Below are 111,986 nucleotides of genomic sequence, written 5' to 3'. Positions count from 1 at the left end.
GCGCCTGCCACGCCTCGGGCGTTTGCGGCTTGACGAACAGCGACTGCAATTCGGGGTATTGCGCGCGCGCGGCGCGTTCGATGCGCTCGATGCAGGCCTCGATCTGCGCGGTGCTGCGCTGGTCCTCGAATTCGGCGCTGAGTGCGGCGACCACCTGCTCGGGACCCATCTGCACGCTCAGCACGCCGTTGACCGCGCGTACGTCCGGATCCGCGCCGGCGATGCGGCGCAAGGCATCGCTCAGCGGCCGCGCCGCCGGTTCGCCGATCAGCAGGCCCTTGGTCTCGCGGGCCAGCACGAAGGCCGAACAGGCCAGCACCGCGGCGATGCCGATCGAGGCCACGCCGTCCAGCTCCGGCATCTGCAGCCACTGCGCGGCCAACAGGCCCAGCAGGGCGATGAACAGGCCGATCAGCGCGGCGCTGTCTTCCAGCAGCACGGTGAACAGGCTCGGGTCCTTGCTTTCGCGGAACGCCTGCACGTAGCCCATGGCGCCCTTGCGCGCGCGGAACTCGCGCAGCGACACCCACCACGAAGCGCCCTCAAACAGGATCGACAGGCCCAGCACCACGTAGTTGAGGGTGTGGTTGCTGGCCGGCTCCGGATTGCGCACATGCGCGATGCCCTCGTAGAGCGACACGCCGGCGCCGAGCGCGAACACCAGCAGGGCGACGATGAAGCTCCAGAAATACAGCTCACGCCCGTAGCCGAACGGATGGCTGGCATCGGCGGGCCGCGCGGCGCGGCGCAGGCCGTACAGCAGCAACAGCTCGTTGACCGTATCGACCAGCGAATGCACGCCTTCGCTGAGCATCGCCGAACTGCCGGACAGCGCGGCGGCGACGAACTTGGCGATGGCGATGGCCAGGTTGCCGGCGAGCGCGGCATAGATCGCAAAGCGGGAACCGGAAGCGGCGGACATGGGATTCCTGCGGGAAGAGCGGACCGGACGCGGCACGCGGCGGCGTGGAGCGGGCGGCTACAATAGGCGTCCTCCCGTCGTCGCCGTATCAAGGAACCCCATGTCCGCCGCACCCGCCTGTCCGCAATGCACCCTGCAAAACACCTATGTCGACGGGGCGCTGTGGATCTGCGCCGACTGCGGCTACGAGTGGCCGGCAGCGGCGGACACCGCCACCGCCGCAGAAACGGTGGTGCGCGACAGCAACGGCAACGTGCTGCAGGCCGGCGACACCGTGGTGGTGATCAAGGACCTGAAGGTGAAGGGCTCGTCGATCCCGCTGAAGCAGGGCACAGTGATCCGCGGCATCCGCCTGGTCGAGGATGATGCCGAGCACATCGAAGGCAATTCGGACAAGATCAAGGGACTGGTGCTGAAGACCTGCTTCCTGCGCAAGGCCTGAGTCGCGGCGCAAAGGGGCGCGCCGCGGCGGTTGTCGCGCGCTGCGTGCAGCGGCGAGCAGCGCGCCGCACGACGATCGTTGCGCATGGGCTGCGGGCATCATCGCGGATGTGGATTGGCACCGGCCCGTGGCGCCAGCGATCGCCGACGCCACAGACAGCACGCGCGCCGGTCGTGCCGGCGCTGCTCAACCGCCGGTGTTCGCCCAGCCGTACCGGCGCTGCGCGAATGCCCACGCCAGCACCAGCAGCGCCAGCGCCGTCCACGGCAGCGCGGCGGCGCCGGAACGTTGCAACACCATGCCGCCGAGCACGCCGGCGCCAGCGATCGCCAGGTTCCAGCCGGTGACCACCAGCGACTGCGCCAGATCGGCGGCCTCGCCGGCACGGCGCGCGATCGCGGTCTGGAACAGCGTGGCGCAGCCGCCGAATGCCAATCCCCACACCGCCATCGCCACGGCCAGCAGCGCCGGCGAACGCGGCCACAGCGCCATCGCCAGCGCGGCGAGCGCGAACAGGCCGATGCTTGCCAGCAGCAGCGGTCGCATCCAGCGATCGATCCATAGGCCCACCGCGACGATGCCCAGCAGCGCGGCGACGCCGAACAGCAGCAGGTAGCGGTCCAGCGCGGCCGCCGCGGCCGACAGCGCCAGCAGCGGCGCCACATAGGTGTAGAGCAGGTTGTGCGCGAGCACGAACAGCAGCATCACCGCCAGCACCTGGACAATGCCGGGCAGGCCCAGCACGCGGCGCAGCGGCAGCGCCGTGCGCGCGGTGTGGCCGGCGAAGTCGGGCAGCGCAGCGCGGGCCCAACCGAGCAGGCCGAGGCTCAGCAGCGACATCGCGCCGAACGTCCAGCGCCAGCCCCACTGCTGCCCGAGCAGGGTGCCGGCCGGCACGCCCAGCGCCAGCGCCAGCGGCGTGCCGACCATCGCCACGGCGATCGCGCGGCCCTGCTGCGCCGGCGCCACCATCCGGCTCGCATAGCCGGCCAGCAGCGCCCATAGCAACCCGGCGCTGACCCCTGCGAGCAGGCGCGCGGCCAGGATCAGCGGATAGCTGGCGGATACGGCGGTGACCGTGTTGGCCAGCGCGAAGCCGGCGATGGCGAGCAGCAACAACGGGCGCCGGCGCCAGCGCCGGGTGGCGGCGGTGAGCGGGATGGCTGCCAGCAGCGAACCCAGCGCGTAGACGCTGACCAGTTGGCCGACCCACGCTTCGCCGACGCCCAATCCCGCCGCCATCGACGGCAGCAGGCCGGCCGGCAGCGTCTCTGTGAGGATGGTGACGAAGCCGGCGCAGGCCAGCGCCAGCAATCCGCTCCAGGGCAGGCGCTGCGTTGCCGCCGCAGCGGTGGCGGCCGGGCACGGCGCCAGGCGTTCCCCGCTCATGCCGGCACGCTGCGCAGGCTGGCGTAGACCGCGTCGCGCAGCTCGGTCACGAACGCGCCGGACATGCCTTCGTACAAGGTGTTGGTCAGCGCCACCACGCTCAGCTGCCGTGCCGGATCGACGAACCAGCTATGGCCGTACGCGCCGCCCCAGCGCCAGGTGCCGGGTGCTTCCGGGGTCGCGGTCGGCGCCGGATCGCGCAGCACCGCAAAGCCCAGGCCGTATCCCCAGCCGGGCGCGTCCGGCGGGCCGAAATCGCCGGCCTGCGCGCGGCCCATCTCGGCCACCAGCGCGGCCGGCAGCAGCGGCGCGCCGCCGCAGCGCAGCGTTTCCAGCAGGCGCAGCACGTCGTCGGCGCTGCCGACCATGCCGGCGCCGGCGGAGGCGAACGCCTGCGGATCCAGCGCGCGCGAAGGATGGAACACGATGCCGGCGCCGTCCGCGAACGGCGCGACCACTTCGCCTTCGCCGAGCCGGTGCGGCGAAGGGTCGCCGTTGACGTAGGGCACGGCCAACCGCGCCGCGTCCTCGGCATGGAAGGCGGTGGCGTGCATGCCCAGCGGCGCGGTGACCAGGTCGCGCACCAGCTGCGGCAACGGCTGACCGCTGGCCGCCTGCAGCAGCGCGCCGGCGACATCGATCGACAGCGAATAGCCCCAGCCGGTGCCGGGTGCGTACTGGAGTGGCACTTCGGCGAGGCGGCGCAGGTTGTCTTCCAGGCTCAGGCCGCTGTTGTCCATGCCGTCGGACACGCCGGCACGCGCATGCGCGCCGTCCGCCGGGTCGAGGAAGCGGTAGCCGAGCCCGACGCTGTGGCTGAGCAACTGGCGCAGGCTGATGTCCGGCGCCCGCCCGTCGGGCAGCGCGGGGCGGAACCAGGGCAGCCAGCGCGCGATCGGTGCATCCAGCTGCAGCCGGCCTTGCGCGACCAGCGCCAGCGCCGCGGTGGCGACGATCGGCTTGCTGACCGAGGCCAGGCGGAAGGTGGCGTCCTCGCGCAGCGGCCGCCGCGCCTCGCGGTCGGCCCAGCCTGCGGCGCGGCGATAGACGCACTGGCCCGCGTGCGCGACCAGCACCACCGCGCCGACCAGGCGCTGCTCGCGCAAGGCCGCATCGATCGCGGCATCGAGCGGCGCGGCCTGTTGCGGCGAAAGTGCCGGCGCATGCGCCGGGGAAACGGAAGCGACGGCAGGGGACATGGACATGGACGCGACTCGCGGTGGAAGGAGTTGCAGCGTGGGCGCATGCCGATTGCGGAAAAAGACGGGTAGAGTTCCTGGCTCCGAGGACGCAGATGTCCGCAATGGAGTGGGCGATGGACAGTCTGGGCAGCCTGCGCGGCTTCGTGCAGGTGGTGGAGAGCGGCGGCTTCGCCGAGGCGGCGCGGGTGCTGGGCGTGTCCGCTTCGGCGATGGCCAAGAGCGTGGCGCGGCTGGAGCAGTCGCTGGGCGTGCGCCTGTTCCATCGCAGCACCCGCAGCCAGACCCTGACCGCGGAAGGCCAACTGTTCCTGCCGCGCTGCCGGCGCATCCTGGCCGAGGCCGAGGCGGCGCGCAGCGAGCTCGGCAGCCACGCGGCCACGCCGAAGGGACGGCTGCGGGTCAGCCTGCCGATGAACAACAACGTGCTGCTGCCGGTACTCGCCGACTTCATGCGCGCCTATCCGCAGGTGCAGCTGGATCTGGATTTCGACGACCGCCTGGTGGACGTGATCGAGGACGGCTTCGATGCGGTGCTGCGCGTGGCCGAACCCGACGACTCGCGCCTGGCGTCCAAGCGCCTGGGCGGTTTCCGGCGCTGCCTGGTGGCCGCGCCGGACTACCTGCAGCGCTGCGGCACGCCGCGCGCGCCGGCCGACCTGCTGGCCCACCAATGCCTGCATTACCGCTTCCGCAGCAGCGGACGCCTGGAGGCCTGGCCGATGGGCGCGGCGGCGGCCGGCCTGCAGTTGCCGGTGTCGATGGTCTGCAACAACATCGAAACGCGCCTGAGCTTCGCCCTGCGCGGCTGCGGCATCGCCCTGCTGCCGGAGCACTCGGTGCGCGATGCGGTCGCCAACGGCATGCTGCGCACGCTGCTGGACGACTATGTCGCCGCCGACGGCACCTTCCACCTGCTGTGGCCGTCGGGTCGGCATGTGCTGCCGAAATTGCGCGTGTTCATCGATTACCTCAGCGAGCGGCTGATCCTGTAGCGCCTGCCGGCGCGATCGTTCGGGCCATGCCGGCCCGCCGTGAGCCGCCTGCGCGCGGCTATGATGCGCGCTGGGCGCCGGGGGGCGCCGCCCAGCAAGGGAGCAGGGGACGCATGGAGACGTACGTTGTCGCGGCCGGTGGCCGCCTGCGCATGGCGCGCGGGCTGGCGTGGCTGTTGGTGTTGTGCACGTTGGCATTGCCGGCGTGGGCAAGGATGCAGGAAGTCAAACCCGGACAGACGCCGCAGCTGGCGCCCGACGAGGGCCTGGTGCTGGTCGCGGTGGATACCGATGTCGACCTGTACGGCGTGGAGTTGAACAAGGACGGCAAGATCTTCGGCGCCGGCACCATGTCCCAGCTCAAGCCGGGGATCAGCTACCGGCTGTACATCGCGCCGGTCGGCGACTACGCCTGGCGCAAGATCATGCTGATGCCGCAATTCAGCTACAGCCTGCGCGACAGCGACGAATTCCGTTTCCGCATCCAGCCTGGACGCATCACCTATCCGGGCGATCTGCTGTTCCGTCCCGAGTCGCTGTTCAATGTCGACATGGGCATGGTCAACCGTTCGCTGGCCGCAATGGACTGGCTGCAGCAGACCCATCCGGCGCTGTGGGCGCAGTACGAACTGAGCTATTCCGGGCACTATCCCGATCCGTTCCCGCAGTTCTACCGCAAGGCGCTGGCGCAGCATCCCAACGCCACGCCGGCGGCGAAGGTGACGTTGCGCGCGCCGCCACCGCCGGCCGCGATGCCGATCGCCCCGGCCACGTTGTTTCGCGGCGGTCTGGTCAAGGCGCTGGAGCTGAACCCGCGTGGCGACCTGCTGGCGCTGCAACTGCACGAGCGCAAGGACGAATGGCGGATCGAACTGCTGGATCTGACCAGCAACCAGCAGCGCCTGTTGGCCACCAGCGTCGAGCCGATCAAGCAACTGCTGTGGGCCGGCAACGATGCGCTGCTGTTCACCGTGCGCGTGCCGCGTGGCCCGAACGTGGTGCGCGGCATGCGCGTGGACACCGCGGCCGACGGCACGCGCAAGTGGAGCCCGCTGACCCTGCCCAATGGCGGCTACATCGTCGATGCGTTGCCGCAAACGCCCAATACGGTGCTGTTCGCCACCACGCTGCGCAACGGCGACAACGCGGTGCAGCTGATGGACGTGTCCAGTCAGGCGGCGATCGACCGCTGGCGGCCGCGCTTCCAGGAACGGCTGAACATCGGCCTGGAACGCGACGTGGGCTGGCTGACCGACGGCAACGGGCGGCTGCGCCTGGCGGTGGTGCGGCGCGACGACGACTACGTGCTGATGTACCGCGACGGCATGGGCGCGACCTACCGCGACGTGATGACGCTCAGCGACCTGCGCGATTTCCAGCCGGTCGGCCTGTCCTTCGATGCGGGCGAGATCTACGCGGTGACCGACGACGGCCGCGCGCAGCGCGACCTGGTCGCCTACGACGTCGCCGCGCGCAAGATCGTGCGCACGCTGTTCAGCCAGCCCGGAGTCGATGTGGTCGACCTGATCCAGGGGCCGCGGCGCACGCCGATCGGGGTCACCTACTACGAGAGCGGGCGCCTGGTCAGCCACTACTTCGAAAGCACCGACGAACGCCTCGGCCGCGCGTTGAGCGCCGCGCTGCCCGGGCGCAACGTGCAGATCGCCGCGCGCAACCTGGACGGCCGGCAGATGGTGCTGTGGGCCGACGCCAGCGACCAGCCGCCGCAACTGTTCCATCTGGACCTGGACAAGCGTGCGGCCAGCGCGATCGCCGAGGACATGCCATGGCTGCACGGCATGCACTTCGCGCCGAGCGAAGTGCTCAAGTTCAAGGGTCGCGACGGGCTGCCGCTGGAGGCGTTCCTGACCTTGCCGCCGGGCGGCGGGCGCAAGCCGCTGGTGGTGTTCCCGCATGGCGGGCCGATCGGCGTGGCCGATTCGCTGGGCTTCGATCCGGACACCCAGTTCCTCGCCTCGCTGGGCTATGCGGTGCTGCGGGTCAACTTCCGCGGCTCCGACGGCTATGGTCGCGCGTTCCGCGAAGCCGGGCGCGGCGGTTTCGGCACGCTGATCGAGGACGACATCGACGCGGCGATCGGGCAGGCGCTGGCGCGCTATCCGCTGGATGCGCAGCGCATGTGCGTGCTTGGCGCCAGTTATGGCGGTTACTCGGCGCTGGTGATGGCGATGCGTTGGCCGGAGCGTTTCCGCTGCGTGGCGTCGATCGCCGGCGTCGCCGACCGGATCCTGTTCTATACCGCCAGCGACGGCGGGCGCGATGCCGATGGTCGCGCCGATCTGGAACGACTGCTGGGCAATCCCAACACGCAGCTGGAGCAGATGACCAGCACCTCGCCGCTGTACCGCTACGACGCGATCAAGGTGCCGGTGCTGCTGGCGCACGGGCTGGAAGACCGGCGCGTGGATTACGAACACACCCGACGCATGCTGCGGATGCTGGAGATGGCCGGCAACCCGCCGGTGGGGCTGACCTTCGCGGGCGAGGGCCACGGCTTCGCCGACGTCGATCACCGCGCCGCGCTGTGGAGCGGGGTGGCGGGTTTCCTGCAGGCGCATCTGTCCGCGGACGCGCCGCCGCAGAAGGCGGCGACGCCTTGAGCTGCAGCGGCGGCGGCACGGGTGTGCCGCCGCCGCGTGCCTGGCTTCTCAGTCCAGCGTCGGGTAATCGGTGTAGCCCTTGGCGCCGCCGCCGTAGAGCGTGTCCGCATCCAGCGGGTTGAGCGGCGCATCGCGGCGCAGCCGTTCCACCAGATCCGGATTGGCGATGAACGGGCGCCCGAACGCGACCGCGTCGGCAGCGCCCGAGCCGAGCACCCGCTCGGCCAGGGCCTTGTCGTAGCCGTTGTTGACCAGCCACGGACCGCGGAACTTGGCGCGCAGTGCGGCGTAATCGAAGGCGATGTTGTCGCGCGGGCCGCCGGTGGCGCCCTCGATCACATGCAGGAAGGCCAGGCCCAGCGGGTCCAGGCGTTCGACCGCGCGCTCGAACAGCGGCTGCGGGTCGCTGTCGTGCGCATCGTTGGCCGGGGTCACCGGCGACAGGCGCACGCCGGTGCGCTCGGCGCCGATTTCCTGCGCCACCGCCTGCACCACCTCGAACAGCAGCCGGGTGCGGTTCTCGATGCTGCCGCCGTAGGCGTCGTCGCGGCGGTTGCTGCCGTCGCGCAGGAACTGGTCGATCAGGTAGCCGTTGGCGGCATGCACTTCCACGCCGTCGAAGCCGGCGGCGATGGCGTTGCGCGCGGCATGGCGGAAGTCCTCGAGCAGCGCCGGAATCTCGTCCAGGCGCAGCGCACGCGGTGCGGAGACGTCGCTGAAGCCCTCGGCGGTGTAGGTCTTGGCGTCGGCGCGCAGCGCGCTCGGCGCCACCGGCGCAGCGCCGTCCGGCAGCAGGCTGACGTGGGAGATGCGGCCGACGTGCCACAGCTGCAGCACGATCTTGCCGCCGCGGCGGTGCACCTCGGCAGTGACGTTCTTCCACGCCGCGACCTGCGCTTCGCTGTAGATCCCTGGCGTGTCCATGTAGCCCTGGCCCATCGGGCTGATCTGGGTGGCCTCGGCGACGATCAGCCCGGCGCTGGCGCGTTGGCCGTAGTACTCGGGCGCCAGCGGCGAGGGGATGCGGCCTTCGCCTTCGGCGCGATTGCGGGTCAGCGGCGCCATCACGATGCGGTTGGCCAGTTCGATCGCGCCCAGGCGCAGCGGGGCGAACAACGGGGAAGCGGTAGCGGTCATTGTCACAGTTTCTCGAAAAACAGGAATGGGGGCACGGACGGCACGGCACCGAAGGCGTCGGCCGTCTCCCGTCAAGACATGGGGACGACCGCCGCGTTTGCGCGTCGCCGCGATGGGACAGTGCGTTGCCGGCGGTCGGCTCGCCAGCGAGGGCGCCCCCCGTATTGGAGCCGATGCTTGGAGTTGGCCGCGACGCCGTTGCGGTCCGAGCGATAGCGATGCAGTGAACAAGGTAATGCGCATGTCCGCCGCCACCGCGGCATCGCGCCGAGCGCTGCGCGCCAGGGCGGTACTGGTGAGGTCGCATGCTGAAGCTGTACAGCCTGGCTGCCACTCGACGCCCACGCGCCACGCTGCAACGCGGTGTTGCACGCGCATGGGTGCCCTTGCATGCTGCGATGCACAATAATGAGCGGCCCCTCATCAGGTCCCGGGCATGTCCACTCCCGTCACTCCCCAGGCGCCGCTGTCGCGCCGCGGCTACGTGCTGATCCTGTTCGCGTTGGCGATGGGCGGCTTCGCGATCGGCACCAGCGAGTTCTCCACCATGGGCCTGATGCCGTACATCGCGCGCGGGCTGGCGATCGACGAGCCGCAGGTCGGACACCTGATCAGCGCCTACGCGCTGGGCGTGGTGGTCGGCGCGCCGCTGCTGGCGATCGTCGGCGCGCGCTGGCCGCGGCGCACCCTGCTGCTGGCGCTGATGGGCTTCTACGCGGTCGGCAACCTGGCCAGTGCGCTGGCGCCGGATTACCACAGCATGCTGCTGGTGCGCTTCATCGCCGGGCTGCCGCATGGCGCCTATTTCGGCGTGGCCACGCTGGTCGCCGCGTCGATCAGCTGCCCCGACCAGCGCGGCGCGGCGGTGAGCCGGGTGTTGCTGGGGCTCAATCTGGCGGTGCTGGTCGGCAATCCGTTGGCGACCTGGCTCGGCCAGGTGGCGCAATGGCGCTACGCGTACGCGCTGGTGGCGGCGATCGCGGTGCTGACCGTGGTGCTGGTCATGCGCCTGCTGCCGGCCGATCCGCAGGAACCGCGGCAGCAGCCGCTGCGCGAACTGCGCGCGTTCAACCGGCCGCAGGTGTGGCTGGCGCTGGGCATCGGCTCGGTCGGCTTCGCCGGCATGTTCTGCGTTTTCAGCTATCTGGCGCCGACCCTGACCCAGGTCACCGGCGTGTCCGAACGCTGGATCCCGTTCGCGATGTGCGCGTTCGGCTTCGGCGGCCTGCTCGGCAACCTTGCCGGCGGTTGGTTGTTCGACCGGCTGCAGTTCCGCGCCGTGCCGCTGGTGCTGCTGTGGTCGATGGCGGTGCTGCTGGCCTGGCCGCTGGCCGCGCACTCGCCCTGGGCGGTGCTGCCGGCGGTGGTCGCGGTCGGCACGATGGGTGCGCTGGCGCCGGTGTTGCAGACCCGGCTGATGGACGTGGCCAGCGAGGCGCAGACCCTGGCCGCGGCGTCCAACCATGCCGCCTTCAACCTGGCCAACGCGCTGGGACCGTGGATGGGCGGGATCGCGATCAGCGCCGGGCTGGGCTGGACCTCGACCGGCTATGTCGGCGCGGCGGCGGCGCTGGGCGGCCTGCTGGTGTACTTGTGGGCGCGCCACGACGCGCGCCGTGCGCAGCGCCTGGCGACGGCTGGCTGAGCGCTCAAGAGCGCGGTTCGACTTTCCACGCGCCGCGCGCCATTGCGCGACTGGCTGCTTGTTGCACGCGCGCCGCGGGCGCGCGCGGCGTGCCTGACGTGCGCGGCGGGACTCAGCGCAGCGCCTGCGTGTTGTGCGACAGCCGCCGCAACGCGTCCAGCTTGGCCTGATAGCGCGGCTGCGTGGCTTTGTCGGCGTGCGCCAGCGCCTGCTGCATCGCCGTGTTCGCGCGGCGCGTATCGCCGTTGAGCAGATACGCGCGGGCCAGGGCGAAATACAGCAGGTCCGCGCCGTCGTACAGCCGCAGCGCATGCCGGTAGTAGCCGATCGCCGCGGCGTAGTCCTGGCGCCGCTCCGCCTCGTTGCCGAGCAGATACTGCTGGAACGGGTCGGTCTGCTGCACGCGTTGCAGTCGCGCCAGCATCGCCGCCTCGCGCCGCCCATCGCCCAGGCGTCGGTACAGGATGGCGGCGTTGGACAGTGCGGACATATGGTTGGGGTCGACCGCCAGCGCGGTCGCATAGTCCTGCGTGGCCGCTTGCGGATCGCCTTGGCGCAGCTCCAGCACGCCGAGGTTGTTCCAGGCGGCGGCGAAGTCGCGGTCCATCTGCAGCGCCATCGCCAGATGCTGTTGCGCGGCGGGCAGGTCGCCGTCGGCCATCAGTTCGGCGCCGCGATTGTTGTAGTAGTGGGCCAGCGCGCGGCGGTCGGAAATCGGCTGCGGGCCACGCCGGTCCATCAGCACGCTGCGGTCCAGGTCGATGCTGGCATGGCGCCCGTCGATGCGCACGCCGACGTTGACGTGGCCGGCGTTGTACAGCGCGTCGCCGTCCTGGTACCAGCTCAGCACGCGGCCTACCTCTTCCACCTGCGCGTCCAGCCCCACGTCGCGCGCCATGGCCACGAACAGCAGGGTGAAGGACAGGCAATTGACGCGGCGCGTGGCGTAGGTCTCGGCGATGCTGTTGGTGGCCTTGGCGTCGTACTGCAGGTCCAGGCCGTCGGCATCGAAGGCGAACTTCACCAGTTGCTGCAGGCGTTGCTCGCGCGGGGCGCGCAGATCGACGCGCTGCTGCACCAGCGCATGCAGCGCAGGCGGGACGCGCATGATCTGGTCCGCCGCGGGCGGCGCGGGTGGTGGCGCGATCGCTGTGGCAGCGACCAGGGCGAACGCGGTCCAACCGAACATGGCGCACCTCGTGGCGACCCGGAATGGGAGGGTCTCGGCGCAAATATAGCCCTTTGCCGGCGCGGTGGTGGCGTGCGCGGTCGCGGGCGAGTGCGAAGGCCGCAATGCCGGGTCTGAGCCCAGGCCGGAGCAGCGCATTCATCCACAGCGGCTGTGGACGATCGCTGGGCAAGCATGTGGATAACTGCGTTGCGGCCATCTGCGCCAGCCTTCGCCAACCGCTGGCGAAAATATCGCCAAGGCGCTCCGCGCGTCGGCGCTGAATGCCTGTTCATGCCTGCCAGCGCCGCGTGAGGACGCAAGCGTTTCGGCTCACGTGCACTTTATGCCCCGGCGTCCAGCATCCCTCCCACGACGCAACGTGGCAAGACGCTTCCATATCGCGGCCGAGCGACATCCAGGGGAACACGACCCGACGTGCCCGTTGCGCGATGTTCGCCGGCCCATTGCAGAAGGAGTTCCATCCATGAGCATTCAGAGCAAGACCACCCACAGCCTCAACGACCTCATCGCCATCTCCCGCGACGGCAAGGAGTTCTACGAGGAAGCGGCGCAGAAGGTCGGCGATGCCGAGTTGTCCGCGCTGTTCCTGCGCATTGCCGGGGTCAAGTCCGACATCGTCAGCAGCCTGAGCGCGGTGGTCCAGGCGGTCGGCGGCAAGCCCGACGAGCACGGCACGCTGGTCGGCAGCATGCAGCAGATGTACGGCAAGGTGCGCGCGACGCTGGGCGACACCAAGTACGGCTACGTGGCCGAACTGGAAGAGTCCGAGGATCGCCTGTTGAAGGCGTTCAACGAAACCATCGCCGACAGCGATACCCCGGTCGCCGCACGCGATGCCGCCACCAAGCTGCTGCCGGAAGTGCGCGCCTGCCATGACGTGATGCGCAACCGCAAGCTGGCGATGAAGAACGCGGCGTAAGCTGCAGGCCGGGTTCGCGCCCGGCCATCATCGACGGCAAGGTGCGTTGCGATCCGCGCGGATTGCAATGTGCCGATGCTGAAAGGCGCAAAGGCCGACCGGATTCCATCCGGTCGGCTTTTTGCGTTTTCCAAGCGAGCGGTCGCACGCCGGGCGCGATGCGCTTGCTACGATGACGGCCCTTGTCCCCTTGCCGCAGTGACCGCGGCTCCCGCACCTAGCCGATGGCCCACGATCCTTCTTCCGCAAACGCGCAGTTCTCGCTCGGCTTCGCGGCGCCGGCGCCGCGCGAGAGCCTGTTCTTCGCCGTGCTGCCGGACCCGGCCACCGCGCAGCGCGCCTTCGCACTGGGCGAGCGCCTGCGTGCCGAGCATGGCCTGCGCGGTCGCGCGCTGCCGGTGGAACGTCTGCACCTGACCTTGCATTACCTCGGCGAGTACGCCGGCATTCCGCCGCGGCTGCTGCAGCAGGCGCATGCCGCCGGACAGGCATTGGCGGCGGCGCCGTTCGACCTGTGTTTCGATCGGGTCGCCAGCTTCGGCGGCCGCGCCCGCACGCGGCCGCTGGTGTTGCTTGGCGACGGCGAGCCGCCCGCGTTGCGCCACCTGCGCGAGGCCCTGCAGCAGCAACTCGGGCGCCAGGGCGTGGCAACGCGCGCCGACCCGGCCTATGTCCCGCATATCACCCTGAGCTACGACGAGCAGACGGTGCCGCCGCAAGCCGTGCCGGAACTGCGCTGCCCGGTCGCCGCGCTGAGCCTGATCCGTAGCGTGCAAGGGCAGGGGCGCTATGTGCACGAGGCGACCTGGCCGCTGTCGGCGGATGCGGCCGGGCCTGCGTCCGCCGGCGGCGAGGCGATCCGATGAACGAACCCGCGCCGCCGCTGACCCTGCCCGCCGCGCAGTGGGAGCAGTTGCAGGCGGCCTATGCCACGCCGCCGCGCGCCTATCACCACTTCGGCCACGTGCAGGCGGTGCTGGGCCACTATGCCGAGGTGGCCGCGGCGCTGGGCTGGCGGCAGCCGCGCGAGGTCTACCTGGCCGTGCTCTACCACGACGCGGTGTATCAGGCCGGGCGTGGCGACAACGAGGCGCAGTCGGCGCGCATGGCGCAGGCGGCGATCGCGCAATGGCTGCCCACCGCCGGGCTGGACGCGGCGCGCGTCGCCGCGCTGATCGAGCTGACCGCGCGCCACGGGCAACTGTCCGCCGCGGCGGTGGATGCCGAGGCGGCGCTGTTCCTGGATTGCGACATGGCCATCCTCGGCGCCGATCCCGCCGGGTTCGCCGCCTACGATCGCGCCATCGCCGAGGAATACAGCGGCGTGGTGCCGGGCTGGCTGTACCGGCGCAAGCGCCGCGCGTTCCTGAAGACGGTGCTGGCGCAGCCGCGCATCTTCCTCAGCGACTGGTTCCATGCGCGCTACGACGCGGCGGCGCGCGCCAACCTGCGCCAGGCGATCGGCTGAGCCGGCCGCGGCGGCGTTCTACAATGGGCACCTGTTCGCGCCGCTGGCGTGCCACCCGCCGCGCACCGTGATGTACGATCCCGATCCCGCCACTGCCGATCCGTGCCCGCAAGCGCCGCAGCCGCCGCTGCCCAGCGATTGCTGCAACAGCGGTTGTCCGCTGTGCGTGCACGACCTGTACAACGACGAAGTGGCGCGCTATCGGCAGGCGCTGGCGGCGTGGCGGCTGCGCCATCCCGAGGCCGACCCGGGCGCGTGAGCGCCCGCTGCGCGTCGCTGCAGCCGCACCGGCGCGGCCGCCTGATGGCTGCAGCGGCGCCGCGCTGGCACGCTTGCGGCGTACCCCGCATGAACCGGCGCCTGCGCCGCGCTTCGCGCCACCGCCGTTCGGGATTATCTTTACACGCTGTTTCAGGATTGGCCTTTTCAGGATTGCCGGATGATGCGAATGCGTGGCGGATGGATGTGGGGATGTGCGTTGGCCGGCCTGACCGCCGCGGCCGCCGCCTCGGCGGCGCCTGCGACGACGGCCGCAGCGCCAGCGTCAGCGGCGCCAGCGGCCGCGGTCCCGGAAAAACTCAGCCACGGCCGCTTCGAACAGGTCCCGGTGCTGCTGCCGCACGGCGAGGCGCAGCGCGTGGTGCTGTGGTTCGCCGGCGGCAAGCGCGGCGCGGCGTCGCGCATGCGCCAGATCGAGGCCTTGCGCGACGACGGCGCGATGGTGGTAGTGATCGACGGCGCACACCTGCAGGCGGTGCTGGCCAAGATCCCCGGCACCTGCGGCTTCTCCGCCGGCGACGTGGAGAACTTCTCGCGCTACGTGCAGGCCTACTACCACGTGCCGACCTACCGCCTGCCGCTGCTGGTCGGCGACGGCGACGGTGCCGCGCTGGCCTATGCGGTCGCGGCGCAGGCGCCCAAGCACCTGCTGGCCGGCCTGGTCACCGAGGATTTCTGTCCGGTGCAGGTGCTGGACGACCAGATCTGCGGCGCCGGCATCACCGCACCGGCACGTGCGCTGCAACCGGCCACGCTGCCGCTGCCATGGCTGGCGGCGATCGATGCGCCGGGCAAGGGCCGCTGCACCCAGCAGAGCGACGCGTTCGTGCAGAAGGTGCCGCAGGCGCAGCAGTTCCGCCGCAGCGCCAGCGGCGATGCGTTGCCCGGGCTACGCGCGGCAGTGCGCTCGCTCGGTGCGCAGCGCGGCGTCAGCCTGCCGCCGACGCCGGTCGACCTGGCCGGGCTGCCGGTGGTCGAGGTGCCTGCGCCCGCTGGCGACGCGGCCGCGGGCAAGGGCCATGAGCAGGTGTTCGCGATCTTCGTCTCCGGCGACGGCGGCTGGGCCGGACTCGACCAGCAGGTGGCCGGCGCGCTGGCCCAGGCCGGCATCCCGGTGGTCGGCGTGGACTCGCTGCGCTACTTCTGGAGCGAGCGCACCCCGCAGGGCTTCGCCACCGACCTGGACCGGATCTACCGCCACTACAGCCACCTGTGGCAGCGCGGACGGGTAGTGCTGATCGGCTTCTCGCAGGGCGCCGACGTGTTGCCGGCGGCCTACAACCAACTGCCGCCGGCGATGCGCGAGCAGGTGCAGGCCACCGCGCTGCTGTCGCTGGGCAAGACCGCCGACTACGAATTCCACGTCTCCAACTGGATCAGCTCCGGCGACGACGGCCTGCCGATCGCCCCGGACGTGGCGAAGATGCCGGGCGCGCAGACCCTGTGCATCTACGGCGAAGACGACGACGACACGCTGTGCCCGGACCTGCCGCACGGCGGCGCGCAGTTAGTGAAGCTGCCCGGCGACCATCACTTCAAGGGCGACTACGCGGAACTGGCCAAGCAGATTCTGCAGCGGATTGATTGAAGGCCGGGATTGGGGATTGGGGATTGGGGATTCGCAAGAGCGGCATTTGTGGGGCTTCAGCCCCGACGCACTGCCGCTAAAGCGTCGGGGCTGACGCCCCTCCCACAACCCGGCAGTTGCCGCGGAGACGCCATCCAAGGTCTCCGAATCCCTGCGTCCGCAGCCGATTGGCTACCAATCCCCAATCCCCAATCCCGAATCCCGGCCGTCAATCGGGCTTGCGCGGATCCAGAGAGATCAGCCGTGTCACGTCCAGCAGCGCCGCCGGCAGGTGCATGCCGCCGGGGGCGGCCAGGTAGCGGGTGCGCCAGGCCGGGGCGAACTTGGACTTGAAGCGGCGCAGGCCGGTGAAGCCGTAGAAGCGCTCGCCGTGGCGCACGATCAGGTTGCCGAAGCGGTTCCAGCGTCCGGCCAGGCGGTGCTGGGCCAGGCCCGACAGCGGCGCCATGCCCAGCGAGAAGCGCTTGTAGCCCTGCTCGCGGCCCCACAGGAACAATTCGATGAACAGGAAATCCATGGTGCCCTTCGGCGCATCGGCGATGTGCCGCATCAGGTCCACCGATAGTTCGTGTCCGGCCGGCGCCTGCCACAGGTTGGCGAAGGCCACGACCTTGCCCTCGGCTTCGACCACCGCGATCGGGAAGCGGCGCAGATAGGCCGGGTCGAAGCTGCCCAGCGAGAAGCCCTTCTCTTCGCCGGCCTTTTCCTCCAGCCATTGCTGCGAGACCTCGGCCAGCACCGGCATCAGCGCGTCGATCTCCTCCAGCGGCACGATGCGGAAACTCAGTCCGCTGCGCTTGCCGCGGTTCCAGGCCTGGCGCAGGTCGGCGCGGTCGCGGCCTTCCAGGTGGAAGTCTTCCAGCGAAACCATCGCTTCCTCGCCCAGCTTGACCAGGGTCAGGCCCAGGTCGAGGTAGGTCTGCCAGTGCTGCTCGCCGACCTGGTAGAACACCGGGCGCAGGCCCATGCGGTCGGCTTCCTCGCGGAAGCGCCAGATCAGCGCCCGCGCGACTTCCGGCGGTCCCACCGGGTCGCCCATCGCCACCAGCGAGCCGCCGTAGCGCTGCATCATCACGAAGCCCTGGCCGCCTTCGTCGGGCAGCAGCGCCTTGTCGCCGGTCAGCACCAGGCAGGCCTGGGTGTCGGTGGCCACGGCCAGCACCGGCGCCAGCCCATCCAACTGCGCCGCGTCGGCGGCCGGCAGCGGCGAGCGCGTGCTGTGCAGCAAGCGCGCCAGCCCGAACACCACCACCGCCACACTGACCAGCAGCACCGCGCGCAGCGCGCGCGGAGCATTGGCCGAGGTGGCGAACTGCCACCACAGTTCGTTCTGGTATTCGACGTGGCTGTAGACGAAGAACAGCAGCCACACCGTGGCGATCAGCACCAGCCCCAGGTTGCGCAGCCACGGCCACGACCAGGCCTCGTCGAGCAGCGCGCCCTGACGGTAGAACTCGCGCCGCGCGCCCCATAGCCCGGCCGCCACCACCAGCGAGGACAGCGCCACCGAGGCATGCCCGCCGCGCAGCCAGGCCGGCAGCGGCAGCAGCACGCAGATGCCGATCGCCAGCATCCAGGCCGCATGGCTGCGCCGCTGCAGGCCCTGGCCGATCAGCAGCAGTACCACGCCGCCGAGGCTGGCCAGCAGGTGCGAGGTCTCCACGATCGACAGCGGCGCCATGCCCAGGCGCCGCTTCGGCGTCGGCAGGGTGCCGTCGATGACCAGCGCCGCGCCGACCGCGAACACCGCCATGGCGATGATCTGCGGCAGCCACGGACGCAGCGTGCCCCAGGCCACGCGCACCCCGCCGGCGCTGGCCGCCAGCGGCCGGCGCAGGCCCGAGACCGCGGCCATCAGCACCGACAGCAGCAGCGGCACCACGTAGTAGGTGATGCGGTAGATCAGCGCCGCGGCCAGCACCGCGGCCGGGGCCACGCCGGGCAGCAGCTTGAGCAGGCTCCACTCGAACACGCCCAGCCCGGCCGGCACGGTGGACATCAACCCGGCCACCACCGCGACCAGGTACAGGCCGACGAAGCCGACGAACTCGATGCCCGACTCGTTCGGCAGCAACACGTAGAACGCGGCGCTGGCCAAGCCCAGTTCGACCACGCTCAGCGCGGTCACGCCGAGCGCGGTGCGCCGGTCCGGCAGCCACAGTTCGTGAGTGCGCCAGCGCAGGGTGCGGCCTTCGCGCCCGGCCAGCAGCAGCATCAGGCCGAAGCCGGCCAGCAGCGCGATGCCGAACGCGCGTACCGCCGAAGCGCCGAGCGGCAGCGCCAGCGCCGCCGAGGCCGGTTCCAGGGTCAGCGCCAAGGCCAGCAGCAGCCAGGCGCCGAACACGAAGCCGAGCGTGCTCATCAGCACCACCTGGCCGATCTCGGCCAGGCTCAGCCCGACCCGGCCGTAGCCGCGCAGGCGCACCGCGCCGCCGGTGAGCGCGGCGAAGCCCAGGGTCTGCCCGACCGCATGCGCCAGGAACGCGGTGACGCCGATCCGCATCGGATGCAGCTTGCGCCCGCTGCGGTGCAGGCCGACCGCGTCGAAGCCGATCAGGCAGGCGTAGCTGCTCAGCCCCAGCAGCAGGGTCAGCGCGATCTGGCCGACGCCGAGCTGGTTGAAGGCATGGCGGATCGCGGCGTAGCCGTGGGTGCTGAACTCGGTGGCCAGCGCGCGCAGCGCCAGCGCCAGGATCACCAGGCTGAACACCACCGGCAGCGCACGGCGCCAGCCAGCGGTGGAGGGGGACGGGGAAACGGGGGGCGCGGCGTCGGTCATTGCAGGGGAGCGTAAGCGAAGGAGAGAGGGAACTGTGCGCAGGCGCCGGCGGCGTTGCGCAGGCTGGTAGCGTTGGCGGTGCGGGCCATCGCGATGGCGCGCCTGCAGGCGAAAAGGGGCTGGTGCATCGCGATATCGGCTGGCCTGGGGCTGTACCGGCGACACCGGCGACGCGCATCATAGTGGAATCGCACGTCGGCACCGCGTCGGCGTGCGCGGAGGGTGCGGGCGCGCGCTGCGTCGCGCATCGCGTTCCCCGCTACGACCCGGAGCCGATTCCATGCCCACGCCCCTGGCCCCCGTCTCCGCGCCGCCGCATTGGCCGCGCGCCGCCGGCGCCCTCGCCACGCTGCTGTGCCTGCTGTTCCTCGGCGTGGCGCTGGCGCTGCAGCTGCTGCGCGCCGATCTGCACTGGCAGCAGGCGACGCTGAGCCTGTACCTGCACGGTCCCGGTGGGCTGCTGCTGCGGATTGTCTACGTACTGCTGGCGGCGGGCATCGTCGCGCTGGCTGCCGGCCTGTATGCGCAGGCCCCACCACCGGCACGCAGCGCCGCGCCGCTGCTGCTGTTCGCGGTCGCCGCGCTTGGCCTGTGCGGGGTGGCGATCGGCGACAGCTACCTGCCGCAGCGCACACCGTTGCTGGCGCCGTTGTTGCACGGGCTGTTCGCGCAGACCGCGTTCCTGTGCGCGACCAGCGCGATGCTGCTGCAGAGCGCCTGGCTGCGCCGGCAAGCGCCGTGGCAAGGCCGTGCCGGCACGCTGTCGGCCCTGGCGGTGGCGGCGTTCGTGGCGCTGTGGGTGCATGTGCTGTGGCGCGCGCTGCCGCGCGGGCTGACCCAGAAGCTGGCGATCGTGCTGATCCTGGCCTGGCTGCTGCTGGTCGCCTACCGGCTGTGGCGGCCTGCAGGCCCGGCGCAATCGCGCGACAATGCCCGGGTTTCCCCTCTTCAGGACACTGCCTCATGATCCAGCGATTCGATACCGGCCCGCGCATGTCGGAAATGACCGTACACAACGGCGTGGCCTACCTGGCCGGGCAGATCGCCGACGACACCAGCGCCGACATCGCTGGCCAGACCCGTCAGGTCCTGGCGGCGATCGACGAACTGCTGGGGCGCGCCGCCAGCGACAAGAGCAAGGTGCTGCGCGCGGAGATCTACATGACCGACTTGGCCGAATTCGCCGAGATGAACAAGGTCTGGGAAAGCTGGGTCTGCCCTGGCAACACCCCGGCGCGCGCCACCGTGCAGGCCAAGCTGGCCAACCCGGAGTGGAAGATCGAGATCGTGATCACCGCTGCCGTGTGATTGGAAAGCCGGGATTAGGGATTGGGGATTCGGGATTCGATCCCCACCTCCAGCTGCCTGACCATGCGATCGGTCCAAGGGCCGATCCGCATCACGTCGCGCTTCAGTGCACACAGCCTGCTTTTGCCAATCCCGAATCCCGACTCCCCAATCCCGGCGCTTCAGCGCCTAACGAACCGGTAATGCGCCACGCCCCACTGCTGGCCCTGTTCGTAGCCGAACAGCTCCGCGCAGGCCATCCAGAACATGCGCCAGCGCTGCCACCAGATCTTCGCGTCGCGGCCGTAGGTGGCCTGCAGCACCGGCATCAGTTCGGCACGATGCCGGTCCTGGTTGCGTAGCCAGGCGTTGGCGGTCTTCTCGTAGTGTTCGCCGGACAGCAGCCAGCGCCGTTCCAGCGCCAGGTCGTCCTGGAACTGCAGCAGGGTGTCGGCGGCCGGCATCAGCCCGCCGGTGAAGAAGTGCCTGCCCATCCAGTTGTCCTCGCCCTGCACCTCGAACGGGTAGGCCAGGTCGCGGTGGCAAAAGATGTGCACGAATAGCCGGCCGCCCGGCACCAGCCACTGGCCGATCCGCGCCAGCAGCTCGCGGTAGTTGCGCATGTGCTCGAACATCTCGATCGACACCACGCGGTCGAAGCTCGCATGCGGCAGGCTCAGGGTGTTGGCGTCATGGGTGATCACCTCCACGTTGCGCAGCCCGCGCGCGCGGCATTGCGCCTCGATGTGCTCGCGCTGCGGCCGCGAGTTGGACACCGCGGTGATGCGCGCGCCGGGATAGTGTTCGGCCATCCACAGGGTCAGCGAGCCCCAGCCGCAGCCCAGTTCGAGGATGCGCTGGCGGTCGCGCAGCTGCGCGCGTTCGGCGTACAGGTGCAGCATGCGTTCCTCGGCCGCGTCCAGGTCCTGGGTGCCGGCATCCCAGTAGCAACTGCTGTACTTCAGGCGCTTGCCCAGGCACAGCTCGAAGAAGCGCGGCGGCAGCTCGTAGTGCTGGCGGTTGGCGGCGTCGGTCTCGATCGCGATGGCGCTGCCGCGCAAGGCCTCGACGAAGGCGCGCTGGCGTTCCCAGGCCGCGTCGGCGCCACCGCTGCGCTCGTCGCGTAGGCGCTGCGTGCACAGCTTGCGCATCGCCGCGCGCAGCAGCGCATCGGGCAGCAGGCCGGATTCGGCCACACGGGTGGCCAACGGTTCGGCCGGCAGCGCGGGCGCAGGCGAAGGGGCGAGGGTGCTGGACATCGGCGGATCTCCTGGAAGCGGGGTCATTGCCGCGGCGGCAACGGAAAGAAGGCGCTGGTGCTGCGCTGGTAGTCGGCGTAGTCCTGGCCGCGCGAGCGCAGCGCCTGTTGTTCGGTGTAGGGAATGCCGGTGACCCGGTACAGGAACGCGAACATCAGCAGCGGCCCCAGCGCGGCGATAGCAACCCACAGCGCGCCGCTGCCCACCGCCAGGAACACGTAGGCGAACCAATGCACGAACTCGAAGAAATAATTCGGATGCCGCGAGTAGCGCCACAGGCCGCGGCGGCAGGTCTTGCCCTTGTTGCCCGGATCGGCGCGGAACGCGGCCAGCTGGCGGTCGGCCAGGCTTTCCCCGCCTACCGCCAGCAGCCAGGTCGCCAGCGCCAGCGTGGTCCACACGCTCCACTGCGGCAGCGGATTGTGCGCGGCGATCGACAGCGGCACCGCGAACAGCACCACCACCAGCGCCTGGCCGAGGAAGAACAGCAGGAAGCGGCGCTGGTCGCCGTGCCAGTGTTCGCGCAGCGCGCGATAGCGGCCGTCCTCGTGCGCATCGCCGAACACGCGCACGCCCAGGTGCCAGGCCAGGCGCGCGCCCCACAGCCCGCCCATCGCCGCGGTCAGCACGCGTGGCAGCGCGGCGCCGTCGGCACGCCAGGCGCAGTACACCGCGGCCAGCGCCATGCATGCCGCCCACAGCACATCGACCACGCCGGCGTTGCGGCTGCGCCGCTGCCAGGCCCAGCCGGCGAGCATCGCCAGCGCGGTGAACGCACCCACATGCAGCAGCGGCCAGGCGTTCATGGCGCCACGCCGGCGATGCGGGGCGCGGGCTGCGCCGTCGCCGACAGCCGTCGCGTCGCCACGCTCAGCACGGCCAGCGCCGCGGCCCAGGCCAGCGCCAGCGCGAGCACCGCGTGCAGCAGCGGCGCGCCCAGCGTCACCGCCTGCCAGCCGCGCGCGGCCAGCACATAGCCGAGCGGGCCGAATACCGCGCCGAACAGCGCCGCGCGCCACGGGCGTTGCATGACCCAGGCCAGCGAATGGTTGAAGGTCAGCGCGAAGCCGGCCCACAGCGCCAGGATCCACAACGGCGCCCACGGCGCCGGCGGCAGCGCCGCGGCGTAACGCACCCAGCCGCCCGCGGCCAGCGCGGTATCGACGCCGGCACCGAGCAACAGCGCCAGCGCCATCAGCGCGATATCGCCGCGCGCGCGGCGGCGCGGCTGCAACTGGTACAGCGCGAACAGCGCCAGCGCCGCCGGGCCGGCCCAGGCCAGTCCATGCCCGGCGCCCATTACGGTCGCCAGCCACAGCAGCTGCAACGCGACGTAGTTGGCGAGGTTGCTCATGCGTCGTGCGCCAGCGCCGGCGCGAACTGCGCCGGGCGCGCGCCCGGCTTGCTCAGCCACAGGTGCACGTCGCCGATCGAGCGTTCCAGGAAGCCGCCCTCGCAATAGGCCAGGTAGAACTCCCACATGCGGATGAAGCGTTCGTCGTAACCCAGCGCGCGCACCTGCGGCAACTTGGCCATGAAGCGCTGGCGCCAGGCGCGCAGGGTCAGCGCGTAGCTGGGGCCGATGTCTTCCAGGTTGAACAGGCGCAGGTCGCTGGCGCGCGCGATCGCGCCGGTCATCGCCGCTACCGAGGGAATGAAGCTGCCGGGGAAGATGTGGCGCTTGATGAAATCCACCGATTTCAGCGCCTGCGCGTAGCGGTGGTCTTCGATGGTGATGGCCTGGATCAGCGCCTGGCCGTCGTCCTTGAGCAGGCTGCCGACCTTGCCGAAATAGGTGTCCAGGTACTGGTGGCCGATCGCCTCGATCATCTCGATCGAGACCAGCCGGTCGTAGCGGCCGTCGAGGTCGCGGTAGTCGCGCAACAGCACCTCGACGCGTTCGGACAGGCCGGCCGCGTCCACGCGCTGGCGCGCCAGCTCGTATTGCTCGCGCGAGATGGTCACGGTAGTGACGCGGCAGCCATGATGCTTGGCTGCGTGCAGCGCGAAACCGCCCCAGCCGCTGCCGATCTCGACCACATGGTGGTGCGGCTGCAGGTCCAGCTTGGCGCAGATGCGCTGCAGCTTGCGCTCGGCGGCGCGCTCCAGCGCAGCGTCGCCGAGTGCGGCGTCTTCGTCGCGGAAGATCGCCGAGGAATACATCAGGTTGCGGTCCAGGAACAGTTCGAACAGCGGGTTGCCCAGGTCGTAGTGCGCGGCGATGTTGCGGCGGCTGCCGGCACGTGTGTTGCGTGCCAGCGTGTGCAGCCCGCGCATCGCCATGCCGCCGAGACGGGCCAGGCCGGTTTCCATCGCGTCCAGGCGCTCGCGGTTGCGTACCAGCAGGCGCACCAGCGCGACCAGGTCGTCGCATTCCCACAAGCCATCCATGTACGCCTCGCCGACGCCGACGCTGCCGTTCAACGCGGCCTGGCGGTAGAAGCGCGGATCGCGGATGCGCAGGTGCGCGTGCAGTGCGCTATCGGCCTGCGTGGCGCTGCCCAGGGTGGCGCTCCCCAACGTGGTGATCGCACCGGCTTCCTCGATCTGCAACTGGCCGTCGCGCAAGCCGTCGAGCGTGGCGAACAGGCGTTGCCGTAGCAGACGGTCGAGGCCGCGCAGCGGCGGCGCGGCCGGGGTCAACGCGGCAGCGGCGGAGGAGGGCGCGTGCGGAGCGTTCATCGGCTTTCTCGCGGAAGGGAGTGATCGGGGTGGTCGTGCACCGGATTGCCGCGCAGCCACAGGCGCAATGCCTGCCAGTGGATCTTGGCCACGACCTGCAAGGTCATCGCCGGATAGCGCAGCAGCGCGCGCGCCAGGCTGGCGCCGGAGATTTCGCGCCGCTGCAGCACCAGCGTGGCATCGAAGCGCCTGGCCGCCGGCTGCGGATCCAGCACGTCCATGTGCACGCGCAGCTGCGTGCCCGGCTCGCTGCAGCGCCATGCGTAGGCGTGCGCCATCGCCATGAACGGCGAGACGTGGAAGCGCTTGTCGAAGCGCCAGGCATGCACGCGGCCGTGGCTGCGCGCGGCGGCCACCGGCAGCACATAGGCATGGCGCTGCTTCCACGGCGTGTTGGTGATCTCGGCGACGATGCTGTGCAGGCGTTGCTGCGCGTCGTGGCAGTAGTAGAGCGTGACCGGGTTGAAGCAGTGACCGAAGTAGCGCAGGTGGGTGAGCATGCGCACCGCGCCGAGCGGGCGTTCGCCGCAGTGCTGCTGCACGCGGTCGCGCACGGCTTCGTCCAGTGGTTGCGCCGGATCGCCCAGGTAGTCGCTGCGGCGGAATTCGACCAGGTTGCGGCGCCCGACCGACCACAGCCAGCGCCGCGCGAACACCTGCTCGAGTTCGGCCAGATCCAGGTACATCAGGAACAGCGGATAGCGGAACGCCAGCGCTTTCGGCGCGTAGCGGCGGTGCCGGACCCAGCCGCTGTAGAGCGCGCTGTGCAGTCCCGGCGTGGTCGTGCCCGCCGCCGCCGGCGTTGTCGAGACGGCGCCAGCCGGCGGGGCGGACACGCTAGCGCTGCGCAGCAGATTCATGGCCACGGCACGCCCAGTCCGGCAGCGACGTCGACCGCGCTGCGCAGGCCGTCCTCGTGGAAGCCGAAGCCCCAGCCGGCGCCGGCGAACCAGGTGCCGCGCTGGCCCTGGATCTCGCTCTTGCGCGCCTGCGCGGCCACCGCGGCGTGCGTTTGCAGCGGATGCCGGTAGCGCATGCGCCGCAGCACCTTGGCCGGGTCGATGTCGTCGCTGCGGTTGAGGCTGACGATGAACGGCTGCGGCGAGGCGATCGACTGCAGCGCGTTCATCCAGTAGCTGACCGTGCACGGCGCGTCCGGATCGGCCGGCACGTGCGCGTTCCAGGCGGCCCAGGCGCGGCGATTGCGCGGCAGCACGCGCGCATCGGTGTGCAGTACGGTGTCGTTGTCCTGGTAGGCGATCGCGCCGAGGATCTCGCGCTCGGCGACGCTGGCGTCGTTGAGCAGGCGCAAGGCGTCGTCGGCGTGGCAGGCCAGCACCACGTGGTCGTAGTGCTGGGCGTCGGCGTCGCAGTCGGCATCGGTCAGCACCGACACGCCCTGCGATAGCCGCTGCACCGAACGCACCGGCGTGCCGATGCGTTCGTGCACCCGCCAGTTGCTGCGCAGCGCGCGCACGTAACTGTTGGAGCCGCCGCAGACCACCTGCCATTGCGGCCGCCCGCTGATCTGCAGCATGTGATGGTTGGCCATGAAGCCGATCAGCTGGCGCATCGGGAATTGCAGGATCTGCTGCGATGGCGAGGACCACAGCGCCGACGCCATCGGCACCAGATGCGCGTCGCGGAACACGTCCGAATACTGGTGCCGCTGCAGGAATTCGCCCAGCGTCAGCTGCGCCTGCGCTGCATCGGCCAGCACCTGCGGCGCCTGCCGGTAGAAACGGCGCAGATCGCCCAGCATGCGCCAGAAGCGCGGGCTGGCCAGGTTGCCGGGTTGGCAGAACAGGCCGCCGAGACTGCCGGCGTTGTATTCCAGGCCGCTGCGCGCCTCGTGCACCGAAAAACTCATCGTGGTCGGCTGCGCGGCCACGCCGAGCTGCGCGAACAGTTTGCTCAGCAGCGGATAGTGCTGCGGGTTGAACACGATGAAGCCGCTGTCCACCGCGTACTCCACACCATCCAGTTCGATCGCATGGGTATGGGTGTGCCCGCCCAGGTAATTGGCGGCTTCGTACAGGGTGACGTCGTGCCGTTGCGACAGCAGCCATGCCGAGCCCAGCCCGGCGATGCCCGAGCCCACTACCGCGATGCGGCTCATCGTGCGCGCGCCTGCGCCCGCACCAGCCCTGCCGGTACCGGCCGCAGCTGGCGGATCAGGCCGGTCCACGACAGCGCCTTCAGGCCATACCACGTCAGGTCGATTTCCCACCAGCGGAAGCCCTGCCGCGCCGCGCCCGGGAAGAAGTGGTGGTTGTTGTGCCAGCCTTCGCCGAAGGTCAGCAGCGCCAGCCAGGCGTTGTTGCGGCTGTCGTCGCGGGTGGCGAAACGGCGGCTGCCGAAGCGATGCGCCAGCGAGTTGATGGTGAAGGTGGCATGGAATAGCGCAACGGTGGAGACGAAGAAACCCCACACCAGCAGCTGCGGCCCGTCGGTGCCGAGCTGCGGATGGTGGCGTTGCAGCCAGCCTCCGAGCAGGAACAGCGCCAGCGCCAGCAACACCGGCAGCAGCAGATCGAAGCGGTCGAGGAAGCGCAGCTCCGGGAAGCGGCGCAGATCCGGGATCGCTTCCCAGTCGGTACGGAAGCCGCGCGGGGTCAGGAACCAGCCGCTGTGGCTCCACCAGAAACCATGCTGGCGCGGCGAATGCGGATCGGCCGGAGTATCGGTATGGCGGTGGTGGTTGCGGTGGTGCGCGGCCCACCACAGCGGCCCGCGCTGCACGCAGGTAGCGCCGAGCGCGGCGAACAGGAACTGCACCACGCGCGAAGTCTTGAACGCGCGGTGCGCGAAGTAGCGGTGGTAGAAACCGGTGAGCGCGAACATGCGCACCGCGTACATCGCCACCGCCATGCCCACCGCGAACCACGATGCACCGACCCAGAACACGCCCAGGCAGGCCAGGTGCAGGCCGACATAGGGCGCGGCGCGCAGCCAGTCGATGCGATCGGCGCGGGCCTCGTCCAGTTCGATCTCCGCGCCGGTGTCGAACCAGCGCCGTAACGTGCGCGCCACGCCACCGCGGCGCGCGGGCGCCTCGGCGGGTGTGGCGGTGGGTTCACGGGAATGGTCCGGAACGGGGCTTGGCACAAGCGCATCTCGTGGGGATTCGGATAGCGATACGGACAAAGCCGGAAGACGGATGCACTCGCGTCGCGGCGTCTGTGCGCAATGCGGCTGACGTGGATGGTCGGCCACGGCAGCGCATGCGGTCGCCGCTCGAAGCGGCGTCCACGCAGATCGGAATCGTCGGAGGATCAGGCTGCCCGGCGCATGCGCGACGGCTGCGGCGATGCTGCCTGCGCGCGAGTGGTGGCCGGGTGAATGTGCGGGTTTGTGGTGCTTTTGGTGATCACGTGCAGCGCGAGAGCCGAGGGCGTCATCGATGCACATCGCTCAAGCCCCTCTCCCACCGGGAGAGGGGTTGTGTGAGGGTACGCCGGCACGGACAGGCTTGGCGTGCCTGGATTTGCGAGGCTTCGCCCGTACCCTCATCCGCCCCTTCGGGGCACCTTCTCCCGGGGGGAGAAGGGAGGCGCATGGTCTGCGCTGCGTTGTCTACGAGCTGCAGTAGCCCCTCTCCCATCGGGAGAGGGGTTGGGGTGAGGGTGCGTCGGCACGGATAGGCTGGCGTGCCTGGATTTGCGTGGCTTCGCCCGTACCCTCATCCGCCCCTTCGGGGCACCTTCTCCCGGAGGGAGAAGGGAGGCGCTTAGTCTGCGCTGCGTTGTCTACGAGATGCATTAGCCCCCTCCCACCGGGAGAGGGGGTGGGGTGAGGGTACATCGGCACGGACAGGCTGGCGCACCTGGATTTGCGTGGCTTCGCCCGTACCCTCATCCGCCCCTTCGGGGCACCTTCTCCCGATGGGAGAAGGGAGCATGGCGCGTAGTCTCGATGCCGTGTTGTTTTTTCTACGGCGTCAAGCGTGGCGCACTGAAAGCGCAGGCCGCGTTAGCCCCTCTCCCATCGGGAGAGGGGTTGGGGTGAGGGTGCGTCGGCACGAATAGGCTGGCGCATCTGGATCTGTGAGGCTTCGCACGTACCCTCATCCGCCCCTTCGGGGCACCTTCCCCCGGAGGAGGAAGGGATGCAGGGCGCGGCTGTTGCCTACGGCGCCAGGCGCAGCGTGCTGATGCCGCCCTTGGCCACGACCGGGCCGGTGGCGACGCCGCCGGGCGCGCCGCCGGGGGGTTCCATCGTCACCGCCAGCAAGGCGCCGTCGCTGAGCAACGGCATCAGCGCGTCGGGAATGCGCGCCGCGCGCGCCTGCGCGTCATCGAACACGCCCATCGAACGCGCCTTGCCGTCGGCCGGGATCAGCCACAGCTCCGGCACGCGCGCGGAGTCGCGGCTGCCGGCCAGCGGGGTCAGGGTGATGCGCTTCTTGTCGGCGTCCATCAGCACCACGTAGCCAGGCTTGCCGTCGTCCTGCATCAGCGTCGAGGTCATCGCGATGCCGGTCTCGGCCGGCGTTGTCGCGACCGGCGGCGTGGGCGTTTGCGGCGGCAGCGGCTGACGCGCGACCATCAGCGTGAGCATGCAGGCCGCTGCGGTGGCGAAGCCGCCGGCGCTCAGCCAACGCCAGGTGCGCACGCTTTCCCAGAAGCCAGGCGATGCCGTCGGCGCGCGCGGCGACGGCGCATCCAGGCCGAGCGATGCGCGGATGCGCACCCACACGCGTTCCGGCACCGCGACCGGCGCGATCTCGTCGGCCAGCGGCATCAGGTGTTGCTGCCATTGCGTCACCGCCGCGGCGAACTCGGCGTCGGCGTCGATGCGTTGTTCGGCGGCGCGGCGTTCGGGCGCATCGAGCACGCCCAGCACGTATTCGCCGGCCAGCACGTCGCGCGGCGGCAGGGTTTCCTGCGGATCGGGCACGGATGCGTTCATCGTTCCAGGCACGCCTTCAGCTTGGCCAGGCCGCGCCGGATCCAGCTCTTGACCGTGCCCAGCGGCGTTCCGCTGCGGTTGGCGAGTTCCTCGTAGGTGATGCCCTCGAAGAACGCGGTGCGGATCAGGTCGCCGCGCGGCGGTTCCAGTTCGCCCATGCACACGTCCAGGCGCCGCCCGGCGACGCGCCATTCGGTCTCGGCCAGCGGATCGCGGCCGTCGTCGTGCAGTTCGCCAGCGTCGTCGAGCGCCACCGATTGCCGCGCCGGCGCACGCGCGCGCAGGTAATCGATGGCCTTGTTGCGCGCGATCATGGTCAGCCAGGTCAGGCCGCGCGCGCGCTGCGGATCGAACTGCGCGGCCTTGCGCCAGACCGAAGTGAACACTTCCTGCAGCACGTCTTCGGCTTCGCCGCGCTGCGGCACGATGCGCAGGCACACGCCGAACAGGCGCGGCGAGGTGCTGCGGTACAGGCGTTCGAACGCGGCGCTGTCGCCGGCCGCAGTGGCGACCAGCAATTGGCCTGCTTCGTCGTGATCGGGCGTCTCGGTCATGCCGGGGAGCGGTGGCGAAGGTGGCAGCGATGCTACAGGCTTTCGGCGCGCGCGTCGCTCAACGACGCTGCCCGCGCCACAGCGCGAGCGCGGCGAGCAGCAGCGCGATTTCGAATACGGCCAGGCCGGTGGTGGTCGGTCCGACCGGCCACAGCCGCAGCAGGCTGGCGCTGCGGTAGAGCACGATCGGGACGTAGAAGGCGAGCGCCAGCAGCAGCCCGGTACGGATCTGCCCGCTACGGGCGAAATAGCCGAACAGGAACGCCATGCCCAATTGCAGGCCGCCGTAGATGACCAGGTATTCGGACTGCCCGGAGCGGTCCAGGCCGATGTAGCCGACCGCGGCGGCGGTCTGCGCCGGCAGGAGCGTGCACCACAGCGCCAGGATCGCGTACAGCGCAGCGTTGAACCACAGATAGGCCTTGGCCATGGATATTCCTTGTCGGGAGAGGGGCGATGCGGTTGCATGGGTGTAGCGTCCGCGAGGGACGCGGGCGTGAAGACGGCGCCGACGCGCTTCAGCGCGCGCCGCATTGCGCGACCAGCGGTTGCTGCAGCGCCTGGTTCCATGCGGCGTCGTCGGCCTGGCCGCGCAGCCGCTCGGGAAAATCGATACGCACCTGCGCATAGCGGCCGCGCGCGTCGCGGACGTTGCCGATGCCGCGGAACTCGAGCAGACGGCGATCGTCGTGCGCGTAGGCGACCGTGATATTCGGCAGCACGCCGCCGTACCAGGCGTCCACCGACAGGGTGTAGCGCTGCACGCCGGCGTCGGCCGCCGCGGGCTTGATCTGGAACTCCAGCGTGCGTAAGGCGCTGGGCAACACGAAGGCGACGCGTTGCGGCGTGCCCTTGCTCAACGCGTCCCAATGCAGGCGCAGGAAGGCATCGAACCCGGCATCGATCACCTGCGGCGCCGCCGTCGCCGGCAACGGCGCGCTGCGCTCCGGCTCGCCGTCGCGCTGGCTGAACATCACCCGGCCACTGCCGGCACGGCGCACGCCTTCGCGGTAGCCGCTGCGCGCGTCGACCAGTTCGAAATCCGGGGCGATGCTGCCGTCGGCGATGCGCTTGCGCGCGAACGGCGTGCCGTCGGCGCAGCGGTACAGCACCAGCCGCGCGCCGTCGTCGCGCACCCAGTGGCTCTCGCGGTACAGCAGTTGCTGACCGTTCGGCGCATAGGCCAGACCGTCGTAGTGCAGCATCGCCCGCGCCGGGGCGGCAACGCCCAGCGCGGCCAGGCATGCAGCGGCGGCCAGCGGCAGGCGCGCGCGGACGAGGGGAGACGTGGCGATCGGCATGTGCATGCGTGGCGCTTCCGTGAGACGGTGACAGCTGTCAATACGCAGCCGGCGCCGATCCGGATGCGCTGACGGCCCGGCCGATGCTGGATACCAGCGGGGTCATCCCTTCCGGGTAGGCCGCGTCATGTCACGCGGCGTGGGGCGGTGACTGTCCCGGCAAATCCAACGCAGGAACGCTCCCGCACCCGCGCGGTGCTGCGGCCTCTTGCGGGTGTGGACAGGTGTTCATCATTCCACTTGCTTGCACCATGCACGCGCAAGCCAAGCGCGGCCCGACCTGCGCGAGGGCGGAGCGTGCAGCTAGACCGGGCGCAGCTCGATGCAGTCCACCGGGCAGGCCGGCACGCACAGTTCGCAGCCAGTGCACAGCGGCGCCAGCACCGTGTGCATGTGCTTGGCGCCGCCGACGATGGCGTCCACCGGGCAGGCCTGGATGCACTTGGTGCAGCCGATGCAGTCGGCCTCGATCACCCACGCCACCTGCGGCTGCTTGTGCGTGCCGCGGCTGCGGTCGTAGGGCAGTGGTCCGCTGCCGAGCACGCGCGCCAGCGCCCGCGCGCCGGCATCGCCACCGGGCGGGCAGCGGTCCACCTGCGCCGCACCGCGCGCCATCGCCTCGGCGTACGGGCGGCAGCCATCGAAGCCGCATTGGCCGCATTGGGTCTGCGGCAGCAGGCGATCGAGGCGTTCCAGCAGCTGGTCTTGGTCGGGCTTCATGGCGGATTCGGCGCGTCGGATGCGGCGCGCTGCAGGGCGAGGGTCAGGCGATGCGGCGTCCGCCGTACCAGCGCTCGTGGGCCAGCGCCAGCATCGGCCGGTCTTCGCGGCTGTCGCCGTAGGCGTAGACGCGCGGATAGGCGGCCACATCGTAGCGCGCGCGGATCAGCCGCGCTTTGTGCGGCCCGCAATCGCCATCGGCATAGTGCCCGGTCAGCCGGCCGTCGCGCGCTTCCAGGCGGTTGCAGATCAGCTCAAGCCCGTGCTGCTGGCACCAGGGCTGCAGGTACAGGTCCAGCGACCCGGATACCAGCACCACGCTGTCGCCCTGCGCCTGATGCCAGGCGATGCGCTGCATCATCTCCGGCCGCAGCAGCGTCGGCAGCACCTCGCGCGCATACGCCCGGGCGTGCGCGGCGATCTCCTCTGCGGTCCGGCCAGCGAACACGATCCGCGTGACCCGCCTGCGTATCGCCTGCGCCGACACCAGGCCCAGCCGATACCCGGCCAACCACGGCCCCACCGACCACTTCGCCCGCGCCAGCTGCCGCGGCGTGGCGACGCGGCGCAGGAACCGCGAATAGGTATCGGTGGTGGTGACCGTGTGGTCGAAGTCGAACAGGGCCAGGGAGCCGGGATTGGGCATTGGAGATTGGGGATTCGCAAAGGCAGGTCATGAAGCGGATCGAGCAAGGGACCCGCTTCAACGAATCCCGAATCCCCAATCCCGAATCCCAGCCTTCAACGCACCGGCATCCCCGGCTGCGCGCCGCTGTCGGCGTCGAGCAGCGCCAGCGCGCCGCCGTCGAAGCCGGCCGACAGGATCATGCCTTCGCTCAGGCCGAAGCGCATCTTGCGCGGGGCCAGGTTGGCGATGAACACCACGCTGCGGCCGACCAGCTTTTCCGGCTCGGCGTAGCTGCCGCGGATGCCGGAGAAGATCTGCCGCTTGCCCAGTTCGCCGGCGTCCAGTTCGAAGCGCAGCAGCTTGTCCGAACCCTCGACGAATTCGCACACCAGCACCTTGCCGATGCGCAGGTCGAGCTTGGCGAAATCGTCGATGCCGATGAGGCCGGGATTCGGGAGTGGGGATTCGGGATTCGCGGCGGCTTTCGCTTCGGTCTTGGCCGGCGCCGGCTTGGCGGCGGCGGGCGCGGGGGCGAGGGTGTCCTTGGAGGCTTCGGTCATGGCGTCGATCAGTTTGGGGTCGATTCGGGTGAACAGTGGGGCGTAGGGCTGGATGACGTGCGCCAGCAGCGGCGCGTTGAGGTCTTCCCAGGCGCTGAGCGGCGCGGACAGGAATGCTTCGGCTTCGGCGCTGGTGCGCGGCAGCACCGGCTTCAGCGCGCCGGCCAGCACCCGGAACAGGTTCAGGCCCTGGGTGCAGACCGCCTGCAACTGCGCGTCGGCACCGTCCTGCTTGGCGATCACCCACGGCTTGTGTTCGTCGATGTACTTGTTGGCCTCGTCGGCCAGGGCCATGGTCTGGCGGAGCGCGCTGGCCGCGTCGTTGCGCTCGTACGCGTCGCGGATCGGCTCCAGGGCGGCGACGAAGCGCGCGTACTGCGCCGGGTCCGGCAGCGCGTCGGCCAGTTGGCCTCCGAAGCGCTTGTCGATGAAGCCGGCGCAGCGGCTGGCCAGGTTGACGAACTTGCCGACCAGGTCGGCATTGACCCGCGCCACGAAGTCGCCCAGGTTCAGATCCAGATCGTCCACGCCGCCGGAGGACTTGGCGGCGAAGTAGTAGCGCAGCGCCTCCGGCTCCAGGCCCACGTCCAGGTAGGTGCGCGCCATCACGAAGGTGCCGCGCGACTTGGACATCTTCGCGCCGTCCACCATCAGGTAGCCGTTGACGTGCAGCCGGGTCGGCGCGCGATGGCCGGTGCCGTGCAGCACCGCCGGCCAGAACAGGCCATGGAAGTTGACGATGTCCTTGCCGATGAAATGGTGCAGTTCGGTGGTGGTGCCGGCGGCCAGGTGCGGTTCGAACGCTTCGCCCAGGCTCGCGCACAGGGTCTGGAAGCTGCTCAGATAGCCGATCGGCGCGTCCAGCCACACGTAGAAATACTTGCCCGGCTGGCCGGGGATCTCGAAGCCGAAATACGGCGCGTCGCGCGAGATGTCCCAGGCGCGCAGCCCGCCCTCGCTGTCCAGCCACTCCATCAGCTTGGCCTTGACCCCGGGCAGGGCCACGTCGCCGGCCAGCCATTCGCGCAGGAAGCCGTCGAAGCGGCCGACCTCGAAGAAGAAGTGCTCGGAGTCGCGCAGTTCCGGGGTGGCGCCGGAGATCACCGACTTGGGCTCCTTCAGCTCGGTCGGCGCATAGGTGGCGCCGCAGACCTCGCAGTTGTCGCCGTACTGGTCGGCGCTGCCGCAGTTGGGGCAGATGCCCTTGATGTAGCGGTCGGGCAGGAACATGCCCTTGGCCGGATCGTAGAACTGCGCCACCGAGCGCCGCGCGATGTGGCCGCCAGCCTCGAGCTTGGCGTAGAACGCCTCGGTCAGCGCGCGGTTGGCGGCCGAGTTGGTCGAGTCGTAATGGTCGAAGGCCACGCCGAACGCGGCGAAGTCGCGCTCGTGGCTGGCCTGGATGTTGGCGATGAAGTTCTCCGGGGTGACCCCGGCCTTCTCCGCGGCGAGCATGATCGGCGTGCCGTGGGTGTCGTCGGCGCAGACGAACCAGGTGCGGTCGCCGCGCAGCCGCCGCGCGCGCACCCAGATGTCGGCCTGGATATAGCCGACCAGATGGCCCAGGTGCAGCGGACCATTGGCATAGGGCAGGGCGGTGGTGACGAGAGCGGTGCGGGTCATGGCGAACGGCGATCCTGGGGGATCGCGATTATCGCATTAGTCTGGAAAGCCGGGATTGGGGATTGGGGATTCGGGATTGGAGGTATCCCGCCACCTGCAGGTGCGTAGTGGTTGCCTGAAAAAAACAAGGGCGCCCGAAGGCGCCCCGTTTTTACCAATCCCGAATCCCGAATGCCGAATCCCGGCACTTCACTCCCTGATCCAGGTCTGCGTCCGCCCCAGCGCCTCGATGCCGATGTAGCCGCGCATCTGCAGCTTCTTGCCGCCGTCGGTGAGGGTGACCTTGGCCTTGTAGGTCTTGCCCTTGGCCGGGTCCAGCACCGAACCGCCGCTCCATACCGCGGTGCCGTCCGGCTTCAGCCCCCACAAGATGGTCATGCCCTTGATCGGCTTGCCCTTCTGCGCACCGTCGCACTTGTCGCACAGCGGGTTCGGGCCGTGGTTGGACTGCAGGATCTCGACGACCTTGCCGCTCAGCGTGCCGTTGCCGGCCTGCTCGATCTGCACGATGGACTTGGGCTTGCCGGTTTCGTCGTCGATGGTCTGCCAGCGGCCGACCGGCGAGGTGTCGGCGGCCTGCGCGACGAACGCGGCCACGCTCAACGGCAGGGCCAGCAGCAGGGTCTTGAAGGTGGTGCGCATGTGTCCCCTCCCAGGGTGTGTGCGAAGCGGCCGGCGCATTGCCGACCTGGGGCCGACTGTATACCCAAGCGTATGGTGCTGGGAATCGCCGGCCGCGGGCGGTTCAGCGAGTCGCCGGCGCTCTTCAGGGTCCGACAGTCGAAGCCGGGTTGCTCCTGCTTGGTCGCGGCGCCGCTGGGCGTCGCTTGCGTAGCGTGCGACGCGAACGCAGCGCGACAGGAGTACGCAGTCGAATTGACGTGGGCTTGCGTCGCTTACGCGATCTCGTACAGCTCCAGCGGCAGGTCGTCGGGGTCGGCGAAGAAAGTGAAGCGGCGGCCGGTGTACTCGTCGACGCGGATCGGTTCGGTGACCACGCCGTGCGCCTGCAGGTGGGCGACGGCGGCGTCCAGGTCGTCCACGCGCAGCGCCAGGTGGCGCAGGCCGCAGGCCTCCGGGCGGCTGGGCCGCGGCGGCGGTGCGGGGAAGGAGAACAGTTCGATTTGGGTGCCGTCGGGCAGGGCCAGGTCCAGCTTCCAGGAGTCGCGCGCGTCGCGGTAGACCTCGGCGACTACGCGCAGACCGAGGATGCGGCAGTAGAAATCCTTCGAGCGCGCGTAGTCGGCGGCGATGATCGCCACGTGGTGCACGCCGCGCAGGGTCAGGCTCATCGGCACAGCGCCTGACCGAACTGCAGCAGGTGGCCGTCCGGATCGTGGATCGCGAACTCGCGCATGCCGTAGGCGAAGTCCTCGATCGGATAGGCGATGCGCGCGCGCGGCTGCAGCCGCTGCCACCAGGCGTCGACGTCGTCGGTGCGGAAGTACAGCGAGCCGGGAAAACCGGCAGCTGCTGCATCGGTAGGTGCTTGTTGCGCGGCCAGCATCAGCGCCAGCGACCCATGCCGCAGCGATGCCCAGCCGGCGTCCGCACCGCCGCCATCGATGCGGAAATCCAGCGTGTCGGTGTAGAACGCCAGCGCCGCGACGAGATCGGTGCTGCGCAGCATCGGCGTCAACGCGGTGAACGTCATGCGCTGCTCCGGTAAGGAAGGAAGAGTGTCAGCCATGCGCCGAGCATAGCGCAGCGTCAGGTGTGCGTCTGGGCGATGCCTGGTGAAGATCGGCGTTCGCATGCGGCGGTGGCGCCATCGCTGCATGTGCGCAACGAGCGATGCGCGCAAGCGCCCACATTCCGTGCAGCCGCCACTGCCTGACACAATGGCGGCATCACGTTTCGCCCGCGAGGACGCGAGCATGCCGCACAACCCATTGACCGCGCTGCTGGCCGACGACCGCTGCATCGTGCTCGACGGCGCACTGGCCACCGAACTGGAGGCGCGCGGTTGCGATCTCGGCGATGCGCTGTGGTCGGCCAAGGTGCTGCTCGAGCAGCCGCAACTGATCCGCCAGGTGCACCTGGACTATTTCCAAGCCGGCGCGCAATGCGCGATCACCGCCAGCTATCAGGCCACGCCGCTGGGATTCGCCGCGCGCGGTATCGATCCGGTGCAGTCGCGGCAACTGATCGTGCTGAGCGCGCAGCTGGCGCTGCAGGCGCGCGACGCCCATCTGGCCGCGCATCCCGAGGCCGGCCCACTGCTTGTTGCCGGCTCGGTGGGACCGTATGGCGCCTATCTGGCCGACGGCTCGGAATACCGCGGCGACTACGCGCTGCCGCAGGCGCGGATGCTGGACTTCCACCGCCCGCGCATCGCCGCGCTGGTCGAAGCCGGCGTGGACCTGCTGGCCTGCGAGACGCAGCCGTCGCTGGCAGAGATCGCCGCGCTGCTGGCGTTGCTGCAGGAGTTTCCGCAGAGCACGGCGTGGTTTTCGTTCACCCTGCGCGATGCCATGCATCTCAGCGACGGCACGCCGCTGCGCGAGGTGATGTCGCTGTTCGATGGCCATCCGCAGGTGGTCGCGCTCGGCGTCAACTGCGTTGCGCCGGCGTTGTGCACCCCGGCGCTGCAGCATCTGGCGACGCTGACCCGGTTGCCGCTGGTGGCGTATCCGAACTCCGGCGAGCGCTACGACGCCGTGGGCAAGCGCTGGGATGACCGCGGAGGCGATGCCTGCGGTCTGGCCGGTCATGCCGATGCCTGGCGCGCTGCCGGCGCCCGCCTGATCGGCGGTTGCTGCCGCACCACGCCGCGCGCCATCGCGCAGCTGGCGCAGCGGTTGCGCGCGAATGCGTTGCACGGCGGTTGATCTGGCGAGCGCGGCGTCGCTGTGCCGGCGTCGGTTCTGCAGGAGCAATGCAGACTGCCTCGATGCGCCGGGAATCCCCTGTAGGAGGGGCTTCAGCCCCGACCGCTCTACCGATAGAACCCGGACGGGGCCGAAGCCCCTCCCACAGTAGCTACCAGCCTCGCTCAACCCTTCTTGCTCGCCACCCAGCGCTCGACCTTTTCCTGCAGCACGTCCAGCGGCACCGAGCCGTCCTTCAGGATTTCGGCGTGGAATTCGCGGATGTCGAACTTGGCGCCGAGCTGGGTGCGTGCGTATTCGCGCAGCTGCATGATCTTCATCTCGCCGATCTTGTAGGACAGCGCCTGCCCGGGGATGGCCATGTAGCGCTCGGTCTCCGCCTCGGCATCGGTGCGGCTGGTGGCCGAGTTCTCGAGCATGTAGTCGATCACCTGCTCGCGGGTCCAGCCCTTGCTGTGCAGGCCGGTATCCACCACCAGGCGGATTGCCCGCCACAACTCGTTCTGCAGGTAGCCGAAGTAGTTGTACGGATCCTGGTACAGGCCCAGTTCCTTGCCCAGCGATTCGGTGTACAGGCCCCAGCCTTCGATGTAGGCGGTCTCGCCGCCGAAGCGACGGAACTTGGGCAGGTTGCTCAGCTCCTGCTGCAGGCCGAGCTGGAAGTGGTGGCCGGGGATGGCCTCGTGCAGGTACAGGTCTTCCGCATCCCAGGTCTTGCGGCTGGGCAGGTCGTAGGTGTTGACGTAGAAGATGCCGGGGCGCGAGCCGTCTTCGCTGGGCCGCATGTACGAACCGCTGGCCGCCGACTGCGCGCGGTACGGCTCCACCGGACGGATCTCGAACGCGGCCTTCGGCCTCAGCGCGAACAGGCGCGGCACCGCCGCGTCCACCCGCGACTCCAGGCCGCGGTAATAGCTCAGCAGCTCGTCTTCGCTCTTGAAATTGAAGCGCTTGTCGGTCTGCATGAACTTGAAGAACTTCGGCATCGAGCCGCGGAACTTCACCTGCTTCATCACCACCTGGATATGCGCCTGGATGCGCGCGACCTCGTCCAGGCCGATCTGGTGGATCTGCGCCGGACTCAGGTCGGTGGTGGTGCTCTGGCGCACGTTGTACGCGTACCAATCCGCGCCGCCGGGCAGCGCGCCGACGCCGGCGGTGTTGCGCGTGGCCGGCAGGTATTCGGTGGCGATGAAGCCGCGCAGCTCACGGTAGGCCGGCATGATCCGGTACTCGATCAGGCGTTTGTAGTCGGCGGTGATGCGCTGCTTGTCGGCCTCGGGCATGTCCGCCGGCAGGTTGCGCACCGGACCCCAGAACAGGCTCTCCTCGGCGCTGGGCTTGATGATCGAGTCCAGCTGCGGCAGCACCTTTTCCACCAGGGCGCGCGGCTGCACCACGCCGGCCTTCATGCCGTCGCGCATGTTGGCGATGGCCTGGTCGAACAGGGCAGGAATGCCGAGCGCGCGCCGCGACCAGTTGTCGTAGTCCTTGACCGTGTGGAACGGCTGCGCGCCGGTGCCCGAGCCGAGCATCACCATGATGCTGCCGACGTTGTAGAACTGGTTCACCGGCTGCATCCAGCTCGGATACTTCTCCGCTTCCAGCGCCGTGCGCGCATCGCTGACGAAGATCTCGTAGCTGAGCAGGTCCTGCCCGCTCAGCCCGTCCTTGCCGATCGCCTCGGCCTTGCCCAGCCACAGCACGGTGAAGTCGTGCGACTGCTGTCGGAACGCTGGCGAAAGGAAATTGGGCAACTGGTCGTTGTAGCGGCTGTCGCCCTGGAACGTGGCCTGCAGCGGATTGAGCTTCAGCGATGCTTCCCAGTAGTCGTCGTACAGGCGGTTGAGCTGCTGCGCTTTGCTCAACACCACCGGCGCTTGCGCCGGTCGCGCCTTCCTGGCCTTGCTGCGGGTCTGCACGGTCTGCTGTTTCTTGACGGCCTTCTTCTTGGCCGCGTCCGCCGGTGCGGCCAGCGACAGGCTCAGGACGGCGGCGATGGCGAGCGACAGCAGGCGGGGAAAGCTGGGCGGCATTACGGGCTCCAACGACAAGCGAGCACAGGAGCTTGCCCGATCCGCACCGTGGAGGCCACCCACCGCTGCGCGCACGGTCAGGAAAAACCCGGTTAGCCAGTGGGCCTTGCGGCGGAGGCGGCGGGTGCGCGTGGCGCGCGCGACTCAGGCCGGACGGCTGTCTTGGCGTTTGCGCAGGCCTTGCATGGGCGAGAAGGTGGGCGCACCGGCGGCGTGCCCGCCGTGCGAATGCGGCATCCATCCGGGCGCGCGGATCCGCGCGTGGCCGCATCGGCGCGGCCGATCCGCGCACTCAGTCGGCCGCGGCTTCCTCGCGCAGCTGCTCGGCGCGCTCGGGACTCAGGTAGTCGGTGATCAGCCGCCGCATCAGGTACAGCAGCGGGATCAGCAGCACCGCCAGCAGCATCTTGCAGATGTAGTTGAGCGTGCTCACCGCCAGGAACAGCGGGATCGACCAGTGCTGCGGGCCGAGCACGAAGGCGATGTAGATGACCACGAAGCTGTCGATCAGCTGCGACACCGCGGTGGAGCCGGTGGCGCGCAGCCACACGTGTTTTTCGCCGGTGACGTTGCGGATGCGGTGGAACACCGCCACGTCGATCAGCTGCCCGGCCAGGAACGCGACCAGCGAGCCGGCGATGGTCCACAGGCCCTGGCCGAACACCGCCGCGAACGCGGCCTGGTAGTCCGGCACCCCCTGGTTCTGCGCCGCGCCGACCCAGAACCCGGCCGGCGCCAGCGCGATCGCCGCGAACGCGAACAAAAAGCCGTAGCCGATCAGCGCCACCGCCAGCCAGGAGATGAAGCGCACCCCGCGGCGGCCGAAGAATTCGTTGATGGTGTCGGTGAGGATGAACACCAGCGGCCACAGCAAGGTGCCGGCGGTGAAGTTCATCGAGCCGGTCTGGCCGAACAGGTTCCAGTTCAGCGGCGCGATGCCCAGGGTGTCTTCCAGGGCGAAGATCTTGACCCCGATGAATTCGGCCAGCGCCGCGTTGACGCAGAAGAACGCGGCCAGGCCGATGAACAGGCGGACGGCGCGATCGTCGAGCGTGCCGTTGCGCATTCGCCTTTCCTCAGCGGTCCATGGTGCGGGTGAACGGCACGCTGTCCGGCGCCACCGCGCCGCCGGAGATGATGAAGCTCATCGCCTGGTCCACGCTCCAGTCGGTGGGGGTCAGCAGCTCCACCGGCACGATCTCCAGGTAACCGGAGGTCGGGTTCGGCGTGGTCGGCACGTACACCGCGGCCAACTCGCGGCCGGTGCCCTGTTCCTTGATCACCCGGGTCACCAGGCCCACCGACTTCATGTCGCGATGCGGGAAGTCGATCAGCACCACGCGCTGGGTGCTGCCGGGCTGGGTCTGCAGGATGTCCAGCAGCTTGCGCGCGCTGTCGTAGACCACGCTGGCCAGCGGAATGCGGCGCATGACCGCCTCGAACCAGCGCAGCAGGCGCTGCCCGATCACCCGCCGACTGAGGATGCCGACCAGCAGGATCACCGCCAGGGTGGCGATCAGCGCGATGGTGTTCTGCACCCACAGCGCGGTGGCCCAGCCCATTTCGCGCGGGAACGAGGCCGCGATGCGCGCCGACAGCGGCACCACCCACGGACTGCTGATGCCCGACAGCAGCACGAACACGAACTTGACCACGACCCAGGTCAGCCAGATCGGCAGCAGGGTCAGCAGGCCGGTGAAGAACAGCCGTTGCAGGGACGGGCGGGGGTGCGGAGCGGGGGTATCGGGCGACATCCGCCTAGTGTAGCGGCGCGCTGCGCCTGCCGCTGCGCCCGACCGCTAAGATGGCGCACTCCGTGCAGGTGCGATTAGGGAAGCGGCGTGGCGAGGATCGGCAAGTGGATCGGGGGCGGGCTCGGCGCGGTGCTGCTGCTGGCCGTGGCGCTGTATCTGGCATCGCGGTGGTGGCCGGTGCCGGCGGCGCAGCGCGCTGCGTTGGCGCAACTGCGGCAAGCGCCGCCGCCGCTGCAGGGGCCGAACCTGTTCGTCGACCTGTGGCTGCTGCCTTACGCCATTCCGCCGGCACAGCGGCAGGCGGTGCTCGACGAAGACCTGCGCAGGTTCCGCCAGGGCCTGGCCGGGCAGCCGTTGCGCAGTGCGGCCAGCGATTATCCGCGCACGCCGGACTGGCCGTCCGAGCGCGTGTCGCGTTGCAATTGGGACGAGGACGATTGCCTGGCGAAGGTGCGTGCGCGGCGGCAGGACTATGCGCAGGCGCTGGCCGCGCAGGACGCCTTGCTGGCGCGCATGCCGGTGCCGACGGCGGCATCGGGCTATCGCACGCCCTTCCCGGTGCACCAGGAAGGGGCACTGCCTGCGTTCTCGGTGCTGCAGACGCCGCCGATGCGCCGCGCTCTGGATTTCGTCGAGGGTCGGACCGATCCGGCCCTGGCCGGAATCTGCAACGACGGCAGTGTGGCGCGGGTCTTGCTGCGCAGTGGCGACAATATGCTGGCGACGACGATCGGGGCGGCGATGTTGCGCGGCAATGCGCGCCTGTTCGCCGCCATGCTCGCCGAGCTGCCCGCGCAGCAGGCGCTGCCGGCGCAGTGCGCACAGGCGTTCGCGCCGCTGTCGGTCGACGAGGTCAGCCTATGCCGGCCGTTGCGTGGCGAGGCGCGCGCGTTGTTCGCGTCGCTCGACGCGTTCGACCGCACGCGCGCTGCGCCGGATGAGCGCTGGTACGAAGCATTGGGAGTGACCCTGCTGTTCGACCGCGCGCGCAGCGAGGCGCTGGTCGCGCCGGCCTACACCCGGACGTGCGCGGCAGACGTGCGTGCGAGCCTGCGCGCGGACCGGCGGCTGGCCCAGGCGCAGATGACCGCACCGGTGGGCTCGCCGTTCTCCTGCCTGGCCAATCAGTTCGGATGCGCGTTGGTGAGCTTGCCGGCGTCCAATTTCGTCGGCGGTGCGCAACGGGTGCTGCAGGATACCGCTGCGGCGATGCGGCTGACCTCGGCGTTGCTGTGGCTGCGTGCGCATCCCGGCGTCCAGCCGCTGTCGCAGCGCTTGGCAGCGCTACCGCCCGATCTGCGCGGGGCGCAGCGTCCGCTGCAGGCGACAGCCGACGGACAGGGCGTGCAGGTGGCGCTGTACGCCCACAGCGAAGGCGATGCGCTGCGCTTGCCGTTGCCGGGCAGCAGGCTGCCGCACAGAAACTGAAAATGGCGACATGCGCGCCGCGTGCATTACCGCGCCGGCTTGCGCTTGACGTACAGCTGCTTGCGCGTGCGCGCCACCACCTCGCCCTGCGCGTCGAGGATCTCGTTGTCGAACCAGCGCAGGTATTTGTCGCCGCCGGCGGTGGCGGTGCGCATTTCGTCCAGCAGTGCGTCGTCCAGGCGGAACTGCGCGGTCACCGTGCCGCGCCCCGGGCGCACGAACTCGATGCTGCCGGCCTTGTCCCAGACGTAGTAGGCGCTGCCCAGGTTCTGCATCGCCAGCAGCATCCAGAACGGATCGGTCATCGCGAACAGGCTGCCGCCGAAATGGGTGCCGACGTAGTTGCGGTTCCATGGCCGCATGCGCAGCTCGACCCGTGCGTAGCGGTAGTCCGGGCTCAGCTCCACCAGATGGATGCCGGCGAACAGGAACGGCGGCCACAGGTTCAGGCCCAGGCGGAACAGGGAGGCTTTCATGGCGAACGGTGAGCGGCGCTAGGGGAGGGCGAGCTTACCATTCGCATGGGTATGGTGGGCTTGGGCGGCGGACAATGCCGTTGCGCCGCGTCCCACGTCACGCAACGGCCAGCCCTGCGCAGGCACGGCCGGCTACCTCCTTCCGAGTGTGGCTTCAGAACAGCAACGCCGACATCTTGCGCCGGTAGCGGCCGACCAGGTCCTCGTCCTCGATCACCCGGAACGCGTCGATCAGCGACTTCTTGGGCAGGCCGTCCTCGAAGCTGCGGTCCTGGCGCAGCATCTCCAGGAACTGCTCCAGCGCCGCTTCGTCCTCGCCGCCAACCAGACGCTGCACGCCGAGTAGGTAGCGCGACTTCAGATCGGCCGGGTCCTGCGCGATCGCCGCCTGCAGCGATTCCAGCGGCGGCGCCGACTGCAACGCGCTGACGAAGCCCAGCCGCGCCCGCGCGCGCACCGCGCGCTCGTCGGTGGCCAGGTTGGCCGGCAGCGCGTCGATCAGCGCCTCGGCTTCGCTGGCCGCACCGGTCTTCACCAGCGCCAGCGCCAGGTCCAGCTTCAGTTCGTCCTTGTCCGGCTCGGCGGCCACCGCGTCGCGCAGGCGCAGCACCTCGGCGTGCGGGTCCAGCGGCGCTGGGGGCGCGTCGTCCTGGACCTCGGCCGGCGCCGGCAGCGGCGCGATGCCGTGCTGGGTCAGGAACTCGCGCAACTGGCCTTCGGGCATGGCGCCGGGGAAGCCGTCGACCAGTTGCCCGTCCTTGACCAGGAACACGGTCGGCACCGAGCGGATCTGGAACGCGGCGGCGATCTGCTGCTCCTGGTCCACATCGACCTTGGCCAGCTCGAACGCGCCGTGGTACTCGGCGGCCAGCTTCTCCAGGATCGGGCTCAGGGTCTTGCACGGGCCGCACCAGGGCGCCCAGAAGTCCACCAGCACGGGGGTCTGCAGCGATTTCTGCAGCACTTCCGCTTCGAAGGTCTCGGTCTTGGCGTCGAAAACGTGGGGCATGTCGGACATGGGAGGCATCGTGGCTGGCGAAGAAGATTGAGTTCTATGGTGGCAGACCGGCGGCGACGCAAGGGTACGCAGGCCGGCGATGGCCTCCGCGCCGGCGTCGCGGCGATCGCGGCCATGCCGGGCGCGCAGGGTGCCAGCCGCGGCCGCAGCGGCGACAATGGGCGTCTTGGCGCGCCGCGGTGGCGTGGCGGCGCAGGTGCCCGGAGACACGATGGCGAACCGATACGATCAGGCGCTGCGCTACGCAGGGCCGTTGCTGGCGCTGGTCGCCGTGGCCGCGGTGGTGGGCTTCGGGCTGGCTCTGCCGGGCTACCTGCCGTGGTCGCATCCGGTGGCGCTGCTCGGCGCCAGCGGCATCGCCCATGCCGGGGCCTTCGACCTGCTGGCCTTCGTGCTGCCCGGGGCGCTGGCGGTGGCGCTGGCGCTGCGCCTATTGCAGCGCAGCGGCCGTGGCGCGCCCTGGTCGCTGCGCGTCGGCGGCCAGTTGCTGCTGCTGGCCGGGCTGGCCTTTGCCGGCATGGGCCTGCTGCCGCTGGACCCGGCCGACCTGGAGTCGCGCGCCACCCAGTTGCATGCCAGCGCCTGGCTGCTGTGGGTGGTGGCGCTGGTGGCGGCCGCCAGCCTGCTGGCCGTCGGTGCCTGGCGCCAGCCCGGCGCGCGCGGCTGGGCGCGGGCCGCGCTGGCGGTGGCGCTGCTGGCCGCGCTCGGCGCGTTCGCGCTGGACGCGCTGCTGTCGGCGGCGGTGGCGCAGCGGCTGGTGTTCGCGCTGTGGTGGGCCTGGCTGGCGCTGCTGGCATGTTGGCCCGGGCCGCAGGCGCTGCCGCGCAGCGGCTGAAACCGCCGCCGCCGCGCAATCGGCGCCGTCCCGCAGCGCATCGAACCCGTCTGGCGCGAGGCCGTTGCGCGGTCCGTCCGCCGCGCCGGCCGGCGCGGCAAGCGTGGTTTTCCCCGTCTCCGCCGCCCTGGCAGCGATGCGCGCGGTGTTCCCCGGGCCGGGCGCGGGCGAGCGGCGCCGGCACCGCTCGTCGCCAGGATTGGAGCCGCTTGCTGCGCTGCGGTACCCTTGCCTGCTTTGTTGCCGCCTGGCCCTTGCCCGTTTCCATGTCCGCCGTCGAGCCCACCGCCTACGACCCGCAGCAGGTCGAATCGTCCGCCCAGCAGTTCTGGGACGCCACCCGCGCCTTCGAGGTCAACGAGACCTCCGACAAGCCCAAGTTCTACTGCCTGTCGATGCTGCCGTACCCGTCCGGTGCGCTGCACATGGGCCACGTGCGCAACTACACGATCGGCGACGTGATCAGCCGCTACCAGCGCATGAACGGCAAGAACGTGCTGCAGCCGATGGGCTGGGACGCGTTCGGCCTGCCGGCCGAGAACGCCGCGATCAAGAACAAGACCGCGCCGGCGAAGTGGACCTACGCCAACATCGAGCACATGCGCAGCCAGCTCAAGTCGCTGGGCTACGCGATCGACTGGTCGCGCGAATTCGCCACCTGCCGGCCCGAGTACTACGTGCACGAGCAGCGCATGTTCACCCGGCTGATGCGCAAGGGCCTGGCCTACCGCCGCAATGCGGTGGTGAACTGGGATCCGGTCGACCAGACCGTGCTGGCCAACGAGCAGGTCATCGACGGCCGCGGCTGGCGCTCCGGTGCGCTGGTGGAGAAGCGCGAGATCCCGCAGTGGTTCCTGCGCATCACCGACTACGCGCAGGAACTGCTCGACGGCCTGGACCAGCTGCCGGGCTGGCCGGAATCGGTCAAGACCATGCAGCGCAACTGGATCGGCCGTTCCGAAGGCCTGGAAATCCAGTTTGAGGTGCGCGACGCCGACGGCGCGGCGCTGGATCCGCTGCGCGTGTTCACCACGCGCCCGGACACGCTGATGGGGCTGACCTTCGTCTCCATCGCCAGCGAACATCCGCTGGCGCTGCATGCGGCCAAGTCCAACCCGCAGCTGGCCGCCTTGCTGGCCGAGCTGAAGCAGGGCGGCGTGTCCGAGGCGGAACTGGAAACCCAGGAAAAGCGCGGCATGGACACCGGCCTGGTGGCGGTGCATCCGATCAGCGGCGAGCAGGTCCCGGTGTGGGTCGCCAATTTCGTGCTGATGGGCTACGGCACCGGCGCGGTGATGGCGGTGCCCGGCCACGACCAGCGCGATTTCGAGTTCGCCAACAAGTACGCGCTGCCGATCCGCCAGGTGATCGCGCTGACGGCGCCGAAGAACGACGAGGAGCGCACCTGGGAGTCGAGCGTCTGGCGCGACTGGTACACCGACAAGACCCGCGAGTTCGAACTGGTCAACTCGGCCGAGTTCGACGGCCTGGACTACCACGGCGCGTTCGAGGCGCTGGCCGAGCGCTTCGAGCGCAAGGGCCAGGGCCAGCGCCGCATCAACTACCGCCTGCGCGACTGGGGCGTCAGTCGCCAGCGCTACTGGGGCTGCCCGATCCCGGTGATCTACTGCGCCAGCTGCGGCGCGGTGCCGGTGCCGGAAGACCAGTTGCCGGTGCTGCTGCCGGAGAACGTGGCGCTGAGCGGCACCGGGTCGCCGCTGAAGACCGATCCGGAATGGCGCAAGACCACCTGCCCGCAGTGCGGCGCGGCGGCCGAGCGCGAGACCGACACCTTCGACACCTTCATGGAGTCGAGCTGGTACTACGCGCGCTACACCTCGCCCGGCGCCAAGGACATGGTCGACAAGCGCGGCAACTACTGGCTGCCGGTGGACCAGTACATCGGCGGCATCGAGCACGCGATCCTGCACCTGATGTACTTCCGCTTCTTCCACAAGCTGCTGCGCGACGCGCGCCTGGTGGACAGCGACGAGCCGGCGACCAACCTGCTGACCCAGGGCATGGTGATCGCCGAGACCTACTACCGCGACAACGGCGACGGCTCCAAGGACTGGATCAACCCGGCCGACGTGGACGTGCAGCGCGACGAGCGCGGCCGCATCGTCGGCGCCAGCCTGATCGCCGACGGCGCGCCGGTGCAGATCGGCGGCACCGAGAAGATGTCCAAGTCCAAGAACAACGGCGTGGACCCGCAGGCGATGGTCGGCAAGTACGGCGCCGACACGGTGCGCCTGTTCTCGATGTTCGCCGCGCCGCCGGAGCAGTCGCTGGAGTGGAACGAGGCCGGCGTGGACGGCATGGCACGGTTCCTGCGCCGGCTGTGGGCGCAGGTGCATAAGCATGTCGCCGACGGCGCCGCCCCGGCGCTGGATGCGGCCGCGCTGGGCGCCGAGCACAAGGCGCTGCGGCGCAAGACCCACGAGACCATCGGCAAGGTCGCCGACGACTACGGCCGGCGCCACAGCTTCAACACCGCGATCGCCGCGGTGATGGAGCTGACCAACGCGCTGGCCAAGTTCGACGATGCCGGCGACCAGGGCCGCGCGGTGCGCCAGGAAGCGCTGGAAGCGGCGGTACTGCTGCTCAACCCGATCACCCCGCATGCCAGCCATGCGCTGTGGCAGGCGCTGGGGCATGCGCCGACGCTGCTGGAAGACCTGCCGTTCCCGCAGCCGGACCCGGCTGCGCTGGTGCGCGACGCGCTGACCCTGGCGGTGCAGGTCAACGGCAAGCTGCGCGGCACCATCGAGGTCGCCGCCGACGCCCCGCGCGAGCAGATCGAGGCGCTGGCCCAGGCCGAGCCGAACACCGCCAAGTTCCTGGAAGGCCTGAGCATCCGCAAGATCATCATCGTGCCGGGCAAGATCGTGAACCTGGTGGCGGCGTGAACCGCGCCGCCGAGGGCGCACGCGGTGTCGCGGCGCCAGGTGCGGCGGCAGCGTCGGCGCGCGCTTCGGTACGTCTCAACCCTCGTTCACGCGGCATCGGGCAGGCTAGCCGCCTGTTGCCGCGCCCAGCCGGCTCCTCCAGACTGTGTCCATGACCCGACTCCTGCTCGCCCTCGTCCTCGCGACGACCCTGACCGCCTGCGGCTTCCATCTGCGCGACAAGCTGACCCTGCCGGCCGGCACGCCCTCGGTAAAGGTGGTCTCCTCGGCGCCCTACAGCGAGCTGGTGAAGCTGCTCGAACGCGGCCTGCGCGCCGCCGGTGCGGAGATCGCGCCGAAAGAGGTCAACACCGGCGTGGCGCGCCTGGAAGTGCTGTCCGAGCGCTGGGGCGATCTGCCGATCGCGCTCGACGCCGAAGGCCGCGCCCAGGAATACAGCCTGCGCTACGCGGCGATCTTCGTGTTCCGCCGCGCCGACGGCAGCGTGCTGGTGCCGCAGCAGGTGATCGAGCTGTCGCGCGACTACGTGTCGCCGCCGACCGACGCCACCGGCACCACCACCGAGCGCGAGATCCTCGCCGACGAACTGCGCCGCGAGATGTCGGCCTCGATGCTGCGCCGGATCGACAGCGTGGTACGCGCCGAAGTGCGCAGCGGCAAGAACGTCAACGAAGCGCCGCCCGCCGCCACCGGCACGCCGGTCGAAGGCACGCCGGACCCCGGCACGCCGCCGGCGACCTCGCCGCAGCCTTGATCCGCCGGCCACCGTCCGCCGCCTGCCGCTCGCCCGTAACCGGCGATCCGCTGGCGGCGCGCAGCGACAGGCCCTAGGTTGCCGCCATGGAATTGCGTCCCGAACAGCTCGTCACCCAGCCGGCTTCGCAGCCGCTGCATCCGGTCTATCTGATCGCCGGCCCGGAAACCCTGCGCGTGCTCGAAGCCGCCGACGCGGTGCGTGCGCGTGCGCGCGCCGAAGGCATCGGCGAGCGCGAGGTGTTCGACGCCGACGGCCGCGATTTCGACTGGAGCCAGCTGTATTCCAGCTTCAACGCGCCGAGCCTGTTCAGCCCGCGCCGGCTGATCGAACTGCGCCTGCCCAGCGGCAAGCCCGGCAAGGAAGGCGGCGAGGTGATCAGCGCATTCTGCGCCGATCCGCCGCCGGACGTGGTGCTGCTGATCACCTGCAACGAATGGAGCAAGGCGCACCAGGGCAAGTGGGCCGACGCGGTCGGCCGGCTCGGGGTGATCGCGGTGGCCTGGGCGATCAAGCCGCACGAACTGGGCGACTGGATCGAGCGGCGCCTGCGCAGCAAGGGCCTGCGTGCCGACGCCGGCGCGGTGCAGCGCCTGGCCGAGCGGGTCGAAGGCAATCTGCTGGCCGCCGCGCAGGAGATCGACAAGCTGGCGTTGCTGGCCGACGGGCAGAGTCTGGACGTGGCGGCGATGGAGTCGCTGGTGGCCGATGCCGCGCGCTACGACGTGTTCCGCCTGGCCGAGGCCACCCTGGCCGGGCAGGCGCCGGCGGTCGGACGCATGCTCGCCGGCCTGCGCGCGGAGGGCGAAGCGGTGGCGGCCTTGCTGCCGATCCTGATCAAGGAACTGTTGCGCACCGCGGCGCTGGCCAAGGTCCAGGCGGCCGGCGGTAACCTGGCCGCGGAGATGAAGGGGCAGGGCATCTGGGAGTCGCGCCAGGCGCCGTTCAAGCGCGCGCTGCAGCGGCATGCCGAACCGCGCCGCTGGGAACGCTTCGCCGCCGAAGCCGGGCGCATCGACCGTATCGCCAAGGGCCGCGCCGACGGCGACGCCTGGATCGCGCTGGAGCGCCTGCTGCTGGCCATCGCCGAGGCGCGGGCGGTGCGGTTGTTGGTGGTATGACGGCCGGGATTCGGGATTGGGGATTGGGGATTGGCAACAGCGGCGATCCCATGGCGTCGGATGTTCGTGCAGAAGTTGCCGCCGTTGACGAATCCCCAATCCCGAATCCCGAATCCCGGCCTTTCCTCCACCTGATCTACGGCGGCACCTTCGACCCCATCCACAACGGCCATCTGGCGATCGCGCGGGCGGCGCGCGATGCGTTCGGGGTGCCGGTGCGGCTGATGCCGGCCGCCGATCCGCCGCATCGCCAGGCGCCGGGCGCCGATGCCCGGCAGCGCTGCGAGATGCTGGCGCTGGCGATCGACGGCGAAGCCGGGCTGTTGCTCGACCGGCACGAACTGCAGCGCGCGCTGGCGCGGCCGGGCGTGGCCTCGTACAGCATCGACACGGTGCGCGAACTGCGTGCCGAACTCGGCACCGACGCGCCGCTGGCATTGCTGATCGGCGCCGACAGCTTCGTCGGGTTCAATAGCTGGCGCGACTGGCGCGGCCTGCTCGACGCGGCGCATCTGGTCGTGGCCGACCGTGCTGGCAGCGGCTGGGAAGGCGCCTTGCCGGCCGAACTGGCGCAGGCGGTGGCCGGGCGCTGGGCGGCGTCGCCGCAGGCGCTGGCCGGCGCGCCGGGCGGCCTGCTGTGGTGCCTGCGGCAGCCGCTGCGCAGCGAATCGGCCAGCCAGGTGCGCGAGCGCATCGCCGCCGGCGACGACTGGGCGGCGCTGGTGCCGGCCGCGGTCGCGGACTACATCCGTGCCACCGGGCTGTATGCGGCGGCCCCCGGCGGCCCCGCGCCGGCTAGCTGAATACGCGTCTTCGCGTAGTTCCCTATAATTCGCCCATTCCATCGAGTTCGCACCTTTGTCCAGTCAAGCCCACGTCATCAAGACCCAACTGCCCAACCCGCCGCCGTCGTTGCCGGTACTGCTCGCCCATGTCCGCAACGCGCTCGACGAACTCAAGGCCAAGGACGCGGTGGAAATCGACGTGCGCGGCAAGTCCAGCGTCACCGATTACATGATCGTCGTCTCCGGCACCTCCACCCGCCACGTCAAGTCGATCGCCGACGAAGTGATCAAGCACGCCAAGAAGCTGGACGTGATGCCGCTGGGCGTGGAAGGCGAGCGCGAGGCCGAGTGGGTGCTGGTCGATCTCGGCGACGTGGTGGTGCACGTGATGCTGCCGCGGGTGCGCGAGTTCTATGCGCTGGAGCGGCTGTGGACGGTCGGCGACCAGCCGCCGAGCGACGACGACGGCGACGCACCGGCACGCGATGCCTAAGCGGCACGACGACGCGCGCGGCGCCGGCGGCGATGCGTCGCCGGTGCGGGTGCGCGTCGCGGTCGGCGAGGTCGCGCAGTCGCGCGCGACCCCCGCGCGCAAGCGCTTCGGCGCACTGATCGAACGTCTCGAGCGCACGCGCGTGCAATTGCGCGCCTGGCACGAGGCGTTGCCGCGTTGGGAACAGCGTTTCCACGAACAGGTCGAGCCGTTGCTGCAGGCGCGCGATACGGCGCAGGCGCAGCTGCTGCGGGAACTGGATGCGGCGCATGCCGCCTACAAGCTGAGCAAGCGCGATCGCGCCGATCTGTCCGAGGCGATCTGCGAACTGGCCGCGCTGCTGATCCAGGACGGTGGCGGCGACGAACTCAAGCGCATCTACGACCGCCACAGTCCGGTCGGTTTCGACCAGGGCCTGGCCGAGTCCGAGGCGCTGCTGACGTCGGTGATCGGCGAGGAGTTCGGCCTGACCGAGGAAGAGTTGCGGCATGTCCAGTCGCCAGAGGCGCTGTACGCGCAGGTGCAGGAGCGCCTGCAGGCGCAACAGGCGCACGCGGACGGGCGCGCGCAGCAGCGCGCGAAGCGTCGCCGCGCCGGTGCCGGCAAGCCAGCGGACAGCGTCGCCGATCCGCAACAGGCGCGCCGCGCGCTGTACCGCAACCTGGTCGCGGCCCTGCATCCGGACCGCGAGCCCGATCCGCAGCAGCGCGAACGCAAGACCGCGTTGATGCAGCGGCTCAACCAGGCCTATCGCGACGACGACCTGCTGACCCTGCTGGAACTGCAACTGGAGATCGGTCAACTGGATCAGGCCGCAATCGCGGCGATGGCCGAGGAACGGATTCGCGACTACAACAGCATGTTCGCCACGCAACTGAAGCAGGTCGAGCTGGAGCTGGCGCAGGTGGTCGATGACTTCATGGGGCGCTATGGCCTGTACGAAGAGCGTCGTCCGCAGCCGCAGCGCCTGGACGCGTTGCTGGCGCAGTTCAAGCGCCAGCTGCAGGACGAGATCCAGCAATGCGCCGAAGACCGTGCCGCGGCAAGTCGGCCGGATACGCTCAAGCAATGGATCAAGCTCTACCGTGCGCGCTTGATCGAGCAGCAGATCGACGACGGCATGTTCGACGTGGCGTTCGTGCCGGAGCGCTGGTGAGGCGCGCGTTGCGGTCGCGGCGGTGAAGGCGCGCCTCATCGCCACCGGCGAACGCGCGCCCGCCTGGGTCGCGCAGGGCTTCGCCGAATACCGCAAGCGCCTGTCGCACTGGCTGCCGCTGGAGCTGGTCGAGATCGAACCCGGGTTGCGCGGAAAGGGCCGTGATGCGCAGCGCGCGATCGAGGACGAAGGCCGCCGGGTGCTCGCCGCGCTGCCGAAGAACGCGCTGGTGGTGGCGCTGGACGTGCCAGGCAAGCCGTACAGTTCCGAACAGCTGGCGCAACGCATGGAACACTGGCGCGGGCAGGGCCGCGACCTGGCGCTGCTGATCGGCGGTCCCGAAGGCCATTCGCCTGAGGTGCTGGCGGTGGCCGGCGAATCCTGGTCGCTGGGTCCGCTGACCCTGCCGCACATGCTGGTGCGGCTGGTGGTGGCCGAACAGCTGTACCGCGCCGCGGCGATGCTGGCCAACCATCCCTACCATCGCGCGTGATCGTCGGGTTCGCCTGATACGCCTGGTGCGTGCACTACGCGCCAGCCGCGCGTCGCCGGCAGCGAAATCGCAATGCGCCTTGTGCAGCATCTGCAAACAAAAAAACCCGGGCTCGCGCCCGGGCTTTTTCGTGTAGCGCAACGCGTTCGATCAGTTGAACGTGTACTTGGCGCCCACCGTGAAGTAGCGGCCGACCGCGCCGCTGAAGTGCAGCGGGTTGTAGTTGACGCCGCCGTAGGTGGCCGGATCCAGTGGAGCGATCCGGTCGAACACGTTCTGAACCGAAGCGTTCAGTTCGAACGCATCGGTCACGTTCCAGCGGCCCGACATATCGAAGGTCGTGAACGAGGCGATCTTCTCGACCGGGCTGCCGTCCGCGTAGAACGCCAGGTAGTCGCCGCCGCGGCGGTCCTTGTTCTCGATGCTGTCGATGTAGTTGACCACGCCGCTGACGCTCCAGCTGCCCTGCTTCCAGGTGGTGCCGAAGTTGACGCGGTCCTGCGGGGTGCCGATGCAGTTGGTCACGTCGCAGTTGCCGTGGGTGCCGACGTAGTCGACCGTGCCGCTAGCGCCAGTGCGCTCGAACTTGAGCAGGTGGCTCCACTGCGCATCCAGCTCCAACTGGCCCGGGCCGATGGCGAAGGTCTGGCGGATGTCGGTATCGATGCCACGCACACGCGAGGAATTGGCGTTCACGTAATCGGAATTGACCGCCAGGATGGTGCCGCTGTTGGCCACGCCACCGATGTCGTTGCTGTCGCGCAGCACATTGCCGGCGAGGATCGCGTCTCTGGTGTCGCTTTGGGCGATCTCGTTGGTCCGCTTGATTTCCCAAGCGTCCACGGTCAGCGAAGTGCTGGAGGTCGGCTGCAGCACGAAACCCACCGAGTAGCTTTTGGACTCTTCCGGCTTCAGCGCCGAATTCGGACGGGTGATGATCGCCACCGAGCGCGCGGTGCATTCGTTAGCCGGGTCGATCGCGCAGCGCACCGGGTCGGATGCGTTGGAGAACGCGGCCAGGCCGCCATCGCCGTTCTCGGCCGGGTTCGGCGCGCGGAAGCCTTCGGCGTAGGTGGCGCGCAAGGCGATCCAGTCGGCCGGGGTCCACTTCACGCCGAGCTTCGGCGTGGCTTTGCCGTCGCCGCTCTCGTACTTGTCGTAGCGCACCGCCGCCGACAGTTCCAGCTGCTCCAGCACCGGCGCCGACAGCTCGGCGTAGGCGGCATAGACGTTCTGGGTACCATCGTAGGCCGAGTAGCCCAGGCCGATGATGTCGCCGACGTCGGTGTAGGTCTGCGGGGTCAGGCTGTTGCTGGTCTTGCGCCATTCGGTACCCAGCGCCAGGCCCAGCGGGCCGCCCTGCAGGTCGGCCAGGCTGCGCGAGACCTTGAAGTCGAACATGTCCAGGCTGGACTTGGCGCGTGCGCTGATGGTCGGCGAGATGTAGTCGTACAACGCCTGCGAGTTCAGCCCGGCGTTGTCGCCGATGCGCCAGGTGCCGGCCGCGCAGGCCGGGTTGCCCAGCACGCACTGCACTGCGCTGTAGCGCAGGAAGCCGGTGCGCTTGTTGACCAGGTCGGTGCCCGAATGCAGGTAGGCGGTGTCGTAGCTCCACTCGCCCCAATTGCCCTTGACCCCGACCAGGAAGCGGTTGAACTCGTTGGTGTTGTCGGTCACGCGCGGACCCACATCCCAGGCGCTGTAGCGCACGCGCGCGGCGTAGGGCAGCGGATTGTCGGGATGACCGGCATAGAGCGTGGTGGCGCCGGCGCCGCTGTTGGCGTTGACCGGGCCGCCGGGATAGCCCCAGCCGCCGGACACGCTGGACGGGGTATTGGAGAACACGGTTTCCTTCTTCGAGTAGCCGATCTCGGTGTAGATTTCGCCGCCTTCGCCGAAGGCGAAGCTGGCGCGGCCGAACACGTTGACGTACTTCTCTTCCGGACTCAGGTCGCGGTACAGCTGGGCCGGATCCCACAGGCAACCCTGGGCCTGGGCCGTGGCATCGGACTGGCCAGGAATCGTGGTCAAGCCGGCACAACCAGGCAGGGCGACAAGCTGCGGCGTGGCGGCGTTGTTGAACACCGAGCCGTTCGGACCCACGCCGCCAGCGGTGCCGCCGCTGAGGTAGGCGCCGCCGAGGAACTGTGCGTCGTCGGCAGCGTAGCCGTAGCGGCGGGTGTCGCCGGTGCCGATCCACTTGCGGTCCTTGCGGTCGCTGATCTTGATCGCGTCGGACTTGCCCACGTCCAGGCTGAAGAACGCGTTCCAGCCGTCGTTGGCCAGGTTGCCGGTGCCGGCGGTCAGGGTCGCCTTGCGCGCGTTGCCGTCGCTGTCGCCGGACATGCCATAGGAGCCGCGCAAGATCGCGCCTTCGAAGTCGCTGCGCAGGATGATGTTGACCACGCCGGCGATGGCGTCGGAGCCATAGATCGCCGAGGCGCCGTCCTTCAGGATGTCGATCCGCTCGACCGCGTCCAGCGGAATGGTGCTCAGGTCGGTGAACACCTTCTGGCCGTCGTCGGCCAGGCCGTAGGTGGCCATGCGCCGGCCGTTCAACAGCACCAGGGTGGAGCCGGCACCGAGGCCGCGCAGCGAGATGCCGGCGCCGCCGCCGGCGAAGCCGTTGCCGAAGCTCTTGGGAATCGAGCCGGCGCCATCGGAGGTCAGCGTCTGCAGGTATTCGGCCACCGTGCTCTTGCCGGTACGGTCGATTTCCTGGCGGGTGACCACCTGGACCGGGGACGGGGTTTCGGTATTGGTACGGGGGATGTTGGAGCCGGTGACGGTGATGCGGTCGAGGTTGGTCGCCGCTTCCTGCGCGAATGCCGCCGGTGCTGCCGCGGTGGTGGCCAGGGCGCTGGCAATGCACGCGCATAGCGCAAGGCGGCGGGTCGCACGCCGTTGATTCTGGGTGTTCACAGTTTCTCTCCTAACTGGAAACGCAAGTTTTGATTTCTAATGGAGCAATTGGCGCCGACTTATGGTGTCCGGCTGCGTGCCATCTAGGTGCATTTATCGTGAATAAATAGTGAATTTTTCGATTGAACGGCCCCGGCGGATAGCCGCTGCGCCGGGACCGTTCCCCGCCCATCAACGGCCTAGCGAAAAATCCACCGGCACCAAGCCATAAGCCTGAACCGGCACTCCTTGCTGCAATGCAGCATGAAACTTCCAGCGCTTCAGCACCTGCTCACGCGCGGCCTGGTCGAGGATCCGGTGGCCGCTGCTCTTGGCGATGCTGACCTCCAGCGGCTGGCCGTCGACGCCGACCAGCACGCGCAGCAACACGCTGCCCTGCAGGCCGTCGCGCAGCGCATCGCGCGGGTAGGGCGGGGCCGGCGCACGCAGGTATTGCAGCTGCATGCCGGCGACCGGTGCGCCGACCTGATCCGACGGCACGCTCGGCTCGGCCGCGGTGGGCGCCGGATCGGCGGCCTCGGCCTGCATCGGCATCGGGCTGGTGTCGGCCAGCGGCGCCTGCACCGGCGTCGGGACCGGCACGGCGGTCGGTACCCGCGGCTGGGTCATGGGTCGTTTCTCGGGCAGCACCGTGGCTTGCGGCGGCGTTGGCGTGACCGGGACCACGATCGGTTGTTGCCAGACGGGTTGCGCCTTGGCCGGCTCCTGCGGCGGCGCCACATGCGAGAGCGGGATCAGCAACAGCAGCATTGCCAACAGGTGCAGCCCGATCGCGGCGCTGAGCGCCAGGATCCGCGACAGGTCGATACCGAACGAGGGAGCGGGGAGTTGCGTGCGAACCATGATCCACCTCCATGATGAGTGCGTCTTGTGGACTTGCGGTACGACCAAACGCGCCAGCGCGGCGGACGGGGTCGATGCGGCACCCGCCCGCGTCTCCGACATTGCGCCTGTTGCAGCTGCCATGGCAAGCGCCGGCAGCGGACCGCACGGCAGCGCCGCGCCACGCGATCGCATGACGCGGAAACGACGACGGCGCCCGCAGGCGCCGTCGTCGGCAAGCTGGTGCGAGCGGGGCTTACTTGCCCAGTTCGAACACCACGTCCAGGTTGACCGACACGCTGCTCTCGCCGGTCGCCACCGGGGTGCTGTCCATCTCCGCCTTCATCGCCATCGTGCGCATCATCGGCATCATCGGCCGCACGCCGCCGCCGCCGCCTTCGGAGATGCTGACGATGCGGCGCACGCGCAGGCCCAGCGACTTGGCATAGGTCTGCGCGCGGGCCTGCGCCTTCTTCAGCGCATCGACCCGGGCCTGGTCGTACAGCGGTTCCGGATCGTCGATCTCGAAGGTGGGGCCGTTGATCTGGTTGGCGCCCTGCGCGGCCAGCGCGTCCAGCACCTTGCCGAGCTTGGCGATGTCGCGCACTTTCAGGTTGACCGAGTTGCTGGCCTGGTAGCCGAGGATCTGCGGGGCCTGGTTCTCGACGTACTTGTACTGCGGGCTGAGATTGATGCCGCTGGTCTGCACGTCCTTGTCGGCGATGCCGGCGGCGCGCACCGCGGTCAGCACCTTGGTCATCTGTTCGGCGTTCTGGCGCATCGCCGCGGCGCTGTCGCTGGCCTGGCTGACCACGCCGGCCGACAGCGTGGCCACGTCCGGCGCGTGCTTGGCCTCGGCCTGGGCGGCGATGTTGAGCAGGGTGCCGTCGGCGGGCACAGCGTAGCCCGGTGCGGCGGTTTGGGCATGGGCGGTCATCGTGCCTCCTAGGGCGAGGGTCAGGGCCAGCAGCAGCGGACGGATCGAGGGTGCACGCATTGGAGGTTCTCCTTGAAAGTGAGGCGAGGGTGTTGCCGCGACGATGAACGCGTCGTGATTCGGAGCGGGGTCGAGTGTGCGCCTGCGGAATTAGCGATCGTTCAGTCAGGCCCGCCGGGTTATCCTTCAGCCATGCTGTATCTCGCTTCCCGTTCCCCCCGCAGAAACGAACTGCTGACGCGCCTGGGCGTGCCGTTCCGGATCCTCGATCTGGAGGTGCCGGAAGTGCGCGCGGCCGACGAATCTGCGCAAGCCTATGTGCGCCGCGTGGCATTGGACAAGGCCCGCGCCGGCATGGCGCAGCTTGCCGGTGCGGCCGATGCGGTGGTGCTCGGCGCCGACACCGAGGTGGTGCTGGACGATCGCGTGTTCGGCAAGCCGGCCGACGCCGCCGACGCGGCGGCGATGCTGTCCGCGCTGTCCGCGCGCACCCACCAGGCGATCACCGCGGTGGCGCTGGTCTCAGCGGCGCGCGAGGAGGTGCTGCTGGTGCCGACCCAGGTCAGCTTCGCGGCCTTGTCGGCGCAGGACATCGCCGACTACGTGGCCAGCGGCGAACCGATGGGGCGCGCCGGCGCCTATGCGATCCAGGGCGGCGCCGAGCGCTTCGTCAGCCGCCTGGACGGCAGTTATTCCGGGGTGATGGGCCTGCCCCTGCACCAAACTTCCCAACTGCTGCGCGCCTTCGGAGTGCTTTGATGTCGCAAGAGATCCTGGTCAACGTCACACCGCGCGAGACCCGGGTGGCCGTCATCGAGAACGGCATGCTGCAGGAACTGCACATCGAGCGCGGCTGGCGCCGCGGGGTGGTGGGCAACATCTACAAGGGCCGGGTGCAGCGGGTCATGCCGGGCATGCAGGCGGCGTTCGTCGAGGTCGGGCTGGAGCGCGCGGCGTTCCTGCACGCCAACGACGTGGTGCGGCCGGCGCCGGTGGCCAACGGCGACACCGACGAGGCGCCGCCGTTGCCGGTGGCGTCGGGGGTGCCGATCGTGGAGCTGCTGCGCGACGGCCAGGACATCGTGGTGCAGGTGGTCAAGGACCCGATCGGCAGCAAGGGCGCGCGGCTGACCACGCAGATCAGCATTCCCTCGCGCTATCTGGTGCTGCTGCCGCAGTCGCGGGTGATCGGGGTGTCGGCGCGGATCGAGGACGAAGCCGAGCGGCTGCGCCTGAAGACCCTGGTCGCCGACCTGGCCGCCAGCCACGGCGGCTTCGGCTACATCATCCGCACCAACGCCGAGGGCCAGCCGGCCGAAGCGCTGGCCGAAGACATCGCCTACCTGTCGCGGGTGTGGGCGGTGGTCGAACGGCGCGGCCGCGACGGCGCCCCGGCCAGCATCATCTACGAAGACCTGAGCCTGCCGCTGCGCGCGGTGCGCGACCTGATCCGCAAGGACGTGGAGAAGGTCAAGGTCGATTCGCACGAGACCTTCGAACGGCTGCAGGCGTTCGTCGCCAAGTACATGCCGATCCTGGCCGAGCGCCTGGAGCTGTACACCGGCGATCGCCCGATCTTCGACCTGTACGGTGTGGAGGACGAGATCGCGCGCGCGCTGGACAAGCAGGTGCCGCTGAAGTCCGGCGGCTACCTGGTCATCGACCAGACCGAGGCGATGACCACCATCGACGTCAACACCGGCTCGTTCCTGGGCCAGCGCAACCTCGAGGAAACGGTGTTCCGCACCAACCTGGAGGCGGCGCAGGCGGTGGCGCGGCAGCTGCGGCTGCGCAACCTGGGCGGCATCATCATCATCGACTTCATCGACATGGACGATGCCGAGCATCGCCGCCAGGTGCTGCGCACGCTGGAGAAGGCCTTGTCGCGCGACCACGCCAAGACCACGGTGTACGAGTTCTCGCCGCTGGGCCTGGTCGAGATGACCCGCAAGCGCACCGTCGAGAGCCTGGAGCGGCAGCTGTCCGAGCCGTGCCCGGAATGCAGCGGGCGCGGTTCGATCAAGACCGCCGAGACCGTGACCTACGAGATCTTCCGCGAGATCACCCGCGCGGTGCGCCAGTTCGACGCGGCGCGGCTGCTGGTGATCGCCTCGAGCAAGGTGGTGGCGCGGATCACCGACGAGGAATCCTCGGCGGTGGCCGAGCTGGAAGAGTTCCTCGGCAAGACCATCCGCTTCCAGGCCGACGAGCAATACCTGCAGGAGCAGTTCGACGTGGTGTTGTTGTGAAGCCGGGATTCGGGATTCGGGATTGGGGATTGGTTGAGCGGCGTGATCGCAACCGGTTGCTGTCCGCGCGCGTCGCTTCGGCATTTGCGAATCCCCAATCCCGAATGCCCAATCCCCGCCGTTGATGCCTACCCCCCTGCGCCGCCGCCTGCGCCTGGCTCGCCGTTTCGCGTTCTACGCGGTGGCGATCGGGCTGGTGTGCGTGGCGCTGGTGGTGGGGGCGCTGAGCCAGGCGCTGCCGTTCGTGGAGCGGCATCCGCAGCGGATCCAAGCCTGGCTCAGCGAGCGCGCCGGGCGCCCGATCCAGTTCGACCGGGTCGAGACCGCGTGGACCCGGCGCGGTCCGCTGTTGCGCCTGGATGGCCTGCGCGTGGGCGCCGGCGACGGCGTGCGCGTCGGCCAGGCCGAGGTGCTGGTGTCGATGTACGCCGGTCTGTTGCCGGGCCGCTCGTTCACCGAGCTGCGCCTGCGCGGGCTGGCGCTGACCCTGCTGCGCGGCGCCGACGGCAGCTGGTCGGTGCAGGGCCTGCCGACCACCGGGCAGGGCGGCGATCCGCTGGACGCGCTGCAGGGCCTGGGCGAGCTGCAGGTCATCGATGGCCGGCTGGCGGTGCATGCGCCGGAACTGGGCGTGGAGGCGACGTTGCCGAAGATCGATCTGCGCCTGCGCGTGGACGGCGACCGCCTGCGCGTCGGTGCGCAGGGCTGGATCGATCCCCGGCAGGCGCCGCTGACCGCGGTGCTGGACATGGATCGCCGGCGCGGCAACGGCCAGGCCTATGTGGCCGCGCGCCCGGCCGAGCTGGCCGGCTGGTCGGGCCTGCTGCAGGCCGGTGGCATCCGGGTCGATGGCGGCGCCGGCCAGGTGCAGGGCTGGGCGCAGTTGCGGCAGCATCGCATCGTCGGGGTCAGCGTCGAGGCCACGCTGCGCGACCTGCGCCTGAGCGGCGCGGCGCCGGCCGCCGGTGGCGCGCGGCCGCAGACCGCGTTCACCACGCTGCGCGCCACCGCGCGCTGGCGGCAGATCGACGGCGGCTGGCGGCTGGATGCGCCGCAGTTGCAGATCGGCCAGGCGGGCCAGCCGGCGCAGCGCCTGGACGGACTGACCGTGGCCGGCGGGCGCCGCTTCGCGTTGCTCGGCGAGCGCCTGGACCTGGCGCCGCTGCTGGCAGTGGCCGCGCTCAGCGACGGCCTGTCGCCGAACCTGCGCGCCTGGTTGCACGCGGCGCGGCCGCGGCTGCAGCTGACCCAGGTGGCGCTGACCGGCACCGCCGGCGGGCCGCTGTACGGCCAGGGCCGCCTGAGCGAGCTGGCGTTCGCGCCGGTCGGGCAGTCGCCCGGTGTGAGCGGCCTGCGTGGCCGCTTCGATGGCGACGCGCAGGGCGGCGAGCTGGTGCTGGACGCCGCCAGCCCGGTGCGTTTCGACTGGCCCAGCGGGTTTGGCGTGCCCCACGACGTGCAACTGGCCGGGCGCATCGTGGTGTTCCGCGATGGCGAGGACCTGCGCGTGGCGACGCCTGCGCTGCGCGTGCAGGGCACCGATTACGGCGCCGACTTCCGCGGCGGGCTGCGCTTCCAGGCCGACGGCTCAAGGCCATGGATCGATCTGGCCGCCGAGCTGCAGGACGCGCCGGTGGTGGCGGCGAAGAAATTCTGGGTGCATTCAAAGATGAGCAAGGCCGCCACCGACTGGCTGGACGCCGCGCTGCAGGGCGGGCGCCTGCGCGGCGGCCGCGCGCTGGTGTCCGGCGACCTGGACCAGTGGCCGTTCGTCGACCACAACGGCCGCTTCGAGGCCAGCGCGCGGCTGGACGACGGCAAGGTCCGTTTCCAGCGCGAATGGCCGGCGGTGGAGAAGGTGGACGCCGACGTCGTGTTCATCGGCAATGGCTTCCAGGTCCAAGGCCGCGGCGAGATGGGCGGGGTGCCGGTGGAGCGGCTGTCGGCGACCTTGCCCGACTACAAAGAGGGCCAGCTCAGCGTGCTGGCCAGCAGCCGCGCCGAGACCGGGCAGTTGCTGGCGATGCTGCGGCAGAGTCCGTTGCGCAAGCGCTATGGCGACACCCTGGACGCGCTCAGCGCCTCCGGCCCGGCCGAGGTCAGTTTCGACCTGCTGCAGCCGTTGCGCCGCGACGTGGGCGTGCATCATCTGCGCGGCAAGGTGGAACTGCTCGGCGCGCACATCGCCGACCGCCGCTGGGATGTGGCCTTCGACGACATGCGCGGCAGTGCCGACTATCGCGATACCGGTTTCGAGGCGCCCAAACTGGCGGTGCAGTACGCCGGCCATGCCGGCGAACTGGCGCTGCGCGCCGGCGATGGCGTGAGCGATCCGCAGCAGGCCTTCGAGGCGGCGCTGAGCGCCTCGGTGGACGCCGACGAACTGCTCGACCGGGCGCCGGAAATGGCCTGGCTCAAGCCGTTCGTGCAGGGCCGCTCGCGCTGGAACATCGGCGTCGGCATGCCCAAGACCGCCGATGGCGGGGTACAGCCGCCGACCCGCCTGCAGCTGCATTCGGATCTGGTCGGGACGCAGTTGCTGTTTCCGGCGCCGATGGACAAGGGCGTGGCCGCGCCGCTGGCGACCTCGGTCAACGTGCCGCTGCCGGTCGGCACTGGGCGCATCGAGGTGGCCTTCGGCAAGCTGATGGCGCTAGTCGCGCGCAGCCAGAACGGCAAGACCGGGGTCAAGGTGGTGATGGGCAGCGACCACGTGGCCGAGGATCCGCCTAGCAGCGGCCTGACCGTGAGCGGCCGCACCGCCTCGTTGAACGCGATCGACTGGATCGGCCTGGTCAGTGGCCCGGATCCGAACAAGTCGACCACGCCGGGCGCCGAAGACCCGATGCCGCTGCGCCAGATCGACGTGCTGGCCGATCATCTGCTGCTGCTCGGCGGCGTGTTCGACAACACCCGGCTGCGGCTGCAGCCGCAGGCCGACACGGTGGCGGTGCATCTGGACGGACCGGCGTTGGCCGGCGAACTCAGCGTGCCGAGCAAGGAGGGCGGGGTACTCGGCGGCCGGCTGGCGCGGGTGCACTGGCGCGCCGCGCCGGCGGCGAGCGCGCCTGCGTCCGCGGCCGCGGCGCCGGCCAACGCGGCATCCGATGCAACACCCGCGGCTGCGTCTGCCGCTGCGGCGGTGCGGCCGCTGACCGAGGCGATCGACCCGGCCTCGATCCCGGCGCTGGCGCTGGACGTGGACGACCTGCGTTTCGGCGCGATGAACCTCGGCGCCGCCTCGCTGCGCACCCGCAAGCTGGGCGACGGCATGCAGGTGGACCAGCTGCACCTGCGCTCGGACAAGCAGAAGATCGACATCAGCGGCGACTGGCGCGGCAAGGGCGCCACCGCGCGCACCCAGCTCAGCGCCAGCGTGGACAGCCAGGACCTGGGCGAACTGATGCAGAACCTGGACTTCGGCGGCCAGCTGCGCGGCGGCGAAGGCACGCTCAGCCTGCGCGCCGCCTGGCCCGGCGATCCGGCCGGGTTCCAGCTGGCCACGCTGCAGGGCCAGCTCGACGTGGCCGCGCGCAATGGCCAGCTGCTGGAACTGAACCCCGGCGCCGGGCGCGTGCTCGGCCTGCTCAGCGTGGCGCAGCTGCCGCGCCGGCTGATGTTCGATTTCCGCGATTTCTTCTCCAAGGGCTTCGCCTTCAACCGCATCGACGGCCAGGTGCAGTTCGGCAACGGCGTGGCGCGCAGCGAGTCGATGCTGATCGACGGCCCGGCCGCGGAGATCAAGGTGCGCGGGCAGGCCGACCTGCGCGCGCAGCAGTTCGACCAGACCATCGACGTCAATCCCAAATCCGGCAATCTGCTGACCGTGGTCGGCGCGGTCGCCGGCGGCCCGGTCGGCGCGGCGGTCGGCGCGGCCGCCAACGCGGTGCTGGGCAAGCCGCTGGGCGCGATCGGCGCGCGCACCTACCGCGTCACCGGCCCGTGGAAGGATCCCAAGGTGGAGGTGGTCGAGCGCGAATCGGCGCGTCCGCCGGTGCCGCCCGCGTCGTCCAGAAGTCCCTGAATCGGCGCCTGCGCCGCGCCGCCGGCGCTTGCGCTGAGCGCCCCCGTCCCCCATGTTGAGCCCCATGACCGAAAACGCCCTCGCCCTCGCCGAAACCCGCCTGTTGCTTCCCGCCGGCCTCGATGCCACCAGCCTGGAGCGCGCCTTCGGCACGCTGCTCGGCCCCGGCATCGACTTCGGCGACCTGTATTTCCAGCATTCGCGGCGCGAGAGCTGGAGCGTGGAGGATGGCATCGTCAAGGACGGCGCCCATTCCATCGAGCAGGGCGTGGGGGTGCGCGCGATTTCCGGCGAAAAGACCGGTTTCGCCTATTCCGACGACATCCACCGCGATGCGCTGCTGGCCGCGGCGCAGTCGGCGCGCGCGATTTCCCGCGACGGCGGCGCGCAGCCGGCGCAATCGCTGCTGCGCGGCAACGGGCGCGCGCTGTATCCGGCGCTGGACCCGGTGGACGGCATGGGCAACGACCTCAAGGTCGAGATGCTGCGGCGCCTGGACCAGTTCCTGCGCGCCGCCGACCCGCGCGTGCAGCAGGTGATGGTCGGCCTGTCCGGCGGCGTGGACACGGTGCTGGTGGCGCGCAGCGACGGCGTGCTCGCCGCCGACGTGCGCCCGCTGGTGCGGCTCAACGTGCAGGTGATCGTCGAACAGAACGGGCGCCGCGAATCCGGCCATGCCGGCGGCGGCGGCCGCTACGGCTACGAAGTGCTGTTCGCCGATGGCCGCCCCGAGGCCTTCGCCAAGGAAGCGCTGCGCCAGGCGCTGGTCAACCTGGAGGCGGTGCCGGCCCCAGCCGGGGTGATGCCGGTGGTGCTCGGTCCCGGCTGGCCCGGCGTGCTGCTGCACGAGGCGGTCGGGCATGGCCTGGAAGGCGATTTCGCGCGCAAGGGCACCAGCGTCTATGCCGGGCGCATCGGCCAGCGCGTGGCCTCGCCGGGCGTGACCATCGTCGACGACGGCACCCTCGACGGCCGCCGCGGCTCGCTGAACGTGGACGACGAAGGCACACCGACCAATTGCACCACGCTGATCGAAGACGGCGTGCTGGTGGGCTACATGCAGGATTCGTTGAACGCGCGGCTGATGGGCGTGGCGCCGACCGGCAACGGCCGCCGCGAATCGTTCGCGCACCTGCCGATGCCGCGCATGACCAACACCTACATGCTGGCCGGCCAGCACGATCCGGAAGAAATGATCCGCTCGGTGAAGAAGGGCCTATACGCGGTCAATTTCGGCGGCGGCCAGGTCGACATCACCAGCGGCAAGTACGTGTTCTCGGCGACCGAGGCCTATCTGATCGAGGACGGCAAGGTCACCGCGCCGGTGAAGGGCGCCACCCTGATCGGCAACGGCCCGGAGACCATGCAGAAGGTGCGCATGATCGGCCACGACCTGGCGCTGGACGAAGGCGTGGGCGTGTGCGGCAAGGACGGGCAGAGCGTGCCGGTCGGCGTCGGCCAGCCGTCGCTGCTGATCGACGGGCTGACCGTGGGCGGGACGGCTTGAGTGCCGGGAATGGGGAACCGGGAAACGGGAATCGGTAGCGCCGCGCGGGACGGCCATGGCGATGCCGGTGCGATTGGTCGGCGTCGCCGCTCAGCGTGCCGAGGCGGTCGTGGGTACGCGACCGTGCGGTGCCGCCGCCGCCGTGGCTCAGTCGCGCGCGTCGTCCTCGAACTCGTCGTCGTCCGCTTCTTCCAGTCCCGAGTCCCCAGTCCCGAGTCCCGAGTCCGCCCCCAGCACCAGTTCGCGCAACTCGCGGAACAATTCCCGGTAGGCGTGCGGCGGCTTGTTCTTCAGCCGCTCTTCCTTGGCGTTGCGGATCAGCTGGCGCAAGCGCTGGCGGTCGGCCTCGGGGTAGTGGCCGAGCAGTTCGGACAGCGCGCTGTCGCCGTCGGCGAGCAGGCGCGTGCGCCAGTCCTCGACCCGGTGGATCGCCGCCACTTCGCGGCGCGCGCCGTCGCTGTTGGCGTCCATCGCCTCGCGGATCGCGTCCAGGGTGGCGTCGTCCTCGCGGCGCATCTGCTTGGCCAGGAACGCCAGCTGCCGCTTGTGCGCGATGTGCGAGGTGATGCGCTTGCTTTCCTCGATATGCGGGATCAGCGACTCAGGCACCGGCAGCTTGGCCAGTTGCGCAGGGGTCAGCGCCACCAGCTTCTCGCCCAGGGTCAGCACTTCCAGCGCCGCGCGGCGCTGCTGGCTGCGGCTGTCGCCGCGGAATTCACCGGTGTCTTCGTCGCGTCCGCGCATCGTCTTTCCAATTCGAATTTTTCGCTCCGCGTTGCGCGGAGCCGTTACCTCTACAGGATAAAGCATTGAACGCGATCACTTCCGAACTGCGCCGCGACGACAGCCTGGAACGCCTGGAGCGCCTGTCCGACATCGCCGAGCGGCTGCTGTCGCGGGCGCGCGAGCTGGGCGCCAGCCAGGCCGAGGTCAGCTGCAGCGAAGACCGCGGGCTGGACGTCAACGTGCGCCTGGGCGCGGTGGAAACGGTCGAGGCCACCCGCGACCGCGGCATCGGCGTCACCGTCTACTTCGGCCAGCGCAAGGGCAGCGCCAGCACCGCCGACCTGCACGAATCCAGCCTCGAGGCGACCGTCGCCCAGGCCTGTGCGATCGCCCGCTACACCGAGGACGACGTCGCCGCCGGGTTGGCCGACGCGGCGCTGATGGCACGCGACATGCCCGAGCTGGACCGCTGGCACCCGTGGGCGCTGGAACCGGAACAGGCGATCGAGCTGGCCCTGGCCTGCGAGGCCGCCGGCCGCGATGCCGACCCGCGCGTGGCCAATTCCGACGGCGCCTCGGCCGGCAGCAGCGAGAGCCTGTCGGTGTACGCGAACTCGCACGGTTTCGTCGGCCGCGAGCGCAGCACCCACCATTCGATCGGCTGCGCGCTGATCGCCGGCCACGGCGACGGCATGCAGCGCGACGGCTGGTACAGCAGCGCGCTGGCGCGCGAGGATCTCGAACAGCCGGCGGCGATCGGTCGCCGCGCCGCCGAACGCACCGTGGCCCGGCTGCAGCCGCGCTCGCTGCCGACCGGCGAGTTGCCGGTGCTGTTCGCCCCGGAGATGGCGCGCTCGCTGGTCGGGCACCTGCTCGGCGCGGTGTCCGGCGGCGCGCTGTACCGCCGCGCCAGCTTCCTGCTCGACAGCGTCGGCACCCGCCTGTTCCCGGACTGGTTCGCGATCGACGAACTGCCGCACCTGCGCCGCGGCCTGCGCTCGTCGACCTTCGACGGCGAGGGCGTGGCCACCCGTGCCGCGCCGCTGATTGCCGGCGGGGTGCTGCAGCGCTACGTGCTGGGCAGCTACTCGGCGCGCAAGCTCGGCCTGCAGACCACCGCCAACGCCGGCGGCGTGCACAATCTGCAGGTGGCGGCCAATGCCGACGACCTGGCGTCGATCGCGGCCGGCATTCCGCGCGGCTTGCTGGTCACCGAATTGATGGGCAGCGGCGTCAACCCGGTCACCGGCGACTATTCGCGCGGTGCCGGCGGCTTCTGGATCGAGAACGGCGCCATCGCCTACCCGGTGGACGAGGTCACCATCGCCGGCAACCTGCGCGAGATGTTCCAGCGCATCGAGGCGGTCGGCCGCGACATCGACGTGCGCTCGCACGTGCACATCGGCGCGGTGCTGGTCGGCAAGATGACGGTGGCCGGAAGCGACTGAGGCAGCCGCTGCCCGGTCCGGACGGCGGCGTGGGCGAACGCGACCGCCGCGCGCGTCGGCGCCGGGGTGCTGGATCCGGCCGCGTCGGCGCTGCAGCGCGCGCTGGCGGTGACCGCGCATCTGTCGATGTGGCTGTGCGCGTTCGCCGCGGCGAACGTCCATCTCTTCTATCTAATGTATACGCTGCCGTTGCTGTGGCTGCCGCCAGCCTGCCTGTGGCTGGCGACCAGGCGGCGCCTTCGCTTCGCTGCCGCGCATTGCGCGCAGGCGGTGGCCCTTGGCGCCTGCCTGTCGCTGCTGTGCGTGCTGCTGCTGACGCCAGCGCTGCTGATCTTTGGCGCTGCGTTGATCGTGCTGCCGCTGCTGATCGTGGTCCTGCTGGTAGGCATGGCGTTCGGCCTGGCCGCTGCGGTCGCGGCCGCGTTTGGCCAACGCTACCGCCATCCGCTGCTGCCCCGGGGCGACGCCTGAGCAGGCGCCCGTCGCAGCGGCGCGGCGTTCGCATGACTTGACAGGCTCGCGCGGGCCACCGAGAGTGGCGCGCGAAGCGCATTGCCCACTCACCACCCATAAGGAAAGGAATACCGATGAGCGAATTCGACAACGTGACCGCACCGCCGCCGCCGCCGGCTGCTGCCGGCCCGCAGGAAGACCGCACGGTCGCCTTGATCACCCATCTGTCGGGCATCATCGCCGGCTTCATCGTCCCGTTGATCATCTGGCTGATCAACAAGGACAACCCGGCCAAGTCGTTCCTCAACGACCAGGCCAAGGAAGCGCTGAATTTCCAGATCACCGTCGCTATCGCCTATGTGATCTGCGTGGTGCTCAGCGTCATCGTGATCGGCGGGCTGCTGATGCCGGTGGTGTGGGTGGTGAACCTGGTGTTCTGCATCCTGGCCGGGATCAAGGCCAACGAAGGCGTGGCCTACCGCTACCCGTTCGCGCTGCGCCTGATCAAGTAAGCGCGCGGTCCGGTTTGCGAAGAAGGCCCGGCATTCGCCGGGCCTTTTTTATTTCGACCGCTTGGCAACCGGCGGTTCGAGGCCGAGTCCCGGTGTCGCTGCGACGGCCGCGGCCACGAAGTCCAGCACCGCGCGCACCGGCGCAGCGCGGCGCAGATCGCGGTGCACGACCAGCCAGATGTCGCGCGAGAACACGCTTCCCGTGTGTTCCAACCGCAGCATCGCGGGGTCTGCGTCGCCCAGAAAGCACGGCAGGCCGGCGACCCCGGCCCCGGCCCGCGCCGCGGCCAGGTGACTGCCGATATCGCTGAGCTCGCAGCCGACCGTCCGCTTGCCGGCGATATCCAGCAGCCACTGTTGCTGCGGCATGTCGGCGAATTGCGCGTCGTAGGCGATGAAGGTCCAGTCCTCGGGGCGGTGCGCCGCCGCGTAGTCGCGGCTCGCGTACAGCGCGAACGGCATCTGCGCGAGCTTGCGCACGACGCTGCTGGCTTCGGTGGAGCGCACCAGCCGCAGGGCGACGTCGGCTTCGCGCCGGCTGAGCGAGACCTGCTGCGCCTGCGCCAGCACCGACAGGCGGATGCCGGGGTAGTCGTTGCGGAAATCGGGCAGCCGCTGTGCCAGCAGGTGCGTCACCAGCACCGGCGGCGCGCTGAGCGTCACGGTTCCACTCAGCGGCGTGTGGTCGGCACGGACCAGGCGTTCCGCGGCGAACGCGGCCGTTTCCATCGTTTTGGCGTGTTCGTAGAGGTGCACGCCCATGGGTGTCAGGCGGCAGCAACGCGGCAGGCGCTCGACCAGCACTGCCTGCAGCTCGGTTTCCAGCGCGGTCAGTCGCCGGCTGACCGTGGCATGGTCCACGTGCAGGGCGCGGGCCGCGCCGGACAAGGTGCCGGCGCGTGCCACCGCCAGGAAATGACGAAAGTTCTCCCAATCGAACATCTGTGCGTTTTCTCCAGGCTGGCTGGCGATTTTAGGGAATTTGCGCGGACATGGGCGCCGCCTAGCATGCGGCGTCATCGCATTTCGGACGCATTCCATGTCTTCGCCTTCTCCCTCCGCGCGCGGCACGCTGCTGGCGGCCGCGCTCGGCTTCGTCGTGGTGTTGCTCGATGTCAGCGTGGTCAATGTGGCGCTGGAGGCCCTGCGCCAGCGCTTCGCCACCGATGTGGCCGGCCTGCAGTGGGTCATCAACGCCTATACGCTGGTGTTCGCCGCCTTGCTGCTGAGCAGCGGCGCGCTCGGCGACCGCTACGGCGCGCGGCGCATCTTCCTGCTCGGCTTCGTGGTGTTCACCCTGGCATCGGCCGCATGCGGCCTGGCCGGCAGCCTGCCGCTGCTGATCGCTGCGCGCCTGGTGCAGGGTCTGGGCGCGGCGCTGCTGGTGCCGAACTCGCTGTCCATGCTGCAACAGGCGTTTCCGGATCGCGAACGGCGCAGCCGCGCGGTGGGCTGGTGGGGCGCCTGCGGCGGCATCTCGCTGGCGGCCGGGCCGGTGCTGGGCGGAGTGCTGGTGACCCACCTGGGCTGGCGCAGCATTTTCCTGCTCAACCTGCCCATCGGCGCGCTCGGGATCTGGCTGACGCTGCGCCATGTCGCCGCGCATGGCGGCAGCCATCGGCGCAGCCTGGACTGGGGCGGGCAGGTGACGGCGATCGTGGCGTTGGCGGCGACGACCATGGCCTTGACCGAAGCCGGCCCGCTCGGCTGGACCCATGGCCTGGTCCTCGGCAGCCTGCTGCTGGGGGTGGTGGCGGCGCTGGGATTCGTCTGGATCGAGGCGCATAGCCCCGCGCCGATGTTGCCTTTGCCGCTGTTGCGGATTCCGACCTTCGCCGTGGCCTCGATCGCCGGCGTGGTGGTGAACTTCGCCTATTACGGTTTGATTTTCGTGTTCAGCCTGTTCTTCCAGATCCAGCAGCAGCTCTCGCCGCAACTGGCGGGCTTGGCCTTCCTGCCGATGACGCTGGTGCTGATGGCGGTCAACGTGCTGGCGGGGCGGCTGATCACCCGCGTGGGCAGCCGGCGCTTGATGGTCGCGGGCTTGCTGCTGGCAGCGTTGGGCTATGCGCTGCTGCTGCCGGTCAGCATCGATGGCAGCTATTGGCGCCTGGTGGTGCCGATGCTGCTGGCGGCCAGCGGCATCGCGCTGATGGTGCCGACCATGACCAACGCGACGCTGTCGGCGGTGGACGCGTCGCGCGCGGGGATCGCGTCCGGCGTGCTCAATTCCGCACGGCAGGTGGGCGGCATGCTCGGCGTGGCGATCTTCGGCTATCTGATTCGGGATACCGCGGCCGCAGCCTTCATGCGTGGCATGCATGCGGCGATCGGCATTTCCGTGGCGTTGCTGCTGTGCGCGAGCGCGCTGTGCTGGTTCGGCATCCGCCAAGAGCGCGCGGCGGCTTGACCGAGTTCGTGGGCGCTGTGGCGCCTGCACCGCTTGTTGGTCCGCGATCTCCTCTCGCCGCCGCAGATCGCGCCTGCGCGGGGTCAACCCGGGCGGGTGTCGGGCGTTTGCATTACCGATGCCGAACCGGAGCGCCGCATGATCCGACGCGAAACCCTGAGTGCCGCGAACCGCTTCGGCCTGGGCGCACGCCCCGGCGAACTGGCGACCATCGACGATCCGCGCGCGTGGCTGGCCGCGCAGTTGCGCGCGCCGCCTGCAGCCGTCCCCGCCATGCGAGGCTTGCCCGACAGCCTGGACTATCTGCGCCGCGAAGCGGCCTATCAGCGCGAACGGCGTCAGGCGCGGATGCAGGCGCCAGCGGATGCCAAGCCCGCGCAGCAGGCGGCGCGTGGCCTGTACCGGCAGGCGCAGGCGCAGGAACTGGCGGCGCGCTACGCCGTCGCGGTGGCTAGCGCGGACGGCTTCGCCGAACGTCTCGTGCATTTCTGGTCCAACCATTTCGCGGTCTCGGTCGACAAGCGCGCGGCCGCGCTGTACGCCGCGCCGATGGAACGCGAAGCGATCCGCCCGCAGTGCATGGGCCGCTTCGCCGACCTGCTGCTGGCGGTGGAGCGGCATCCGGCGATGCTGCGCTACCTGGACAACGCCAATTCGATCGGTCCCGATTCGGTGCTGGCGCAACGCGCGCAGCGGCGTGCGGCGCGCCAGGGCCAGGATGCGCCGCCGCGCCGGCCCGGGCTCAACGAGAACCTGGCGCGCGAGATCCTGGAGCTGCACACGCTGGGCGTGGACGGCGGCTACACCCAGGCCGACGTCACCGAACTGGCGCGCGCGATCACCGGCTGGGGCGTGCCGACGCCACGCGATTTCGAGCAGGGCACGCCCGATCGCGCTTTCGTGTTCCGCACCCCGGCGCATGCCGCTGGCAGCCGTCAGGTGCTGGGCCGGCGCTATGCCGAAGCCGGGCTGGAGCAGGGCGAGGCGATCCTGGCCGCATTGGCCCGGCACCCGGCCACCGCACGGCATGTGTCGCTGAAGCTAGCGCGGCATTTCGTCCACGACGATCCGCCGCCTGCGTTGGTGCAGCGCATGGCCGACGCCTGGCTGCGCAGCGATGGGCACTTGCCCAGCGTGTACCGCGCGCTGATCGACAGCCCCGAAGCGTGGAGCGCGCAGGCGCGCAAGTTCAAGCCGCCGCAGGATTTCGTGCTGTCGGCGCTACGCGCCAGCGGCGAATGGCCGCAGGCGCCGGCGCAGCAGAACATGGTGCTCGGCCTGCTGGCGCGGATGGGGCAGCCGCCGTTCACGCCGCGCTCGCCGGCCGGCTATGCCGATGTGGCCGCCGAATGGAGCGGGCCGGATGCGCTGTGGAAGCGGGTGCAGGCGGCCGAGGCGCTGGCTGGGCTGGCCGCACCGACCGATCCGCTGGCGTTGGCCAGCACCGTGTTCGCCACCACGCTGGACCAGGACACCGGCACGGCCTTGCGCCGCGCCGAATCGCCGCGCGACGGCGTGGCCTTGCTGTTGGCCAGCCCGGCCTTCCAATGGCGCGCCTGAGCGGCGCGTCGCACACCACGATCGCGGAGAACGCCCGATGCAGCTGACACGCCGCCGTTTTCTCGCCGCCAGCGGTGCGGCCACGTTGTTGAGCCTGTGGTCCGGCTCCGGTCTGGCCACGCCTGGGCCGGACACACGGCTGCTGGTGGTATTGCTGCGCGGCGCGCTGGACGGTCTGCATGCGTTGGTGCCGCAGGGCGATGCGGACTACGCGCGGCTGCGTGGCGCGCTGGCGCCGCAGCAAACCCTGGCCCTGGATGGCAGCTTCGCGCTGCACCCGGCGCTGGCCTTCGCCCACGAGCTGTATGCGCGCAAGCAGTGGCTGCCGGTGGTGGCGGTGGCGCCGCCGTATCGGCAACGCTCGCATTTCGAAGCGCAGGACTGCCTGGAAAACGGCACCGCGCGGCCCAGCGGCGCCTCCAGCGGCTGGCTCAACCGTTGCGCGGCGGCGCTGCACGGTGCCGAGGCGCTCTCGGTGAGCACGGTGACGCCGTTGATCATGCGCGGTCCGGGCGCGGTCAGCAGTTGGTCGCCGCCGTTGCCGACCGCGGTCAATCCGATCCTGCTGCAGCGGCTGCAGCCCCTGTACGCCGCGGATGCGCAACTGGCCGACGGCTTCGCGCGCGCGGTGCGCGGGCAGGGCATGCAGGAGGACAGCGTCAAGGGCGGACAGCTGCCGCAGGCGATGAGCGCCGCCGCCAGCTTCATGGCCAAGGCCGACGGCCCGCGGATCGGCTTCGTCGAGGATTCGGGCTGGGACACCCACGGCAATCAGGCTGCGGTGCTGCAGCGCAAGCTGGCCGAACTCGATGCTGGAGTGCGCGCCTTCCACGATGGCGCCGGCGCGAGTTGGGAGCGCAGCGTAGTCGCGGTGGTGACCGAGTTCGGACGCACCGCGGCGGTCAACGGCACGGGCGGTACCGATCACGGCACCGGTGGCGTCGCCTTCCTGGCCGGTGGCGCAGTCCGCGGCGGGCGCATTGCCGGCGACTGGCCGGGGCTGTCGCCGCGGGCATTGAACGAGGGCCGCGACCTGCGCGCCACGACCGACCTGCGCGGCCTGTTCAAGCATCTGTTGAGCGCCCACCTGGCTGTGTCCGAAGCGGCGCTGGAAACGCAGGTGTTTCCGGGCAGCGGTGCGGTGCGGGCGATGGAGGGGCTGGTGGTGTCGCGCTGAGAAGGCAGGCCGACGTGGGCTCTACGGCATCCAATCCGTTGTCGCATGCGCGACGGACATGGCCGCCGCTCGGCGTCCGATGCGGCGGCCATTGACTCTTGCTGCTGCGACCCCGGTGCCGGCATGGCCTGCCGGCACCGGTCGCGCGTGCGCTGCGTAAGCCGCCAGGCTCAGTTCTGCGCCGGGCTGTTCTCGGCGAAGTACTCGTGGCTGTCGGCGTTCTTCACTGCACGCGCCGGGTTGCTGGTGGCCAGGCTGCGCGCCGCGCTTTGGCCATAGGCATAGTCCGAGGTGCCGGCAACCACGGTGAAGTGGCTCATCTCGTGGATCAGGGTGCCGGCCTTGGAGTCGGTGCCGGTCAGCGGCGCGCTCCAGAACGCGTTGCAGACGTAGATCTGGTACGGCTGGTTGGCGTAGACGTAGGCGTAGGAGCTGTCGCTGCAGCCGCAGTTGATGGTGACCTGGCCGTTGTTCTGGTCGATCGCCGCGTCTATGTTGACGAAGTTGGAGGTGGCGGTGCTATAGCGGCTGGCGTTGTAGGCGCCGAACCAGGAGGTGTAGCGCGCGCCGGTGCTGCCGCCGTTGAGATAGGTCTTGGCGTTCTGCGAGTAGGTGCGTGCCGAGTTCACCGCGCTGCCGATGGTGCTGATCTGGCTGGTGCTGCACGAGGCGTAGTTGATGCCGTTGACCACGGCCTGCGGACCGGCCATCAGCTCGTTGCGCACTGCGCGGCCGCGGCCGCCCAGCCACAACGTCAGCGGCGCGCTGGACACGCTCTGCGGCTGGCCGTCGGCGCGCTGCATCCGCTCGCCGTCGGCGAACGCGGCGTATTGCAGCGATGCGTTGAGGTTGATGGTGTAGTTGCCGCTGCGCGACAGGTCGTAGGCGTTGGCCAGGTCGATCTGCGCGTGCCGCGCTTCGCCCGGCTGCAGGGTCACGTAATCCTCGGCGCGCGGCGCGGCGCGCTTGACCAGGCGCCCGACGTAATCGACCGTGCTGCCGTCGCGTGCGATCTCGAACAGGCTGGCATCGAGTTCGCCCAGCGGCAGTTCCCACTTGGGCACGCGCGCCACGCGCTCGCCGGTGTTGCGCACGGTGACCGCGACCTGGCCGCGGTACTGGCCGTCCGCGTCGGCGACCGGCGCCAGTTCGACCTGCAGCGGCGTGGTGGTGCGCGACAGCTGCGATTGCGCAGTGGCCGCCGACATGAGGCCGACCAGGCTGAAACCGATGGCTGCCGAGATCAGGGATGCGTGTTTCATGCAGGCTTTCTCCGTCGAAAAGAGGGTGCCCATGCGAGGGCGTATGCAAACTAGCCCGACGATCCGCGCGCAACCGGCGTTTGCGCGTTTGTCTGCGATTCCGTCCAGCGAACCGGGCGATCAGTCCCACAAACGACGTTCGTGCGAAGACAGCGCTGCATCGATTCGCTGCGATGGAAGCACGCATGTCGTCTCGCAGCGCGCGTTCGCCGGTGCGCATGCCGATGCTAGAGTCGGGCGTTCGCGCCTTGGGAGAGGGGATGTCATGGGAGTGCTACGGCTGTTGCTGGCGGCTGCATTGGGTTCGCTGACAGCGGTTGCCGCGGCGCAGCCTGCGGTCCGCGCGATCGTGCTGGACGTGCAGGGGCCGACTGCGCCGCGCGATCGCTTCTACGACCTGTCGGTGGGCTCGGACTATCCGGGCACGCTGCTGCGCGAAGACAGCCTGGCGCAGCTGCGCACCGCCCGGGACGAATTGGGTTTCCGCTATCTGCGCTTCCACGCGATCTTCCACGACGTGCTCGGTACCTACCGTGAGGTCGATGGGCGTCCGGTCTACGACTGGAGCAGGATCGACCAGCTCTACGATCGCATGCTCGGCATGGGCATCCGTCCTTTCGTCGAACTCGGTTTCACCCCGGAGGCGATGAAGCGTTCCGATCAGCAGATCTTCTACTGGAAGGGCAACACCTCGCATCCGAAGCTGGACAAGTGGAGCGCGATGGTGGATGCATTCGTGCGCCATGCGCGCCAGCGTTACGGCGAGGAGGAAGTGCGCCGCTGGTACTTCGAGGTCTGGAACGAGCCGAATCTGGCCGGCTTCTGGGAAGGCGCCGACCAGCCCGCGTACTTCGCGCTGTACGACGCGACGGCGAAGACGATCAAGCGCATCGACCCGCAACTCAAGGTCGGCGGGCCGTCGACCGCGGGCGCGGCCTGGGTGCCGGAATTCATCGCGCACGCGCATGCCGCCGGCACGCCGCCGGATTTCATCACCACCCACACCTATGGCGTGGACGGCGGCTTCCTCGACGAGAAGGGCGAGAGCGACACCAAGCTGTCGCCATCGCCCGATGCGATCGTCGGCGACGTGCGCCGCGTGCGCGAACAGATCCAGGCCTCGGCGATGCCGGGATTGCCGCTGTACTTCACCGAGTGGAGCACCAGCTACACGCCGCGCGATCCGGTGCACGACGCCTACCTCGGCGCGGCCTACATCCTGAGCAAGCTCAAGGCCGTCGAAGGGGTGGTGCAGGGCATGAGCTACTGGACCTACAGCGACCTGTTCGAGGAGCCGGGCCCGCCGACCGCGTCGTTCCAGGGCGGCTTCGGCCTGCTCAATCCGCAGGGCATCCGCAAGCCGGCGTACTTCGCCTACAAGTACCTCAACGCGCTGGGCGAGCGGCAGTTGCGCAACGCCGATGCGCAGAGCTATGCGACCTACGACGGCGGCGTGCTGAAACTGCTGGCCTGGGACTTCGTGACGCCGCAGCAGGACAAGAGCAACCGCCCGTACTTCACCCAGGTGCTGCCGGCGGCCGCAACCGCACCGCTGCGCCTGCAGTTGCGTGGACTGGCACCGGGCACGTATGCGCTGGCGATCCGCCGCACCGGTTTCGATGCCAACGATGCGTACAGCGCGTATCTGCGCATGGGATCGCCGAAGGCGCTGAGCGCGCAGCAGCTGCGGCAGTTGCAGGAGCGGACGACCGATAAGCCGGAACTGCGCCGCGTGCGCGTGGGCAAGGACGGCAGCGCGCAAGTGGATGTTGCGATGCGCGCCAACGATGTGGTGCTGGTGGAGCTGCGTCCGCGCTAGCGCGCGAGTTTTGCGCTAATTAGCAGGGCGCGCCTGGAACCTGTAGGAGCGGCTTCAGCCGCGACCGGGTCGTTCCTGCGTAGGACAGATCCGGTCGCGGCTGAAGCCGCTCCTACAAAGTGTCAGCGCCTAGTCTCTCGGGAGAGTTACCGGTGGAGCCCGTCGCGACTGAAGTCGCTCCCACATGAATCTGCAGCCCGAAGGCACCGAATCTATCCGATCCTGCTGCTGCCTCTGTCGCGGCTGAAGCCGCTCCTACAGGGGCGTACAGGGGCGGCGGCTGGGTCGCGTCAGTGCGAGCGATCCACCGCCAGCCGCGCCAGCGCTGCCAGCGTGTCGGCGCGGGCGCCGTGGCCGTGCAGGCTGTCGCGCATCGTCGCCGCCAGTTCGGCGAGCTTGGCCTTGGCGCCATCCATGCCGAGCAGCGCCGGGTAGGTGGACTTGGCCTGCGCTGCGTCCTTGCCGGCGGTCTTGCCGAGCTGTTCGGAGCTGGCCTCGATATCGAGGATGTCGTCGCGTACCTGGAACGCCAGGCCCAGCGCGCTGGCGAAGGTATCCAGCTGCGCGAGCGCGGCCGCGTCGGCGCCGCCGCCGAGCGCGCCCAGGCGCACGCTGGCGCGGATCAGCGCGCCGGTCTTCAACGCATGCATGCGCTGCAGGTCGGCCAGTGGCTGCACCGCGCCGGTTGCGTCGATGTCCAGCGCTTGGCCGCCGCACATGCCGGCCGCGCCGGCCGCGTCGGCCAGGGTCTGCAGCCAGCGCACGCGCAACGCCGCATCGGTGCCGTCGGCGCCGGCTAGCAGGGCGAAGGCCAGGCTCTGCAGCGCATCGCCGGCCAGGATCGCGGTGGCCTCGTCGAAGGCGATGTGCACGGTGGGACGGCCGCGGCGCAAGGCGTCGTCATCCATCGCCGGCAGGTCGTCGTGGACCAGCGAATAGGCGTGGATCAGTTCCACCGCCAGCGCCGGCGCATCCAGTCGGGTTTCGTCGGCCTCGAACAGCGCGCCGGTGGCGTAGACCAGCAGCGGACGCATGCGCTTGCCGCCGCCGAGGGTGGCGTGGCGCATCGCCGCGTGCAGGCGCTGCGGCGCGGCCGCGGCGCTGGGCAACTGCGCATCCAGGCCGGCTTCCACGCGCTGGCGCCAGCGCGCGAACGCGGCGTCAGCCGCCATGGAGCGGGGCGGGATCGAACGGCTCGGCGCTGTCCGGCTGCTCCGGATCGCTGAGCAGGCGCACGCGCAGTTCGGCCTGTTCCAGCGCCTGCTGGCACTGCCGGTACAGGCCGACGCCGCGCTCGTAGGCGCTCAGCGACTGCTCCAGGCTCAGGTCGCCGGTTTCCATCTTCTCCACCAGCACTTCCAGTTCCTCGAGCGATTGCTCGAAGCGGGCGACCGGGGACGCTTCTTCTAATGACTTCTTGGGCATCGCGGAAGTGTGCGCGGCGTCGGCGGCAGGGTCAATGCGAGGCGGGTGACGATGGTGTGGTGGCGTTGTCGAGCGCCAACTGCGCGTGCCGCGCCTGCAGCCAGGCGTGCAGCGGCGCGGCGACGATCCGGTCGCCGGCGGCGAGCAGGCGCTCGGCGTCGAACAGCAGCGGCAGGCGCGCGCGCTGCCAGGGCGGCACGGCGCGTTCCTGCAACACCTGCTTGAGCGCCTGCGAGTGGACGCGCCCGGGCAACAGGATGCGTTCGCCGCCCTGGCGCAAGCGCACCAACAGCGGGGCGTCGAACGCCAGCGGCGTGTCGGCGCACAGCCGCAGGCAGCGGCCGTCTGGCAGACCCAGCGGTGCGCGGCCGTCCCACTGCGCCTGCCAGTCGGCGGGCAGCGGCGGCGGATCGCGCTCGGCGTACAGCGCCTCGCGCCAGCCGCGCAGCGTCGCGCCATGCCAGGCGAACTGTGCGGCGGCGTCGGCACGCGCGTGCAGCAGCGTGCGCTCGATCGTCACCACGCCGGCCGCCGGCAGCGGCGGCAGGCCCGCTTGCGCGACCCAGCGCCGCAGCACCCGCGCGCGGCGCGGCGCCGGCAGCGCGCGCAGGCGCGGCAGCGACAGCGGCGCAGCGTCGTCGTCGCGCAGCGCATCGAGCGCAGCCTGGTCGCCGTCGTCCAGCAATGCGCCGGCCTCGCCGCACAGCTGCGCGCTGCGCGCCAGCGCGGCATCGGCATGCGCCCAGCGCTGGCGCAGCAGCGGCAACACCTGCAGGCGCAGGAAGTTGCGGTCGAAGCCGGGGTCGGTATTGCTCGGGTCTTCGATCCAGCGCAATGCGTGCCGCTGCGCATAGCCCTGCAATTCGCTGCGCGGCAAGGCCAGCAACGGACGCCACAACATGCCGTGGGCGAAGCTGCGCAGCGGCTGCATCGCCGCCAGCCCGTCCGGACCGGACGCGCGCAGCGCGCGCAGCAGGAAGGTCTCGGCCTGGTCGTCGCGGTGCTGCGCCAACGCCAGCCACTCGTCTTCGCCCAGCACCTGGGCGAAGGCCGCGCGCCGCGCCTGCCGCGCCGCCGCCTCCAGGCCGTGGCCGCTGTCGCGCGGCACCTGCACGCGCAGCACCTGCAGCGGGATCGCCAGGGCAGCGCAGCACGCGGCGCAGTGCTCGGCCCATGCATCGGCGTCGGCATGCAGGCCGTGGTGCACGTGCACTGCGCGCAGCCCGCCGCGGCGGTACTGCGGCTGCTGCGCCAGCGCGTGCAGCAGCACGCTGGAATCCAGCCCGCCGCTGAGCCCGACCAAGACCGCGGCCGGCGCCGGATCGGGCAGGGCGACGCTCACGGGGCAGTGTGGGGCGGGATCGGAACGGCGGCTCATCGCGTCACTTTAGAGGCTGGCGACGCGGCCGCGAAGCGGGGTGCGGCCAGAGGACGGCGCGATCGCGTCCCGGCACACGCCAGCGGCGCGCAAGCCGTGCGCTGCGCCCAGGGGAGAGAGGGCGCTGTTCTGCTTGCCATGTTTTCGTCAGGTCGACGCTGTCGACCCCATCGTGCCCGCGCTCAGGGCTGCGGTTCGGGCACTTCGCGGTTGTTGCGGTCGATGGCGTACCAGCGTCCGCCCTGCATCGGCGTATGCCCGTCGCCATCGGGCGTGCCGCGCCGGCAGCCGTCGCAGACCCGGGCCACGCCGTTCTCGAACGGCCAGGCGAAATCGTGGACCGGCGGGATCACTTCGCGCAGTTGCCGGTCGTAGAAGCCGATGCGGCCATGGAAGATGCCACGGGTGAGGCCTTCGGCGAAATAGTCCGGGCCGTTGTCCCACAGGATCACCGGCAGGCTGCTGCCGTCGGCGCGCACGTAGTAGAACTGGTCGCCCACGGTCAGCACAGAAAGCCCATCGGCGTCGAACTGCAAGCGCTGCGCCGTCTGCGGCGCAAGCCGCAGGCGCCCATCGGCTGCGACGCTGCAGCCGGGCACGATGGCGCGGTCGGAGTTCGGATCGGCGATCCGGCACGCGCTGTCCGCCTGTGCCCAGGCCGCTGGCGCCGCCGCGAGCGCGGCCAGCGCCACCAGCGCCGCTGCCCGTCGCCTTGCCATCGGCGTGTACCGCTGCCGCGCCAATCTCATTTCGCGGTGGCGCTCGCAGCCTCGGCCACGAACGCGTCCGGCTTCGGCAACTGCACCGGCACGCCGTCGCCATTGCAGGTGCCGGCCTGGCACAGGCGGCCGCGCAGCTTCGGCGTGGCCTGCACGATCACGTGGTAGATCACGTTCTCTTCCAGGCTGCCGCGGAACGCGTCGCTGCCGGGGCCGCGCGCCCAGATGCCGACGTCGTCGCCGCCATGGGTTTCGGCCTTGGTCGGTACCAACGCTTCCTGCATGAAATCCGGGCTTTCGGTGTTCACATGGGTCAGGTCGGGGCGGCCCTTGACCGGTTCGAAGCTGCTCGGCGCATGCGGGAACGTCTTGATCCCGGCCGGCTGCTGGTTGCTGGCGCCGGTGTAGCCAGGGCCGTTGGCGTAGCTGAGCGTGGCGTACGGCTGGCCGTTGCCGTCCAGCGCCAGGTCGCCGGTATTGGCGTCTTCGCCACTGGTGCCGCGCACCTTGCCCAGGATCGGGTTGCCGCGCTGCGGGTAGCCGACGAAGTTGAGCGTGTGCGAATGGTCGGCGGTGACGACGATCAGCGTGTCCTCGGCCGAGGTCGCCTCCGCCGCGGCCTGCACCGCCTGCGACAGGGCGATGGTTTCGTCCAGCGCACGGTAGGCGTTGCCGGCGTGGTGGGCATGGTCGATGCGGCCGCCTTCGACCATCAGCACGTAGCCGTCCTTGCCGCGCGACAGGGTGCGGATCGCGGCGCGGGTCATCTCGGCCAGGCTCGGGTCGCCGGCCGCGCTCTGGTCGCGGTCGTGGTCGAACTGCATGTGGTCCGGCTCGAACAGGCCGAGCAGCGCCGGCGCGTTCTGCGCCGCTTCCAGCTGCCCGCGGTTCCACACGTAGGCGCCCTGCGGATGGCGCTGGCGCCATTCGCCGACCAGGTCGCGGCCGTCCAGGCGCAGGCCGACCTTGTCGTCGTATTCCGGGTCGCGCTGCTCGACCGTGGTGAACTGGCTGCGGCCGCCGGCCAGCATCACCTGCGGGCCGCGGCCATAGCGCGCGCTGACCATCTGCTGGGCGATGTCGCGGCAGCCTTCGGCCACGGCCTTCTCGGGCAGGTCGGTGTCGCTTTCCCAGTTGCGTTCGGGGGTGTGCGCGTAGGTCGCCGCCGGGGTGGCGTGGGTCAGCCGGGTGGTGGTGACGATGCCGGTGTTCAGGCCGGCGCTGTCGGCCAGTTCCAGCCAGGTCAGCAACTGCTTGCCGAGGCTGTCGGCGCAGGCCTCGCGCTTGCCGGCGGACACGCCGATCGCGCCCATGTGGGTCTTCACCCCGGTGGTGATCGAGGTCATGGTGCCGGCCGAGTCGGGCGTCTGCGAGTCGGTGTTGTAGGTCTTGCTCAGCGCGGTGGCCGGGAACGCTTCCCACGACAGCTGGTTCTCCTCGCCGGAAGCGCCCTTGCGCTGGCCGTCGAGGATGCGCGCGGCGGCGACCGTGGTCAGGCTCATGCCGTCGCCGAGGAACAGGATCACGTTCTTGGCCTTGCCGCGCATCGCGCCGTTGTTGGCGGCCTTGGCCGCGCCGCTGCGGTACCACCAGTCCGGCGTCTCGCCGCCGGGATGGGCGACGGCGGGCACGGCGATGGGCGCGACGGCGGCGCTGGCAGGCGCGCGCGGCGCACTGGCGCAGGCCGCCAGCAGCAGGGTGGAAGCGGCGGCGAAAACGGGAACGAGATGGCGCATGCGAGGAACGGCCCCTGGGCACGAAGTCCTGCGCATTATGCCGGCTGCGACAATGCACGCCGATGACATCGCGCCTTTCCAGCCATGGCGTCGTCGCCCGCGCCGGCTTGCGCTATGGTGCAGGACCCCGAGATTTTCTGGACAGCATCGATGAAAGTGGTGACCGCCTGGTTGCGCATTCCGTTCTGGCAGCGCGTGGTGGCCGGCTTCGTGCTCGGTGCGCTGGCCGGCTGGGCGATGGGACCGGCGGCGGACACCTGGTTCGGGCCGCTCGGCGACCTGTACGTGACCCTGATCAAGATGATCGCGGTGCCGCTGGTGTTCTTCGCGGTGATCAACGCGATCTCCTCGCTGCACGGCCAGCAATCGGTGGCCAAACTCGGTGGGCGCACCTTCCTGTGGTTCGTGCTCACCGCCGCGCTGGCGGTCGGTGTCGGCCTGGGCGTGGGCACGCTGCTGCAGCCGGGCGCCGGTCACTTCGGCCTGAGCGTGGACAGCGCCTGGAAGCCGCGCGACGTGCCCAGCCCGATCCAGGTGCTGCTGGACGTGGTGCCGTCCAATCCGTTCTATGCGCTGACCGGCATCGGCACCAAGACCAACGCGGCCGGCGAGACGGTGCTGGCGGCCGGGCGCGGCTCGATCCTGCCGGTGATCTTCTTCGCCGGCCTGCTCGGCTTTGCGATGGTCAAGCTCGGCGAGCGCGTGGCGCAGGCGCGCAAGCTCGCCGGGCAGATGAGCGAGATCATGATCCAGGTCACCCGCTTCGTGCTGGAGATGACCCCGCTGGGCACCTTCGGCCTGATCGCCTCGCTGGTCGGCAGCTACGGCTTCGAGAAGCTGCTGCCGTTCGGCAATTTCGTGCTGGCGCTGTACCTGGCCTGCGCGATCCACATCCTGGTGGTGTACAGCGGACTGCTGCTGGCGCATGGATTGAACCCGTGGAAGTTCTTCCGCGGCGCCGCGCCGGGCATGCAGGTGGCGTTCGTCAGTTCCTCCAGTTTCGCCGCGATGCCGGTGGCGATGCGCTCGATCACCCATAACCTGGGCGTCAACAAGGACTACGCCGCGTTCGCGGTGCCGCTGGGCGCCAGCATCAAGATGGACGGTTGCGGCGCGATCTTCCCGGCGCTGTGTGCGGTGTTCATCGCCCAGTACACAGGGGTGCCGCTGACCGCCAACCAGTATTTCGTGGTGCTGATCGCCTCGGTGCTGGGCAGTTTCGGCACCGCCGGCGTGCCCGGTACCGCGGTGGTGATGGCCACGGTGGTGCTGAGCGCGGCCAACCTGCCGCTGGAGGTGATCGGCTATCTGTACGCGATCGACCGCGTGCTGGACATGATGCGCACCATGACCAACGTCACCGGGCAGATGCTGGTGCCGGTGCTGGTGGCCAAGGAGACCGGCTTGCTCGACCGCAGCGTGTACGAGGCGGCGTCGAGCAACGTCGGCCTGGAAGATCCGCCGGCCGACGGGTCTGGCCAACTGCGTTGATTCCGCGGTGAGCACGCCAGCGTCCAGTCTGCGCGAACAGCTGCAACAGCTTCCCGGGCTGACGCCGATCGACGGCGTGCTGGTACAGCAGGCGCTCGCCGCCGATCCGTTCGAGCGGCAGTACCTGGCGGTCCGGCAGCAGGAAGGCCGCGTCTACAGCGACGCGCAGGTACGCACGCTGCCGCATCCCGGCGGGGCGCTGGGCGCCAGCCACGAGTGGCTGGTGCGCGCCGAGTCGTGCCGGCGCCTGCTGCGTCACCTGCAGGCGCGCGGCGGCAGCGGGCCGCTGCTCGAACTGGGCTGCGGCAACGGCTGGCTGTCGCAGCGGCTGGCCGAAGGCCTGCAGCGCGAGGTCTGCGGCGTCGACGTCAACCGCACCGAACTGGCGCAGGCCGCCCGCGTGTTCGCCGCCAATCCGCACCTGAGCTTCGTCGCCGGCGACATCCACACGCTGCCGCTGCCGCCGCAGCGCTTCGATGTGGTCGTGCTGCCGGCCTGCATCCAGTATTTCGCCGACCCGCGCGCGCTGATCGCGCGCCTGCTCGGCCTGCTGCAGCACGACGGCGAACTGCACGTGATCGACAGTCCGTTCTACGCCGACGCCGCGCGGGCGCAGGCCAGCGCCGCGCGCAGCTTGCGCTACTTCGGCGGCTTGGGCTGCGCGGAACTGGCCAGCCAGTACCACCAGCACACCTGGGCCGCGCTCGACGGCATCGCGCTGCGCGTGCTGTTCGATCCGCGCAGCTTGCGCGCCCGCTTCCTGCGCGCGCTGCGCCGGCCGCAACCGCACTTTCCGTGGCTGTGCATCCGCAAGCGCGACAACCCGGCATTGGCGGCTGGCTAAGCCGTCGCGCTCGCGAGGCGGCCGTCGTCGACGAGGCGAGGGGACACGGCATTGGCGGTTCCCGCGTGGCGCCGTTGCCGGCCCTGAACCGCCGATCCGCGCGTTGCGGCGGCGCGGCGCCTGCAGCATCGGTACGTGGCAGACTTCAGCTTCTTTTCCTTCCCTGGAGCCCCGATGAGCGGCACGCAACGCGAACTGACCTTCCGCTTCCTGGCCGAGCCGATCGACGTCAACTACGGCGGCAAGGTCCACGGCGGGGTGGTGATGAAGTGGATCGACCAAGTCGGCTACGCCGCCGCGGTCGGTTGGAGCGGGCGCTACAGCGTGACCGTGGCGGTGGGCGGGATCCGCTTCGTCTCGCCGATCCGGATCAGCGACATGGTCACGGTCACCGCCAAGCTGGTCTACACCGGCAGCACCAGCATGCATTTCGCGATCGACGTGCGCGCGCGCGACCCGATGGGCGGCGACTCGCGGCTGTGCACCCACTGCATCATCGTGTTCGTGGCCCTGGACGGGGTGGAAGGCAAGCCGACCCCGGTGCCGTCGTGGACGCCGGATACGCCGGAGGACCATCGCCTGTCCGAGTACGCGCTGAAGGTGATGGAGCTGAGCAAGGGCATCGAGGACACCATCTCCCACTACCAGGCCTGAGCCTGGCGCCGGTCTGGGCCGTGCCGCAGGCGCGGTGACGTTCCCGGGCCGGCATGCGGCCCGGACTGCAACGCAGGGCGGGCGCGACCCGCAGCAACGAAAAAGGCCGCTGTCTCCAGCGGCCTTTCGTTGTTTGCCTGCGTGCTGCGCGGCTTACATCGCCACGCGCCGCGCCTGCACGAACTTCTCGCTCCAGTAGCCGCTGGTCAGCGTGTCCACGCGCACGTCCTTGCCGCGGCTCGGCGCGTGCAGGAAGCGGCCTTCGCCGACGTACAGGCCGACGTGGTCGACGCGGCCCTTGCGGCCGAAGAACACCAGGTCGCCCGGCGCCAGCGCGTCGCGGTCCTTGATCAGTTCGGCATTGGCCTCGCGCGCCATCTCGCGCGACACGCGCGGCAGCTCGATGCCCAGCGCGGTGCGGAACACGTAGCCGACCAGGCCGCTGCAATCGAAGCCTTCGGTGTCTTCGCCGCCCCAGCGGTACGGGGTGCCGAGCAGCGCCATGGCGCGCTTGAGCACCGACTGCACCTTGTCGCCGCCCGGGACCACGCCTTCGCGCAGCGGAGCCTGGGACACGTCGTAGTTGGCCAGCAGGCGGCTGATGTCGCCGGCGAACATCGCCGAGCGGTCCATCAGCGGAATGGTGTCGTTGGCGGCCAGATGTGGGAGCAGGGCGGCCAGGGTGGCGGTGGCGGCGGCGTCGGCCTTGCTGCGTGCGGTGGCCGGGGCCTGCGCGGCGACCGGCTTGGCGGTCGCGGGCTGGGAAGTCGTGGGAGTGGTGCTGGTGGTGCCGGCGGCGGTCATCTGCGCCGGTGCCACGGGGGCGATCGCTTCGGGGACCACGGTGTCGGCCGGGGCCGACTGGGCCAGGGCCGGAACGGCCGAGAGGCAGAGCGAGGCGGTACAGATTAAGCGGAAGGCGGCCCGGCAGGGGACGGAGGTCTTGCCTGGAGAGGTCTTGGCTTCGGTCGTCACGCTTCGATCACAAATTCAAACGATGGGCGATCATGCCCTGTAGACGGCAAGAGGAAGTTCAAATTACGTTAATATTTCGTAATTATGAATGTGAGCGCAACCACAGTTCAGTGCAGAACGCGTTTGGCGCCGGTGTAGTGGTCGCGCCAATAGGCCCCGTCCAGATAGTCCAGGCGGACCGTTCCGCCGGTGCTGGGGGCATGCACGAAGCGGCCCTCGCCGACATAGATGCCGACATGGCTGACCGTGCCGCCGCTGCCGAAAAACACCAGGTCGCCGGTGCTCAGGCGTTGCGGATCGATCCGTGGACCCTGCACTGCGGCCAGTTCGCGCGAGGTGCGCGGCAGCTGCAGGTCGAGCATGTCGCGGTAGACGTAGGCGACCAGGCCGCTGCAGTCGAAGCCGGAGTCGGGGGTGTTGCCGCCGTAGCGGTAGGGCGTGCCGACCAGGCCCAGCGCGCGCATCAGCACCGCGTTGGCCGCGGCCGGGTCGGCCGGCGCCACCTGCGGCCAGCTGCGCACCGCCACCGGTGGCGGCGGGCGCGACGGGCGCACCTCGTGGCGGCCGCAGGCGGCCAGCACGGCCATGCACAGCAGGGCCGCGCAACCGGGAAGGCGGCGCCGCGTGGACGTTGCAACTGGCTTGTTCTGCATGGAGCCGGGATAATGCGCAACCTTAGATGGCCGCCATCATGGCGGCGCCCTCGTCGGCCGACAAGCCGTCCACACCGTCTGCCATCGGCAGCCACAGCGCAGAGTTGCACATGAAGATCGAAAAAGACCGCGTCGTCCGTTTCCACTACACCGTCTCCGAAGCCGGCCAGGCGCCGATCGAGACGTCCAAGGACCGCGATCCGCTGGTGATCCTGATCGGCCACGGCAACATCATCCCGGGCCTGGAGAACGCGATGCTGGAGCAGGAAGCCGGTGCCAGCTTCGGCGTCGACGTGGCCGCCAAGGACGCTTACGGCGACTACCGCGAGGGCCTGACCCAGCGCGTGCCGAAGAAGCATTTCGGCGCGACCAAGCTGCAGCCGGGCAGCCAGGTGGTCCTGCAGACCAACTTCGGCCCGCGCGCGGTGACCGTGCAGAAGGTCGGCATGAGCGTGGTCGATGTCGACCTCAACCATCCGATGGCCGGCAAGGACCTGCATTTCGACGTGGAGATCCTCGAGGTGCGCGAAGCCAAGCCGGAAGAGATCGAGCACGGCCACGTGCACGGCGAGGGCGGCCATCACCATTGAGTGAGCGCGGCGCGGGTCCCGTTCGCGGGATTCGTCTGCGCCGTGCGAATGCGCGCTGCGCCGCCGCTGCTGCCTGATTGATCGGCTTGGCGAGCGGCATTGCTGCGCTCGCTGTTAGGCCGCATGCGTACTTCACTTACTTCGCGATGCGCCTTGGCGCATGCGCGCCGCGGCGACGGATGATCGCCGGCCTTCCGTCCGGTGCCACGCCTTGGCCTCCTCCGCTCCCGTGCTGCAGCCCGTCGCGCCCGCCGAACGCATCGTCACTCTGGACGTGCTGCGCGGTTTCGCGCTGCTCGGCATCCTGTTGATGAACATCGAGGGTTTCGTCGGTCCGCTGGATACGGCGATGACCGGGCTGGATCCGCTGTTGCGCGGCGCCGACCGCATCGCCGATGCGGCCGTCTACCTGCTGGTGCAGGGCAAGTTCTACACCTTGTTCTCGCTGTTGTTCGGCATGGGCTTTGCGGTGATGGCGCAGCGCGCGGAGGCGGCGCGGCGCCAGTTCGGCGGCTTCTTCGTGCGCCGCAGCGCGGTGCTCCTGCTGATCGGCGTGCTGCATGCGGTGCTGCTGTGGTCCGGCGACATCCTGGTCAGCTATGCGCTGTTGGCGTTCATGCTGCTGGCCTTTCGCGAGGCGCCGACGCGCTGGCTGCCGTGGATGGCGCTGGCGGTCTATCTGTGCTCGCCGCTGCTGTCGCTGCTGACTGGCGCGATCGGCTCGGCGGCGCAGGCCGACCCGCACGGCGCCATGCAGTGGCGGCAGGACATGGCCGAGCAGGCGCAGCGCGCGGCGGCGGCGCTGGAACAGCAGCGCCAGGTGTTCGGCCATGGCAGTTATGCGCAGGCGACCGCGCAGCGCCTGCGCGACCTGATCGATGCGCTGGGCACGCTGGTGTTCAATGCGCCGACCATCTTCGGCATGTTCCTGCTCGGTGCATGGTGCGTGCGCAGCGGCCTGGCGCAGCAGCCGCAGCGGCATCCGCGGCTGCTGGCGGCGTTGCGCTGGGGCGTGTTGCCGTTGGGCCTGGCGCTGATGCTGCTGAGTTTCCGGCTGGAGCCGTGGATGGATCCGGCGCGCCTGGACCTGCGGCTGGCCGGCGCGTTCGCCTTGGCCACCGTGGCCAGCGGCATGATGGCGCTGGGCTATGCGGCCTGGCTGCTGCGCTTCGCCTCGGCGTTGCGCTGGCTGGCGCCGGCCGGGCGCATGGCGCTGAGCAACTACCTGCTGCAGTCGTTGCTGTGCACCATGCTGTTCTATGGCTATGGCCTGGGGTATTTCGAACGCCTGCCGCGGGTCTGGCAGATCCCGTTCGCGTTCGCGCTGTTCGCGTTGCAGGTGGCGCTGTCGCAGCTGTGGCTGCGCCATTTCCGCTTCGGCCCGGTGGAATGGCTGTGGCGTTCGGCGAGCTATCTGCGTTGGCAACCGCTGCGCCGTCATGGCACGTCTTGAAACGTGCCGAGCATCGATCCAGCGCGGCATCCTCACGCGTGGCGCGCCACCGCGCGTGGCATGCTCGCAATCAGTATGAGCAGCAGACAGGAAACCCGATGGCCGACCTGATTTACGGGCAGTCGCCCGCGATCGACCCCACGCCGTACCGCGTGGAGCGTTTCCGGTGAGCGATGCCGTCTACGACTACGACCTGCTGGTGCTCGGCGGCGGTTCCGGCGGCCTGGCCACCGCGTTCCGCGCCGCCGGCCTCGGCGCGCGCGTGGCGATCCTGGAGCCGGGCGCGCTCGGCGGCACCTGCGTCAATATCGGCTGCGTGCCGAAGAAGGCGATGTGGCTGGCGGCCGACCTGGTCGGGCGCATCGATCTTGCCCGCGACATCGGTTTTTCCATCCCCAGTTCCACCTTGTCGTGGCCGGAACTGGTGGCGCATCGCCAGGGCTATATCGGCAACATCCACGGCAGCTACCGGCGGCGCCTGGATGCCGACGGCGTGGTGCTGATTCCGCAGCGCGGCCGGCTGCTGGACGCGCACACGGTGGAATGCGCCGACGGCGTGCGGGTCAGCGCCGGCCACGTGGTGATCGCCACCGGCGCGCATGCGCTGCGGCCGCCGATCGAGGGCGCCGAGCTGGGCCTGGTGTCGGACGATTTCTTCAACCTGTGCGATGCGCCGCCGCGCGTGGCCATCGTCGGCGGCGGTTATATCGCGGTGGAACTGGCCGGCCTGCTGCAGGCGCTGGGTAGCCGCGTCGATTTGTATGTGCAGGGCGAGCGCCTGCTGGAGCGTTTCGATGCGGAACTGGCGCGGCAGCTTGCCGAGAACCTGCGCCATCAGGGCGTGCGCCTGCATTTCGGCTATCGCGCCACGGCCCTGCGCCGCGGCGAGCAGGGCTTGCAGTTGCACGACGGCGACGGACAGCCGAGCGAGGCGGTGGACCAGGTGTTCTTCGCGATCGGGCGGCGTCCGAACAGCAAGGACATCGGCCTGGAAGCGCTGGGCGTGCGCATCGGCGACAAGTGCGAGGTGCTGGTCGACGATTACCAGAACACCGACGTGCCGGGGCTGTACGCGATCGGCGACGTGGCCGGCAAGGTCGGCCTGACCCCGGTGGCGATCGCCGCCGGACGCAAGCTGATGGATCGCCTGTTCGGCGACCAGCCGCAGGCGCGGCTGGACTACGACAACGTGCCCAGCGTGGTGTTCTCGCATCCGCCGCTGGGTCAGGTCGGCCTGGGCGAAGAGCAGGCGCGGGCGCGCTACGGCGACGCGGTGTCGGTGTATCGCAGCAATTTCCGGCCGATGCTGCATGCGCTGGCGGACTCGCCGCAGCGCAGCCTGTTCAAGCTGGTCTGCGTGGGCGAGGACGAACGGGTGGTCGGTTTCCATCTGCTCGGCGACGGTGCCGACGAGATCCTGCAGGGCTTCGCGGTGGCGCTGAAGCTGGGCGTGACCAAGCGCCAGTTGGAGGACACGGTGGCGATCCATCCGACCTCGGCCGAGGAAGTGGTACTGATGCGCTGAGGCGCTGAGATGCGCGGCGTTGCAGCGCCGCTGCATACGGCATGGCCCTGAGGTCAGGGCGGCGAGTGCGGTCCGACCCGCCCATCCCCTTTTCGTGTCTGTATGCCAATCCGGCACGCCACGCCGCGATGTCGTCTGCACGGGAGAAGGTGGCCAGTAGGGCTGGACGAGGGTGCGGGCGCAAGCCTCGGACATCCAAATCCGCGAGGCGCTTCGCGCCGACCCTCACCCCAACCCCTCTCCCGGTGGGAGAGGGGCTCTGCACGCCGCGGCTTTTCCCTTCTCCCGTCGGGACCATGGCCCCCTTTTCGGGGGAAGGTGGCCCGAAGGGCCGGATGAGGGTGCGGGCGCAGCCGCCGTAGAATGGGCGGCATGCACGATGTCCGTTTCCGTTTCCGTTTCCGCTTCGGCGCCGGTCCGCGATGAGCGCGTCCGAGCGCTCGACCGCCGTTCCGCTGGCGACTGCGCATGCCGACCTGGGCGGTGTGCTGCTGGCCGCCGGCGGCGCGATCGCGTTTTCCGGCAAGGCGATCATCGTCAAGCTCGGCTATCGCTACGGGGTGGACGCGGTGACCCTGCTGGCGCTGCGCATGCTGGTGGCCTTGCCGTGTTTCGCGGCGATGGCGCTGTGGGCCGCGCGCCGCGCGCCGCCGCTGCAGCGCGGTGATCGCTGGCGCATCGTCGCGCTCGGCGTGCTCGGCTACTACCTGGCCAGCTACCTGGATTTTCTCGGCCTGGCCTACATCACCGCGACGCTCGAGCGGCTGATCCTGTACCTGACCCCGACCCTGGTGCTGCTGATCGGCGTGCTCGTGTTCCGCCGCCGGCCGCAACGTCGCCAGCTGTGGGCGCTGGCGCTGAGCTATCTCGGCGTGCTGCTGGCCTTCGGCCACGACCTGCAGGTCGGCGGCGCGCGCACCGCCTGGGGCAGCGCGCTGGTGTTCGGCAGCGCGCTGGCCTATGCGCTGTACCTGGTCGGCAGCGGGCAGATGGTGGCGCGGATCGGCGCGGTGCGGCTGACCGCCTACGCCAGCCTGGTCGCCTGCGTGCTGTGCATCGCCCAGTTCCTGCTGCTGCGGCCGCTGCACGCCCTGCTGTTGCCGACGCCGGTGTACGCGCTGTCGCTGCTCAACGGCACCCTGTGCACGGCGGTGCCGGTGCTGGCGACGATGCTGGCGGTGCGGCGGATCGGCTCGGGCCTGGCCTCGCAGATCGGCATGCTCGGGCCGGTCTCGACCATCGTGCTCAGCGTGCTGCTGCTGGGCGAGGCGATGGGGCCGTGGCAGATCGCCGGCACGCTGCTGGTGCTGGGCGGGGTGCTGACGGTGTCGCGGCCCGCGCGGACAGTGCCTGCATGAGCGGGCCGCATCCCACGTCGGCCGCCGAAGCCGCGGCGGCGGCCCAGGCGCGGATCCTGGCGACGATCCGCGCGATCCCGTCCGGCCAGGTGCGCGGCTACGGCGAAGTGGCGATGCTGGCCGGGCTGCCCGGCCGCGCGCGGCTGGTCGCACGGGTGCTCGGCGGCAACGACGATCCGGCGCTGCCCTGGCACCGGGTGCTGCGCAGCGACGGACGCATCGCCTTCCCGGAAGGTTCGCGCGGCTTTCGCGAACAGTGCCAGCGGCTGCGCGCCGAAGGCGTGGCGGTGCAGGGCGGACGGGTGAAGCGTGCCCCAACACCGGCGCGCGACCTCGACGCGGCGTTATGGGGCCCGCAATAGCGAGCGGCTATGATGGTCGGCAGTTGCCACGGACACGACCATGTTTCCCAGACTTCCGCCTGTTACCCAAGCCCTGCTGATCGGCAATGTGGCGGTGTTCCTGCTGCAGCAACTGCTGGGCGACGACACCTTCGCGCCTTTCATGCTGTGGCCGCTCAGCGACTTCGATGCGTTTTCGCCGGGACAGAATTTCCAGATCTGGCAGCTGCTGACCTATGGCTTCCTGCATGGCGGCTTCTCGCACCTGTTGTTCAACATGCTGGCGCTGTACATGTTCGGCGGTCCGCTGGAGCAGACCTGGGGCAACAAGCGTTTCCTGACCTATTACCTGGTGTGCGTGGCCGGCGCCGGCCTGTGCCAGCTGCTGGTGGGCTGGTGGATGGTCAGCAACGGCGGCGATCCGTATCCGACCCTGGGCGCATCTGGCGGTATCTTCGGCCTGTTGCTGGCGTTCGGCATGCTGTTCCCGAATCAGCGGGTGATGCTGCTGTTCCCGCCGATCCCGATGAAGGCGCGCACCTTCGTGATCGTGTTCGGCGCGCTGGAGCTGGTGATGGGCTTCACTGGCTGGCAGCCGGGCGTGGCGCATTTCGCGCACCTGGGCGGCATGCTGTTCGGCTGGCTGCTGATCCGCTACTGGCGCGGCCAGCCGCCGTTCGGCAAGCGCAAGCCGCCGCGGCCGCGGATCGTGCGCTGAGGGATATCGGCCTGCATCGTCGGGCGCCGCTGCAGTGAGGCGATCCGGCGTGCGCCGCGAACGATCCCGAGTGGCGATCCGACATAGCCCCACGCAAAGCGGCCACTTCCACTTCGGCAGTGATGTCTGCGATGCGCACTCAGCGCATTTCGAGGGCCGATGCATCCGTGCGCCGCAACTGAACGAGCGTGCGTTCGAGCGCAGCGGGTAGTCCTTCGAGACGCATCGTCGCAGGTGAGGGTGCCTTTGCGCCGCGCCATCGGCTGATGGCGCAGCGCGTTGGCTTCGTCGCGCCGATGGCCGTTGCCAAGCGCCGCGAGGCTGGCGGGTGTTGCCGTTCGCCATCGCCACAACGCACGACGGCGCGGTTGCCCGCGCCGTCGTGCCTGCACTGCTTAGCGAACTGCGGTTACGGCCAGACGCGGATCTGCTCGGCGTCGCTGCGCACCATCGGCTGGCCGGCCTTGCAGGTGAAGGCGGCGGCGAAGGAGGGCAGGTTGGCCAGCGGGCCGTTGGCGCGCCAGCGGCCCGGCGCGTGCACGTCGGCGGTGACGCGCTGCACCGCTTCGTTCGGCGACAGCTGCTGCGCCCACAGGCCGGCCCAGGCCTTGTAGAACGCCTGCTTGCCGGCGTCGCCGGCGGCGGGCTGGGCGGCGGCATACGCCTGCCAGGCCAGTTCGACGCTGCCGATGTCGGTCAGGTCCTGTTCCTGGGTCAGCTGGCCGTTGACCTTGGCGCCCTTCACGCCGGGGAAGTCGTAGGCGCCGTACTGCGCCGCGGCGCGCGCGCTCAGTGCAGTCCACGCGCTCTTGTCTTCCGCGGTCCACCAGCTGCGCAGTTCGCCCTTGGCGTCGACCTGGCTGCCCTTGCTGTCGATCGCGCCGATCAGTTCGTGCGCGACCAGCGCGCCGTAGCCGCCGTACAGCGCGGCGGCATCGCCGCCGGCGACGAACACCGGCGGCTGCAGCAGTGCGGCGGTGACGATCAGTCGGTTCTGGGCGAGGTCGTAGGTCAGCGCCGGCTGCTGCGGCAGCACGTCCCAGCGGCGGTCGGCGTTGCCCTTGCCGATGCGCTTCATTTCCTCGCGGTGGCGCCAGGTGGAGGCGATCAGCATGTTGCCGCCGAAGCTGCCGCGGCCCATCGGCTGCACGCTGTAGTCCAGGTCGCGGCGCGGCGCGCCGACTTCGATCTTCAGCGCGGCCAGCTTGGCCTGCGCTTCGGCGCGCGCCGACTCGCTCAGCCAGGTGTTGCGCTTGAGCGCGGCGATCTCGGTGTCGCGCACCTGGTCGGCGATGCTCTCGGCCTGGCGGCGGGTGTCGGCGTTGAGATAGCGGCCGACGTATTCGCGGCCCAGCATCGGGCCGGCGGCGACGTTGATAGCGTCCAGCACCTGCGACCAGCGCTGCGGCGGCAGGGTCTGGCCTTCCAGCACACGGCCGCGGAACTCGAAGCTGGCGTCGCGGAAGCTCTTGGACAGGTACGGCGCCATCGCGTCGCCGACGCGCCAGCGCAGGTAGGCCTTCCATTGGTCGGGCTTGATGCTGACGATCATGCCGTCGAGCTGCTTGAACATTTCCGGGTCGGCCATCGACACCAGGTCGTCGTTGACGCCCTGCGCCTTCAGGAACGCGTCCAGCTGCAGGTTGCGGTACTGCTTGTTCAACTCCTTGGTGGAGATCGGCGCGTAGTTGTTGAACGGGTTGTTGATGCCCGCCAGCGACTTGGCGCTGCGCGCCAGCGCGGTCTCGATCTGCAGCACCGACTGGGTGTCGGCCTCGAGCTTGGCCGCCGGGGTGCCGGTCAGGGTCAGGATCTGCTTGACGTAGGCGCGGTAGCGGCCCATCAGGGCGACGGTGTCGGCGTCGGTGCGAGTGTAGAAGGCCGGGTCCGGCAGGCCCATGCCGCCCTGCATGAAGTAGCCGATGTGGCGGTCCAGCGCCTTCAGGTCGACGTCGGCGCCGAAGTTGAAGGCCACCGGGATGCCGACCTGGTGCAGCGCGGCGATCGAGGCCGGGACTTCCTTGGCTTTCTTGATCGCGTCGATGCGGCTCAGCAACGGCGCGATCGGATTGGAGCCGTCCTTCTCCACCGCCGCTTCGTCCAGGCCGCTGGCCCAGAAATCGCCCAGCGCCTTCTGCACCGAATTCTGCGGCGACTGCATCGACGCATCGAGCAGGTCGCGCTGCTGTTGCTGCGCGCGCGCGGATAGCTGGCCCAGCGCGGTGACCGCGCCGGTCTGCGGCAGCGGGTTGCTCTTCAGCCAGTCGGCGTTGGCGTAGTCGTAGAAATCGGTGCAGGCGGCGCTGACGACGGGCGCCTTGGCGGCGGCGCGCTTCTTCTTGGGCGCGGCATCGGCGGTGGACGCCAGGGCGATCAGGCCGAGGGCGACAGCGAGGGCAAGCGGACGGGCATTGAGCATCGGGAGCGAATCCGGTCAGGATTAAAGTCGGCGGAGTTTAACAAGCTGCGGCCCGCAGCTGTGTCCATGGCATGGCGCGGCTTTCCCCAACCTGTTCAGATGGATGCGCGGGCATGCGCCAGGCGGGCGTGGGGGTGTCGCCGCGGCGTCGCCCGCGCGATGCGCACGCGGCCCGGCGCGCGTAGCGCGCAAAGAAAAGGCCCGGACATGCCGGGCCTTTTCGCGTTGCGGAGGAGCTGACGCGTTTACCAGATCACGACCTGCCTGTCGCCGGCGCGCACCATCGGCGACCCGGCCTTGCACTGGAACGCGGCGGCGAAGGCCGGCAGGTTCGACGGCGCGCCCATCGCGCGGAACTGCGCCGGGGCATGCGGGTCGGTGGTCAGGCGCACCGCCGCGTTCTGCGGGGTGTACTTGGTGCGCCACACGGTGGCCCAGTTGAGGAAGAAGTTCTGGTCGCGGGTCATGCCGCCGACCTTCGGATCGTCCTTGCCCTCGGTGGCCTTCTTCATCGCGTCGTAGGCGGTGGACAGGCCGCCCAGGTCGGCGATGTTCTCGCCCAGGGTCAGCTTGCCGTTGACCGGCTTGCCGTCCACCTTGTACTCGTCGAACTGCTTGACCAGCTTGCCGGTGAGCCTGGCGAAGTTCTTGGCGTCGGCCGGCGTCCACCAGTTCTCGAAGTTGCCGGTCGGCCCGAAGCGCGCGCCCTGGTCGTCGTAGCCGTGGGTCATCTCGTGGCCGATCACCGCGCCGATGCCGCCGTAGTTGAACGCGTCGTCGGCAGTGGGATCGAAGAACGGCGGCTGCAGGATCGCGGCCGGGAACACGATCTCGTTCTGCAGCGGGTTGTAGTAGGCGTTGACCGTCTGCGGGGTCATGCCCCATTCGGTCTTGTCCACCGGCTTGCCGATCTTGCTCAGGTTGTACTTGTAGTTGAACGCGGTGGCGGCGCGCACGTTGTCCAGGTAGCTGTCGCGCTGCGTGCTCAGGCCGCTGTAGTCGCGCCACTTGTCCGGGTAGCCGATCTTCGGGGTGAAGGTCTCCCACTTGGCGATGGCCTTGGCCTTGGTCTCCGGGCTCATCCAGGTGACGTTCTCGATGCGCGCCTTCAGCGCCTGGCGCAGGTTGTCCACCAGTTGCTGCATCTTGGCCTTGGCGTCGGCCGAGAAGGCGACCTTGACGTACATCTGGCCCATCGCCTCGCCGGCGCCGTCCTCGATGCTGCCGAGCACGCGCTTCCAGCGCGGCTTCATCTCGGCCTGGCCGTTGAGCTCCTTGCCGTAGAACGCGAAGCTCTCCTGTGCGAACGCATCGCTCAGGTACGGCGCGGCGCTGTCCACGGTGTGGAAGCGCAGGTAGGCGCGCCACACCGACGGATCGGTGTCGCCCAGCGCCTTGCTCACTTCCTCGTGGAACGCCGGGATCGCCAGCGAGAACTTCTCCGGCACCGCCACGCCCTGCGATTCGAAGAACTTGGTCCACGGGAAGTTCGGGGCCAGCTTGTCGGCCTCGGCCGGGGTTACCGGGTTGTAAGACAGTTCGGCATCGCGCGACATCTCCTCGCTGGACTTGGAGACCTTGGCCAGGCGCGTTTCCAGCGCCACCACGTCCTTGGCCTGCTTGGCCGCATCGGCGGCCGGCACCCCGGACAGCTCCAGCACCTTGGCCACGTGCGCCTGGTAGGCGTTGAGCTTGTCCTTCTTGTCGGCATCGAAGTAGTAGCCGCGGTCGGGCAGGCCCAGGCCACCCTGCATCGCGTAGGCCATGTTCATCGAGGAATTCTTGAAGTCGGCCTCGGCGCCGAAGCCGAACAGGCCGTTCTCGCCCTTGGCCGCGCTCTGGCGCAGGTACTCGGCCACCGCCGGGCCGTCCTTGAGGCCGTCGATCGCGGCCAGGTCGGCCTTCAGCGGCTCGATGCCCTGCGCGTTGACCTTGGCTTCGTCCATGCCCGAGGACCAGAAATCGCCGACGATCTTGTCCACGCCCTGCGCGTTGGCCGCAGCGGCGGCCTGCTCGGCCAACTGGTGCTGCACGGCGACCGAGCGCTCGTCCAGGATCGAGAATGCGCCCCAGCTGCTGCGGTCCTTGGGGATTTCGTTGGCGGCCAGCCACTTGCCGTTGACGTAGCCGGCGAAGTCGCTGCAGGCCTCCTTGGTCGGGTCCAGGTCGTTGGCGCTGAACGCGTTGTAGGCCGGCAGCTTGCTGGCGTCGAGCTTCAGCTCGGCCGGAGCGGCGGCAGGCGCCGGCGCGGCGGCCTCGGTCTTGGCGGTGTCGGCGGCGGGCGCCGCCGCGTCGGGCTTGTTGCAGCCGCTCAGGGCGGCGCTCACGGCCAGGGTCAACAACAGCATCTGGGGATTGCGAAAGGTCACTAGGAGGCTCCAAGCCAGCGTGGATACGGAATGGCCCGAGGGGCCGTGGCGAGACTGTACGCCGCTGCCCGGGGTTTCAGGGGTGTCGAAGGTCATGGGCCGGGTGCTGCGGTCAGCCGGGGCAAAGGCCGGCGGGCCGCCGCTGCGCTGCGCGCGAAGGCTAGCGCTCCCCCTTCTCCAGCTGGGAGAAGGGGCCGCGGAGCGGCGGATGAGGGTACGGGCGAAGCCTCGTGCTCCCAATTCCACGAGACGCTTCGCGCCGTACCCTCACCCCAACCCCTCTCCCGGGGGGAGAGGGGCTTTATGATTTGCCGCTGCAGGGATGTGCGGGCTCTTGCGAGGGACTCGCATACTATCTGAACGATGAAGCGCGAACCGTCCTGCGATGCCCTGATCGTCGGCGCCGGCCACAACGGCCTGGTCTGCGCCGCTTACCTGGCGCGGGCCGGCTGGAAGGTTACGGTGCTGGAGCGGCGCGGCGTGGTCGGCGGCGCTGCGGTCACCGAGGAATTCCACCCGGGCTTCCGCAATTCGGTGGCGTCCTACACGGTGTCGCTGCTGCAGCCGAAGGTGATCGCCGATCTCGATCTGGCCGCGCACGGGCTGCGCATCGTGCCGCGCCGCTGCAACAACTTCGTGCCGCTGCCCGACGACCGCTACCTGCTGGCCGGCGCCGGCATCACCCAGGCGCAGGTGGCGAAGTTCTCGCGGCGCGACGCCGAACGCCTGCCGGCCTACGAAGCGCGGCTGGAACGCATCGCCGACGTGCTGCGCGCTCTGGCGCTGCAGCCGCCGCCGAACGTCACCGATGGCGGCTGGATGCAGGCGCTGCCGGAACTGCTGCGCGCCGGCCGCCTCGGCCGCCGCCTGCATGCGCTCGATCCCGGCCTGCGCCAGGAGCTGCTGGACCTGTTCACCATCTCCGCCGCCGAGTACCTGGAGCGCTGGTTCGAGAGCGATCCGGTCAAGGCGCTGTTCGGTTTCGACGGCATCGTCGGCAACTACGCCAGCCCCTACACGCCGGGTTCGGCCTACGTGCTGCTGCACCATGTGTTCGGCGAGAGCAACGGGGTCAAGGGCGCCTGGGGCCACGCGCTCGGCGGCATGGGCGCGATCACCCAGGCGATGGCCAAGGCGGCGCTCGCGGCCGGCGCGCAGATCCGCACCGACGCCGGCGTGCGCGAGATCCTGGTCGAGGACGGGCGCGCGGTCGGTGTGGTCACCGAACACGGCGAACGCCTGCATGCGCGCCGGGTCGTCGCCAACGTCAATCCCAAGCTGCTGTACGAGCGCCTGCTCGACCCGGCGCACGTGCCGGCCGCCACCCGCGAGCGCATGGCGCAGTGGCGCTGCGGCTCGGGCACGTTCCGGATGAACGTGGCGCTGTCGCGGCTACCGCAGTTCCGCGCGTTGCCGGGGCAGGGCGACCATCTCACCGCCGGCATCATCCTGGCGCCGAGCCTGGATTACATGGACCGCGCCTACCGCGATGCGCGCGACCGCGGCTGGTCGCGCGATCCCATCGTCGAACTGCTGATCCCCAGCACCCTGGACGATTCGCTCGCGCCGCCCGGCCAGCACGTGGCCAGCCTGTTCTGCCAGCACGTGGCGCCGCAGTTGCCGGACGGGCGCAGTTGGGACGCGCACCGCGACGAAGTCGCCGAGCTGATGATCGCCACCGTCGAGCGCTACGCGCCGGGCTTCGCGGACTCGGTGCTGGGCCGCCAGGCGTTGACCCCGCTGGACCTGGAACGCACGTTCGGCCTGATCGGCGGCGACATCTTCCATGGCGCGCTGAGCCTCAACCAGTTGTTCAGCGCCCGCCCGATGCTCGGCCAGGCCAACTACCGCGGCGCGATTCCCGGCCTGTACCTGTGCGGCGCCGGCACCCACCCGGGCGGCGGCGTGACCGGCGCGCCCGGGCACAATGCGGCGATGGCGCTGCTGGACGATGGGCGGCGCTGACTGAGCGCTGTGCCGTTTGCCGGCGCCGCGATGCGGCGCATTCGTTTCACGGACCGCTGCGCCGCTGCCGCTGCCGCTGCCGCTGCCGCACATCGCGCCGCGTCGGTGCGCGGATCCGATGCGACATGGCGCAGGCATCCGCGCCAAGACCATCGTTCCGATCGCCGGGCATAATGGCTGGCCGCTCGCTCGAACCGTGGCGTCCTCGCCCCAGCGCCGGCTTCCTCCGACATCAGGCCCCTCCATGACCGAACAGGTTCAGCTCTACAACCAGGCTGTCGCCGCGCTCAACCAGCGCGACTGGGGCCAGGCGCAGCGGCTCGCGCAGCATCTTCTGCGCGCGTTGCCGCAACATGCCGGCGTGCAGTTCGTGGCCGGCGTGGCGGCGTTGGAACTGAAGCAGATGCAAGCTGCCGCGGCGCACCTGTATCAGGCGACGACCTTGAATCCGCAGCGTGCCGACTACGCGACGCAGCTGGCCAAGGTGCTGGCGATGGGGCGCTTCATGCAGGAGGCGCATCACTTCGCCGACCAGGCGATGGCGTTGCGGCCGAGCGACGCGCATACGCTGGACACGCTGGGCGTGGTCTACACCCAGGTCAACGAACACGTCGCGGCGCTGGACGCGTTCACCCAGGCGGTGCAGCTCGCGCCGCAACACGCCAGCTTTCGCTACAACCTCGGCACCTCGCTGCTGTTCTCCGGGCGGTTGCAGGAAGCCGAGCAGGAATACCGGGCCTGCCTGGCCATGGAACCACGCTACTGGAAGGTCTATCTGTCGCTGTCGCAGTTGCGCAAGTGGAGCGCGGACGAGAACAACCTGGCCTTGCTGGAGCAGGCGCTGGCTTCGGCCGGCGACGTGCCGGAAGCGGTGCTGTATCTCAACCTGGCGCTGGCCAAGGAGCACGAGGATCTCGGCGACTACCATGCCGCGTTCCGTGGCTACGTGCAGGGCAAGGCGGTGCAGAAGCGCGCGCGCGGTTACACGTCCGAGCGCGATGCGGTGCTGTTCGAGGCGTTGCAGCAGGCCTTCCCCGCCGACGCTGCGCCTGCGCCGGGCTTTGACAGCGAAGAGCCGATCTTCGTGGTCGGCATGCCGCGCAGCGGCACCACCCTGGTGGACCGGATCCTGTCCAGCCATCCGCAGGTGCACTCGGCCGGCGAGCTGCAGAATTTCTCGGTGGCGCTCAAGCGCCTGGTGCGCACGCCATCGTCGGCGATCCTGGACGTGGCCACGCTGACCCAGCTGCAGGGGCTGGACTGGCGCGAACTCGGCCGCGCCTACGTCGAGTCCACCCGTCCCGGCACCGCCGCCAAGCCGCGGTTCGTGGACAAGCTGCCGCACAACTTCCTGTACGTGGGGCATATCGCGCGCGCGTTGCCGAATGCGCGCATCGTCTGCCTGCGGCGCGATCCGATGGACACCTGCCTGAGCAACTTCCGCCAGCTGTTCGCACTGTCCTCGCCGTACTACGACTATTCCTTCGACCTGATGGACGTCGGCCGCTATTACCTGATGTTCGAGCGTTTGATGGCGCATTGGCGCGCGTTGTTCCCGCAGCGGCTGCTGGAAATCGACTACGCAGATCTGGTGCTGGAGCAGGAGCCGACCACGCGCCGTTTGCTGGAGTTCTGCGGCTTGCCGTGGGACGAGGCCTGCCTGCGTTTCGAGCAGAACCAGGCGCCGGTGGCCACCGCCAGCGTGGTCCAGGTGCGCACCTCGATGACCCGTGCCTACATGGGGCGTTGGCAGCGCTACGGCGAGGATCTCGCCGAGCTGAAACAATTGCTGGATACGCAATCGCTCGAAGCGACGGGGCAAGGCAGCCGCTGAGGCGGCACGGATCTTCCGATAACAGATCGACCGAACGCACAGGCCGCAGCATCGCGCGTGCGGCCGTGGGTCATTGCGGGCGCCAAAGCGGGCGCTTGCAGTCGCTGTCGCACATATCCCGCCAGCAGGCGCCACGCATAAAAAAAGCCCACCCTCGCGGGTGGGCTTTGGTGTCGCTTCAGGCTCGATTACTTGCCGAACGAATAACGCATTTCCAGGTAGTACGCGCGGCCGTATGCATCGTAGTTGTACGCGTTGTACGGCGAAGTCGCGCTGCCCGGGTAGGACGCGTCGAAGGGCGGCATCTTGTTGAACACGTTGGTGAGCATCAGCGACAGCTCCATGCCCTCGAACGCCGTGTAGGTGACGCTGGCGTTGTGGGTGATGTGCGACGGCAGCTTGCCGGCGCGCGGCGCATCGTAACCGGCGGTGCTGAGATTTGCCGCGTAGTTCGGGGTCTTGTCGAACCAGCTGGCGTACCAGGTGGTCGCGAAGTCGCCGATTTCCCAGGTCAGCGAGGCATCGGCCTTGCGCTTCGGATCCGTGCTCCAGTACGGATTGTTGAGCATGTCGATCGGTTCGTCACCAGCATACTGGGTGTATTCGTGGCTGATTTTCTGCGTGTAGCTGACCACCGAGCTGAGGTCGCCCCAACGTCCGAAGTCGTAGCCGTAGCGGAACGAGGCCACGGCCATTTCCAGCTTCTGGTTGGAGACGTTGATCTTCGGCGTATAGATCCCGGTGATCTGACCGGCTGCGTTGCGGGTGACCTGCGCCATCGCGCTGGTGCACAGCGCCGAGCTGATGTCGTCGATGCCGGCGCGGCAGCGATAATCCTGCAGGCTCAGCGCGTCGGCGCTCTGCTGGGTGACTTCATCGCTGATGTCCCAGTTGAGGTAGTCGAAGGTCAGCGCCATGCGGTCGACCGGCGACCACACGAAGCCTGCGCTCCATACATCGGCGTTGATCGGCTTCAGGCCGAGGTTGCCGGACTGCGTGCCCCGGAACTGGCGGCCGGAGTAGGCGGCCGGGCAGTTGTCGGTGTTGCCCGGCAGATAGCCGCGCTGCGCGCATTGGTAGTAGTCGATCACGGTGTTGTAGTAGCCGCTCTCGCCCTGGAACTGGTCGGACAGGGTCGGCGCGCGGAACGCGGTGCCGTACTTGCCGCGCAGCAGCAGCGACTGGAACGGACGGTATTCCAGCGCGACGCTGTAGGTCGGCTTGTCGACGGTGGTGCCGCTGGCCTTGAACGCGTCGTAGCGGCCGGCCAGGGTGATGGTCAGCGGCTCGAACACCGGCATGCGCAGTTCCGAGGTCAGCGCGTAGCGGTCGCGGTCGCCGCCGCCGGCCACCGAGGTCAGACCCCACACTTCGCCGTTGAGGATCTCCGGCGCCGGATCGTAGTCCCACTTCTGCTTGCCGTATTCGCCGACCACGGCCAGGCCCGCGTCGCCGCCGGGCAGGGTGAACAGCTTGGCGTTGGTCAGCTGCAGGCGCAGCATGCCGTCGGAGGTCTTGCTCTTGTTGGTCGCATGGCCGGTGAAGCTGGCGAATTCTTCCGGCGTGATCGGCGAGTAGAACGCCGCGTAGTTGGGGGTGTAGACCGGATAGGCGTTGTAGATCGGATCCAGGCCCTGCTGCGGTCCCAGCACCTTGTTGATGAAGAACTGGTCGATCGGGTCCTTGAAGCGGACAAGGCTGCGCTCTTCCAGCTTGTACTGGGTATAGGTGACGCCGGCGTCGTAGTCCCAGCTGGACTGGCCGAGCGTGCCCTGCGCACCGAAGGTGACGCGGACCGACTCGCTGGTGTCGCGGCTCATCGTGTCGTTGAAGCCGTTCGGGCCGACTTCCTCAGGCGCGAACGAGCGCTGCAGGTTGACCAGGTCGTCCAGGTTCGGGTCGTAGTAGTAGCCGAAGTCGGAAGCGGTGCCCCACCACAGATAGCTGCCGCCGGAGTTGTACTTGACCTGGTCCTTGCTGTAGAGCACGTCGCCGTACAGCTGCACGTTGTCGTTGAGGTCGAAGGTGCCGTGCACGTACGCCTGCAGCGACTTCTGGCCGTTGTCCAGGGTGCGGTAGCCCGGGGTGTACTTGGAACCGCAGTAGTACTCGTCGCCGAAGCCCGGGCGCTGCTGCAGCGCCATGGTGCCGCCGAACAGGCCGGAAACGTTGCCGCAGTTGGCCGGGTCGAGGAACTTGTAGCTGGTGAACGGGCTGTACACCAGGAAGTCGCGGCTGATCAGCGGCGCGCTGTAGCCCTGCGTGTTGTACTGCCTGGTCAGGCCGCGATCGTAGGCCCAGATCGGATCCTTCTCTTCGTACTGCACGCCGCCGAGCACGGAGGTGCGGCCGTCGGCGGAGGTCCAGCCGTCGGCGAAGGTGGCGCGGAAGTTGCTGCCGCCGCCTTCGGAGAAGCCGCCGCCGCGGATGCTGAACACCGCGCCGTCCATCTTCTTCTTGAGGATGACGTTGATCACGCCGGCGATCGCGTCGGAGCCGTACAGCGACGACTGGCCACCCGGCAGGATCTCGATGCGGTCGACCAGGTCGATCGGAATGCCGCTGATGTTGTTGAAGGTGTCGCTGCCGTTGTACAGCGCCGGGTAGTTCGACATCGGCCGGCCGTCGATCAGGTACTTCACGTAGCCCGGCGACAGGCCGAACAGGCTGACCGTCTTCGCGCCCTGGGTGAAGGTGCCGGAGCTCTGGCCACCCTGCACCGCGCCGGTCGCGAACGAGCTCTTCTGCAGCACATCGGCCACCGAATTGAAGCCGCGGGCCTTGATGTCTTCGGCGGTGATGGTGGTGATCGGCGTGGCGGTCTCGATCTCGCTCTGCGGGATCAGCGAGCCGGTGACCGTGACCTTCTCAAGGTCGGTGGCCTTGGTGTCGGTGCTGTCCTGCGCGAAGGCGCTGAACGCGGCCGGCACGACCATGGCGGTCACCAACGCCGCGCTCAGGCGGCTGTGCTTGAAACTACGTGTCTGACGAGCAGTCATTTATCTCTATCCCCGGAAATCAATAAAGAAAAGGCGAGGGGCGTCGTGCCACGACATATGCCTTGAAATCGGTTCCGCATCCATGCGAGCAACCCAAACGTAACATGAACTTAACGCCATTTGTACAGCCGTGTCACCTTTTTCGTCTACAGGGCCGATCTGCGCCTATCTGGCAGCAAACGCCTGTCAAACGTGGCGTTGTATGCCCGTGGCGACACCTTCCACGCTGCTTTGCACCATTCGGGGGCGTGGCATCGGCCATATGACTGAATAGGCATTTGTGATAACGCGGCAATTTGCCGGAGGGACCACAAACCGGGCATCCGGCGACTTGGCGCGGCCTCGCCAATGATGGTGGTCCTGCACCAATTCGGTGAGCATGCTTCGCCATAATGGGGCGCGATGATCGGTACAGAGGTCCATAGCGTGGCGCGCTTGCCGGCCGACGCTACGTCTTGGCGGAAGACCGATGTCCCATGCTTGGGTCGCCGGCTCGCTGGCCGAGGCTGCGATTGCGCGCTGCCGAGACAGGACTGCGCTGGCGCAACTTCGCGCGGCTGCCTGGCGGCTGCACCGACATGGACGGCACGCCGCACTTGTATAGTCATGCCCCAATTCGATCCGTTGCGACGCCCTCCCGACAGACGGCGCTCGCCGCTGCCATCCCTGTTCCCGCCGCGCGCCGGCGCGCTGCGACGTTTCCTCTACGAGTTTTCCGATGACCGACCGTCCCCGCATTCCCGTCCACGCCGTCCAGCCAAACCTCACGCCGCTGCCGCGGATCCGCAATGTCATCGCCATCGGTTCCGGCAAGGGCGGGGTGGGCAAGTCCACCACCGCGGTGAACCTGGCGCTGGCGCTGCAGCGCCAGGGCGCGCGGGTCGGGGTGCTGGATGCCGATGTCTATGGCCCCAGCGTGCCGGCCATGCTCGGCCTGAGCGGCCGCCCGGACAGCCCCGACAACAAGTCGATCGAGCCGATGCGCGCGTTCGGCATCGAAGCGATGTCGATCGGGCTGCTGGTGGACCAGGACACGCCGATGATCTGGCGCGGGCCGATGGCCACCTCGGCACTGACCCAGCTGTTCACCGATACGCTGTGGGACGACCTGGACTACCTGCTGATCGACCTGCCGCCTGGCACCGGCGACATCCAGCTGACCCTGGCGCAGAAGATTCCGGTCGCCGGCGCGGTGATCGTGACCACGCCGCAGGACATCGCCACGCTGGACGCGAAGAAGGCGCTGAAGATGTTCGAGAAGGTCGAGGTGCCGGTGCTGGGTATCGTCGAGAACATGGCGGTGCATACCTGCACGCAGTGCGGCCATGTCGAGCACCTGTTCGGCGAAGGCGGCGGCCAGCGCATGGCGCAGCAGTACGGCGTGCCGCTGCTGGGATCGCTGCCGTTGGCGATCGCGATCCGCGAGCAGGGCGACGCCGGCACCCCGATCGTGGCCGCGGACCCGGACTCGGCCGCCGCGCTGGCCTATCTGGTGACCGCGCAGCGCCTGACCGAGGAGCTGCGCAAGCGGCCGCGCGCATCGATCCCGATTTCCGCCTCGCTGCTCTGAGCGCCGCCGCGGCCGCCGCGAACGCGCCGCGACCGGCTAGAATCGCCGGTCACTGCGGCCCGCTCCGGCGTCGGCCGCGCTCCCGGCGGGCAGGTTCCGGCCTGCCGCCACAGGCATCAGGAAGACGTATGAGCATCAAGAGCGACCGCTGGATCCGCCGCATGTCCGAGCAGCACGGCATGATCGCGCCTTACGAGCCGGGCCAGGTGAAGCAGCTCAACGGCGAGCGCATCGTCAGCTACGGCACCTCCAGCTACGGCTACGACGTGCGCTGCTCGCGCGAGTTCAAGGTGTTCACCAACATCAACTCGACCATCGTCGACCCCAAGCGCTTCGATCCGAAGAGCTTCGTGGACATCGAGGCCGACGAATGCATCATCCCACCCAACAGCTTCGCCCTGGCGCGCACCGTGGAATTCTTCCGCATCCCGCGCGACACGCTGGTGGTGTGCCTGGGCAAGAGCACTTACGCGCGCTGCGGCATCATCGTCAATGTCACGCCGCTGGAGCCGGAGTGGGAAGGGCACGTCACCCTGGAATTCAGCAACACCACGCCGCTGCCGGCGCGCATCTACGCCAACGAAGGCGTGGCGCAGATGCTGTTCTTCCAGTCCGATGCCGACGACGTGTGCGAGACCAGCTACAAGGATCGCGGCGGCAAGTACCAGGGCCAGACCGGCGTGACCCTGCCCAGGACCTGATTTTTCCCAACTGCACAAGGAGCGCGCAATGAACGACCCCAATCCCTACCAGGCGCCCGAAGCGCCGTTGCCGTCGGTGCCGCTGGCGCTGGACGGTGCCGAGGTGCTGGCCGGCCGAGGCGAGCGCCTCGGCGCGGCGCTGATCGACGGCGTGATCGCGCTGGCGACCTTCCTGCCGCTGGCCGCACTGACCGGCTATTTCGGCAGGGTCATGGACGCGGCGCGCGGTGGCGAGCCGATGCCGTGGCTGACCATGGCCGGCTACGCGGTGCTGTCGTTCGTGGTGTTCTTGGTGGTGCAGGGCTATCCGCTGGCCAAGACCGGGCAGACCTGGGGCAAGAAGCTGCTGTGGATCCGTATCGCCGATCTGGAGGGCGGGCAACCGCCGCTGTGGCGGCTGATCGCGCTGCGCTACCTGCCGACCCAACTGTTAGCGTTGGTGCCGGTCGCAGGCAACTTCTATGCGCTGGTGGATGCGCTGTTCATCTTCCGCAAGGACAAGCGTTGCCTGCACGACCTGATCGCAGGCACCCAGGTGGTCAACGTCCGCCGTTGATGCGGACGTGCCGGCTGCCGCGCATCGGCGGCCGCCAACGGCGCGAACGCGCCGGGGCCGATCGCATGGCTCAGGCAGTCGGGAGGTGGAGATCGCTGCAGCGAATCCCCAATCCCGACTCCCCAATCCCGACAATTACTACTTGCCGCGCCCGAACAGCATGCCCACGCCGACCGCGACCAGGATCGCCGGCCACCAGGTGGCGATCAGCCGGCCCAGGCTGAGATTGGTCCAGCCCAGGTTGTTGGCCAGGAACACCAGGCCGATCACGATCAGCACGATGGCGGCGATCACATTGGATTTCATGGAGACGCGGCTTCCGCTAAAAGGGCGCCTATCGTAGCCGTTGCCGCCACGCCGCAACACGGGTCTGCAGCACATCGGCGTCCAGCCGCTGCGCCGTGCCGCTGCCCCATACCGGCCCGGGCCAGGCCGCGTCGCCTTCGTGGCGCCCGATCAGGTGCACGTGCAATTGGCGCACGATATTGCCCAGGGCGCCGATGTTGAGTTTGTGCACGCCCGGCTCGCCGCGCAGCAGCTGCGAGAGCTGATTGATCTCGGCCAGCAGCAGGCGCTGCTGGGCGCCGTCCAGGTCGATCCACTCGCTGGCGCCGGCGACGCGCGGCACCAGCAGCAGCCACGGAAAGCGCGCGTCGTCCATCAGCCGCACCTGCGACAGCGGGCCGTCGGCAACGAACGCGCTATCCGCTTCCAGTCGCGGATCGAGTGCGAAATCGGCCATCGGCGCGGCTCAGCGCAGGTGTTCGGCGAGGAACGCGAGGCTGCGTTCGCGCGCGCTTTCGGCGCTGTCGGCATCGTAGTGGTTCGGATCCACATGGCGGTCGAAACCATGCCCGGCCGGATACACGTAGGTCTGCATCTGCGGCAGTTTCTCGCGGTGCTGCTGTACCGAGTCCGGCGGAATGCTGCTGTCCTGCGCGCCGAAGTGGAACAGCACCGGCGCCTTCGGGGCTTCGTCGAGGAACTGGGTATTGCGCCCGCCGTAGTAGCTCACCGACGGCAGGCCCAACCGTACCGCCGCCAGCAGCGCAACACTGCCGCCCCAGCAATAGCCGACGGTGCCGACCTTGCCGGCCGGCGCCAGCGCCTGCGCCGCGGCCTGCACGATGTCCAGCGCCTTGTCGAAGCCGAGCGCGCCGACCAGTTCCAGGCCCCTGTTCACGCCGTCCTGGTCGTAGTTCAGCTGCATGTCCTTTTCCACCGGATCGAACAGGCCCGGCGCCAGCACTTCGTAGCCTTGCGCGGCGTAGTAGTCGGCGACCTCGCGGATATAGGCGGTGACGCCGAAGATCTCCTGGATCAGCACCAGGCCGCCGCGCGGGGCGCCTTCCGGTACGGCGTGCCAGGCGGAGACCTGACCGTGCGGGGTATCGAGGGTAGTCCAGTGGCCCATGGTGCGTTCCTGTGGCGGGGGAGAGAAGCGACGATTATCCACGCCGGCGGCTAGGCGGCTGTCAACGCGATTGGGATGGGGTGTGCCATGTGCGGCGGCTTGCGGTGTCCGCCGCGCGGTCCGGCCGAGCGTTATAACCCGCGCGTTTTTCTCCTAGCACCCTCGGACCCAGGCCGGCGCGGCTGCAAGCCAGGATCGGCAGCGTGCAGCAATGCCTGGTCGATCTGCTGGAGGACGGCATCGCGGTGGCACGCTCGAAGGCCGATGCGCCGGAGATCGACGGCTTGGTGCACATCCAGAACGGCGCCAAGTGCGGCCTGCAGCCGGGCGATCTGGTCGACGTGGAGATCACCGACAGCGACGAGCACGATCTATTCGGCGAGGCATTGCCGATGGGCACGGCGCAACCGCGGCAGGCACTGAATCTGCAGGTGCTGTGAAGCCCGCAAGGCATTGCCAATCGCGCGTGCGCGACAGCCGGTCGCTCAGCGCGCCGCGTAGTCCACCGACACCACCACGAAGCTGTGGCGGCCGCCGGGCAGTTGCGCCTCGATCTCGTCGTCGATGCGCTTCTTCAGCAGCGCCCGCGCCAGCGGCGAGTCGATGCTGATCCAGCCGCGGCCGGCATCGGTCTCGTCCGGGCCGACGATGCGGTAGCGCAGCAGTTCGCCGCTGTCGGCATCCTCCAGCTCGACTACCGCGCCGAAGAACACCGCCTGCGGATCGGACGGCGCGGTGTCTACCACGCGCAGTGCCTCCAGGCGCTTGCTCAGGTAGCGCACGCGGCGGTCGATCTCGCCCAGCTGTTTCTTGCGGTAGGTGTACTCGGCATTTTCCGAACGGTCGCCCTCGGCTGCGGCCGCGGCCAGCGCCTTGACCACCTCCGGCCGGCGCACGCGCCACAAGTCCTCGAGCTCGGCCTTGAGCCGGGCGTGGCCTTCGGCGGTGATCAGGGCGGTGCTTTTCTCGGCGGGAGGACGCCAGCGGCTCATCGGGGTCGGCACTGCGGTGGAGCGGGGTGGCGATGCTAGCGCGTGCGTCAGTCTTGCGCACGCGCGGACGATGGCCGAAGCTGGCGCGGCCATCCACACGGACGTTGTTCGATGCTGATCCTGCCGTTGCACAAGCCGCTGTCGCGGGAGAATTTTCCGCTGATCACGCTGCTGCTGGTGCTGCTCAACGCGGCGGTCTATTTCGGCTGGCAGCGCCAGGACGCGGTGCCGCTGCAGCAGGCGCAACGCTATTACCTCGATTCCGGACTCGGCGCCTACGAAGCGCCGGCCTACGCGCGTTACCTGCAGCATAGCGGGCGCGGGGAGGCGCTGGCCCAGTTCGAGCGCGTGCCGGCTGCGCAGCAGGCGGAGTTCGTCGGTACCGCCAGCCTCAACGACGTGCGCTTCGTGCAGGCGTTGCGCAGCGGCGAGGCGTTCGAGGACCCCGCCGCGCAGCAGGCCTGGGCGCTGCTGCGCGCCCGCTACGACGCGTTGCTGGGCCGCGTGTTCACCTTGCGCCATCTGCAGCGCAGCTCCGAATGGTCGCCGGCGCGGATGCTGTCCTCGGCGTTCCTGCATGCCGACGCGTTGCATCTGTTCGGCAACATGCTGTTCCTGGTGGTGCTCGGCACCTTGCTGGAAGGCGCGATCGGGCGCTGGCGGTTCCTGCTGGTCTACCTGCTGGGCGCGATCGGTTCCAGTGCGGTCAGCCTGTGCTGGCGCTGGGGCGAGGCCGGCGGCGGTCTGGGCGCGTCCGGCGCCATCGCCGCGCTGATGGGCGCGTTCTGCGTGGTCTGGGGACGGCGGCCGGTGCGCTTCTTCTACTGGTTCGCGGTGGTGTTCGACTACGTGCGCGGGCCGGCGATCGCGTTGCTGCCGCTGTGGCTGGGCTGGGAGCTGTACAACCTGTTGGCCAACGGCGATGCGGGGATCGGCTTCGATGCGCATGCCGGCGGCCTGGTCACCGGCGCGCTGCTCGGTGCGGCGCTGGTGGCGCTGCGGCAGACCCGCGAAGCCTTCATGCGCGACGAGGCCGTGGCCGCTGCGGACGACCGCTGGGAGCGTGCGCAGCGGCATCTGGGGCGACTGGAGAACCGCGAGGCCGCGTTCCTGCTCGACGAACTCGCCGCCGAGCAGCCGCGCCGCTTCGATGTGGCGCAGGCGCGTTACCGGGTCGCGCGCAATGCCGGCGATGCGCGTGCCGCGCAGGCGCGCGCGATCGAACTGCTGCGCCTGCCGGCGACCACGGCGCAGGAAGCGCAAGCGCAGGCAGCGTTGCTCGGCGACTGCATTGCCGGTGCCATCGCCGTGGACGCGGCGACGCGAGCGCTGCTGTTCGATCGCTGGCTGGCGCTGGGCCGGCTGCGCGATGCCGAAGCGCTGCTGGCACAGGATGCGGCGGTGCCGCGCGCCGAACAGGCGCAGCACTGGTTCCGGCTCGCGCTGGGCCATGGCGAGCAGCAGACGCCCTCGGAGTGGCGCCGCCTGTTGCTCGCGGTGATCGAGCGCTACCCGGATCAGCCGCAGGCGGACAAGGCCCGGTTCCTGCTCGCCAACGCGTGAGTGCCGTTGGCGACGGCATGGCGCCCGGTCGCGCGCCGGTGCTAGGCCGGCGCGATGGTCAGCGCCTTCAGCGCCGCCTGCAACTTGCCGCGTTGCGCCTCGTCCTCGCAGCGCGCGAGCGCGTCCTGCAGCAGCGCGCGCGCCTGTGCGTCGTCGCCGAAGCGCTCGGCCAGCAACAGCGCCGCGCTCAGCGACCAGGCGCCGAATTCCGCCGCCTTGGGCCAGGCGCGCAGGGCGGCGAGCAGGCCGTCGAGCGAGAGCTTGAACTGCCCGGCGAGCTGCGCGCGCTCGGCCAGCAGCGAGGCCTGTTCCGGCAGCAGCGGGGCGAAGTCGGGATCGGTGTCGAGGGCCTCGCGCAGCAGCGCCAGTGCGCGCCGCTCCTGCTTTTCCTGCAGCAGGCGATTGATGTACTGGCGGGTGTGGTCGCGGCGGTCGTCGGCGCGTCCGCCGTTGCGCAGCAGGCGCTGGTACAGCTCGTGCACCGCCAGGCTGACCGCGCGCGAGCGCACTTCGCCGCGCAGCAGCTGCAGCGCCTCGGGCGCGTGGCCGTCGCGCACGAACTGTTCGGCTTCGTCGAGCACGCGCTGGTCCGGATCGTGGCGGCCATGCGTGGCGTCGTCGCCGGCGGCCGGTTCGTAGCCCAGCACCTCGTGGTACTGGTAGACCAGATAGCCCATCAGATGGAAGGCGGCGAACAGGCCCCAGATCGTCACCACCCCGACCGCCAGGTCGCTGACCAACGGCGGCAGGTAGTGCTGCAGCCATCGGGCCGCGGTCAGCGCGCTGGCCTGGATCACGAACAGCAGGCCGAACGCGGCCAGGTACGGCCAGCCGATGCGCAGCGCCAGGCCGATCGACACGGCCGGATTGAGCGCGCGGCGCAGGCTGCCGTCGATGGCCAGCGAGATCAGGAAGCCGGGCTGCAGCAGCACCACCGCCAGCAAGGTCAGCAGGCCGACGGCCGGGCCGGCGAGCAGCGCCGCGGCGGCGACCACCGCGCCGAGCACGATCATCAGCGCCAGCAGCCGCAGCACCACCCCGTCGCCGATGTCGAAGCCGCGCTCGGGCGCATCCATGTATCCGTCGGCGGTATGCCGCAGGATCTCGAAGGCGTATTTGTAGATCGCCAGCGTGGTGACGATGCCGATGATCCAGCCGATGCCCGGCAGCATTCCCAGCAGGCGGCACAGGGTCAGCGCGATCAGTGCGAACAGCGCGCCGCCGTGCAGCGGATACAGCGCGATGGCGCGGGTGCGCGCCCAGAAAGGTTCGGGTGTGCTTTGGCGCGCGCGGCTTGCGCCGGCGCGATGACGGTCTTCCATGACGCCCCCTGCGTTCAATGTGCGCCGATTGTGCGACGCGCCAGGCGGGCGTGCAATCGGGGCGCGCTGGCGCGTTGGTCCGGGCGAGGTCGTGCCGAGCAAGGTGCCTTTAAGTCCTTCATGCATCGCGCTCGCGGCGCCAATGCGTGGTCGCGATGTGGCACAGGTGCGCAGCGCAAGCCGGGCAAGATCAGTTCGCGGCGTGCACTGTTGCACTGGGCTGGGCGCTGCGGCGGACACGGCGTGTCCTGGGTGGACTCGCTGCTGTGGCTAGAATGGGCGCTCCACGGCGACTGCCGGCATTCCCAGACGGCAATCCGCTGCGGGCGCCGGCACCGACGCCAGCTCAACGCATGGAGTGTCGCTTGAACCCATCCGCCACAGGCAATCCGCGTGTGCGTATCG

96 protein-coding genes and 2 pseudogenes (2 of these 98 only partly in view) are annotated in these 111,986 nt (G+C 69.7%); 49 read left to right on the top strand and 49 right to left on the bottom strand.

Going from position 1 to position 111,986, the window contains the following annotated elements; translation table 11 throughout:
- Positions 1-922, bottom strand: the 5' portion of a protein-coding gene (locus HEP75_RS14380; RefSeq protein ID WP_185813391.1) for a cation diffusion facilitator family transporter. 35 nt of this gene lie to the left of the window's left edge; the window shows 922 of its 957 coding nt (coding positions 1-922); its start codon is at positions 920-922; the stop codon falls past the left edge of the window.
- A gap of 100 nt (positions 923-1,022) precedes the next feature.
- Here HEP75_RS14380 and HEP75_RS14375 point away from each other — a divergent pair, with 100 nt between their 5' ends.
- Positions 1,023-1,364, top strand: a complete 342-nt coding sequence (locus tag HEP75_RS14375; RefSeq protein ID WP_185813390.1) for a zinc ribbon domain-containing protein YjdM — start codon at positions 1,023-1,025, stop codon at positions 1,362-1,364.
- Positions 1,365-1,550: 186 nt separating this feature from the next.
- Here the strand turns inward: HEP75_RS14375 and HEP75_RS14370 are convergent, their stop codons facing one another.
- Entirely contained in the window at positions 1,551-2,753 is a 1,203-nt protein-coding gene (locus HEP75_RS14370; RefSeq protein WP_185823977.1) for an MFS transporter, read from the bottom strand.
- Positions 2,750-3,958 (bottom strand): serine hydrolase domain-containing protein, encoded by a 1,209-nt coding sequence (locus tag HEP75_RS14365; RefSeq protein ID WP_185823976.1) that lies wholly within the window; start codon positions 3,956-3,958, stop codon positions 2,750-2,752. Before HEP75_RS14365 ends, HEP75_RS14370 begins: the two co-directional genes overlap by 4 nt.
- A 110-nt stretch (positions 3,959-4,068) precedes the next feature.
- Here HEP75_RS14365 and HEP75_RS14360 point away from each other — a divergent pair, with 110 nt between their 5' ends.
- Complete coding sequence (locus HEP75_RS14360) at positions 4,069-4,947, top strand: LysR family transcriptional regulator (protein ID WP_185820559.1); 879 nt, start codon at positions 4,069-4,071, stop codon at positions 4,945-4,947.
- Positions 4,948-5,060: 113 nt separating this feature from the next.
- Entirely contained in the window at positions 5,061-7,568 is a 2,508-nt protein-coding gene (locus HEP75_RS14355; RefSeq protein WP_185823975.1) for an alpha/beta fold hydrolase, read from the top strand.
- 48 nt (positions 7,569-7,616) lie between these two features.
- On the opposite strand, the gene HEP75_RS14350 is transcribed toward HEP75_RS14355, so the two are convergent.
- On the bottom strand, positions 7,617-8,705 hold the full coding sequence (locus HEP75_RS14350) for an alkene reductase (RefSeq protein WP_185820558.1): 1,089 nt from the start codon (positions 8,703-8,705) through the stop codon (positions 7,617-7,619).
- Between the two features lie 436 nt (positions 8,706-9,141).
- Between HEP75_RS14350 and HEP75_RS14345 the strand changes: the two genes are divergently transcribed.
- The gene (locus HEP75_RS14345; protein WP_185823974.1) at positions 9,142-10,350 is read left to right on the top strand and encodes an MFS transporter; all 1,209 of its coding nucleotides are present in this window, start codon (positions 9,142-9,144) and stop codon (positions 10,348-10,350) included.
- A 112-nt stretch (positions 10,351-10,462) separates the two neighbouring features.
- On the opposite strand, the gene HEP75_RS14340 is transcribed toward HEP75_RS14345, so the two are convergent.
- Entirely contained in the window at positions 10,463-11,539 is a 1,077-nt protein-coding gene (locus HEP75_RS14340) for a tetratricopeptide repeat protein (protein WP_255423863.1), read from the bottom strand.
- Between the two features lie 466 nt (positions 11,540-12,005).
- On the opposite strand from HEP75_RS14340, the gene HEP75_RS14335 reads away from it, so the two are divergent.
- The 5 genes from HEP75_RS14335 (at position 12,006) to HEP75_RS14315 (ending at position 15,796) form a co-directional block, all read left to right on the top strand.
- The gene (locus HEP75_RS14335; protein WP_185820555.1) at positions 12,006-12,461 is read left to right on the top strand and encodes a PA2169 family four-helix-bundle protein; all 456 of its coding nucleotides are present in this window, start codon (positions 12,006-12,008) and stop codon (positions 12,459-12,461) included.
- A gap of 224 nt (positions 12,462-12,685) precedes the next feature.
- Positions 12,686-13,327, top strand: a complete 642-nt coding sequence (locus HEP75_RS14330; protein ID WP_185823972.1) for a 2'-5' RNA ligase family protein — start codon at positions 12,686-12,688, stop codon at positions 13,325-13,327.
- Positions 13,324-13,929 (top strand): hypothetical protein, encoded by a 606-nt coding sequence (locus HEP75_RS14325; RefSeq protein WP_185823971.1) that lies wholly within the window; start codon positions 13,324-13,326, stop codon positions 13,927-13,929. The genes HEP75_RS14330 and HEP75_RS14325 overlap by 4 nt, the downstream gene beginning before the upstream one ends.
- Positions 13,930-13,999: 70 nt before the next feature.
- Positions 14,000-14,188, top strand: coding sequence for an oxidoreductase-like domain-containing protein (locus tag HEP75_RS14320; RefSeq protein WP_185823970.1), 189 nt, complete (start codon positions 14,000-14,002; stop codon positions 14,186-14,188).
- Positions 14,189-14,368: 180 nt separating this feature from the next.
- Positions 14,369-15,796 (top strand): AcvB/VirJ family lysyl-phosphatidylglycerol hydrolase, encoded by a 1,428-nt coding sequence (locus tag HEP75_RS14315; protein WP_255423862.1) that lies wholly within the window; start codon positions 14,369-14,371, stop codon positions 15,794-15,796.
- 208 nt (positions 15,797-16,004) lie between these two features.
- Here the strand turns inward: HEP75_RS14315 and mprF are convergent, their stop codons facing one another.
- Positions 16,005-18,575, bottom strand: coding sequence for a bifunctional lysylphosphatidylglycerol flippase/synthetase MprF (gene mprF / locus HEP75_RS14310; RefSeq protein ID WP_185823969.1), 2,571 nt, complete (start codon positions 18,573-18,575; stop codon positions 16,005-16,007).
- Positions 18,576-18,855: 280 nt separating this feature from the next.
- Between mprF and HEP75_RS14305 the strand changes: the two genes are divergently transcribed.
- A complete protein-coding gene (locus HEP75_RS14305; protein ID WP_185823968.1) occupies positions 18,856-19,542 on the top strand; it encodes a DUF998 domain-containing protein in 687 nt (228 codons plus the stop codon).
- A complete protein-coding gene (locus HEP75_RS14300) occupies positions 19,539-19,883 on the top strand; it encodes a RidA family protein (protein WP_185813378.1) in 345 nt (114 codons plus the stop codon). The genes HEP75_RS14305 and HEP75_RS14300 overlap by 4 nt, the downstream gene beginning before the upstream one ends.
- Positions 19,884-20,044: 161 nt before the next feature.
- On the opposite strand, the gene HEP75_RS14295 is transcribed toward HEP75_RS14300, so the two are convergent.
- From HEP75_RS14295 to HEP75_RS14215, 17 genes and pseudogenes are all read right to left on the bottom strand, one after another.
- Positions 20,045-21,121: a cyclopropane-fatty-acyl-phospholipid synthase family protein gene (locus HEP75_RS14295; RefSeq protein WP_185823967.1), complete on the bottom strand. Its 1,077-nt coding sequence runs from the start codon at positions 21,119-21,121 to the stop codon at positions 20,045-20,047.
- A gap of 23 nt (positions 21,122-21,144) precedes the next feature.
- The gene (locus HEP75_RS14290) at positions 21,145-21,927 is read right to left on the bottom strand and encodes a DUF1295 domain-containing protein (protein ID WP_185823966.1); all 783 of its coding nucleotides are present in this window, start codon (positions 21,925-21,927) and stop codon (positions 21,145-21,147) included.
- A complete protein-coding gene (locus HEP75_RS14285; RefSeq protein WP_185823965.1) occupies positions 21,924-22,475 on the bottom strand; it encodes a DUF2878 domain-containing protein in 552 nt (183 codons plus the stop codon). Before HEP75_RS14285 ends, HEP75_RS14290 begins: the two co-directional genes overlap by 4 nt.
- On the bottom strand, positions 22,472-23,803 hold the full coding sequence (locus HEP75_RS14280) for a cyclopropane-fatty-acyl-phospholipid synthase family protein (RefSeq protein ID WP_255423861.1): 1,332 nt from the start codon (positions 23,801-23,803) through the stop codon (positions 22,472-22,474). The genes HEP75_RS14285 and HEP75_RS14280 overlap by 4 nt, the downstream gene beginning before the upstream one ends.
- Positions 23,800-24,567: pseudogene (locus tag HEP75_RS14275) on the bottom strand (DUF1365 domain-containing protein); the annotation flags it as partial. The gene HEP75_RS14280 and the pseudogene HEP75_RS14275, both read right to left, overlap by 4 nt.
- Before the next feature lie 92 nt (positions 24,568-24,659).
- Positions 24,660-25,922, bottom strand: coding sequence for an FAD-dependent oxidoreductase (locus tag HEP75_RS14270; protein WP_185823964.1), 1,263 nt, complete (start codon positions 25,920-25,922; stop codon positions 24,660-24,662).
- A complete protein-coding gene (locus HEP75_RS14265) occupies positions 25,919-26,836 on the bottom strand; it encodes an acyl-CoA desaturase (protein WP_255424106.1) in 918 nt (305 codons plus the stop codon). The genes HEP75_RS14270 and HEP75_RS14265 overlap by 4 nt, the downstream gene beginning before the upstream one ends.
- Before the next feature lie 1,095 nt (positions 26,837-27,931).
- Positions 27,932-28,714 carry an anti-sigma factor gene (locus tag HEP75_RS14260; RefSeq protein ID WP_185823962.1) on the bottom strand — a complete coding sequence of 261 codons (783 nt, stop codon included), beginning with the start codon at positions 28,712-28,714 and terminating at the stop codon, positions 27,932-27,934.
- Entirely contained in the window at positions 28,711-29,268 is a 558-nt protein-coding gene (locus HEP75_RS14255; RefSeq protein WP_185823961.1) for a sigma-70 family RNA polymerase sigma factor, read from the bottom strand. Before HEP75_RS14255 ends, HEP75_RS14260 begins: the two co-directional genes overlap by 4 nt.
- Positions 29,269-29,326: 58 nt before the next feature.
- Positions 29,327-29,698, bottom strand: a complete 372-nt coding sequence (locus HEP75_RS14250; RefSeq protein WP_185813371.1) for a DUF4345 domain-containing protein — start codon at positions 29,696-29,698, stop codon at positions 29,327-29,329.
- Positions 29,699-29,786: 88 nt separating this feature from the next.
- A complete protein-coding gene (locus tag HEP75_RS14245; RefSeq protein ID WP_185823960.1) occupies positions 29,787-30,575 on the bottom strand; it encodes a hypothetical protein in 789 nt (262 codons plus the stop codon).
- Positions 30,576-30,872: 297 nt separating this feature from the next.
- Complete coding sequence (rnfB, locus tag HEP75_RS14240) at positions 30,873-31,289, bottom strand: Rnf electron transport complex subunit RnfB (protein WP_185823959.1); 417 nt, start codon at positions 31,287-31,289, stop codon at positions 30,873-30,875.
- 43 nt (positions 31,290-31,332) lie between these two features.
- On the bottom strand, positions 31,333-31,935 hold the full coding sequence (locus tag HEP75_RS14235) for an HAD family hydrolase (RefSeq protein ID WP_185823958.1): 603 nt from the start codon (positions 31,933-31,935) through the stop codon (positions 31,333-31,335).
- A gap of 95 nt (positions 31,936-32,030) precedes the next feature.
- The gene (gene metG, locus HEP75_RS14230) at positions 32,031-34,100 is read right to left on the bottom strand and encodes a methionine--tRNA ligase (protein ID WP_185823957.1); all 2,070 of its coding nucleotides are present in this window, start codon (positions 34,098-34,100) and stop codon (positions 32,031-32,033) included.
- A 189-nt stretch (positions 34,101-34,289) separates the two neighbouring features.
- Positions 34,290-34,742 (bottom strand): DUF2147 domain-containing protein, encoded by a 453-nt coding sequence (locus HEP75_RS14225; RefSeq protein WP_185820534.1) that lies wholly within the window; start codon positions 34,740-34,742, stop codon positions 34,290-34,292.
- A 254-nt stretch (positions 34,743-34,996) separates the two neighbouring features.
- Positions 34,997-35,392 (bottom strand): VOC family protein, encoded by a 396-nt coding sequence (locus tag HEP75_RS14220; protein ID WP_185823956.1) that lies wholly within the window; start codon positions 35,390-35,392, stop codon positions 34,997-34,999.
- Positions 35,389-35,754, bottom strand: a complete 366-nt coding sequence (locus HEP75_RS14215) for a VOC family protein (RefSeq protein ID WP_185823955.1) — start codon at positions 35,752-35,754, stop codon at positions 35,389-35,391. The genes HEP75_RS14220 and HEP75_RS14215 overlap by 4 nt, the downstream gene beginning before the upstream one ends.
- A gap of 223 nt (positions 35,755-35,977) precedes the next feature.
- Between HEP75_RS14215 and mmuM the strand changes: the two genes are divergently transcribed.
- Positions 35,978-36,931: a homocysteine S-methyltransferase gene (gene mmuM, locus HEP75_RS14210; protein WP_185823954.1), complete on the top strand. Its 954-nt coding sequence runs from the start codon at positions 35,978-35,980 to the stop codon at positions 36,929-36,931.
- Positions 36,932-37,095: 164 nt separating this feature from the next.
- Here the strand turns inward: mmuM and HEP75_RS14205 are convergent, their stop codons facing one another.
- From HEP75_RS14205 to HEP75_RS14195, 3 genes are all read right to left on the bottom strand, one after another.
- Positions 37,096-38,967 (bottom strand): DUF885 family protein, encoded by a 1,872-nt coding sequence (locus HEP75_RS14205; RefSeq protein WP_185823953.1) that lies wholly within the window; start codon positions 38,965-38,967, stop codon positions 37,096-37,098.
- A gap of 292 nt (positions 38,968-39,259) precedes the next feature.
- Positions 39,260-40,033, bottom strand: coding sequence for a queuosine precursor transporter (locus HEP75_RS14200; RefSeq protein WP_185813360.1), 774 nt, complete (start codon positions 40,031-40,033; stop codon positions 39,260-39,262).
- A 10-nt stretch (positions 40,034-40,043) separates the two neighbouring features.
- A complete protein-coding gene (locus tag HEP75_RS14195; protein ID WP_185813359.1) occupies positions 40,044-40,721 on the bottom strand; it encodes a DUF502 domain-containing protein in 678 nt (225 codons plus the stop codon).
- 87 nt (positions 40,722-40,808) lie between these two features.
- Here HEP75_RS14195 and HEP75_RS14190 point away from each other — a divergent pair, with 87 nt between their 5' ends.
- A complete protein-coding gene (locus HEP75_RS14190; RefSeq protein ID WP_185823952.1) occupies positions 40,809-42,149 on the top strand; it encodes a hypothetical protein in 1,341 nt (446 codons plus the stop codon).
- A gap of 26 nt (positions 42,150-42,175) precedes the next feature.
- Here the strand turns inward: HEP75_RS14190 and HEP75_RS14185 are convergent, their stop codons facing one another.
- Together HEP75_RS14185 and trxA are read right to left on the bottom strand one after the other, a co-directional pair.
- On the bottom strand, positions 42,176-42,625 hold the full coding sequence (locus HEP75_RS14185; RefSeq protein ID WP_185823951.1) for a DUF4442 domain-containing protein: 450 nt from the start codon (positions 42,623-42,625) through the stop codon (positions 42,176-42,178).
- A 154-nt stretch (positions 42,626-42,779) separates the two neighbouring features.
- On the bottom strand, positions 42,780-43,643 hold the full coding sequence (trxA, locus tag HEP75_RS14180) for a thioredoxin (RefSeq protein WP_185820527.1): 864 nt from the start codon (positions 43,641-43,643) through the stop codon (positions 42,780-42,782).
- A gap of 211 nt (positions 43,644-43,854) precedes the next feature.
- Between trxA and HEP75_RS14175 the strand changes: the two genes are divergently transcribed.
- The 8 genes from HEP75_RS14175 (at position 43,855) to rlmH (ending at position 52,189) form a co-directional block, all read left to right on the top strand.
- Positions 43,855-44,478 (top strand): DUF998 domain-containing protein, encoded by a 624-nt coding sequence (locus HEP75_RS14175; protein ID WP_185823950.1) that lies wholly within the window; start codon positions 43,855-43,857, stop codon positions 44,476-44,478.
- Positions 44,479-44,744: 266 nt separating this feature from the next.
- Complete coding sequence (leuS, locus tag HEP75_RS14170) at positions 44,745-47,387, top strand: leucine--tRNA ligase (protein ID WP_185813355.1); 2,643 nt, start codon at positions 44,745-44,747, stop codon at positions 47,385-47,387.
- 151 nt (positions 47,388-47,538) lie between these two features.
- Complete coding sequence (lptE, locus tag HEP75_RS14165) at positions 47,539-48,141, top strand: LPS assembly lipoprotein LptE (protein ID WP_185813354.1); 603 nt, start codon at positions 47,539-47,541, stop codon at positions 48,139-48,141.
- 86 nt (positions 48,142-48,227) lie between these two features.
- Complete coding sequence (gene holA, locus HEP75_RS14160) at positions 48,228-49,262, top strand: DNA polymerase III subunit delta (protein ID WP_185823949.1); 1,035 nt, start codon at positions 48,228-48,230, stop codon at positions 49,260-49,262.
- A 50-nt stretch (positions 49,263-49,312) separates the two neighbouring features.
- Positions 49,313-50,065, top strand: coding sequence for a nicotinate-nucleotide adenylyltransferase (nadD, locus tag HEP75_RS14155; protein WP_185823948.1), 753 nt, complete (start codon positions 49,313-49,315; stop codon positions 50,063-50,065).
- Positions 50,066-50,120: 55 nt separating this feature from the next.
- Positions 50,121-50,540, top strand: a complete 420-nt coding sequence (gene rsfS / locus HEP75_RS14150; RefSeq protein WP_185813351.1) for a ribosome silencing factor — start codon at positions 50,121-50,123, stop codon at positions 50,538-50,540.
- On the top strand, positions 50,533-51,696 hold the full coding sequence (locus tag HEP75_RS14145) for a J domain-containing protein (RefSeq protein ID WP_185823947.1): 1,164 nt from the start codon (positions 50,533-50,535) through the stop codon (positions 51,694-51,696). Before rsfS ends, HEP75_RS14145 begins: the two co-directional genes overlap by 8 nt.
- Before the next feature lie 22 nt (positions 51,697-51,718).
- A complete protein-coding gene (gene rlmH, locus HEP75_RS14140) occupies positions 51,719-52,189 on the top strand; it encodes a 23S rRNA (pseudouridine(1915)-N(3))-methyltransferase RlmH (protein WP_053840845.1) in 471 nt (156 codons plus the stop codon).
- A gap of 150 nt (positions 52,190-52,339) precedes the next feature.
- Here the strand turns inward: rlmH and HEP75_RS14135 are convergent, their stop codons facing one another.
- The 3 genes from HEP75_RS14135 to HEP75_RS14125 form a co-directional block, all read right to left on the bottom strand.
- Positions 52,340-55,057: a TonB-dependent receptor gene (locus tag HEP75_RS14135; protein WP_255424105.1), complete on the bottom strand. Its 2,718-nt coding sequence runs from the start codon at positions 55,055-55,057 to the stop codon at positions 52,340-52,342.
- 225 nt (positions 55,058-55,282) lie between these two features.
- On the bottom strand, positions 55,283-55,954 hold the full coding sequence (locus tag HEP75_RS14130; protein ID WP_185823945.1) for an energy transducer TonB: 672 nt from the start codon (positions 55,952-55,954) through the stop codon (positions 55,283-55,285).
- 235 nt (positions 55,955-56,189) lie between these two features.
- Entirely contained in the window at positions 56,190-56,930 is a 741-nt protein-coding gene (locus tag HEP75_RS14125) for an SIMPL domain-containing protein (RefSeq protein ID WP_185823944.1), read from the bottom strand.
- A gap of 132 nt (positions 56,931-57,062) precedes the next feature.
- On the opposite strand from HEP75_RS14125, the gene HEP75_RS14120 reads away from it, so the two are divergent.
- From HEP75_RS14120 to tldD, 4 genes are all read left to right on the top strand, one after another.
- Complete coding sequence (locus HEP75_RS14120; protein ID WP_185823943.1) at positions 57,063-57,629, top strand: Maf family nucleotide pyrophosphatase; 567 nt, start codon at positions 57,063-57,065, stop codon at positions 57,627-57,629.
- Positions 57,629-59,119: a ribonuclease G gene (gene rng / locus HEP75_RS14115; protein ID WP_185813344.1), complete on the top strand. Its 1,491-nt coding sequence runs from the start codon at positions 57,629-57,631 to the stop codon at positions 59,117-59,119. The genes HEP75_RS14120 and rng overlap by 1 nt, the downstream gene beginning before the upstream one ends.
- 124 nt (positions 59,120-59,243) lie before the next feature.
- Positions 59,244-63,143 (top strand): YhdP family protein, encoded by a 3,900-nt coding sequence (locus tag HEP75_RS14110; RefSeq protein WP_185823942.1) that lies wholly within the window; start codon positions 59,244-59,246, stop codon positions 63,141-63,143.
- A gap of 64 nt (positions 63,144-63,207) precedes the next feature.
- The gene (tldD, locus tag HEP75_RS14105; RefSeq protein WP_185813342.1) at positions 63,208-64,650 is read left to right on the top strand and encodes a metalloprotease TldD; all 1,443 of its coding nucleotides are present in this window, start codon (positions 63,208-63,210) and stop codon (positions 64,648-64,650) included.
- A gap of 147 nt (positions 64,651-64,797) precedes the next feature.
- Here the strand turns inward: tldD and yjgA are convergent, their stop codons facing one another.
- Positions 64,798-65,394 (bottom strand): ribosome biogenesis factor YjgA, encoded by a 597-nt coding sequence (gene yjgA, locus HEP75_RS14100; RefSeq protein WP_185823941.1) that lies wholly within the window; start codon positions 65,392-65,394, stop codon positions 64,798-64,800.
- 65 nt (positions 65,395-65,459) lie between these two features.
- On the opposite strand from yjgA, the gene pmbA reads away from it, so the two are divergent.
- The 3 genes from pmbA (at position 65,460) to HEP75_RS14085 (ending at position 67,789) form a co-directional block, all read left to right on the top strand.
- A complete protein-coding gene (gene pmbA / locus HEP75_RS14095) occupies positions 65,460-66,824 on the top strand; it encodes a metalloprotease PmbA (RefSeq protein ID WP_185823940.1) in 1,365 nt (454 codons plus the stop codon).
- A gap of 66 nt (positions 66,825-66,890) precedes the next feature.
- Entirely contained in the window at positions 66,891-67,295 is a 405-nt protein-coding gene (locus tag HEP75_RS14090) for a DUF4870 domain-containing protein (RefSeq protein ID WP_255423860.1), read from the top strand.
- Between the two features lie 116 nt (positions 67,296-67,411).
- Positions 67,412-67,789, top strand: a complete 378-nt coding sequence (locus HEP75_RS14085) for a DUF4870 domain-containing protein (RefSeq protein WP_185813339.1) — start codon at positions 67,412-67,414, stop codon at positions 67,787-67,789.
- 48 nt (positions 67,790-67,837) lie between these two features.
- Here the strand turns inward: HEP75_RS14085 and HEP75_RS14080 are convergent, their stop codons facing one another.
- On the bottom strand, positions 67,838-68,917 hold the full coding sequence (locus HEP75_RS14080; protein ID WP_255423859.1) for a LysR family transcriptional regulator: 1,080 nt from the start codon (positions 68,915-68,917) through the stop codon (positions 67,838-67,840).
- Between HEP75_RS14080 and HEP75_RS14075 the strand changes: the two genes are divergently transcribed.
- The 3 genes from HEP75_RS14075 (at position 68,829) to HEP75_RS14065 (ending at position 72,936) form a co-directional block, all read left to right on the top strand.
- Positions 68,829-70,199 carry an MFS transporter gene (locus HEP75_RS14075; protein ID WP_185823939.1) on the top strand — a complete coding sequence of 457 codons (1,371 nt, stop codon included), beginning with the start codon at positions 68,829-68,831 and terminating at the stop codon, positions 70,197-70,199. The genes HEP75_RS14080 and HEP75_RS14075 overlap by 89 nt on opposite strands.
- 138 nt (positions 70,200-70,337) lie before the next feature.
- Entirely contained in the window at positions 70,338-71,759 is a 1,422-nt protein-coding gene (locus HEP75_RS14070) for a DUF1800 domain-containing protein (RefSeq protein WP_185823938.1), read from the top strand.
- 37 nt (positions 71,760-71,796) lie between these two features.
- Positions 71,797-72,936: a DUF1501 domain-containing protein gene (locus HEP75_RS14065; RefSeq protein WP_185823937.1), complete on the top strand. Its 1,140-nt coding sequence runs from the start codon at positions 71,797-71,799 to the stop codon at positions 72,934-72,936.
- Between the two features lie 170 nt (positions 72,937-73,106).
- On the opposite strand, the gene HEP75_RS14060 is transcribed toward HEP75_RS14065, so the two are convergent.
- Positions 73,107-74,198 (bottom strand): M35 family metallo-endopeptidase, encoded by a 1,092-nt coding sequence (locus HEP75_RS14060; protein ID WP_185823936.1) that lies wholly within the window; start codon positions 74,196-74,198, stop codon positions 73,107-73,109.
- A 265-nt stretch (positions 74,199-74,463) separates the two neighbouring features.
- Between HEP75_RS14060 and HEP75_RS14055 the strand changes: the two genes are divergently transcribed.
- Positions 74,464-76,017, top strand: coding sequence for a beta-xylosidase (locus tag HEP75_RS14055; RefSeq protein ID WP_185823935.1), 1,554 nt, complete (start codon positions 74,464-74,466; stop codon positions 76,015-76,017).
- 290 nt (positions 76,018-76,307) lie between these two features.
- Here HEP75_RS14055 and HEP75_RS14050 read toward each other — a convergent pair whose 3' ends face one another.
- The 5 genes from HEP75_RS14050 to HEP75_RS14030 form a co-directional block, all read right to left on the bottom strand.
- Entirely contained in the window at positions 76,308-77,189 is an 882-nt protein-coding gene (locus HEP75_RS14050) for a polyprenyl synthetase family protein (RefSeq protein WP_185823934.1), read from the bottom strand.
- Positions 77,179-77,442, bottom strand: coding sequence for an exodeoxyribonuclease VII small subunit (locus tag HEP75_RS14045; protein ID WP_185820507.1), 264 nt, complete (start codon positions 77,440-77,442; stop codon positions 77,179-77,181). Before HEP75_RS14045 ends, HEP75_RS14050 begins: the two co-directional genes overlap by 11 nt.
- Before the next feature lie 31 nt (positions 77,443-77,473).
- Positions 77,474-78,784 carry a tRNA lysidine(34) synthetase TilS gene (gene tilS, locus HEP75_RS14040; protein ID WP_255423858.1) on the bottom strand — a complete coding sequence of 437 codons (1,311 nt, stop codon included), beginning with the start codon at positions 78,782-78,784 and terminating at the stop codon, positions 77,474-77,476.
- A gap of 218 nt (positions 78,785-79,002) precedes the next feature.
- Positions 79,003-79,539, bottom strand: coding sequence for a WG repeat-containing protein (locus HEP75_RS14035; RefSeq protein ID WP_185823932.1), 537 nt, complete (start codon positions 79,537-79,539; stop codon positions 79,003-79,005).
- A 26-nt stretch (positions 79,540-79,565) separates the two neighbouring features.
- Positions 79,566-81,275: an alkaline phosphatase gene (locus HEP75_RS14030; protein WP_185823931.1), complete on the bottom strand. Its 1,710-nt coding sequence runs from the start codon at positions 81,273-81,275 to the stop codon at positions 79,566-79,568.
- A gap of 150 nt (positions 81,276-81,425) precedes the next feature.
- On the opposite strand from HEP75_RS14030, the gene HEP75_RS14025 reads away from it, so the two are divergent.
- From HEP75_RS14025 to HEP75_RS14015, 3 genes are all read left to right on the top strand, one after another.
- On the top strand, positions 81,426-82,766 hold the full coding sequence (locus HEP75_RS14025) for a dicarboxylate/amino acid:cation symporter (RefSeq protein ID WP_185820504.1): 1,341 nt from the start codon (positions 81,426-81,428) through the stop codon (positions 82,764-82,766).
- Positions 82,767-82,773: 7 nt separating this feature from the next.
- Positions 82,774-83,610, top strand: a complete 837-nt coding sequence (locus HEP75_RS14020) for a class I SAM-dependent methyltransferase (RefSeq protein ID WP_185823930.1) — start codon at positions 82,774-82,776, stop codon at positions 83,608-83,610.
- Positions 83,611-83,784: 174 nt separating this feature from the next.
- The gene (locus tag HEP75_RS14015) at positions 83,785-84,264 is read left to right on the top strand and encodes an acyl-CoA thioesterase (RefSeq protein ID WP_185813326.1); all 480 of its coding nucleotides are present in this window, start codon (positions 83,785-83,787) and stop codon (positions 84,262-84,264) included.
- 153 nt (positions 84,265-84,417) lie between these two features.
- Here the strand turns inward: HEP75_RS14015 and HEP75_RS14010 are convergent, their stop codons facing one another.
- Together HEP75_RS14010 and HEP75_RS14005 are read right to left on the bottom strand one after the other, a co-directional pair.
- Positions 84,418-85,239 carry a C40 family peptidase gene (locus HEP75_RS14010; protein ID WP_185823929.1) on the bottom strand — a complete coding sequence of 274 codons (822 nt, stop codon included), beginning with the start codon at positions 85,237-85,239 and terminating at the stop codon, positions 84,418-84,420.
- Positions 85,240-85,346: 107 nt separating this feature from the next.
- A complete protein-coding gene (locus HEP75_RS14005) occupies positions 85,347-85,826 on the bottom strand; it encodes a C40 family peptidase (protein ID WP_255423857.1) in 480 nt (159 codons plus the stop codon).
- Between the two features lie 176 nt (positions 85,827-86,002).
- Between HEP75_RS14005 and HEP75_RS14000 the strand changes: the two genes are divergently transcribed.
- The 6 genes from HEP75_RS14000 (at position 86,003) to HEP75_RS13975 (ending at position 91,877) form a co-directional block, all read left to right on the top strand.
- A complete protein-coding gene (locus tag HEP75_RS14000; protein ID WP_185813323.1) occupies positions 86,003-86,482 on the top strand; it encodes a peptidylprolyl isomerase in 480 nt (159 codons plus the stop codon).
- A 160-nt stretch (positions 86,483-86,642) separates the two neighbouring features.
- Positions 86,643-87,935, top strand: a complete 1,293-nt coding sequence (locus tag HEP75_RS13995; protein WP_185823927.1) for a DUF418 domain-containing protein — start codon at positions 86,643-86,645, stop codon at positions 87,933-87,935.
- Positions 87,936-88,101: 166 nt separating this feature from the next.
- Complete coding sequence (gene gorA, locus HEP75_RS13990; RefSeq protein ID WP_185823926.1) at positions 88,102-89,460, top strand: glutathione-disulfide reductase; 1,359 nt, start codon at positions 88,102-88,104, stop codon at positions 89,458-89,460.
- A gap of 422 nt (positions 89,461-89,882) precedes the next feature.
- Positions 89,883-90,818, top strand: a complete 936-nt coding sequence (locus HEP75_RS13985; RefSeq protein WP_185823925.1) for a DMT family transporter — start codon at positions 89,883-89,885, stop codon at positions 90,816-90,818.
- On the top strand, positions 90,815-91,180 hold the full coding sequence (locus tag HEP75_RS13980) for an MGMT family protein (protein ID WP_185823924.1): 366 nt from the start codon (positions 90,815-90,817) through the stop codon (positions 91,178-91,180). The genes HEP75_RS13985 and HEP75_RS13980 overlap by 4 nt, the downstream gene beginning before the upstream one ends.
- Before the next feature lie 40 nt (positions 91,181-91,220).
- Complete coding sequence (locus tag HEP75_RS13975) at positions 91,221-91,877, top strand: rhomboid family intramembrane serine protease (protein WP_185823923.1); 657 nt, start codon at positions 91,221-91,223, stop codon at positions 91,875-91,877.
- Between the two features lie 409 nt (positions 91,878-92,286).
- Here HEP75_RS13975 and HEP75_RS13970 read toward each other — a convergent pair whose 3' ends face one another.
- Both HEP75_RS13970 and HEP75_RS13965 read right to left on the bottom strand, forming a co-directional pair.
- Entirely contained in the window at positions 92,287-94,296 is a 2,010-nt protein-coding gene (locus HEP75_RS13970) for a M13 family metallopeptidase (RefSeq protein WP_185823922.1), read from the bottom strand.
- Positions 94,297-94,541: 245 nt separating this feature from the next.
- Positions 94,542-96,644 (bottom strand): M13-type metalloendopeptidase, encoded by a 2,103-nt coding sequence (locus tag HEP75_RS13965; RefSeq protein WP_185820496.1) that lies wholly within the window; start codon positions 96,642-96,644, stop codon positions 94,542-94,544.
- Positions 96,645-97,028: 384 nt separating this feature from the next.
- Between HEP75_RS13965 and HEP75_RS13960 the strand changes: the two genes are divergently transcribed.
- Together HEP75_RS13960 and HEP75_RS13955 are read left to right on the top strand one after the other, a co-directional pair.
- Positions 97,029-98,630, top strand: a complete 1,602-nt coding sequence (locus HEP75_RS13960; protein ID WP_185823921.1) for an NAD(P)/FAD-dependent oxidoreductase — start codon at positions 97,029-97,031, stop codon at positions 98,628-98,630.
- Positions 98,631-98,874: 244 nt separating this feature from the next.
- Positions 98,875-100,464, top strand: a complete 1,590-nt coding sequence (locus HEP75_RS13955; protein WP_185823920.1) for a sulfotransferase — start codon at positions 98,875-98,877, stop codon at positions 100,462-100,464.
- Between the two features lie 188 nt (positions 100,465-100,652).
- On the opposite strand, the gene HEP75_RS13950 is transcribed toward HEP75_RS13955, so the two are convergent.
- Positions 100,653-103,400, bottom strand: coding sequence for a TonB-dependent receptor (locus tag HEP75_RS13950; protein WP_185826608.1), 2,748 nt, complete (start codon positions 103,398-103,400; stop codon positions 100,653-100,655).
- 781 nt (positions 103,401-104,181) lie between these two features.
- Here HEP75_RS13950 and apbC point away from each other — a divergent pair.
- From apbC to HEP75_RS13935, 3 genes are all read left to right on the top strand, one after another.
- On the top strand, positions 104,182-105,033 hold the full coding sequence (gene apbC, locus HEP75_RS13945) for an iron-sulfur cluster carrier protein ApbC (RefSeq protein WP_185823919.1): 852 nt from the start codon (positions 104,182-104,184) through the stop codon (positions 105,031-105,033).
- A gap of 128 nt (positions 105,034-105,161) precedes the next feature.
- On the top strand, positions 105,162-105,734 hold the full coding sequence (dcd, locus tag HEP75_RS13940; protein ID WP_185813311.1) for a dCTP deaminase: 573 nt from the start codon (positions 105,162-105,164) through the stop codon (positions 105,732-105,734).
- A 28-nt stretch (positions 105,735-105,762) separates the two neighbouring features.
- Complete coding sequence (locus HEP75_RS13935; protein WP_185823918.1) at positions 105,763-106,290, top strand: RDD family protein; 528 nt, start codon at positions 105,763-105,765, stop codon at positions 106,288-106,290.
- 138 nt (positions 106,291-106,428) lie between these two features.
- Here HEP75_RS13935 and HEP75_RS13930 read toward each other — a convergent pair whose 3' ends face one another.
- The 3 genes from HEP75_RS13930 to HEP75_RS13920 are packed head-to-tail and all read right to left on the bottom strand — an operon-like array spanning position 106,429 to position 107,704.
- On the bottom strand, positions 106,429-106,596 hold the full coding sequence (locus HEP75_RS13930) for a DUF5668 domain-containing protein (RefSeq protein WP_003467495.1): 168 nt from the start codon (positions 106,594-106,596) through the stop codon (positions 106,429-106,431).
- A 28-nt stretch (positions 106,597-106,624) separates the two neighbouring features.
- On the bottom strand, positions 106,625-107,032 hold the full coding sequence (locus HEP75_RS13925) for an HIT family protein (protein ID WP_185820490.1): 408 nt from the start codon (positions 107,030-107,032) through the stop codon (positions 106,625-106,627).
- Between the two features lie 9 nt (positions 107,033-107,041).
- Positions 107,042-107,704 (bottom strand): dienelactone hydrolase family protein, encoded by a 663-nt coding sequence (locus HEP75_RS13920; RefSeq protein ID WP_185823917.1) that lies wholly within the window; start codon positions 107,702-107,704, stop codon positions 107,042-107,044.
- A 179-nt stretch (positions 107,705-107,883) separates the two neighbouring features.
- Between HEP75_RS13920 and rimO the strand changes: the two are divergent.
- Positions 107,884-108,144, top strand: a pseudogene (gene rimO / locus HEP75_RS13915) (30S ribosomal protein S12 methylthiotransferase RimO); the annotation flags it as partial.
- Positions 108,145-108,189: 45 nt separating this feature from the next.
- Here rimO and greB read toward each other — a convergent pair.
- A complete protein-coding gene (greB, locus tag HEP75_RS13910) occupies positions 108,190-108,696 on the bottom strand; it encodes a transcription elongation factor GreB (RefSeq protein ID WP_185823916.1) in 507 nt (168 codons plus the stop codon).
- Between the two features lie 111 nt (positions 108,697-108,807).
- Here greB and HEP75_RS13905 point away from each other — a divergent pair, with 111 nt between their 5' ends.
- Positions 108,808-110,259 carry a rhomboid family intramembrane serine protease gene (locus HEP75_RS13905; protein ID WP_185813306.1) on the top strand — a complete coding sequence of 484 codons (1,452 nt, stop codon included), beginning with the start codon at positions 108,808-108,810 and terminating at the stop codon, positions 110,257-110,259.
- A 41-nt stretch (positions 110,260-110,300) separates the two neighbouring features.
- On the opposite strand, the gene HEP75_RS13900 is transcribed toward HEP75_RS13905, so the two are convergent.
- Positions 110,301-111,581, bottom strand: coding sequence for a hypothetical protein (locus HEP75_RS13900; RefSeq protein ID WP_185823915.1), 1,281 nt, complete (start codon positions 111,579-111,581; stop codon positions 110,301-110,303).
- Between the two features lie 365 nt (positions 111,582-111,946).
- Between HEP75_RS13900 and nudK the strand changes: the two genes are divergently transcribed.
- A protein-coding gene (gene nudK / locus HEP75_RS13895) for a GDP-mannose pyrophosphatase NudK (protein ID WP_185823914.1) crosses the window boundary here: on the top strand, positions 111,947-111,986 show its beginning. 560 nt of this gene lie beyond the right edge of the window; 40 of the gene's 600 nt are visible here — the first part of the coding sequence; its start codon is at positions 111,947-111,949; the stop codon falls past the right edge of the window.

It is taken from the genome of Xanthomonas sp. SI (assembly GCF_014236855.1).
Lineage (GTDB): Bacteria > Pseudomonadota > Gammaproteobacteria > Xanthomonadales > Xanthomonadaceae > Xanthomonas_A.
This window is presented reverse-complemented; position numbering and strand designations above follow the sequence as displayed.

What these genes read in the sequence shown, in the direction of transcription:
- HEP75_RS14255 (WP_185823961.1), bottom strand. Translation starts at nt 29,268, where the DNA reads ATGACCGAGACGCCCGATCACGACGAAGCAGGCCAATTGCTGGTCGCC.
- dcd (WP_185813311.1), top strand. Translation starts at nt 105,162, where the DNA reads ATGAGCATCAAGAGCGACCGCTGGATCCGCCGCATGTCCGAGCAGCAC.
- HEP75_RS13935 (WP_185823918.1), top strand. Translation starts at nt 105,763, where the DNA reads ATGAACGACCCCAATCCCTACCAGGCGCCCGAAGCGCCGTTGCCGTCG.
- HEP75_RS14355 (WP_185823975.1), top strand. Translation starts at nt 5,061, where the DNA reads ATGGAGACGTACGTTGTCGCGGCCGGTGGCCGCCTGCGCATGGCGCGC.
- HEP75_RS13985 (WP_185823925.1), top strand. Translation starts at nt 89,883, where the DNA reads ATGAGCGCGTCCGAGCGCTCGACCGCCGTTCCGCTGGCGACTGCGCAT.
- HEP75_RS13995 (WP_185823927.1), top strand. Translation starts at nt 86,643, where the DNA reads ATGCGCGCCGCGGCGACGGATGATCGCCGGCCTTCCGTCCGGTGCCAC.
- HEP75_RS14245 (WP_185823960.1), bottom strand. Translation starts at nt 30,575, where the DNA reads ATGCACATGCCGATCGCCACGTCTCCCCTCGTCCGCGCGCGCCTGCCG.
- HEP75_RS13955 (WP_185823920.1), top strand. Translation starts at nt 98,875, where the DNA reads ATGACCGAACAGGTTCAGCTCTACAACCAGGCTGTCGCCGCGCTCAAC.
- HEP75_RS14315 (WP_255423862.1), top strand. Translation starts at nt 14,369, where the DNA reads ATGATGCGAATGCGTGGCGGATGGATGTGGGGATGTGCGTTGGCCGGC.
- HEP75_RS14295 (WP_185823967.1), bottom strand. Translation starts at nt 21,121, where the DNA reads ATGTCCAGCACCCTCGCCCCTTCGCCTGCGCCCGCGCTGCCGGCCGAA.
- HEP75_RS14015 (WP_185813326.1), top strand. Translation starts at nt 83,785, where the DNA reads ATGAGCGGCACGCAACGCGAACTGACCTTCCGCTTCCTGGCCGAGCCG.
- HEP75_RS14345 (WP_185823974.1), top strand. Translation starts at nt 9,142, where the DNA reads ATGTCCACTCCCGTCACTCCCCAGGCGCCGCTGTCGCGCCGCGGCTAC.
- HEP75_RS14235 (WP_185823958.1), bottom strand. Translation starts at nt 31,935, where the DNA reads ATGCCCAATCCCGGCTCCCTGGCCCTGTTCGACTTCGACCACACGGTC.
- HEP75_RS14300 (WP_185813378.1), top strand. Translation starts at nt 19,539, where the DNA reads ATGATCCAGCGATTCGATACCGGCCCGCGCATGTCGGAAATGACCGTA.
- HEP75_RS13970 (WP_185823922.1), bottom strand. Translation starts at nt 94,296, where the DNA reads ATGCTCAATGCCCGTCCGCTTGCCCTCGCTGTCGCCCTCGGCCTGATC.
- HEP75_RS14215 (WP_185823955.1), bottom strand. Translation starts at nt 35,754, where the DNA reads ATGACGTTCACCGCGTTGACGCCGATGCTGCGCAGCACCGATCTCGTC.
- HEP75_RS14145 (WP_185823947.1), top strand. Translation starts at nt 50,533, where the DNA reads ATGCCTAAGCGGCACGACGACGCGCGCGGCGCCGGCGGCGATGCGTCG.
- HEP75_RS13950 (WP_185826608.1), bottom strand. Translation starts at nt 103,400, where the DNA reads ATGGTCGTGCCGGCCGCGTTCAGCGCCTTCGCGCAGGACAGCACCGAC.
- HEP75_RS14340 (WP_255423863.1), bottom strand. Translation starts at nt 11,539, where the DNA reads ATGTTCGGTTGGACCGCGTTCGCCCTGGTCGCTGCCACAGCGATCGCG.
- HEP75_RS13930 (WP_003467495.1), bottom strand. Translation starts at nt 106,596, where the DNA reads ATGAAATCCAATGTGATCGCCGCCATCGTGCTGATCGTGATCGGCCTG.
- HEP75_RS14050 (WP_185823934.1), bottom strand. Translation starts at nt 77,189, where the DNA reads ATGGCGGCTGACGCCGCGTTCGCGCGCTGGCGCCAGCGCGTGGAAGCC.
- HEP75_RS14070 (WP_185823938.1), top strand. Translation starts at nt 70,338, where the DNA reads ATGATCCGACGCGAAACCCTGAGTGCCGCGAACCGCTTCGGCCTGGGC.
- HEP75_RS13920 (WP_185823917.1), bottom strand. Translation starts at nt 107,704, where the DNA reads ATGGGCCACTGGACTACCCTCGATACCCCGCACGGTCAGGTCTCCGCC.
- HEP75_RS14075 (WP_185823939.1), top strand. Translation starts at nt 68,829, where the DNA reads ATGTCTTCGCCTTCTCCCTCCGCGCGCGGCACGCTGCTGGCGGCCGCG.
- HEP75_RS14185 (WP_185823951.1), bottom strand. Translation starts at nt 42,625, where the DNA reads ATGAAAGCCTCCCTGTTCCGCCTGGGCCTGAACCTGTGGCCGCCGTTC.
- holA (WP_185823949.1), top strand. Translation starts at nt 48,228, where the DNA reads ATGGAATTGCGTCCCGAACAGCTCGTCACCCAGCCGGCTTCGCAGCCG.
- lptE (WP_185813354.1), top strand. Translation starts at nt 47,539, where the DNA reads ATGACCCGACTCCTGCTCGCCCTCGTCCTCGCGACGACCCTGACCGCC.
- HEP75_RS14365 (WP_185823976.1), bottom strand. Translation starts at nt 3,958, where the DNA reads ATGTCCATGTCCCCTGCCGTCGCTTCCGTTTCCCCGGCGCATGCGCCG.
- HEP75_RS14055 (WP_185823935.1), top strand. Translation starts at nt 74,464, where the DNA reads ATGGGAGTGCTACGGCTGTTGCTGGCGGCTGCATTGGGTTCGCTGACA.
- rnfB (WP_185823959.1), bottom strand. Translation starts at nt 31,289, where the DNA reads ATGAAGCCCGACCAAGACCAGCTGCTGGAACGCCTCGATCGCCTGCTG.
- HEP75_RS14125 (WP_185823944.1), bottom strand. Translation starts at nt 56,930, where the DNA reads ATGCGTGCACCCTCGATCCGTCCGCTGCTGCTGGCCCTGACCCTCGCC.
- HEP75_RS14060 (WP_185823936.1), bottom strand. Translation starts at nt 74,198, where the DNA reads ATGAAACACGCATCCCTGATCTCGGCAGCCATCGGTTTCAGCCTGGTC.
- mprF (WP_185823969.1), bottom strand. Translation starts at nt 18,575, where the DNA reads ATGACCGACGCCGCGCCCCCCGTTTCCCCGTCCCCCTCCACCGCTGGC.
- HEP75_RS14030 (WP_185823931.1), bottom strand. Translation starts at nt 81,275, where the DNA reads ATGCGCCATCTCGTTCCCGTTTTCGCCGCCGCTTCCACCCTGCTGCTG.
- mmuM (WP_185823954.1), top strand. Translation starts at nt 35,978, where the DNA reads ATGCCGCACAACCCATTGACCGCGCTGCTGGCCGACGACCGCTGCATC.
- yjgA (WP_185823941.1), bottom strand. Translation starts at nt 65,394, where the DNA reads ATGCGCGGACGCGACGAAGACACCGGTGAATTCCGCGGCGACAGCCGC.
- HEP75_RS14260 (WP_185823962.1), bottom strand. Translation starts at nt 28,714, where the DNA reads ATGAACGCATCCGTGCCCGATCCGCAGGAAACCCTGCCGCCGCGCGAC.
- HEP75_RS13925 (WP_185820490.1), bottom strand. Translation starts at nt 107,032, where the DNA reads ATGGCCGATTTCGCACTCGATCCGCGACTGGAAGCGGATAGCGCGTTC.
- HEP75_RS13905 (WP_185813306.1), top strand. Translation starts at nt 108,808, where the DNA reads ATGCTGATCCTGCCGTTGCACAAGCCGCTGTCGCGGGAGAATTTTCCG.
- trxA (WP_185820527.1), bottom strand. Translation starts at nt 43,643, where the DNA reads ATGTCCGACATGCCCCACGTTTTCGACGCCAAGACCGAGACCTTCGAA.
- leuS (WP_185813355.1), top strand. Translation starts at nt 44,745, where the DNA reads ATGTCCGCCGTCGAGCCCACCGCCTACGACCCGCAGCAGGTCGAATCG.
- HEP75_RS14205 (WP_185823953.1), bottom strand. Translation starts at nt 38,967, where the DNA reads ATGCCGCCCAGCTTTCCCCGCCTGCTGTCGCTCGCCATCGCCGCCGTC.
- HEP75_RS14065 (WP_185823937.1), top strand. Translation starts at nt 71,797, where the DNA reads ATGCAGCTGACACGCCGCCGTTTTCTCGCCGCCAGCGGTGCGGCCACG.
- greB (WP_185823916.1), bottom strand. Translation starts at nt 108,696, where the DNA reads ATGAGCCGCTGGCGTCCTCCCGCCGAGAAAAGCACCGCCCTGATCACC.
- HEP75_RS14250 (WP_185813371.1), bottom strand. Translation starts at nt 29,698, where the DNA reads ATGGCCAAGGCCTATCTGTGGTTCAACGCTGCGCTGTACGCGATCCTG.
- HEP75_RS14110 (WP_185823942.1), top strand. Translation starts at nt 59,244, where the DNA reads ATGCCTACCCCCCTGCGCCGCCGCCTGCGCCTGGCTCGCCGTTTCGCG.
- HEP75_RS14200 (WP_185813360.1), bottom strand. Translation starts at nt 40,033, where the DNA reads ATGCGCAACGGCACGCTCGACGATCGCGCCGTCCGCCTGTTCATCGGC.
- HEP75_RS13975 (WP_185823923.1), top strand. Translation starts at nt 91,221, where the DNA reads ATGTTTCCCAGACTTCCGCCTGTTACCCAAGCCCTGCTGATCGGCAAT.
- HEP75_RS14280 (WP_255423861.1), bottom strand. Translation starts at nt 23,803, where the DNA reads ATGAACGCTCCGCACGCGCCCTCCTCCGCCGCTGCCGCGTTGACCCCG.
- HEP75_RS14305 (WP_185823968.1), top strand. Translation starts at nt 18,856, where the DNA reads ATGCCCACGCCCCTGGCCCCCGTCTCCGCGCCGCCGCATTGGCCGCGC.
- HEP75_RS14325 (WP_185823971.1), top strand. Translation starts at nt 13,324, where the DNA reads ATGAACGAACCCGCGCCGCCGCTGACCCTGCCCGCCGCGCAGTGGGAG.
- HEP75_RS14335 (WP_185820555.1), top strand. Translation starts at nt 12,006, where the DNA reads ATGAGCATTCAGAGCAAGACCACCCACAGCCTCAACGACCTCATCGCC.
- HEP75_RS14120 (WP_185823943.1), top strand. Translation starts at nt 57,063, where the DNA reads ATGCTGTATCTCGCTTCCCGTTCCCCCCGCAGAAACGAACTGCTGACG.
- HEP75_RS14360 (WP_185820559.1), top strand. Translation starts at nt 4,069, where the DNA reads ATGGACAGTCTGGGCAGCCTGCGCGGCTTCGTGCAGGTGGTGGAGAGC.
- HEP75_RS14375 (WP_185813390.1), top strand. Translation starts at nt 1,023, where the DNA reads ATGTCCGCCGCACCCGCCTGTCCGCAATGCACCCTGCAAAACACCTAT.
- HEP75_RS14175 (WP_185823950.1), top strand. Translation starts at nt 43,855, where the DNA reads ATGGCGAACCGATACGATCAGGCGCTGCGCTACGCAGGGCCGTTGCTG.
- HEP75_RS13960 (WP_185823921.1), top strand. Translation starts at nt 97,029, where the DNA reads ATGAAGCGCGAACCGTCCTGCGATGCCCTGATCGTCGGCGCCGGCCAC.
- rng (WP_185813344.1), top strand. Translation starts at nt 57,629, where the DNA reads ATGTCGCAAGAGATCCTGGTCAACGTCACACCGCGCGAGACCCGGGTG.
- HEP75_RS14270 (WP_185823964.1), bottom strand. Translation starts at nt 25,922, where the DNA reads ATGAGCCGCATCGCGGTAGTGGGCTCGGGCATCGCCGGGCTGGGCTCG.
- HEP75_RS14350 (WP_185820558.1), bottom strand. Translation starts at nt 8,705, where the DNA reads ATGACCGCTACCGCTTCCCCGTTGTTCGCCCCGCTGCGCCTGGGCGCG.
- HEP75_RS13965 (WP_185820496.1), bottom strand. Translation starts at nt 96,644, where the DNA reads ATGCTGTTGTTGACCCTGGCCGTGAGCGCCGCCCTGAGCGGCTGCAAC.
- HEP75_RS13900 (WP_185823915.1), bottom strand. Translation starts at nt 111,581, where the DNA reads ATGGAAGACCGTCATCGCGCCGGCGCAAGCCGCGCGCGCCAAAGCACA.
- HEP75_RS13980 (WP_185823924.1), top strand. Translation starts at nt 90,815, where the DNA reads ATGAGCGGGCCGCATCCCACGTCGGCCGCCGAAGCCGCGGCGGCGGCC.
- metG (WP_185823957.1), bottom strand. Translation starts at nt 34,100, where the DNA reads ATGACCCGCACCGCTCTCGTCACCACCGCCCTGCCCTATGCCAATGGT.
- HEP75_RS14025 (WP_185820504.1), top strand. Translation starts at nt 81,426, where the DNA reads ATGAAAGTGGTGACCGCCTGGTTGCGCATTCCGTTCTGGCAGCGCGTG.
- HEP75_RS14225 (WP_185820534.1), bottom strand. Translation starts at nt 34,742, where the DNA reads ATGCGCACCACCTTCAAGACCCTGCTGCTGGCCCTGCCGTTGAGCGTG.
- HEP75_RS14220 (WP_185823956.1), bottom strand. Translation starts at nt 35,392, where the DNA reads ATGAGCCTGACCCTGCGCGGCGTGCACCACGTGGCGATCATCGCCGCC.
- tldD (WP_185813342.1), top strand. Translation starts at nt 63,208, where the DNA reads ATGACCGAAAACGCCCTCGCCCTCGCCGAAACCCGCCTGTTGCTTCCC.
- HEP75_RS14195 (WP_185813359.1), bottom strand. Translation starts at nt 40,721, where the DNA reads ATGTCGCCCGATACCCCCGCTCCGCACCCCCGCCCGTCCCTGCAACGG.
- HEP75_RS14000 (WP_185813323.1), top strand. Translation starts at nt 86,003, where the DNA reads ATGAAGATCGAAAAAGACCGCGTCGTCCGTTTCCACTACACCGTCTCC.
- nadD (WP_185823948.1), top strand. Translation starts at nt 49,313, where the DNA reads ATGGCGTCGGATGTTCGTGCAGAAGTTGCCGCCGTTGACGAATCCCCA.
- HEP75_RS14130 (WP_185823945.1), bottom strand. Translation starts at nt 55,954, where the DNA reads ATGGTTCGCACGCAACTCCCCGCTCCCTCGTTCGGTATCGACCTGTCG.
- HEP75_RS14085 (WP_185813339.1), top strand. Translation starts at nt 67,412, where the DNA reads ATGAGCGAATTCGACAACGTGACCGCACCGCCGCCGCCGCCGGCTGCT.
- HEP75_RS14005 (WP_255423857.1), bottom strand. Translation starts at nt 85,826, where the DNA reads ATGGCCGTGCTGGCCGCCTGCGGCCGCCACGAGGTGCGCCCGTCGCGC.
- HEP75_RS14370 (WP_185823977.1), bottom strand. Translation starts at nt 2,753, where the DNA reads ATGAGCGGGGAACGCCTGGCGCCGTGCCCGGCCGCCACCGCTGCGGCG.
- HEP75_RS14045 (WP_185820507.1), bottom strand. Translation starts at nt 77,442, where the DNA reads ATGCCCAAGAAGTCATTAGAAGAAGCGTCCCCGGTCGCCCGCTTCGAG.
- HEP75_RS14330 (WP_185823972.1), top strand. Translation starts at nt 12,686, where the DNA reads ATGGCCCACGATCCTTCTTCCGCAAACGCGCAGTTCTCGCTCGGCTTC.
- HEP75_RS14285 (WP_185823965.1), bottom strand. Translation starts at nt 22,475, where the DNA reads ATGAGCAACCTCGCCAACTACGTCGCGTTGCAGCTGCTGTGGCTGGCG.
- HEP75_RS14290 (WP_185823966.1), bottom strand. Translation starts at nt 21,927, where the DNA reads ATGAACGCCTGGCCGCTGCTGCATGTGGGTGCGTTCACCGCGCTGGCG.
- HEP75_RS14035 (WP_185823932.1), bottom strand. Translation starts at nt 79,539, where the DNA reads ATGGCAAGGCGACGGGCAGCGGCGCTGGTGGCGCTGGCCGCGCTCGCG.
- HEP75_RS14320 (WP_185823970.1), top strand. Translation starts at nt 14,000, where the DNA reads ATGTACGATCCCGATCCCGCCACTGCCGATCCGTGCCCGCAAGCGCCG.
- apbC (WP_185823919.1), top strand. Translation starts at nt 104,182, where the DNA reads ATGACCGACCGTCCCCGCATTCCCGTCCACGCCGTCCAGCCAAACCTC.